The sequence below is a fragment of the Thioclava nitratireducens genome, from assembly GCF_001940525.2.
Lineage (GTDB): Bacteria > Pseudomonadota > Alphaproteobacteria > Rhodobacterales > Rhodobacteraceae > Thioclava > Thioclava nitratireducens.
Genome location: NZ_CP019437.1, coordinates 1,961,057 through 2,070,863, shown reverse-complemented (window position 1 = coordinate 2,070,863; position 109,807 = coordinate 1,961,057). Strand labels below are relative to the sequence as shown.

Here is a 109,807-nt window from a genome sequence, read left to right as displayed (position 1 = left end):
GGCAGCCCTCGCAGAGCGCCTGCCAGTTCGACCTATCCCAGAATAGCCGCTCGTCGCCCCGGTGCGGCTTGATGTGATCGACCACAGTCGCAGGCGCGCCGCACATGGCGCAGCAAGGGAACAGTCGCAGAAACTCGATACGCGCCTTGCGCCATTCCTGATTGTATCCACGCTGAGCCGCAGTCGGGCGCTTTGCGTCATAGCGACGGCCACGGGCACGCTTGCTCGCGATTTGGCACACGCAGAGCTGCCCATGCGGCACAATGCGACCACAGGCGCAGGCACGGGGCGGGCGGCTCATCGCTTTTCGCTCCGCAGCTTCGCTTTCAGGCGATTCAGCCCTTCCCGGTCAAATTCTGGATCGAGATTGGCAGCGATATTCGCTTCGCGCTGCCTCTTATTGTCCTCAGTGGTGCGCGTCTCTTCCCTTGCCCCACCGGCGAGCGCGACCAGCTTCTCGGAATGCGCCTCAACAGCGGCGATGATCTCGCTCGGGCTGGCATTCCACGTTTCCGAGGGTGTCCATTCGAGCCAGCCAGTGCCTAGCCGGTAGAGGTCTTGGAACAGTTCTGCCCACGGCTTGCTCGCGCCGCTCTCAGGCTCTTGCCGCTCACCCTCTGGCGCTTGCGGCAGCAGAGCTGCACAGAAGCCCATCAGGCGTGCTTGCTCGCCCTCCACGAAGCCACGCAAGGGAACGCGCGACAAGGATCGCAGAAGCGCGTCAGCTTCGCGCCTATCGGTCGCGGCGGCTTCGATCACGGCCCGATAAGCCGTGAAATTCTGATCGTGGATTCTTCGGAAGAGCGGCGCGAAGCCGAATGCTTGCTCAAGGGTAATTGCAGCCCGCAAAGAGGCCCGAAGCGTCACGGCAAGGTCGCCGTGACGGATCGTGCATTCATATGCGGGCTGCACTGGTAGCACCGTATTACGCGGCGGCGAGCTTCAGCTTCGCGAAGGCTTCGCCCAGCGTCACGCGACCGCCCACGCGACGGCGCGCGTGCAGCTTCACGATACCATTGGCCGCGCCGGTGTAGTCGTCGCGCAGGATCTCGAAGCCGGTGCGGTCTGCGATGGTGTAGCCTTCCGCGAAATCGCCGAAGATGATCGGCGCATTGCCTGCAACCGGGTCCGGCATATCAGGCGCTTCGACCACGGGACGGCCCAGAAGCGAAGCCGGTTGACCAGCCGCGAGACCGGGCTGCCAGATCGCTTCGCCCATCGTGTTCGAGATTTTGCGGATCGCGGCCATCGTCTTGCGGTTCATCAGCCAGACGCCCCGCGAGGCATAGGCCGTTTTTATCCCATAGTAGAGATCGGTGAGCGTGTCTTGAGTCAGCGAGGCTACTTCATCCTCTGCGACCTCGGTCGAGGTCATCACACCCTCGGCAGCCGAAGTGCCGTTGCCGTTGACGAACCACTGCGCTTCGATCTGGCCGAAGCGGCGAGCGATGTGATTGCTGAGATAGCCGTTCAGATCGACCTGCGCATCTTCCAGCAGAACGCGCGTCACCGGCACGATAACGGCCATCTCGAACGCCTTGAGGTCGATCTGTTCGAAGCTCGGCTCACTCTCGGGACGCGGATCGGTTTCGCCGACTTGCGCCGGGTTCACCTCGTCCACCAGCCCCGGGGGAGCTGGACGAGCGGCCCGCCCATCGAGAGGACCGAGGCGAGACCACGAACCGGGGATTGCTCGGCCACTTTCTCGATGATCGTTGCCGAGACGGTCTCGGGCGCGAGGATCGGCCCGTTGGTCGAGCCATAGGCCATGGCCTTCGTGTCGAGGTTCGAGCGGTCGCCCGAGCGAAGAAAGCTCGAAAACGCCTTCACTTCGTCTTGCGCCATGACCGAGCTTTGAATGCCGGTGACGGCTACGCCAGGGCGGTTCGCCTTGGCTTCGATCTTGTCGAGACGCGCCTTGATCTCGTCAAAGGCCTTCGTGTCGATTTGCGGCGCTTGCGCCGGGGTTTCTTCCTGTTCCATCTGAATGTTTTCCTTGTGCAAATGGGTCGATTTGAAAGAGGTGATCTGCGCGCCCGGATGGGCCGGAACGGCAACAATGCTGATTTCGTGAAGCTCAAGGGCGGTAATGCGTCGGCCCTTGCCTTGGCGCTTCGCGTCTTTGGTCACGAAGCCAATCGAGAGGCCCGAGACTGCCCCGGCCCTCACCATCGCGCGCACTTCACGGGCGCGCTCAACGTCTTCGATCAAGAGACGTCCTTTCACGGATAGACCGGCGTCGGTCTCCGCGATCTCATCCCAGACACCGACGACTTGCCCCTGATCATGGGCGAAGAGCATCGGCAGCGATCCGGGGCCGATGAAAGCGCCCTTCTCGATTACGTCGCCCACGCGATCCGCAGAACCGAAGGGCCATGCGAGGCCGGTGATCTCGCCCTCATCCGAGACGCTGAGCGAGGCTTTGACTTCGAGGCGGTCGGTCATGCCGCAGCTCCGACGAAGCGCTCAAAATCGGCCTCGGCATTGCGTGCCACGTCCTCAAGCGTCTCGCTCTCGTCCACGCCATTCCAGCGCGCTTCGAGAATGTCGAAGGCCAACGGAAAGACTTCGGCGAGGGGGCGGTTCTCCGCGTATGCTGCGCAGAGCTGCGCGGCTTCCTCGGGTGCGGTCCCTGCCCCGATCAGACCGAGCCGGATGATATCTTTCAGAAGCTTCGCCGGGTGAGCGTGATTGACTAGCTTGAGATAGATCGCACCGACGCCGAGGTCGGTCAGGCGCTCAAGCTCGGCGATCATGGGATCGGTCAGGGTGAAGGCGCGCTCTGCGTCGCCGAAGAACGCATAAAGCGTAATGCTATCAGTCATTGGAAATTGCCTTTTCGGGGGAAGATGCGGGGGCTGCGCTTGTCGTCGTGTAGGGATTTTCGAGGGCGTTGCCGTCCGCGTGGGGCGGCAGGTTCAGACCGGCGCGCACCTCGTTGGCCGTCATCGCGCCCATGCTGCGATACTGCCCGTAGGCGGTCGCACGGGCTGCCGTGTCGGTCGTTGTCAGATCATCGGTGATGAACTCAGCATAAAGCTCGCGACGTTCCTCGGGCGTCAGAAGGCACCGGGCATAGGCCCAAGCCCACGACGCCAGCCACGGCTTCAGCGTGACTTGCAGAAACTGGCGGCTCATTTCCTCAGTGTTGCTCCACGTCCCGCGCGTCAGCTCGAAGAGCATCGTCGGCGGCACCCTGAAGGCACGCGCGATTTCGCGGATTTGCTCAAGGCGGTTCTCGGCGAATTGGCTATCGGCGAGCGTCATGGTGACGCTCTCGTAATTCATGCCCTCGTCAAGAATGGCCGTGCCGCCGGTGCTGCCCGAGCCATGCGCAGCGGTCCAACTCTGGGCAAGCTTGCCTTTGGCCTCATCGCCGAGCGTCTTTTCGGTCTTGAGAATGCCACCGGGCTTGCCGCCGTTCGCGAATAGCCGTGCGATATGGCTCTCGAAGGCCAGCGCGAGACCAATAGCTTCGCGCCCGAGCGTGATCGGGGAAGCGCCACCGAAGGCGCTGACATGCAGAATATCGGAAAAGGCGTAGCGGTGACGCCCGTCTGCGAGCTGCACCAGATAGGACGGCTCGCCAAGCTCATCAGTCTCAAGCTGCACTTGATGCGGTTCAAGGCGGTGCAGCTCGCCCGGATCGCCAGAGCCGTTGCGCACCACCAGAGCGAAGCCGTGACCGCGCGGTAAGGCGTCAGTCGTAAGCTGCAACCGAAGTGCCTCGGCGGAGGTCCACGGGTTCGCCTCGTCGTGCATCAGACGGTAAGCGGGGTGATCGGTAACGCTTGCTCTGCCCTCGCGCTCGAAGAGCTTGACCGGCAAACTCCCGACCGTCTCGGCGATCAGGGCAACGGCGCAGGAAACAGCGGGAACACGAAGCGCGCTCTCAGCGGTGACGGTCTGGCCGGTGAGGGTTGGGACAACTCCGAAAATCGGAAGAGCGGTGGGGTCTGAGACCGCCACCGCCTTCCTTTGGAAGACCGAAAGGACTTTCTGAAACATTGCAACTCGAAAACATGGTTACTCGTAATGTTGCATTTTTAACACACCCAGCTCGCGGTGTGAATCCCATTTTTGCTATACTTTTTGCTATACATTTCGCAATACAGAGACTTGCTGTTATTGTTTATTTTCAATATGTTGGACTGATTTGTCGCGAAAAATGGCGCACTGTCTCTCCGCCACTTCCCCCGGCGAATGAATGTGGGGAAAATATCCAAGAAAATCAGCGCTTAGATAGCGTAGCTCGGCGCGTGGCCCGCCTTTTTCGGTGAATTTGCCATGCGAGTCGAGCGCTTGCCCCTTTCCCGGCTTCCGAATTTTGGCAAACAGCAGCCCCTGCGGAAAGTCAAAGACTCCCGGACCGAAGCCAGTCGCCGCGCCGGGAGCATTGTTCCCGGCGGCAGACGCGGCGCGTCGTCCTCGGACGAACGAAACCGATCCCTCCAAAACCGATTCTCACCGGCGTGTGACAAAACATTGCTCTCAGATGACGGTTTTGTGCACAAATTTTGTGCAGCCACCCCAAAAAATCCACCTCTGAGCTGTGAACCCGCAGGGTTTTCGCAATTTGCGCTTGCCGCCTGAGTCTCACGCTGCAAATTTGGTTCCACATCGGAACAACCCGAACGGCAATTGCGCCTCGCTTTGACACCGCTTTCCTGCGGCAAGTCAGCGGGGCGTTTTGCGTTTTGGATCAGGGGTGCTGCGGGAGCGGATATGAAGAAACGGATCGAACTTGGCCTGCTATATTCCCGCTCGGGGAGCTATTCTCTGATTTCAGAGGCTTGCCGGACCGGGGCGCTGAGCGCGATTGCAGAGATCAACGCGATGCCCGATTTCCCGCTCACCTTTGCTCCGGTCGAGCGCGACCCAGCGGGCAACATCGACGCCTACGGTCCGCTCTGCGAGGAAATTCTGCGAGACAGCGATGCCCGCCACGTGATCGGCTGCGTCACGTCGTGGAGCCGCAAGGAAGTGATCCCGACGCTGGAGAAAGCGGGCGGTACGCTCTGGTACGCGGTGCCCTACGAAGGGTTCGAAGCCTCGGATCATGTCGTCTACACCCATGCCTGCCCGAACCAGCACCTGCTGCCAATGCTCGGCTGGGCCTTCGCCCGGCTGGGACGGCGGGGCTTTCTGACCGGCTCGAATTACATCTGGGGCTGGGAGATGAACCGGCTCGCCCGAGACGTGATCTCGACCGCTAGCGGCGAGGTTCTGGGCGAACGTTACCTGCCGCTCGGCTCGCTTGATGTCGACCGGATGATTGCTGAAATTCGCGCGACCCGGCCCGATTTCATTCTCAACAACCTGATCGGCCCGTCGCAATACGCCTTCCTCGAAGCCTATCACAGGCTCGGTCAGGAGGACGCCCATTTCCGGCCCGAGACCTGCCCGATCCTCTCATGCAATCTGACCGAATGCGAATTGCCCGCGATCCATCCGGGCGCGGCCGAGGGGCTCGTGGCCGCCGGGCCGTATTTCCGCGGCGCGACCGGCTGGCCGCAGGCGCAGCGCAATTTCGGCTCCTCGCATGAAGCGGCCGCGTGGTCCTCGGTCTATCGTCTCGCGCTTCTGCTCTCGGGGCACGAAGACGCCCCGGACCAGAGCCTCGCACAACTCTTGCACGATGCGCCGCAGGGTACCGAGGGGATCGACGCCTCGACCCACCATACCGCCCTGCCCGTCCTGATCGCGCAGGTCGAGAACGGCGCTTTCACCGTTCGCGAGCGGTTCGAAGCCGTCGCGGGCGACCCCTATCTCGCACGGGGTCGCAACGCGGTCTCGCCCGGCGCGCCCCGACTGAAGGTGGTGTCATGAAACGCAAGATCCGCATCCCCGATCTCGGTGGCGCCCGCGCCTATATCCTGCATCGCCCGCACGCGACCGTGCAGGCGCTCGAGCGGCAGTTGCGCGCGATCGGACTGACGGTCGTGCATTGCTGGCCCGAACTTCCGGCGGAAGCGCTGTCGGGCGATTTCGTCTTCTTCGACGCGGATCAGGGCTATGACGAGCAATTCCCGTGGAAGCCGGGGCAAAGCCCGATGCCGATGATCGCGCTGATCGGGACCGAAGCGCCGGGCCGGATCGAATGGTCGCTGGAAGCCGGTGCCCATGCGCAGCTCCTCAAACCGGTGGGCGATGGCGGGGTCTATTCAGCGCTGCTGATCGCGCGGCTCGGTTTCGAGGCGCGGGCGCAGCTTTCGGCGGAGATCGCGGATTTGCGTCGCCGCCTCGACGAGCGCCAGACGGTGGTGCGGGCGGTCACTCTGCTGGCCGCGCGGGGAAAGAGTGAGGCGGAGGCCTATGACCAGCTCCGCCAGATGGCGATGGCCTGGCGCGTGAGTTTTGAGGATGCCGCGCGCCGCATCGTCGCCAACCATGACGAACAAAGGAAGACCGATGACCGACGCGACCTTGGCTGAGGGACCGGCCCGACCGCAAAGCGCCTTGCGCCGCCTGATGCGCCGCAAGCTCGCCCTTCTGGGCTTTGCGATCATCGCGATCGTAACGCTTGGCGCGATTTTCGCGCCGTGGATCGCGCCATTCGAGCCGCAGGACCAGATGTTCGACGGGCTGACGCTGGAAGGCGCCCCCATGCCGCCGGGCGAAAAGTTCTGGCTCGGCACCGACCTTCTCGGCCGCGACCTGTTCTCCCGCATCCTTTATGGCGCGCGGACCTCGCTGATCATCGGCGTCGTCGCGAACGGCCTGGCGCTGATTATCGGCACGCTGATCGGCGTGACGGCAGGCTATTTCCGCGGCTGGATCGGTGCGGTGCTGATGCGCTTCACCGACCTGATGATGGCCTTCCCGGCGCTGCTGCTGGCGATCTGCCTCGCCGCTATCTTCACGCCGTCGCTGTGGATCGTCGCGATGGTGATCGCGCTGGTGAACTGGGTGCAGACGGCGCGCGTGGTCTTCACCGAGACCTCGGCATTGGCCGAGCGCGAATTCGTCGCCGCCGAGCGGACCCTCGGCGCGGGCACGGTGCGCATCCTGTTCCGTCACATCCTGCCGCATCTGGTGCCGATGATCATCGTCTGGGGCACGCTGGGGATTTCGACCACGGTGCTGCTGGAGGCGACGCTGAGCTATCTCGGCGTGGGGGTTCAGCCGCCGACGCCGAGCTGGGGCAACATCATCTTCGAGAACCAGACCTATTTCCAGGCGGCCCCTTGGCTCGTCTTCATCCCGGGCGCCGCGATCCTGCTGCTGGCGCTGTCCTTCAACCTCGTGGGCGACGCATTGCGCGACGTGCTCGACCCGACGCAGAGAGGGCGTGACTGATGCTGGCCTATCTGATCCGACGCCTGATCCAGGCTGCCCTGATCCTCCTCGGCGTCTCCTTCATCACATTCTTCCTGCTCTTCGTGCTGCCGGCCGACCCGGTGCGTCAGATCGCGGGCCGCTCGGCCACGCCCGAGACGGTTGCCAATATCCGCCACCAGCTGGGCCTCGATCAGCCCTTCATCGTGCAATACTGGCGCTACCTGACCGGGTTGTTCCAGGGCGATATGGGCCGCAGCTACCTGCAGAAGACCGAGGTCGCGACGCTGGTCGCCGCGCGCCTGCCCGCGACGCTCCTGCTGATGCTGGGCGCGATCGTCGCCGAACTGATCATGGGGCTCACGCTGGGCATCGTCGCTGCGATCCGCCGCGGCGGCGCGCTCGACCAGTCGCTGATGATCACTTCGTTCGTCGCGGTCTCGGCGCCGCAATTCGTGGTCGGCCTGCTTCTGCTCTATGTATTCGCGGTCAAGCTGAGCTGGTTCCCGATCGGCGGCTACGGCAGCTTCTCGAACCTCGTGCTGCCGGCGCTGACCCTCGGGATCATGGGCTCGGGCTGGTACAGCCGGATGATGCGCTCCTCGATGATCGACGTGCTGCGCTCGGACTATATCCGTACCGCGCGCGCCAAGGGTCTGCGGCGCTTCCGGGTGCTGGCGCTGCACGCGATGCCGAACGCCATCCTGCCGATCATCGCGATGATCGGGATCGATATCGGCATCTTCATGTCCGGCATCGTCGTCGTGGAAAGCGTCTTTGGCTGGCCCGGCATCGGGCAGCTCGCCTGGCAGGCGATCCAGCGCGTCGACATCCCGATCATCATGGGCGTCACGCTCGTATCCGCCTGCGCGATCGTGCTGGGCAACCTGCTGGCCGACCTGATCACACCTTTCATCGATCCGCGCATCAAGCTGCGCTGATCGCAACCAGAGCCCCGGAGGAACCGGGCCCCTCGACCAACGTCCAACGGAGAAAGAGAGACAAAATGAGCTTGATGAGAAAGATGCTCGTGACGAGCACCCTCGCGGTGTCGCTGGGCTTCGGCAGCTTTGCCGCGGCGGCGGACTACACCCCCGACCCGAACGCCAAGGAAGGCGGCGATATCGTCATCACCTACAAGGATGACGTGGCCACGCTGGACCCGGCGATCGGCTATGACTGGCAGAACTGGTCGATGATCAAATCGATCTTCGACGGGCTGATGGATTACGTTCCCGGCACCACCGAGCTGCGCCCCGGCCTCGCCGAGAGCTACGAGATCTCGGATGACGGCACGGTCTTCACCTTCCACCTGCGCAAGGGCGTAAAGTTCCACAACGGTCGCGAAATGACCGCCGAAGACGTGAAATACTCGCTCGACCGCGTGACCACGCCCGCGACCCAGTCGCCCGGCGCAGGCTTCTTCGGCTCGATCAAGGGCTATGACGCGATGGCGGACGGCTCGGCCACGAGCCTCGAAGGCGTGACCGTCGTCGATCCCTACACCGTCAAGATCGAGCTGTCGCGCGCCGACGCGACCTTCCTGCACGTGATGGCGCTGAACTTCGCCTCGGTCGTGCCGAAGGAAGCGGTCGACGAATACGGCACCGATTTCGGCAAGCATCCCGTCGGCACCGGCGCGTTCAAGCTCGCCGACTGGACGATCGGCCAGCAGCTCGTGTTCCAGAAGAACGCCGATTACTGGCGCGAGGGCATCCCCTATCTCGACACCATCACCTTCGAGGTCGGCCAGGAGCCGATCGTGGCCCTGCTGCGCCTGCAGAAGGGTGAGGTGGACGTGCCCGGCGATGGCATCCCGCCGGCGAAGTTCAACGAGGTGATGAACAATCCCGACGAGGCCAAGCGCGTCGTCATGGGCGGCCAGCTGCATACCGGCTACATCACGCTGAACACCCAGATGGCGCCCTTCGACAAGGTCGAGGTGCGTCGGGCGATGAACATGGCGATCAACAAGGATCGCATCGTGCAGATGATCAACGGTCGCGCCACGCCCGCGAACCAGCCGCTGCCGCCGTCGATGCCGGGCTACACCAAGGATTACGAAGGCTACCCCTTCGATCAGGAAAAGGCCAAGCAGATGCTCGCGGATGCGGGCTATCCCGATGGGTTCGAGACCGAGCTCTACGTGATGAACACCGATCCGAACCCGCGCATCGCCCAGGCGATCCAGCAGGACCTGTCGCAGATCGGCGTGAAGGTCGACATCAAGGCGCTGGCGCAGGCCAACGTGATCGAAGCGGGCGGCACGCCGAAAACCGCGCCGATGATCTGGTCGGGCGGCATGGCGTGGATCGCCGACTTCCCCGATCCGTCCAACTTCTACGGGCCGATCCTGGGCTGCGCGGGTGCGGTCGAGGGCGGCTGGAACTGGTCGTGGTACTGCAACAAGGAACTCGACGCGATGGCGACCGAGGCGGACTCGATCACCGACCCGGCCAAGCAGGACGAACGCCTGCAGAAATGGTCCGACGTTTACATGAAGGTCATGGAAGACGCGCCGTGGGTGCCGGTGTTCAACGAGAACCGCTACACCATGAAGTCGAGCCGTATGGGCGGCGAAGATGCGCTCTATGTCGACCCGGTCTCGATCCCCGTGAACTACGACTACGTGTACGTGACGGAGTAAGCGCGCATGTGCAAAGCCTGTGACTATACGATCCACGGCGCACAGCACCATTTCGGCTGGGACAACTCGCTTGTCCCGGCCGAGACGGTGGCCCCGGGATCGACCATCGAATTCCATTGCCACGACAGCTCGGCCGGACAGCTCGGACCGTCCTCGACCGTGGAAGACGTCAAGACGCTCGATTTCGGCAAGATCAACCCGGTCTCCGGCCCGATCTATGTCGAAGGCGCGAAACCCGGTGACGTGCTAAAGGTCACCATCGACAGCTTCACCCCGCGCGAGCAGGAAGGCTCCGCCTGGGGTTGGACCGCCAACATTCCGGGCTTCGGCCTGCTGGCGGATCAGTTCGAGGATCCGGCGCTGACGATCTGGAAATACGACGCTGCCTCGCCCGACAAGGCGCTTTGGGGCAGCGAAGGCAAGGTGGGTCTCAAACCGTTTTGCGGCACGATCGGCGTCGCCCCGGCAGAAGCCGGCCCGCATTCCATCGTCCCGCCGCGCCGCGTGGGCGGGAATCTCGACATTCGCGATCTGGCGGCGGGCACCACGCTCTACCTGCCGGTCGAGGTCGAGGGCGCGCTGTTCTCCGTGGGCGACACCCATGCCGCCCAAGGCGATGGCGAGGTCTGCGGCACCGCGATCGAAAGCCCGATGAACTGCGTGCTCAGCTTCGACCTGATCAAGAACGAGACGCTGAAATTCCCGCGATTCACCACGCCGGGGCCGGTCACGCGCCACCTCGACACGGCGGGCTACGAGGTCACGACGGGCATCGGCCCGGACCTGATGTCGGGCGCGCGCGATGCGGTCTCGGGCATGATCGACCTTCTGTGCGCACAGCGCGGCATGTCGGCGGTCGACGCCTATATGCTGGTTTCGACCTGTGGCGATCTGCGCATCTCCGAGATCGTCGATATGCCCAACTGGGTCGTCAGCTTCTACTTCCCGAGAAACGTGTTCGAATGATCGAAATGCAACAAACGAAAGCCGGGGCCGTCATGGCCCCGGAGCCCGCCCAGCCGGTGCTCGCCGTCGAAGGTCTCACGATCTCGGTGCGCTCGGAGGGGCGCGAGCGGGCGCTGGTCAGCGATCTGAGCTTCACGCTCGCACGCGGCGAGACCATCGCTATCGCGGGCGAGAGCGGGTCGGGCAAGTCGCTGACCTCTCTGGCCATCATGGGTCTGTTGCCGCCCCCTGCCCTTCGGGTCAGTTCCGGCGCCATCCGCTTCCATGACGAAGACCTGACGCGCCTGCCCGAGGGCCGGATGCGCGCCATTCGCGGCAACCGCATCGCGATGATCTTCCAGGAGCCGATGACCTCGCTCAACCCGGTGCTGACGATCGGCTTGCAACTCTCCGAAGCGATCCGCGCGCATGAGCCGGTCTCGAAGCCAGAGGCTCGGACCCGTGCGCTTGAGGCGCTGCGGCGTGTGCGCATCTCCGAACCCGAGCGTCGCATGACGCAATATCCGCACGAGCTGTCCGGCGGCATGCGGCAGCGCGTGATGATCGCGATGGCGCTGGCGCTGCGCCCCGACGTGTTGATCGCCGATGAGCCCACGACCGCGCTCGACGTGACAGTGCAGCGCGAGGTGCTCGATCTGCTGCGCGATCTGCAGGACGAGATGGGAACGGCGATCATCCTGATCACCCACGACATGGGCGTCGTCGCCGAGATGGCCGAGCGGGTCATCGTCATGAAGCAGGGTCAGGCGGTCGAGACCGGCCCTGTCTCGCAGATTTTCACCGCCCCGCGCGAGGCCTATACGCAGGACCTGCTGGCCGCGGTACCGCGCATGGGCGATGGCAGCGGCGCTGCGGGCGCGTCCCCGGATGCCAAACCCGTGGCGCGGCTGCGCGACGTGAAGGTGCATTTCGACATCCGCGGCGGTATCCTGTCGCAGGTCACGCACCGGGTGCACGCGGTCGAGGGTGTCAGCTTCGACATCATGGAGGGCGAGACCTTCTCGCTCGTGGGTGAAAGCGGCTGCGGCAAATCCACCATCGCGAAGGCGCTGACCGGCCTCGTGCCGCATCAGGGCCGCATCGAGGTCGCAGGCCACACGATGGGCAGTTTGAGCGGCGCGAAGATGAAGGAGATGCGCCGCGACGTGCAGATCGTTTTTCAGGACCCGATGGCCGCGCTAGATCCGCGGATGCGGGTGGGCGATCTGGTGGCCGAGCCGCTGGTGATCCATGGCATCGGTACGCCCGAGGAGCAACGCGAGAAGGTCGCGGCGCTGTTCGAACGCGTCGGCCTCACCCGCGATCAGCTCGACCGCTATCCGCACGAGTTCTCGGGCGGCCAGCGCCAGCGAATCTGCATCGCCCGCGCACTGGCGCTGCAGCCCAAGCTGATCGTCGCGGATGAAAGCGTCTCGGCGCTGGATGTGTCGGTGCAGGCACGGGTGCTGGACCTGCTCGAGGCGCTGAAGCGCGAGTTCGGCATCGCGTACCTGTTCATCAGCCATGACATGGCCGTGGTCGAGAACATCTCGGACCGGATCGCGGTGATGTATATGGGGCAAATCGTGGAGATGGGCACGCGGGCGCAGATCTTCGGCGCACCGCAGCACCCCTACACGAAGCGCCTGATGGCCGCCGTGCCGATCCCCGACCCCGACAAGGTGCGCGAACCCATTCCGCGCCTCTCCGGCGAGGTTCCCAGCCCGGTCTACAAGCTGGGCACCGGCCCGCAGCGGCTCACGCTGCGCGACGTTGGCGACGGACACCTGGTGGCGGATGGTGATCTCCCCGCGATGCCCTCCGATACCGCGGCCGAATAAGCGCGAACAGCCAACAGATAAACGAAAACACCGCGGCGCTGTTCGGCGCCGCGGTGTTCTATTTGGCAGATCGGTGGCCTTCGTTCCCGAAGCGGCTTTACGTCTCGACGCCGATCCGTTCGTGGCGAAGCGTCGCCTCCGTAGCTTTCGCATGGCTGGCGATCTCTTCCATCGGTGCGAACCAGACGTCGCCCGTCGCCACGGCGCGTTCCAGCAGCCGTTCCATCTCGCGCCAGCGCGCCAACCGGCCCGTCAGGAACGGGTGGAGCACCGGCATCCAGAACCCGCCCGCCTCGTGCATCGCGTCGAACTCCTCGGCGAAGGCGCGGATGCCATCGGAGGGCGCACGGATCGGCATCAGGTAGTCGATCTCGCCGAAATGCGCGAAGGGCGGCCAGTCATCGGTGCCCCAATGCGGCGGCATCTCGATCAGGCTGCCTTTCGGGGTTTCGACGCGGTAGGGCAACTCGTCGGCCATCATCGAGCTGTCATAGAGAAACCCGTGCTCGATCAACCGGTTCAGCATCGCGGGCGTGAAGGAATAGACCGGCGCGCGATAGCCGCGCGGCTTGCGGCCCGTCATCGAGACATGAACCTCCAGCGCGCGCTCGAACAGCTCCGCCTCGCGTTCGTCGGAATGTTCCATGGGGTCTTCGTGCATCCACGAATGGTGCCCGATTTCGTGCCCTGCCTTCAGGATCGCCTCGACCGTCGCGGGATAATTCTGCATCACCCAGGCGGGCATGAAGAAGGTCTGCGTGAGGCCCAGACGGCGATAGGTCTCGAGGATGCGCGGCACCGCGACCGTCGGCCCGTAGCGACCCATCGAAATCGGCTGCAGGCGCAGCTCGGCATCGTCAGGACGGGCGGTGCGGATCAACGAATCCGCGTCGATATCGAAGGTCACGCAGGCGGCGCAGCGCTTGCCCTCGGGCCAGGTGATCGGGTTGAGAAACATGTCACTCTCCGCTCAGGAAGGATCGGCGGACACCGGGAGCGTCACCGAGAACAGCGCCACGATATCGTTGCGCAGCCAGGTCTCGATATCGTCCCGGCGCGCGGCGTCGGTGGAAATGAACTGGATGAAACGGGCGTTCTGCAGCTGGAACAGCGCGCGGCCCAAGTGGAGCGGGTTGAGATCGGCACTGAGCCGGCCGTCCCGCTGCATCGCCTCGATCCGGCGCACCAGCACCGAGGCAAGCTGTTCGTCGAGCTTGAAATAGGCCTTGGACAGCTGCGTGCCCGCCTCGATCGTGACCGCAGCGATGACCTGACGCCAGATTTCCTTCTCCAGCGTCTGCATCGCGTGTTCCATGATCTCATGCGCGAAGGCGAGCGTCAGCTCGACGAGATCGGCCTCTTTCCCGGGCAACCTGGCGTCGAGCCGTTCCAAGAGCTGCTTGTCGCTCTCGATGACCAGCGCGAGCAGCACCCCCGCCTTGGTTCCGTAGTAGTTGTGGACAGTCACCCCCGAGACGCCCGCGGCGACCGCGATCGCCTCGATCGTCGTCTTGTCATAGCCCTTTTCGCGAAAAAGCTCTTTGGCCGATGTCACGATGCGGTTGCGACGGTCTTGTTTTTGTTGGGCGCGCAGGTTGCTCACAAGGTCCTCCTAGGGTTGCGAACAGTTGTCTGCGATGGCTCGTTTTTGGTCAAGACAAAATTTTTATTGCATAAAAGTTTTTATCTCATAAAGTTTTCTTCACAAGATCAAGAATCCATACCAACAGCGAGGTCCGCTTATGCGCTCCGTTCTCAAAATCGCCGCCGCCTCCGCGGTCGCCCTCTCCGCGGGCAGCCTCTCCGCTGCCGCCGCTGAAACCGTCAATGTCGGGGTCTGCGTCTCTTGGCCGGGCTATGCCATGCTCGAAGTCGCCAAGGAGCAGAACCTGATCCCCGATTACGATCTCAACATCACGATCTTCGAAGATCCGCTGGGCGGGCATGCCGCCCTCGCCGCGGGTCAGATCGACGTCTATGGTTGCACCGCCGATTACACGCCGCTGGTCGTGGATCGCGGCACCGACGTGGTGAACGTGGCTCAGCTCAACCCCTCCTACGGGGTCGATCACGTCATCCTCGCACCGGACACCGAGCCCGCCGACCTGCCGGGCAAGAAGGTCGCGGCCCCGCAGGCCTATATCGGCCAGCTGCTGATGGGGATCTGGCTCGATTCCGAGGGCATCACTCCCGATCAGGTGGAATGGGTGAACCTCAACGCCGATGAAGCCGTCGGTCCGATGATGTCGGGCGACCTGTCCGCCGCCTACATGTACGAGCCGTGGATTTCCAAGGTGCTCGAGGCGAAACCGGGCGCGCGCTCCATCGTCGACACCTCCGATCCGGAAATGCTCAAGACCGGGATCTTCATGGACGCGCTCTACATGAACAAGAAGTTCATCGCCGATAACCGCGAGGCGGCGCTGGCGGTACTGAAGGCGCGCTGGGATGGTCTGGCCTACTGGAACCAGCATACCGAAGAGGCCAACAAGATGATCGCCTCCTTCCTGCAATGGCCCGCCGAGGATGTCGGCTACGTTATCGGCACCAACGGCAAGTCCTTCGAGGGCGGCATCTACATGATGGATTTCGACGAGTCTGCCCGGCTCTGCGGCGTGCTCGACGGCGAAGGCCCGCTTGGCATGGCCAACGGCTCGATGGTCGACTCGATCGCGATGACCAATGACTGGTGGATCAAACTCGGCCTGATGGAAAACAAGGTCGATGCGTCGAAGGGCGTCGACTGCTCGCTGATGGGCGATCTGGTCAAGTCCGGCTACCGCCAGAGCCTGACCGCACACTAAGACACGCGGGAAGCGCCACGTCCCGGCGCTTCCCTTCCCCCAAGCCGGAGCATCTGCCTTGAGCGCCCGACCCACTCCCTTTCTCCAGCTGCGCAAGCCCGTGAACCGCCGTCAGAAGCTGCTTTCCGCGCTCGCCGTCTGGGTGCTGTTCTTCGGCATCTGGATCGTCGCCTCGGCCAGCGGTCTGGTGAACCCGCTTCTCGTCCCAGCCCCGCATCAGGTCTTCGCGACAACCTTCGATCTGTTCTTCAGTCGCGGCTTCAGCAGCGATGTCCTGATCTCCATCAGCCGCGTGCTGATCGCCTTCGCGCTGGCCAGCGCCGTGGCGGTGCCGCTGGGCGTGATGATGGGCTCCTTCCCCGCGATCGAGGCGTTCTTCGCCCCCTTCGTCTCCGCCTGGCGCTATCTGCCCGCGCCGTCCTTCATCCCGATCCTGCTAATGTGGTTCGGCACCGGCGAGGCCCCTAAACTGGCGCTGCTGTTCCTCGGGGTGATCTTCTTCCTGATCACGCTGATCATGGATCACACCAAGAACGTCCGCGAGGAACTCGTCGAGACTGCCCTCACGCTAGGCGCACCGCGCCGCAAGGTCGTGGCTCGCGTGATCTTCCCCGCCGTTCTGCCCGATATCGTGACCGCGATGCGCCAGATGCTGGCGATGACCTGGACCTATCTGGTGATCGCCGAGATCGTCGCCTCCACCACCGGCATCGGCGCGATGATGATGCGCGCGCGACGTTTCCTGAAGACCGATGAAATCCTGTCGGGGATCATCGTGATCGGGGTGCTGGGCCTGCTGTTCGACCTCGCCTTCTCCGCCCTGCATCGCTGGGCCTTCCCTTATCTGAGAAAGAGCTGAGCATGGCTGCCGAAACCGCATTGGAAATCCGCGAAATCACGAAGGAATTCGAGCTGTCGGGCGGGCGCAAGCTGGTCGCCGTCGAGGGCGCGGGCTTCACCGTCGAACGCAACTCCATCTGCGTCCTTCTCGGCCCGTCGGGCTGCGGGAAATCGACGATCCTGCGCATGATCGCGGGGCTCGAGACCCCGAGCGGCGGCGAGATCGTCATCGGCGGCCGTCGCGTAGAGGGACCGGGCCGCGACCGGGGCATGGTCTTTCAGGCCTATACCTCCTTCGACTGGCTGACGGTGCGCAAGAATGTCGAGTTCGGGATGCAGATCAACGGCGTCCCGGCCGCCGAGCGCCGCGAACGCGCGGAGCGCTTCATCAATCTCGTAGGCCTCGGGAAATTCGCCGAAGCCTACCCGTCGCAACTCTCGGGCGGGATGCGTCAGCGCGTCGCCATCGCGCGCACGCTCGCCAATGACCCCGAGGTCTTGCTGATGGACGAGCCGTTCGGCGCACTCGATGCCGAGACCCGTTGGCTGATGCAGGAACTGATGATCGACGTCGCCGAGAAGACCAACACGACGATGGTGATCGTCACCCACGATCTGGAGGAGGCGATTTTCCTCGCCGACAAGATCGTCTTTCTCTCGAGCCATCCGGGCCGGGTGAAAGAGGTGATCGTGCCCGAATTCAAGCAGGGCGCGCGGATCGCCGACAAGGAAAAGGCCGTGAAACTGGAAGGCTACTCCGACCTGGAGGGGCATCTGATGCGGCTGATGAGAGAGGAAGGACGCGGCAAGGAATGAGTGTGACATTCGACTTCACCGGAAAGACCGTTCTGGTCACAGGCGCATCGAGCGGGATCGGCTATGGCATCGCCGAAGGGTTTGCCCGCGCAGGCGCCGACCTGATCATTCTGTCAGAGACCGACGCGATCTATGAGGCCGCCGAGAGCCTGCCCGGCAAGGTCCGCGCGATCCGCTGCGACATCGCCGAGGCGGAGATGGTGACCGAGGCGCTGGCCGATATCGAACGCGTCGATGTGCTGGTGAACAATGCAGGGCTCGAGCGCCCCACGCCGCTCACCGGCGACAATCCCACGGGCAACGCGATGTTCGAGCGGATCGTGGCGATCAACGTGACCGGCACGCAGAACGTGACCGACGCGCTGATCTCGCGCATTCCCGAGGGCGGGCGCATCGTGATCACCGCCTCGATCTGGGCGCGCACCGCCGTACCGGGCTTCTCGGCCTACGTCGCCAGCAAACACGCCCTTCTGGGGCTGACCCGGACATGGGCGCAGGAGCTGGGCCCTCGCGGCATCCGCGTCAACGCGATCTGCCCCGGCTGGGTGAAAACCGGGCCGGCGGCCAATTCGCTGCGGGAGCTGGCGGAGTCCAGCGGGCGCAGCGAGGCCGAGGTCGAGGCCGAGATCATGGCCGCGCAAGCCATCGACGGGCTGATGGTGCCCGCCGACATGGCCGATCCGTATATGTTCCTCGCGTCCGAGGCTGGCGCGAATATCACCGGTCAGGCGCTCAACGTCGACCGCGGCGAGGTCATGTCATGAGCCTCGACGGTAAAGTTGCACTGGTCACCGGCGGCTCGCGCGGGATCGGGCGCGCCATCTCGCTGGCGCTGGCGGCACAAGGCGCGAAAGTCGCGTTCTGCCATCCCGACGATGCGCAGGCGCGCGAAACGCTCGCCGAACTTCAAAAGCTGACCGAGGCGGAATCCCTGCCCGCCGACGTCTCCGACGAGGCGCAGGTCGAGGGGATGTTCGACGCCGTCAAGTCGCGGTTCGGGCGGATCGACATCCTCGTGAACAACGCGGGGATCCTGCGCGAAAGCCCGATTGCCGAGACGAAGATAGACGAGTTCGACCGCGTGATCGCGGTGAACCTGCGCGGCACATTCCTCGCCGCCCGTGCCTTCGTGCGCAGGGCCGAGGAAGGCCGGATCATCAATATCGCGAGCGATCTGGGTTTTCTCGGGCGCGAGGAAATGTCCGCCTATACCGCCTCTAAGGGCGGGATCATCGCGCTCACCCGGACACTCGCGCGCGAACTGGCACCGAAAATCCTTGTCAACGCCATCGCGCCGGGCTCGATCGAGACCGACATGACGAGCCCCGCCTCGATGAGCCCCGAACAGCTGGCAATCGACATGGCGACGCCCCTCGCCCGGTTCGGCCAGCCCGAGGATATCGCCGCGATGGCCTGCTATCTCGCGGGCCCGCAGAGCAATTTCATCACCGGTCAATGCTTCGGCGTGAACGGTGGCAGTGTCATGACCTGACAGGAGCGACCCCATGTCCAGCGATCCCTTTTTCCACCCCGTTTCCGGCTTCGATCTACCCCGCTTCGCGGGCGTGCCGACCTTCATGCGCCTGCCGCATGTGCCGCTCGACGATCCGCGCCTGAGCGACGTGCAGATCGGTCTGATCGGCAGCCCGTGGGACTCCGGCACCACCAACCGTCCCGGCCCGCGCCACGGCCCGCGCCAGTTGCGCGATCTCTCGACGATGATCCGGGCGCAGAACGGCGCGACCGGCGTGCGCCCCTTCGAGATGGTCAACTGCGCCGATCTCGGCGATGTCTCCCCGAACCCCGCCGACATTCAGGACGCGATGGACCGGATCACCCGGTTTTTCGAGACGGTCCGCGAGCATGGAATCCGCCCGCTCACCGCAGGCGGCGACCACCTCAATTCGCTGCCGATCCTGCGCGCGTTGGGCACGCCCGAGCCGCTCGGCATGGTACATTTCGACAGCCATACCGACCTCTTCCACAGCTATTTCGGCGGCACCATGTACACGCATGGCACGCCCTTCCGCCGTGCCATCGAAGAAGAGCTGCTCGACCCGAAACGCGTGGTGCAGATCGGTATTCGCGGCTCCACCTATGATAGCGAAGATCGCGATTTTGCCGACAGCGTAGGCGTGCGCGTGATCCCGATCGAGGAGTTCCACGCCCGCGGCGTCGAGGATGTGATGACCGAGGCGCGCGAGATAGTGGGCTCCAAGCCCACCTATCTCTCCTACGATATCGACTTCATCGACCCGGCTTTCGCGCCCGGAACGGGCACGCCGGAAGTGGGCGGCCCGAATTCCTATCAGGCATTGCAGGTGATCCGTCTGCTCGACGGGGTGGATATCGTAGGCGCCGATCTCGTCGAGGTCTCCCCGCCCTTCGACCCTTCCGGCGCAACCGCCTTCCTCGGCGTCTCGGTGATGTTCGAGATCCTGTGCCAGATGGCCGTGACCATGACGCGCGGGTAACCGCGACCGCCCCATCCTGCCCTGTCCTGTCCCGGCATTTCGCAGGCCGCCCTTCACATTCCGGAGGACGGTCTGCGATGATCGCGGGACCGGCTCACCCCACCCAGCGCATCGCGTTCGCGCGGGTGCGATAAACCGGGGTCATATTGTTGGCGAGGCTCGCAGCGAGGTCGAGATCGGCGCTCAGCAAACTGGCGACCTCCTGCAGCGCGAGGCCGAGATAGCGCGCGATCTCCTGTGGAGAGAGGCCGAGATCGCGCAACGCCGAGACCTCCAATGTGCGGTCCGGTCCCGTTTTCCGAAGCCGCACTCCGGTCGGGCCGGCCGTGTCGTCCGGTCTGGCGCGCGTGCCCGGCAGCGGCCACGGAACGGTCTCCGGCGCGAGGCCATCGTCCCGCGACCTTCGCGGCTGCGGCAGAAGGTCAGAACTGTTCTCGGGGGTGATCCAACGAAACATCCGCACACTCCTTCGAGCTTGGCTATGACGCCTTCCAGCTAAAACCAATTGGGCCAGCCGCGCCATTGACCGCCGTCAATGCGAAACCCGCAAACCCTCTCGGACGGTCTGTCTGGGCGGGGTTTCGCCCATTTCTCGCAGAGGTTTGCGACAGGCGCGAGACAGGGTCACAGTTGCGCGAAAAAAATTTGGTCAAAGCGCCGGAGAGTTTGGCCGGCCCTGCCTCTGGGCGCGTCAAACGTGACGAAAGGCCATCGTCCGACGCGCGATGTCGATGTTTTCACATCGGAAATCACACGACAACGATGACCCTTCGATCGATGGAGCTCTCCGTGTCGGGGCGGACCGGCCACCGGGCCGCAGCGCGCAGCGTATCCGTATGGCGATCTCCGTATCGACTCCTCGCATCGATTTCGGAAGTCTGCGCGCGATCCGCGCGACCTGCATTGACCAGCGACAATCGCGCGGCAGGTGCCTTCATTCCTGCAAGGTGGCGACATGCTCCGCGATCGCCAGCACCCGGCCCCGGATCACCGCCTCGGTTCCGAAACGCCCGACCAACGGCTCCAGCTCGTTGCGGAACAGCGCGCCGAAGACCGGCATCGGCCCGCCATGCCCGCGCACTTCCGTCCGCCCGTCGAGGATCTGGATAACCTTGAGCAGCGGGAACGTCCCGTCGTTGGCCGCAGACAACCCGGTCAGCGCGGGAATGTCCTGAATGAAGGCCTCTGCGAGCGGGCCGTCACCCTGCCCCTTCATGCCGTGACAGGCGGCACAATTGTCCGCATAAAGCTGCGCGCCCATCTCGTCGGACGTCATGGCGTCCTGAGCCGCGAGCGGTCCTGCCGCGCCGATCAAGACGAGAGCGAGCAGGAAAGGTCGAACCTGAGTCATTTGATATCCTCCCATATCGGTGGCCCAGCTTTCCCGCGGCGCGGTGCCGCGGCATTGTCCGCCGTCAATTCGGAGGCGTTGGCGGGGCGCGCCTGGTCCTACGCGCAGATAGCCGAGCCCCGCACCGGCGCCTTCGCTACGCCGCGATTGACGCCCGATAATGGCGCCTGCTCCGCGCTGGGGCATCATTTGGCATTCGCGGAAGGCTCGGGGTGACCTCGCTCGGTCGCCCCGGTCGAAGAGCATTTCGCGAATCCCGTCGGCCACCATGCGCCCCTCCCCGAGGCGTGGCCGGCGGGACCGAATTCATCGGCGTGGCGGTCTCTCTCCGCCGCCTTCTATCCCCTATGCTACGCGCAACAATATTGCGCACAACGCCACTCAAATTGCACAAATTAACATTTCTCTACAATTCACCGCCTGACAGATGCCCTCCGACACGGCAAGATTCCTCTCGTCACGCAGGTGACCGTTGCCCACGAACTGCCACCGACCGGGCGACCCTAGGGGGAGGGAAACATGTCAAGTATTCAGCCGATACGGCCGCAATTCGACGCGAAATGCGACGACTGCACGGCGCGCCAGACAGGGCTCTGCAGCGCTTTCGATCGTGACGCGCTACTCGATTTCGCCCGGCGCAGCTACCGTGAAACCTATCGCCAAGGGGCCGAGATCGCGGCACAGGGCGAAGCGGCGGACCGGATCGGGATCGTCGCATCCGGGCTCGTGAAACTCGTCGTTCTGACCGAAGGCGGCGACGAACACGTTCTGCAGATTCTGCGCACGGGCCACCTGATCGGCGACCCCGAACGCGAGGTGAACGGGTTCTCGAGCGAGGCCGCCACCGAGACCACCATCTGCTGGATGCCGCGCCAGACCTGGCACGGTTTTCTGCAGTCACATCCGCAAATCTTCCGGGGCTTCCTGTCGGCGCTGAACCGCCAATTCGAAGAATTGCAGATGAGCGTGGTGAAGATGCGCGGGCGCAGTACGGTGCAGCGGCTCGCGCTCTGGCTCGTGGAGCAGTTGCCCGGCGCGACCGAGGGCAGCACGCCGCAAATCCGCATCGTGCTGACCCGGCGCGATCTGGCCTCGCTGTTGGACATGACAGTGGAGACCCTGTGCCGCGCGCTGCACCAGATCGAGGAGCGCGGCGCAATCCGCCTGCTTGCGCCCGATCACCTCGCCGTCACCGATCTCGGGCGGTTGCGGCGACTTGCCAAGTTCCAGAACGAGCGGATCGGCGCGGCCCTTGCAGAACCCGCTCCCGCGCCGCGCCTGTCGGACTTCGACCGAGGGGCGATGGGCGGGAAAGCCACGGCCATGCGTAGCGGCGCGGGACAAGCGCCCAAAGGCTCGCTGGCTGCCGCGTTTCCCGGGACGCGGCGCTAGGCAACCGCCCCGGGCCAAGGCAGGTTTCGCCACGCGCGCATTGATCTCCATCAATGCACGCGCCTGCCCCTGCGGCAAAGCTCGGGGAGCCGACATCAACTCCGGAGGAGGCTCCGATGCCCAGCTCGACCGACGCGACCGCGTACACCAATGCGGGCTACGCCGAACTGCTGAAACGCCTGCTTCCACCCGACGGACCGGACCCTGCGCTGCTTGGCCCCTTCGTCGCGATGCAGATGCAGGCGGCGGATCGGACATTGCAGTTCAACCAGGAATGGCTGCGCTTCACCACCGATCGGATCACCTGTGACCGCGCCCTGCTCGCCAATCTCGCCAATCCCGGCGATCCGGCGGCCATCGCCGCCGCGTGGTCGGAATTCGTCTCGGGCGCGATCGACGACTATTCCGCGCTCTATCGCCGCCTCTGGGGACAGGTCGCCGAGGAAATGACGGCGGCTGTGTTCGACACGCAAAAACAGGCGCAGGAACTTTTCGTGACCTCACTGCGGGTCGCGGGCTCCGGAGAGAAGCGTCACGCGACGCCCGTATGAGAGCCCGCGGCAGCGGTTGGCGCGGCACGGGACGCGTGGTGCCAAGCGCGCAAGGAGTGGCGTCGATGGCAAATTCCGAAGAGTGCAGGCGCGACCCGAGACCGGGCCACGGCGTAGCGGCGCTCGCCGAGGATCTGGAGGGCGTGATCGATCTGATACCGGTTCCGGTCGCGGTGTTCGACACCGAGATGCGGTTCGTCGCGGCTTCGGCGGCGTTTCTGGCGGCCTACGGGGGCGATATCGCACATGCCGTCGGGTCGGACCATGACGCGTTGCTGCCGTGGCTGCCCACAGCCTGCCGCGACGCGCGCGGCAAAGCGCTGGCGGGCGAAACCGTGCAGTGCGACGAGAGCCGCACGATGCGTCCCGATGGCCGCGAGGCGTGGACCCGCTGGACCGTCGCACCGCTGCGCCGCGCAGGACAAGTCGCGGGGATCATACTGATCATCGAGGACATCAGCGCCGAAAAGGAATTTCAACAGCTGACGGACCTGCGCGCGGAAGAGATCATCGAGGCGATGAAAGCCGCGGGAATTGCGTTCTTCGAGATGGATTTCGACCGCGACACGCTCGTCGCGACGGAGCCCGCCCGGCAACTCCTCGAGACGCAGGAGGTGCCCGACAGCTTCGACACGTGGATCGCCCTCGCCGCGCCCGAGGATCGTGTGCGCCTGAAAGAGGCGCATCGCGCGGCGATCGACCCCACGGGCAGCCGGAAATTCTCCATCGAGTTCAAGCTCGCCCGCAGCGCCGAGCCCAAGGTGATCGAATTGCGCGGGAACATCCGCTTCGACGAGAGCGCCGACCCGCCCCGCCCGGTCGGCGCTATCGGCGCAATCCTCGACCGGACCGAACGCGCACGGATCGCGGCGGCGATGGTGCGCGGGCAGCGGATGGAAACCGTAGGCCGGATGGCCGGGCTGATCGCGCATGATTTCAACAATCTTCTGACCGTCATCCTGTCCAATCTGGAGCTGGCGGCGCGCACCGAGATGGCCGATCTCGCGCGCGGGCATCTCGAACGCGCCATCGACGCGACGCGGATCGGCGCGGGGTTCAACCAGCGGCTGCTGGCGCTCGCGGGGGCGCGGACGCCCAAACCGGTGCGCTTCGGCCTCGATGCGCAACTCGCAGAGACATGGACGCTTCTCGAGCGGGTGCTCGGAGAACAGGTGCATCTGCGTCTCTTGCCGGGCGCGGATCGAGGCCAGATCTACATGGATCGCGGGGAACTGGACGGAGCGCTGCTCAATCTCGTCATCAATGCCCGCGATGCGATTTCGGCGGCTGGCACCATCACGATCCGGACCGGCAGCGCGCAGCTCGACGTGCAGCAGGCAGGCGAAATCGAAGGCGCGCGCCCGGGCAGGTTCCTGACGGTTAGCGTGAGCGATACCGGCCACGGCATGACGCCGGATGTGCGGCGGCAGGCGCTCGATCCGTTCTTCACCACCAAGGATGCGCGGGTCGGGAACGGGCTCGGGCTGACGAGCGTCGCGAGTTCGGTGGCGCGGGCGGGCGGTTTTCTCGACATCGACAGCGCCCCCGGCGAGGGCACGACGATCACGCTCTATCTTCCCGAGGTCGACGGGGATCCCATGCTTGCCGCAGCCGAAGATCGCGACGCGCTGCGGATGGGTGACGGTCAGCTCGTGCTCGTGGTCGAGGACGATCCGCTGGTGCGCGAGACGGTTCTCGACCGGCTGGAAGCCTTGGGATACGCGGTGATCGAAGCCGGGAATGCGCATCAGGCGCTGGAGCAGATCGAGGCGGGCGAGCCGGTGGAGCTGCTGTTTTCCGACATCGTCCTGCCCGGCAGTTGCTCGGGCTTCGACCTGGTCGATCGGGTGCGCGCCCGAGACCCCCGATTGCCGGTGCTTCTGACTTCGGGGCACGCATCGGAGAAATTCGCCGGGCGTCCGAAGGTCGAGCAAGAGATCGAATTGCTCACGAAACCCTATTCGCTCTCGACGTTGAGCGCAGCCGTCGCGCGCGCGCTCAACCCCGACGCGCCTCCCGGTTGATCTGCCCGGTGAAGACATAGCCCACACCGCGCACCGAGCGGATCATCCGGGGCGACGCGTCTCCCGGTTCGATCTTGCGCCGCAGCCGGGCGATATGGGTGTCGATGGTGCGGTCGTAGGGCGACCAGTCGCGCCCGTGAAGAGCCCGATTGATATCGTCGCGCGAGAGCACCTGCGCCGGGCGGCTGAGAAACAGCTCGAGCAGTTTCGTCTCGGTTCCGGTCAGGGCCTCGCGGCGCCCGTCGCGATGCTCGATCACACCCCGACGCAGGTCGATGCTGCTGTGATCGATATGGAGCCGGTCGACCGGCACGGCCCGCGTCCGATATCCCTCGAGCACGCGGCGGATGCGGATCACCACTTCGCGCGCGGCAAAGGGTTTGACGATATAGTCGTCCGCCCCCGCCTCCAGCCCGCGTACCCGGTCTAGCGGCTGACCATATCCCGTGATGAAGACGACCGGAATGTTTCTGCGTCCGCGCAGAACCCGGGCCAAGGCAAACCCGTCATCGGCGCCGAGCCCCAGATCGAGCGTCACGAGGTCGATGCCGCCCGTTTCGATCTCGCGCAACATGCCGGCCGCGTCTTGCGCCTCGCGCACCGCCCAGCCTTCCGCCTCGAGACACTCCCGCAGCGCCGCACGCACGGCGGCATCATCTTCGACGATAAGAATTGTCTGCCGTTCCACAGGCGCCTCCTCCGAAGGTACGCCATGATCCCTTCGCCCTGCCGGTTCTGTCTTTGACCGTGATCAAGCAACGAAACGGGGCGCGGGCAATTAACGTTGAGCGCCGCGTGATCATCGGCCCCTCGCCAAAGCCGTTGAGCCGGTCGGAGCCCTGGCGCGAGACATGTCGGAAAATCACCGGTTGGACGGGACGCGAGTATACGGACGTTGTGCGCGGTGGAACTCGACCCCAGAATGCGCAGCGCGCGCTTCCGATGTGGAAACGCGCGCTACTCCCCCCAACAGACCTGCAAGCAGTGTCGTTTTATCGACCCCAACCGCCCGCGCGGCCTGCACCCGTTCCCATGCCGCCAACTCTCAATTGCGTCGCTCCATCAGCAGGGCGACCAGCAGCCCGGTCCCCACCATCCCCAGCAGCACCCCGGCCCACGGCACGGGATGGCTGCGCACGCTGCGGCGCAGGTCGTGCTGCGCCTCGGTGAGCGCCTCGCGCATTTCGAAGACCGCGTCGCGGGCATCTTCCACGAACTCGTGGCCGCGCCGCGTCGCTTCGGCGCCAAGATCGCTGGCCCGCAACCGGCCATGACGACGCAGCGCCTGCGCCAGTTCCGTCACATCCTCGCGCAGATCTTCGAGATCGGAGCGGATCGCCTCGACTGCCAGACGCTCGTGTTCCTCGATATCGGCGCGGTCGGGCGTGTCTTCGCTGGAGGACTTGGCCATGACACTTCTCCTCTGATCGGGTTCGACTCCGTGCGGCAGGGTCAGGATGCGAAGCCGCGAGGCGGCGCGCATTGATCGCTGTCACTGCAAAATGCAAATGCGCGGGTCACGTCACCTTCAGCGCCTCCTGCAGTTTTTCGCGGAACTGGTTCGGCGAAAGGCTCGCAAGGTTAGAGCGGATTTCGCGGCTCACGCGCGCCGCGAGGGAATCGGGCATCGCCTCGCGCATCGCGCCGAGCATGCGTGGCGGCGCGACGAGGACGAGCGTGTCGAACTCTCCCTCCCCGAGGCTGCGTTCGAGGCGGTCGCTCAGATCGCGGGCGAAGGCGAGTTCCTGAACATGGCTCGGATCACCATGCGGCGCCATCGCGGCCCGCCGCCCGGGCGATCCGATCGCGAAACTGCGCCCGGCCCGGTCGCGGTCTCGGTCGCGCGGGCGTGCATGTGGCGATTCAAGCTCGAAGACCAGCGCATGGCCCTCGGCATCGGCTAGCACATGCGCGCTGGCAGAGTTCATCACCACGATCCATTCGATTTTCTTCGGCTGGGGCATCGGCTCACCTATTTCGAAAACAGCACCGGCAGATGGGAAGTCTCCAACAGGCGCGTCGTCACCGCGCCGATCACGAAATCATAGAGCCGCGAATGACCGAACGCGCCGACGGCGATCAGCTCGGCGCCGCGTTCGCGCGCGGTATGCAGCAACTCGTCGCCCGCCTCCGACGTCGTTTTCATCCGGTCGAGAAGCGTCACGTCATATCCGCGCCGGTCGAGCGCCGTCGCCAGATCGTCGCGAAGATCGTCGACCGCCTGCCGCTCTCCCCCGGAGGGCGACACCGAGAGCAGATCGATCCGCGCACCGCTGGCCGCAAGATAGAGCATGTCATGCGCCGCACGCATCGCCTCGCGGCTGCAGGAAACACCGAGAAGAACGTGCCGCGCGGGCCGCTCCAGCTTCGCGGTCTCGCTCACCACCAGCACCGGACGTCCGGTCTGACGGATCAGTTGCTCCTGCAGACGGATGTCGCTCGCGCGGCCGGCATGGGGCGGCACCCGCGCCGAGACGACCAGATCGGCGGCGCGGCAGCTATCGACGAGAAAGTCGACCAGCGCGTCGCGCGTGTCGACCGGGCTGCGGAACTCTCCCTGCACATCCTCCGCCGTCAGCGCGTGCTCGAAGGTCTCGCGGATCGCGGCGGCCTCCTTGCGCTGCCAGTCGAGGAATTCGGGGTAGATAATCGGATCGCTCGCCAGATCGCCCCCCAACAGCGGCAGCGGCTCGACGCCATGCACCCCGATCAGATGGGCGTTGAAACCGCGACACAACCCGGCCGTCATCGGGGCGAGCCATCGGGCGTCGTCGGTCTCGAGAAAGGCGGCGGCAACGGTGCGCGGAATCATCTTCGGGCTCCTGAGTGGCTGGCATCGCGCCGAGACTGCGCCGCTGCGGGCGATGCGGCATTGATCGCGCGCAACGTCGGAGCGGTTCGGAACCATCGGTCCGCCGCGCCCCCTATGCGCGCCGTCAATGCGCAAGCCGCACCGGTCGTGACAACTTCGATGGCGTTCTACCAAGACACTTCGCATGGGAGATCCAGCATGACACCACAAGCCACCGAGATCGGCGTCAAGCACGAGAGCGCCCCGCCGACCAGCAAGCCCCCGAGCGCCGAAACACCGGCGAAATCTCCAGCCTCCAGCGCCGCCCCGCCCGCGCGGGGGCGCGATGTCTTCGCGATGCTGCGTTCCGAGATCGACCGCCTGTTCGACGACTTTGCGCGTCCCGGAGCCGGATGGCCGCGCGCCCTGACCCTGCCGTCGGGCTTCGGCGACCTTTCGCTCTCCGCGCCCGCGATGGATTTCGTCGCGAATGACGGAAGCTATGAGCTGCGCGTCGACATGCCCGGGCTCAAGCCCGAGGAGATCGAGCTCAAGCTCGACGACGGACGCCTGAAGATCCGCGGAGAAAGCTCCAGCAAGCGCGAGACGCATGAGGGCGATTACGTCGTGCAGGAGCGGAGCTCCGGCAGGCTCGAACGCACGATCACCTTGCCGCGCGGGGTCGATCCAGACCGCATCGACGCGGTTCTGAGCGACGGGGTTCTGACCGTGACCCTGCCCAAAACCACCGAAGCGCGCGAGAAAGACCGCCGCATCGCGGTCAAGGCGCAATAATTGCGCATGACCGGAGGCTTGCCCCGTGCGCCGCAACCGTTCGGCGCGCGGGGCCGCCCCAAATCTGGAAGGACAATCCTGCTGATCGCGGAATATCTCGCGAGTATCCAAAGCTGAGGCGGTGTCTTCAGTACTTCGACCGGGAGGTTCGACCGATAAAAGTGACCGGCCTGAGCGCCATCGACCACGCCCCGCAAATCGTGGCGGAATGGCTCAACGATCTGGAATATCGTCTGGACAACAAGGATCGCAGCCACGCCTATCTGCTGCTGCGTACCACCTTGCATGCGATCCGCGATTTCCTGACCACCGCGGAAGCGGCCGATCTCGGGGCGCAGCTTCCAGTGTTGCTGCGCGGCATCTACTATGACGGTTTCGTGCCCTCCCGCCAGCCCGCGCATCCGCGCAATCGCGATGCCTTCGTGGCGAGGGTCACGGAGGCGTTCGCAGACCGCCCGCTCGACGATCCCGAAGCGGAGGTGGCGGCGGTGTTCGATCTGTTGCACGAGCGGATTTCCGAGGGCGAATACCGGCAGGTGACGCAGGCGATGCGTCATTCGTTGCGCAGCCTCCTGGCCTGATCGCGCCGCTGGGCCGCTATGCCGGATCCTTGCCCAAGGGGCGCGCCCGCGCCTTCGCGAGAATTTGCGTGACCTCGGCGTCCGGCACCTGATCGAAATAGGTGTAATAGGCCCCGACCGCTCCGAAGAATTCCACCTCGAGCGGGCAGACCACGCGGTCGGCCTCGGTGCGGATCGCCTCCAACGCGTCGGTGGCGCCGACCGGGGTCGCACAGACCAGCTCGGCTGGACCGGCGGCGCGCACTGCCCGCAAGGCCGCGCGCATCGTGGCCCCCGTGGCCACCCCATCATCCACGAGGATCGCGACCCGCCCGGCCAGCGGCAGCCCCGGGGCCCCGTAAAGCTTGATCCGGTCCGCGATCACCTCGCGTTCGCGGGCTGCGAGACGCTCCAGCGTCGCCGCGTCGCAGCCGGTGGCGCGGATCACGTCCGCGTTGCGCACGATCACCTCGCCGCGAAGACCCGCGATCGCTGCAAGCGCCACTTCGCGATTGCTGGGCGCGCCGAGCTTGCGCACGAAGACGAGGTCCAGCGGCAGATCGAGACGCTCCGCGATCTCCCACGCGATCGGCACCCCACCGCGCGGCAGGGCAAGCACCACCGCGTCGCGCCCGCGATAGGCGTCGAGCTTTCGGGCGAGGATGATCCCCGCCTCCCTCCGGTCGGTGTAACCTTCGAAATCGGACATCCGGATGAGCCTCTGCAGGGGCGTATTCGACCGTAAGCCTGCCGTGCCCTCCGGCCCGTGGCATTGATTTCGAACAACGAGGGCGGATTTGTTTTCGCTCTGCTGGGTCTTGCGCAGCCCGCGCCCGGCGCAAAGAATTTCGGGACGATCTCGCGCGGGGCCCTAAGTCGATTTGAAGCGCAGACCGCCCCGCCCTCACCGCGGGCCCGACAGGAGGAGACCATCGTCATGAGTTTGAAAGACAACCGCATTCTCGTCGTCGGCGGTTCGTCCGGCATCGGCTTCGGCGTGGCGCAGGCGGCGCTCGCGCGCGGCGCGCAGGTGACCATCGCCTCACGCTCGGCTCAGAAGATCGAGGATGCCTGCAAACGGCTGGGCGGCAACGTCTCGGGCGTCACGCTCGATACCGGCGACGCCGCCGCGCTGGAGGCGTTTTTCGCGGAGCGCGAAGCGTGGGAACATGTCTACTGCTCGGCAGCCAGCACCAAGGTCGCGGCGGTGAAGGAGTTGCCGCTGGAGGACGCGCAGGCCTCGTTCGAGTCGAAGTTCTGGGGCGCTTATCGGCTCGCTCGTGCGGCGAAGATCGGCCACGGCGGCTCGCTCACCTTCACCTCGGGCTTTCTGTCGCAGCGGCCTAAGGCGGGCGCGGCGATCCAGGGCGCGATCAATGCCGGCCTCGAGGGGCTGACCCGTGGCCTCGCGCTGGAATTCGCGCCGGTGCGGGTTAACTGCATCTCTCCCGGGCTGGTGAAAACCGAGATGTACGAGACCCTTGAAGGCGACAGCCGCCGCGCGATGTTCGACAATGCCGCGGACCACCTTCCTGCGGGTCGCGTGGGCCTGCCCGAACATATCGCGATTCAGGCGCTCGCCCTGATGGACAACCCTTACATGACCGGCACCACCGTCTTCGTCGAAGGTGGTGGGCTGCTGGTCTGAGCAAGCGAAAGGACCTCCCATGAAACGCACAGCTCTCGGAACGACCGGCTTCGAGATCGCCCCCATCGTCTTCGGCGGCAATGTCTTCGGCTGGACGCTCGACGAGGTCGCAAGCTTCCGCATTCTCGACGCTTTCATCGACCACGGCTTCGACGCGATCGACACCGCCGATGTCTATTCGAAATGGGCCGAGGGCAATGCGGGCGGCGAGTCCGAGACGGTTCTTGGCCGCTGGTTCGACGCACGCCCCGGAATGCGCGACAAGGTGAAGCTGTTCACCAAGGTCGGCTCGGATATGGGCGGCCCGGGCGAGAAAGGCCTCGGCGCGGAGTGGATATCCAAGGCCATCGACCGGTCGCTGGCGCGGCTGCGCACCGATCACGTCGATCTCTATTTCTCGCATTGGCCCGATGACAGCGTGAGCCATGCCGAGACGCTGGGCGCCTATGACAAGCTTCTCAAAGCGGGCAAGATCGGCGCGATCGGAGCGTCGAATTACGATGCCGCCATGCTGAAAGCGGCGCTGGAGACTGCCGATAGCGAGGGGCTGCCGCGCTATCAGGTGATCCAGCCGGAATATAACCTTTATGACCGCGAGGCTTTCGACGGGCCGTTGCGCGATCTCTGTGTGAGCGAGACTATCGGGGTGGTCACCTATTTCTCGCTCGCCGCCGGGTTCCTGTCGGGCAAGTATCGCTCGAAAGCCGATCTGGAAGGCCGCAAGCGCGGCGGGATGGTCGAGAAATACCTCACCGATCGTGGCATGGCGCTTCTCGACGTGCTCGAAGACGTGGCGAGCCAGAAAGGCGCGAAACCCGCCGAGGTGGCCATCGCCTGGCTGATCAACCGGGAGGGCGTCAGCGCCCCGATCGCCAGCGCTACCAGCATCGAGCAGGTGGAAAGCTTCGCGAAGGCCGCGGAGATGACGCTCAGCGACGAAGAGATGCGCCGCCTCACAGACGCGGGCGCCTGATCGCCTTCTTTCGGGTGGCCCGCCGGGCCGCCCGCTTCTCCCCTCCTGCCCGGACGCCGTTCACATGTATGAAACCGTTTTGCTGATCGTCGCGGCGCTGGTCGTCGGCATGTCGAAGGGAGGGCTGTCGTCCGCTGCGGCCATCGCGGTGCCAATGCTCGCGCTGTTCATGAACCCGGTGAAGGCGGCGGCCACGCTACTGCCGGTCTATATCGTGACCGACTGGGTGGGCGTCTGGCTCTACCGTCACCATTTTTCCAGGCGGAACCTGTTCATTCTCGTGCCCGCGATGCTTGCCGGCGTCGCCATCGCGACCGTGATCACGCCCTACACGCCGGAATGGGCGTTGCTCATCTTCACCGGGCTGATCGGGATATGGCATGTCGGACGCGCCTGGCTGAAACGGCATGACGACAGCCAGGCCGAGGCCAAGGTGATCCCGGGGCTGTTCTGGGGGACGCTGACCGGGATCGCGAGCTTCATCACCCATTCCGGCTCGCCGCCTGCGCAGGCCTACCTGCTGCCGCAGAAGCTGCCCAAGCTGGAATTCGCGGGCACAATCGCCATCGCCTTCGCCATCGGAAATATCGTGAAACTGCCCGCCTATTGGGTGATCGGTCAGCTCGACGGGCTGAACTGGCCCCTTGTCGCGGGGCTGGCCGTGGCGGGGATCGCAGGAACCGTTGCGGGGCGTTGGCTGACCGCTCGGCTGTCGCAGCAACTCTACATGCGGGTTATCCAGATCATGCTGGCGGTGCTGTCGGTCCTGCTACTGATCCGCGGCGCGACGCAGGTGATGTGATCAGCGCGGCGGGTAATGGCTGCGCAGCGCCATCGCGTCCTGCCCGATCAGCCGCGTGACCGAATTCCCGTCCTCCGAGAAAATCGAGCTTTGGGTGTAATACGGATCTTCCAGATCGGTCGAGAAACCGAGCGATTGCACGATCTCTTCCAGCACGACCGAGCGGATATCGCGCATCTGGATGTCCCGGCTGAAGGCGATATCGGCATCCATGATCCGGCCCGTGTTGGTCTGCCAGTAGAAGGTCACCTTCGCGACCGTGCCCGGTCCCAGTCGCCGGCCATTGAGCCGCATCGATGGTGTGCCGCGCACCGTGCCGCCCACGGGCGTGTCGGTCAGGTAGAGCTTGATATCGGCGGGACGCGCCCCGGCATAGCTAAGGTGCAACGCAGCGCCGGTCTTGTTGATCTGCGCGATCGCGGCACGGGCGGCCTGTTCGATGGCATGGGCGCGCTTGGCTGGAAAATGCTGTGAGCGGAAGGCGAGGCCGACCGTCAGATCGCGGCATTTGCTGGCCGCCCAGCGTCGGTAGGGCAAGGTGCAGGCGCCCCCAGGCCGCGCGGCGCAGGCCATCGCGCGATAGAAGTCGCGGTCGCTCATCTTGCCGGAATTGGCGATGTTCCGGTCGGCGCCGGTGTCGCTCGCCCAGGCGGGGGCCGCAAGGTTGAGTGCAAGTGCGAGGCAGGTCGCGCCCAGGATCAGCCCGAACGCAATTCTAAGTCTTTTCTCAAACGCTTGCAGACCGATCTTAAAGTCCCCTCTTAACTCAGAACCGAACAGGCGCGGCGGGTTGCGAGCGCGTAACCCTCGATCCCGAAGCCTGCCAGAACCCCCTCCGCCCGTTGCGAGATGTAGGAATGATGGCGGAAGCTTTCCCGCTTGTGAACATTGGAAATATGCACTTCGAAGACCGGGCCTTCGAAAGTGTTTAGCGCGTCGAGGATCGCGACGGAAGTGTGGGTGTAGGCCCCCGCATTGATCACGATGGCGCAGGCCTCGTCGCGCGCATGGTGAATCTGCTCGACGATTTCGCCCTCGAAATTCGACTGGAACAGCGCGACATCGAAGCCGCGGGGCTGCGCCTCCTCGCGGCAAATCCGCTCCACGTCCCCGAGCGTGTCCGAGCCGTAGATCTCGGGCTGGCGCTTGCCCAGAAGGTTCAGGTTCGGGCCGTTGAGGATATGGATTGTCTTCGACATTCTGCGCTCCGAGTGGCGCGTGAGGCAGGCGCGCCCTGCCCCTCGCGCGGATCAATTTCCCCAAGCTATAGTGCCTTGCGCGGCCCTCCGTCCAGCAAAAGGGCGTGATCGGTTGCGGCGGCGAGCGGTCGCTGACACCACGACATCCGCAAGCGCATCCTAGATCCCCGCCTCGGCCTCGCTGAACAGTTGCAGCGGCGGATGCCGCGCGACCAATGCGATGGCCTCTCCGCCCCCGGCCAGTGTGCGAAAACAAATCGCACGTAGCGGCCGCCAAGGACTTGGCAGCGGGGCCGTTTTCGCCCACTCTGTCGGCGACGGCTGAAGGCGATGGCGTCGCCAGCGCGTTGCGCGCCCGCCCGATCACCCGTCCTGTACGCCGGGATCTTGCTTTGTCGCAGCGCGCGACGGGGGAAGATCGTCCCTCGGCGCGTTGCGGCCTCTGATAAGGAAGAGTGCCGATGGACCGTCCTGCTTTTTACCGATTTCACCAAGGCGAGCGCATCCTGCCCTTCGCTGCCAGCGAATACGAGGCGCGGCTCGCGGGTCTCCGCGCGGCGATGAGCCAAGCGGGCATTGATGCCTGCCTGTTCACTTCGATGCATAACATCGCCTATTACTCGGGCTTTCTATACTGCGCCTTTGGGCGGCCCTACGCGCTGGTCGTGACGCCAAGCGACAGCGTGACGATCTCGGCGGGGATCGATGCCGCGCAACCGTGGCGGCGCGGCCATGGCGACAATATCACCTATACCGACTGGGCGCGGAACAATTACTGGCGCGCGATCGCCTCCGTCACCGGCAAACGCCGCGTGCTGGGCATCGATTCCGATCACCTGACGCTGGCGCAGGCGGCGCTTCTGCAGGATTTCCTCGAGCCGACCGAGACCCGCGACATCGCCCCCGCCACGATGCGGCAACGGATGCACAAATCGCCCGCCGAGATCGCCCTGATCCGGCAAGGGGCCGCGGTCGCGGACGTGGGTGGCTATGCTATCCGCGAGACGATCCGCGAAGGCGTGCGCGAGATCGACGTGGCGATGGCGGGCCGCGACGCGATGGAGTTGGAAATCGCCAGGCGATTTCCCGACGCCGAGTATCGCGACACCTGGGTCTGGTTCCAGTCGGGCATCAACACCGACGGCGCGCATAACCCGGTGACGGGGCGCATTTTGCAGCGCGGCGACATCCTGTCGCTCAACACCTTCCCCATGATTTCAGGCTATTACACGGCGCTAGAGCTCACGCTGTTCGTGGGCGAAGTTGACGACGCCTCGCGCGCGATCTGGGAGGCGAATGTCGCCGCCCATGAATACGGGATGAGCCTTCTGAAACCCGGGGCGAGTTGCGCCGAGGTGACCGAGAATATCAATGCCTTCTTCGCCGAGCGCGACCTGCTGCAATACCGCACCTTCGGCTATGGCCATAGCTTCGGGGTGCTGTCGCATTACTACGGGCGCGAAGCGGGGCTGGAGTTGCGCGAGGATATCGCCACGGTGCTGGAGCCTGGAATGGTGATCTCGATGGAGCCGATGCTGACGATCCCCGAGGGCCAGCCGGGCGCGGGCGGCTATCGTGAGCACGACATCCTCGTGATCACCGAGAACGGCAACGAGGACATCACAGGCTACCCCTACGGGCCGGAGTTCAACGTGGTGGGATGATGTGACCGGCACGTGGGCGGCCCGGCTGCCCGCGCGCTACAAAAGCCCGAAGCGCAATGCGATCGCCACGGCTTCGGCGATCGTCCGGGCGCCGAGTTTGCGGCGCAGGTTGGCGCTGTGCATATCGATTGTCGGCATGGCCAGATCGAGGTCATGGGCCAGCTGATCGCGCCTGCGGCCGCGGATCATCCCGTGCAGGACATCGCGCTCGCGCGGGGTAAGGTGAATCCTGTCGCGCGGTGCATCCACCAGATCGCGAAGGGCTGTCTCTTCCTCGCTCGTGACGATGACGAGGACCCGGCGCCCGCCATCTGTGCGCGGCAGAAGGTTCAGTCGCAGCCTCGGAATGATCCGCCCGTCCGCCCCACGCATCTGCGGCAGATCGAGCGAGCCCGCCGCGCTTTTGCCAGCATCGGTCGCCCGTCCGATCGCGCGGCGCAAGGCAGGTTGCGCCGCCCCGCGCGCCCGCAGCACACGCTGGAAATTCAGCACGAGAAGCGGGTGGATTTCTATCAGCGTCTCCGCCATCCCGTTCATCCGCACAAGGCGGCCCTCGTGGTCGAGCTCTAAAATCGGCGCGTCGTCGAGCAGGCTGTTATCAGACGCGGTGACCTGCTGGATACTGGCGCGATGAAGCTCCCGACGGATCTTGTGCAGCCGCCCCAGATCCTGGACATGCGCGCCGAGAGTCTTCATCTCGGGGTCGGTGAAATCCCCCCCGCGCTTGCCCTTGTGGAACGCCGTGGCGACCAAACCGTCGCGGGTGCTCTGCATCATCGCGAGACACCAGTAGCGATCGACACCGTTCTTCACGATGAAATCGTTATACATTTCGCTGTGTTCGAACTCCTGCGCGCTCACGTGGTCCGACAAACGAAACAGCCCTGTTCCACACTTCTCCGGCGTGCCATGGGCCAACCATGGGTCGTGCCCCTCGAAGGAATTGTAGTCGAGATTGGCCTCCGCCTGGGTTCCGGCGGTAATTTCGCGATAGTCGCCGGGATGGAGCCAGATGAAGACCGCGGAGGGAATGTCGATCTCCCGCGCCATCATGCTGGGCAGCAACGTGAACAACTCGTCGTCAAGCGCGGCGTCGTAGATCTCGTGATGCGATATGAGATGTGACATCGGATCAGGTCAGTCGTCGCGGGCGGACCATTGGTGACATGATGTGCGTTTCTTGAAAAACGACGCGCAGAAACGAACCCGGCATTGGCCCCCCAAACTTTTCAAACAACCGCCAATCGGACCGTCGAGCCTGCACCCGACTGCGACGAAGCTGAAATGCTCACCGATTATGTTTTTTGACATAAAGCACCGACTCTTCCTCAAAAATCAAGCTTGAGGGAAAAAGCGCAATCGACCGAGTTCGTCGTGTAGAGCGCGACATTCGACCGGGTGCGCCGCGCCGTGCAAGAAATTCTGGGTGTTTGACCGAGGATTTTCACCCGCTTCAACTCCAGGCTCAGACCGAGGCTTGCCGCCCGGTCGCGGCGATGCACGCCAACGATCGGAAAGGCGGCATCATAGCGGCGCTCACCATAGCTGAGCGACAGCCCGCCCCGTACGCCCGCGATCAAGGGGCGCTCGAAACCCACGCGCAATTCGGCGCCGGAATAGCGGTGATAGTCCGTCCGGGGCACGGCGCGCTCCAGCCTCAGGCCATAGCTCAGGGCACCGCGCCGCCCCACCCGCGTCCGGCGTGCGAGATCGACGTAATATCTCGGCCCGCTCAGGTAGGACTTCTCGCCATAGCTGGCATATTCGCCGCCCAGCCGGAAAACCGTGCGCCCGTCCGCCACGGACCGCCACGCCTTCGCGAACCGGACTCCGCGCGTGAGATTGTCCGACGTGATGTCTTGCGACCCGCCGCCATAGCGCCTGTCGCGGACGAACGCCTCGACCGACCAGGGCCCGCGACGGCCGAGATGCTCATATTGCACCGCAAGGCCGGGCTCGGAATAACGCAATGTCGCAGTGTGGTACCACGCCCCCGCATAAGAGGCGCGAAACCGGATGCGATGACCCGGGCGCGGCTGAAGGAACCAGTCGAGATTGGCGCCATAGCCGAGCCCCACGCCGGAGGTCTCGTTGCCGCCATCTTTGATCAGGAAGGTCCCGAAATCTGTCACGAGGTAACGCTCCGAGGCGACATGATCGACATTGCTGCTCGGCAGGATCGAGGCGGTGGCGGAGAAGCGCAGCGGATGCGCGCGATCGAGCGCCTGCCACGCCGCGAGAAGCGCGTCTTCGTGCTTTGGATCCTTGGCGAGCGCGTAACGCAGGAACGCCTCGTTGCGGCGCACGGAGCCAAGTTTCCTGAAGCTTTGCTCCAACCCGGCCTGCGCCGGAGAAAATTCCGGATGGCGCGACGCGATTTCGCCGAAAATCAGCAGCGCCCGCCCCGGTTTGCCCTGCGCGAGCTGCGCATTCGCCACGCCGAACCAATCCGAAACCGTCTGTTCGGCGAAGCTACGCGTCGGCAAGAGCGTGGAGGTGACAAGCGCGAAGGCGAGCCAGATCAGGAGGAAGGAAGAACGGTATCGCATCGCGCTTGTCGTTTGCCTCTCGGCGAGACGGAAAGAGACCGGGCGCAGAACGCCCGGCCTGTGCAGGAAAAGCCCCGCCTCAATTCTCGGTGGCGTAATAATTGCCGTCGACGTTGCGGACATCAGTGCCGTCGGTCAACGTGCCGGAGACGTCACCCACGGCGGTGAGCGTCCCCCCGTCGTCATAGAAGCTGCCGTTCATATCCAGAGCGAAATCTGCGCCCGGAGAGCTGCCATCCGACATCGTGCCCGTCGCGGTCGCGACCATGGTCGAGCCGGAAACCGTGCCCGCAACGTCGAGCGAGCCCGTCACATTGGCTTCTTTCGTCAGGACGTCGCCGCTGTAGATGCCGAAGTTCGTTCCCTTGCCGGTCAGCGTTCCCGCGCCAAAATCGACATCCATCGCCAGTTCCCCCATCACGGTCGTGGTCGGGTCGTCGGGATTGACGTTGCTGACGCCCATAAAGCCCGACATCGACGCCTGCCCCGTCGGCGCGGTCGTCTTCAGGTCGCCCGTACCGATCCTGTCCGCGTAGTCGGAATAGGTTGCATCGACGTTTTGGGCCTCTGCCGAGGTCAAGGCCCCGGAAGACCCGTTGCTGCTGTTGCAGGCAGCCAGCGCAAGACAGGCGGCTGACGCCGCGAGCGCGAGTTTGAATGTCATGAGAATACCCCGATTTTTTGGTGTTTTGTCACGGCCCAAGCACACGAACCGATCACGCGCATTTCATGTCACGGCACCGAAAGCTCGCAACCTATGAGAACTTATAGGGTTCTGCGAAATTGGCGCCCGAGCGCCCTCCGCAGTCCCGAAATCACGAAAACGTGCAAACCTGCGTAAACCTTGGTTTCTCGGAGATGAAGGAACGGGACGGCGCGGCGTTTCGAGACATTCGACCATGTCCGGCATCGCCCGGAACAAACTGCGCACAGCGCACGGGACGGATCGGAGCGCATTGCAAAGAACGCAACGGGCCATCGGCGAAAGGCGCGCTTCGAATGCACCGACAATGGCTGGCCAGGAAAAACGTCATCGGCTCCGTCCCGACCGCTGAATCAAGTCCCGCCAACTGGATCAGCAGAACTGCAGCGCCTTCTGCAGCGAAGCGTTCACCACAAACATCGTCCCGCCCGTCCATGACGCGCGAGTCGACGCTGGCCCCCGCGAAGCGAGGGATCGGGCTCGCGCGGCGCAGCGTAAACTGCGGCGCAAAGCCTCGCTAGGCGCTTGAAAACAGGGGCTTGAAAGGGGGTAATGGCGGAGCGGAAGGGATTCGAACCCTCGAGACGGTTTCCCGCCTACACACTTTCCAGGCGTGCGCCTTCGACCACTCGGCCACCGCTCCGCCGGCGGGTTTATCCGCAAATCCGGGAGGGATGCAAGAGCCGATCCGGAATAATGCGAAGGACATTAAAAAGCCCTGAAAACACGCGGGTTCGGCGCTTGCGCGCCTGCCCGGTGGCTCCTAGCATAAGAAAATCAGGTTACGCCCCCGTCAGGGGCAGGCACAGGAAGATGATGAAGATGAAGGACACTCCCGATGAGGGCCGCCCCGCCCTGATCGATGGGCGCGCATTCGAGCCGCGCGCGCTCACCAACGTGCTTCTCGGCATCATCGCCTTCGCGCTGGCGCTGTTCCTGATGGTGCAGGCGAAATTCATCCTGATCTCTCTGGCCATCGCGATCATCCTGTTCTCGCTGACCTCCGAGGCGATCAATGCGGTCGGGCGGCTCCGGATCGGGCCGGTCTCGATCCCGCCGCGTCTGGCGTCGCTGGTGGCACTGGCGCTGATCGCGGGCGGGCTGCTCACGCTGAGCGCGGTGCTGATCTCGCAGGTGAACACCGTCGTGACGATGGTGCTGAACTATGCGGGCCCCGCGCAGCAGGCGATCGCGCAACTCTTCGGCTGGATGGGCCCCGAGGTTGAGCAATCGGTGCTGGAATCGATGCAGAGCATTCAGGTCGCAGGGTATCTGACCACCCTGGCGGGTCAGGCCTCGAACCTGCTTTCGGCCACGATCCTGATCATTCTGTTCGTGGGCTTCCTGTTCGCCGAGCGTATCTGGTTCGACGCGAAGCTGAACTCGCTGATGGGGGATCGCGCCAGCGCAGAGCGGATCGCGCGAATGGTCGGCACGATCATGCGCCGGGTGAACCACTATCTGCTGGTCAAAGCCATCGTCAGCGCCGTCACGGCCATCGCGGTCTACGGCGTCTTCACCGTGGGCGGCTTCGACTTGGCGCTCCCGGTCGCGATCATCACCTTCGCACTGAACTTCATCCCCTCGATCGGCTCGATCATCGCGACGGTTATCGCGACGCTCGCGGTCTATGTGCTGACCCAGAACCCCTACACGGCGGGCACGGTGCTCGTCGCGGTCGGCATCCTGCAATTCGTGATCGGCAACGTGATCGACCCGATGCTGATGGGCCATGCGCTGCGGCTGTCGAGCTTCGGGATCATCATCTCGCTCGCCTTCTGGGGCGCGGTCTGGGGGCTTCCGGGGATGTTCCTCGCCGTGCCGATCATGGTGGCGCTGATGATCATCTGTTCGCAAAGCCCGCGTCTGCGTCCGCTCGCGGTGCTGCTGTCGCGCGAAGGTCTGCCGGACATGGAACATTGAAGGCCGCTGACAGCCAACGGGGATTGGATTGAAGGGCGCAAGGCTTAGATAGGGAGGTAAGGAGACGCCATGACCATTCCCTTCGACAACAGCTATGCCCGCCTGCCCGACACGTTCTTCGAGCGTCAGCCGCCCCAACCGGTGAAAGCGCCGGAACTGGTGCTGCTGAACCGCGACCTTGCCGACCGTCTCGGCCTGGATGCCGATTGGCTGGAGGGCCCCCAAGGGCTCGAGATGCTGGCCGGCAACACGATGCCCGAGGGCGCGGAGCCGATCGCGCAGGCCTATGCGGGTCACCAGTTCGGTGGCTTCGTGCCGCGTCTGGGCGATGGGCGTGCTGTGCTGCTGGGTGAAGTGGTCGCGCCCGATGGCCTGCGCTTCGATCTGCAACTGAAAGGCGCCGGGCGCACCGCGTTTTCGCGTGGCCGCTCTGACGGGCGGGCGTGGCTCGGTCCGGTGTTGCGCGAATATGTCCTGAGCGAAGCGATGGCGAAGCTTGGCGTGCCGACGACGCGCGCGCTCGCCGCCGTGCGGACGGGCGAAACCGTTGTGCGCGATGCCTCGGGGCGTCCCGGGGCGATCCTGACCCGCGTCGCGCGCAGCCATATCCGCGTCGGCACCTTCCAGTATTTCGCGGCGCGCAATGATCGCGATGGATTAAGAACTCTCCTCACCACGTTGATAGATAGACATTATCCGGAATGTGAGACTCCGCTCGAAGTCCTGCGTGCGGTAGCGGCGAAGCAGGGCGAGCTCGTCGCGAAATGGATGGCGCTCGGCTTCATTCATGGCGTGATGAACACCGACAACATGGCGCTGTCGGGCGAGACGATCGACTATGGCCCCTGCGCCTTCATGGACCATTACCATCCGGGGCGGGTCTTCTCCTCCATCGACCAACAGGGCCGCTACGCCTATGCGCGCCAGCCGCAAGTGGCGGTCTGGAACCTTGCGCAATTCGCGACCTGCCTGATGCCGCTGATCGGCGACGACGATGCGGCGATCGAACGGGCGAGTGCCGCCGTCGACAGCTTCATCGGCGTCTATCAGGGCGAATGGCTGCGGCTGATGGGCCGCAAGATCGGCCTCGCTGAGGCGACCGAGGAAGACCTGCCGCTCATCGAGGACCTGTTGAACCGCATGGCGACCGAAAAAGCCGATTTCACGCGTGTCTTCAGCGCGTTGCGGCGCGATCCTAAGACGGCGGGTCAAGAGTTCACAGAGCCGATGGCATTCGATCTCTGGCGCGAGGGATGGGAGAAGCGGATCGCGAGCGAAGACGATCCGCGCGCCGTCATGGAGATGGCGAACCCGCTGCGCATTCCGCGCAACCACCGGGTCGAGGAGATGATCGCGGCCGCGGTCGATGGTGATGACGGTCCGCTCCACAGGCTTATGGAGGCGCTGGCGGACCCCTATGCGGAAGATCCGCGTTACGCCTCGTATGAAGACGCCCCGAAGCCCGACGAACGGGTCTTCCGGACCTTCTGCGGGACATGAAGATCACCCTGTAAGGCACTCAGAAAAATGACACTTCGGATCGCTTCCTACAATCTGCACAAATGCGTGGGGACCGATCGCAAGCATGACCCGGCGCGGATAGTGAACGTCATCAATGCGCTGCACGCCGATGTGATCGCCTTGCAGGAAGTCGACAAGCGCATGGGCGAGCGGCCGGCGGCACTGCCGCAGACGCTGATCGAGGAAGAGACCGATTTCATCCGCCACGACATGCCCCGCACCACAGCCGCCTCGCTGGGCTGGCATGGGCAGGTCGTGCTGGTCCGGCGTGGCTCCCGGGTGCTGGGGATCGAGCCGGTTACCCTGCCCGGTCTCGAGCCGCGCGGCGCCATCGCGGTGAACATCGCCCCCGACAGCGGCGCGCCCTTCCTGCTCATTGCGGCGCATCTTGGGCTGCGGCGGAGCGACCGGCGCGCACAATGGACCCGGATCGCCGAGATCATGGCCGGGGTGAAGCCGCATCCGGCGCTCGCAATCGGCGATTTCAACGAATGGCGCGAACGCCACGGCTTCGAAGCGCTGACCGGCTTTCACATCCATGCGCCGGGCGCGACCTACCCCTCGCGCGCCCCGATCGGCCGGCTCGACCGGATCGTGACATCACCGGGAATCCGCGTGGTGCGCAAGGGTGTGCTGGATACGCCACTGGCGCGCGTGGCCTCGGATCACCTGCCGATCTGGGCCGATATCGGCGGTATCGTCACCCGGGCGCATCCCCGCGCCTGACACCCTGCTTGAAGGCCGATCACAGGCGCGCTAGGTGGGCCTTGACCATCCGGTCAGGAGCGCCCCATGACACCCGAACCCACCGAGAACGACAATCTGCGCGGCTCGATGCTGATGATCCTCGCGATGGCGGGGTTCGCGCTCGAGGATATGTTCATCAAGATGCTCGCGGGCGACTGGCCGGTGGGGCAAATTCTCGCCGCCGTGGGGCTTGGCGGCGCGACGATCTTCGCGGTGCTCGCCAAGCTGAAAGGCGAGCGCATCTTCACCCGCTCGCTGCTTTCCTCTGCGCTCTGGCTGCGCAACGCCGGCGAGATCGTCGGCACCGGGTTCTTCGTCTCCGCCGTGGCTTTCACGCCGCTCGCCCAAGCCACCGCGATCCATCAGGCGACGCCGCTTGCGACCACGCTCGGCGCCGCGATCTTCCTGAAGGAACGGGTCGGCTGGCGCAGGCTTTCGGCGATCCTGATCGGGTTTCTCGGCGTGATGATCGTGATCCGGCCCGGCACGGACGAATTCTCGATGCTCTCACTTCTCGCGGTCGGCGCGGTCATCGGCCTGTCGATGCGCGATGTCACCACGCGGCGCGTGCCGCGCGACGTGACCTCGCTGCAGGTGGCGACACTCGGCTTCTTCTGCGTGTTGCCGCTGGGGCTCCTGCTGCTGGCCGTGCTGCCAGAGCCGGTCGTCACACCCGCACCGATGGATTGGCTTTACCTGCTCGGCGCGCTCGCGATCGGGCCGGTGGGCTATTACGCCCTGATCGCCTCGGTGCGGCTGGGCGAAATCGCGGTGATCATGCCGTTTCGCTATTCGCGTCTCGCCTTCGCCGTCGTGATTTCGACCGTCGTCTTCGCCGAGCCCCCGGATCGCTGGACGCTGATCGGCGGGGCGGTGATTGTGGGCTCGGGCCTCTATGCGCTGTGGCGGCAGGCGAAACTGCGCAGGGAAGGTCGCCGTTAGCGGTAACATTTCCTCCAGAAATTGCCCTTACGGCCTTTTCGCAGGCGCAGCACGGGTGTATGCACCTAGCCAAGCATCAACCGGAGCCCGAGGAGAGCGCCCCCATGAGCACCATCATCGACATCCACGCCCGCGAGATTCTCGACAGCCGTGGCAACCCCACCGTCGAAGTCGACGTCATCCTCGAAGACGGAACGATGGGCCGTGCGGCCGTGCCGTCGGGCGCCTCCACCGGCGCGCATGAGGCGGTCGAGCGCCGCGACGGCGACAAGGCCCGCTACATGGGCAAAGGCGTTCTGGAAGCGGTAATGGCCGTGAACGGCGAGATCGCGGAGAACCTCGTCGGCGAGGACGTCACCGAGCAGGTCGAGATCGACCGCGCGATGATCGAACTCGACGGCACCGAGAACAAGGGCCGCCTCGGCGCCAACGCGATCCTCGGCGTCTCGCTCGCCTGCGCGAAAGCGGCCGCGGATTTCTCGACCCTGCCGCTTTACCGTTATGTCGGCGGCACCTCGGCCCGCGTCCTGCCGGTGCCGATGATGAACATCATCAATGGCGGCGAGCATGCCGACAACCCGATCGACATCCAGGAATTCATGATCATGCCGGTCTCGGCGGGCAATATCCGCGACGCGGTGCGCATGGGCTCGGAAGTATTCCACACGCTGAAGAAAGAGCTCTCGGCCAGCGGCATGTCCACGGGTCTGGGCGATGAGGGCGGTTTTGCCCCGGAACTCAGCTCGACCACGGCCGCGCTCGACATCATTCTCAAGTCGATCGAGAAAGCGGGCTACAAGCCGGGCGAGGACATCTACCTGGCGATGGATTGCGCCTCGACCGAATATTACAAGAACGGCAAATACGAGATGAAGGGCGAAGGCCTGTCGCTGACCTCGGAAGAGAATGTCGACTATCTCGAGAAGCTGCTGGGGGCCTATCCGATCATCTCGATCGAAGACGGCATGGCCGAGGACGATTGGGAAGGCTGGAAGCTCCTGACCGAGCGTCTGGGCGACAAGGTGCAGCTGGTGGGCGACGATCTCTTCGTGACCAATCCGACGCGTCTGGCCGATGGCATCAAGCAGGGCGTCGCGAATTCGATGCTGGTGAAGGTCAACCAGATCGGCACCCTTACCGAGACCCTGCAGGCCGTCGATATGGCGCACCGCGCAGGCTACACCAACGTGATGAGCCACCGTTCGGGCGAGACCGAGGACGCGACCATCGCCGATCTCGCGGTCGCCACCAACTGCGGTCAGATCAAGACCGGCTCGCTGGCGCGTTCGGACCGGCTCGCGAAATACAACCAGCTGATCCGCATCGAGGAATCGCTGGGCGAGACCGCGGAATATGCGGGTCGTTCGATCCTGCGCTAAGCGCGTCTTGACGTGAGACACCCAGGCCCCCGGCGGAGCACGCGCTTCGCCGGGGGTTTTCGTTTCGCCTTCGGCGAGGATATTTGGGCCAAGCCGAAGGGGCGATTGCGTTGCGCCCTGATCCGCGTCACTGTCGGGCCATGATCAAGGCTCTGATTTTCGATGTGTTCGGCACCTGTGTCGATTGGAGGAACTCCGTCGCGCGTGAGGTGGAAACTGCCTTTCCCGGGATCGATTCCCTTGCTTTCGCCGATGCGTGGCGTGGCGAATACGATCCTGCGATGCGGCGCATTCGCGACGGCGGGCGCGGCTATGTGGCGCTCGACGATCTGCATCGCGAGAACCTGCACCGGGTAGCCAAGCGCTTCGCGGTCTCGGCACCCGATAGCCTGTCGCATGTCTGGGAGCGGCTGAACCCGTGGCCCGACGTGGTCAGCGGCCTTCACGCGCTGAGGCGCCATGCGATCATCGCGCCATGTTCCAACGGGTCCATCGCGCTGATGACACGGCTTGCGCGCCACGCGGGGCTGCCGTGGGATTGCATCCTCGGCGCGGATATCGCCCGCGACTACAAGCCGAAGCCGGAGGTCTATCTGGCCTCCTGCGCCGCGCTGCGTCTGCCGCCCGAAGAGGTGATGATGGTGGCCGCGCATAATGATGATCTCTCGGCAGCCCGGGCGCTGGGGCTAAAGACCGCTTTCGTACCGCGCCCGACCGAATACGGGCCTGCTCAGGACAAGGACCTTGTGCCGAGCGAGGAATGGGACGCGATCGCGCCCGATTTCGAGACGCTCGCCAAGGAGCTCTTCGCATGAGCGAGGCCGACGCGATCATTGAGGCCCTAGGCCTCGTGCCGCATCCCGAAGGCGGGCATTACCGCCAAACCTGGGAGGCCGAAGCCGCAGACGGCGCGCGTCCTTCGGGCACCTGCATCTATTTCCTGCTCAAGGCGGGCGAGCGCAGCCACTGGCACCGGGTGGACGCGACCGAAATCTGGCATTTCCACGCAGGCGCGCCGGTGCAGCTCGATATCGCGCCGCAGGAGGCGGGACCGGTGCTGGAATTGCTGTTGGGCCCCGACGTGATCGGCGGCGATCAACCGCAGGGGATCGTGCCCGCGGGCCAGTGGCAATCCGCGCGCTCGACCGGGGCGTGGAGCCTTGTCAGCTGCACAGTCTCGCCGGGCTTTCGCTTCGAGGGGTTCGAACTGGCCCCGCCCGGTTTCGACATCCCCCGTTGATCACCAGAGACCGATGCTCGCCCAACGCGAGAGTTGATCGAGCCAGCTGACAGGCGGCCACCAGAGCAGCGTCAGCACGATCACCGCGGCCACGAGCCCCACCGCCAGCGCCAATTCGCGCCTGTGACACAGCGTTTGCGCCGCCGCGGACCACAGCAGGTTGCGGATCACCGGCCAGTGTAGCTTGATGTGCCAGACCCCGGCGAAGACGAAGAGCACCCCCATCGCGAGGTGCAAAAGCTCCCAGTCGGCGCGGTCGAGCGCGAGGAGCGACCAGTCGATATCCCGCGCAACCCGGCCCGAGGGCGCAATGCTGACGACGAGGCCGGAGATGACCATGACGACGAAGCTGAGCCCCGCAAGGAAGACCGCGGCGGCCCGGTTCGAGAACGGGGCCTGCTTGCGCGCCTGCGGCGTCGGACAGGGATCGGTTGGAGTTTCAGACATCGGACTACCCTCTTCAATGAGGCCGATCCTAGCGCCGTCCGCCGCGGCGCGGCATGATCAGCGTCAAGTGATGCGAATTTAGCCGGGGCGCGAGACCTTGCCGCCGCCGATCAGCGCCGACACCCCGGTCGTCGAGGGCCCAGAGGTTGCCATGCCACGCGCCACCCGCACCGCGAGATAGGCGAAGGCCTGCGCCTCCAGCATGTCGCCATCGAGCCCGATATCCTCGATCGGCTGCACTGGCACGTTCATGCGCCGCTGCAAAGCCACCATCAGCGCGGTGTTGAGCCGCCCGCCGCCGCATACATAGATCGCCGAGGGCGCGGTCGGGTAATGCTCCCCCGCCCGCGCGACCGAGGCTGCCGCACAGGCGGTAAGCGTGGCTGCCGCATCCGCGTCTTCCAGCGCGGCCACACGGGACAGGACGTCATGGAAATCGTTCCGGTCGAGCGACTTCGGCGGCATCTTCAGGAAATAGGGATGCGTCAAGAAGGCCTCGACCGCTGCCTCGTCAACGCGGCCCGTCAGCGCCAGCTCTCCGCCCGCATCGAACTCCGCCTCGCGCCTGAGCCGCATCAGATCGTTGATCGGTGCGTTGGCGGGGCCGGTGTCAAAGGCCAGAACCGCGCCCGGCACCTCTGCCGAGGGTTGGCGCGGATCGACCCAGGTCACATTGCCGACGCCGCCGAGGTTCAGAAACACCGCCGGCGCATCGAGCTTGGCGTATTTCGCGCAGGCAAAGTGGAAGAAGGGCGCGAGCGGCGCGCCCTGCCCGCCCATCTCGACATCGGTGGAGCGGAAATCCCAGACCACCGGGCGCGACAGCACCTCGGCCAGGACCGAGCCGTCGCCGGCCTGATGGGTGCGGCGCGGGCCCTGCATCCCATAGGGATCGTGGGCGAGCGTCTGGCCGTGAAACCCCACGAGCTGCGCCTCTCCGAAGCCGCTGAGCAGTTCGGCATGGGCGGTTTCGACCACCTCGCAGGCCTCCTCCACCCCGGCCTCGCCGGGCCAGCGCCCGAGGGCTGCATGGAGCGTCGCGCGCTCGGCCTCGGTATAGGGGCGGTAGTCGCTGCGGCCGAAATCGAGAATGCGGGTTCCGTCGGTCAACACGAGCGCCGCGTCCACCCCGTCCAAGGACGTGCCCGACATGGCGCCAACCGCCCAGACCGGCCCGGATTTCAACATGGCTTCCCTCTCGTCGCCTGCCCCGATATACGCACGCTCAGACGAAAGGAACAAGCACGATGACCTACCATCCGAAATCAGACTTCATGCGCGTGATGATCGAGCGGGGCTTTCTGGCCGACTGCACGGATTATCAGGGGCTGGACGAGGCTTTGGCGAAAGGCACCGTGCCGGGTTATATCGGCTTCGACGCGACGGCGAAGTCGCTGCATGTCGGCTCGCTGATCCAGATCATGATGCTGCGCTGGCTGCAAAAGACCGGCCACCAGCCGATCACCCTGATGGGCGGCGGCACGACGAAGGTGGGCGACCCCTCCTTCCGCGCCGATGAGCGCCCGCTGCTGACGCCCGACCAGATCGACGACAATATCGCGGGCATCAAGCAGGTGTTTGCGAAATACCTCGATTACGAGGCCGAGACGCCGGCGCTGATGCTCAACAACGCGGAATGGCTCGACGGGCTGAACTACCTCGATTTCCTGCGCGATATCGGGCGGCATTTCTCGGTCAACCGGATGCTGTCGTTCGAGAGCGTGAAATCGCGGCTGGATCGCGAGCAGAGCCTCAGCTTCCTCGAATTCAACTACATGATCCTGCAGGCCTATGACTTCCTCGAGCTGAACCGCCGCTACGGTTGCCTGCTGCAGATGGGCGGCTCGGATCAATGGGGGAATATCGTCAACGGGATCGACCTGACGCGCCGCGTGCTCGATCAGGAGATCTTCGGACTGACCTCGCCGCTTCTGACAACCTCGGACGGCAAGAAGATGGGCAAATCGGCCTCGGGCGCAATCTGGCTGAACTCGGACATGCTGAGCCCTTACGAGTTCTGGCAGTTCTGGCGCAACACAACCGACGCCGATGTTGGCCGCTTCCTTAAGCTTTATACCGAGCTTCCGGTCGAGGAATGCGAGCGTCTGGGCGCGTTGGAAGGCTCCGAGATCAACGCGGCGAAGGTGCGGCTGGCCAACGAGGTCACCGCGCTCTGCCACGGCTGGGAGGCCGCGCATGCTGCCGAGGCAACCGCGCGCGAAGTCTTCGAGAAGGGCGGCGTGGGTGACGACCTGCCTACCCTCACGCTGACGCTCGAGGAACTGGGCGACGGGATCAGCCTCGCGCAGCTCGTCGTGCGTTCGGGCCTCGCGAAATCGGGTAAGGACGGCAAGCGGCTGATCGCGGAAGGCGCGCTCAAGGTCGATGACGAGCCCTGCGCCGATCCGGGCCGCATGTTCACCGCCGCCGATCTGGAGACCCCGGTGAAGCTGAGCGCGGGCAAGAAGCGTCACGCGCTGGTCGAAGTCGAGTAACTGTATCGGGCGCGCCTCATGCGGGCGCGCCCAAGCCCCTTTTCCGATACGATCGGCTGTGGCACTCTTTGCTCATGAGCAAGGTCACCAATCTCAACCAGTTCCGCAAACAGCAGGCGCGCGTGAAGAAGCGCGAGCAAGGCTCTGTGAATGCTGAGAAATTCGGTCGCAGCAAGGCCGAGAAAGCGCTACAGGAAAGCCGCGCCACGAAAGAGCGGCGCGATCTCGACGGCCATCAGCGCGAGCACGACGAATGAGCCGACCGAAGAAACGCTCCCTGACGCTGGGCGGGCACCGCACCTCGGTCACGCTGGAGGATGAATTCTGGCGTGCCTTCCGCGATATCGCCCATGAGAAATCATTAGGCCTCAACGAGTTGGCAGCCGAAATTGATGTGGATCGCGGCACCGAGACGGGCCTTGCCACGGCAATCCGCCTCTACGTGCTGGCCTATTACCGGGCGCGTGCGATCTCGTAAGGCAAGCCGCGACGCACGGCGCTTTCCGCAGCCCATGCAAGCTCCTTGCGCGAGCGATAGTCGGAGACCGAGAGCGGCGCGTGGAACACCACTTCGACCGCGCCCTGCCGCGCCTGTGCCAGCACCTTGATCAGATGCGGCCCGAACTCCATATCGCCCCACCAGCCATAGAACCGCACGTCCTCGCCCGCGGGGGGCGTGTAGACCACGGTGACCGGCTGGATCTGCATCACGCGCTCCAGCCCATGGCTGTAGAAGGCCTGAAACAGCGTCGGCTTGAAGGGCAGCACCCGGCGCGCATCGGTCGAGGTGCCCTCGGGGAAGAACAGCAGGTGATGGCCCGCCCGGATGCGATCCTCGAACAGCCCCTGCTGCGTCTTTGCCTCACGCGGATCGCGCTTGATGAAAACCGTGCCCGTGGCCCGCGCGAGCCAGCCGACGAAAGGCCATTTGGCGACCTCGGCCTTGGAGACGAAATAGACCCGCTGGCAGGCGTTGAGCGCAAAGATATCGAGCCACGATCCGTGATTTGCGACCACCGCCCCGATCTTGGTCATCGGACGCCCCGTGACGCGATAGGAGATCCCGAGGATCGGGAAGCTCATCCGGCAGACCGCTTGCGTGATCCACGGTGTCCAGGGCCGCGCCAGCCCGTGAACCGGGCGCTCCACCAGACGCACCAGCAGCAGCACTACAAGCCCGATCAGCAGCATCAGCCCCCAGATCAGACCGCGCAGCCCCGCCCGCATCCAATCGAGCGCGCCGAACTGCTTTGGATCGGGCTCGTCCTCGATCCAGCTCACGCGCGGCCCTCGAAACGACGGGTGTAGAAGCTGCGATGCTTGTCGCTCATCGCCTTGGTATCCATGAGCAGGAGAACGTCGGTCGTGTTGAACGGATAGTCGATGAAAGCCCCCTCGCCCACGAATCCGCCAAGCCGCAGATAGGCCTTTATCAGATTGGGCATTTCGGCCAGCGCCGCACGCCGATCCAGCGCCGCCTCAGGCACGAGGTCCATTGGCTGGAACGCCTCTGGCCGCGCGCGCGGACGCATGTGCGCGGGCGCTAGGTGATGGTGATGCAACCACGACAGCGGCGCTTTCAGCTTCTCGGCATCGGTGCCGTGGAAGGACGCAACGCCGAAGAGAATCTCGATGTCATGGGCAAGGACGTAATCGGCCAGCGCGTTCCACAAAAGCAGCATTGCCGCCCCGCCCCGATAGTCCGGATCGACGCAGGAGCGCCCAAGCTCCAGCAACTTGCGCCCGGTGCCGACAAGCGGCGAGAGGTCGTATTCGCTATCGCAATAGAATTGCCCTGCCCGCTCCAGCCGATCCGAAGGTAGCAGCCGGTAGGCGCCCACCACATGCTCGCCTTCAGCGCGTGCGGGATCGACCAGCAGAAGATGATCGTAGATCGAGTCGAGCCGATCGCTTTCCAGACGATTTTGGTGATCGACCGTCTCGCCGCCGCCGCCGAGTTCTTCGACGAAAACGCGGTAGCGAAGCCGCTGCGACGCCACGAGATCGGCGGCATCGCGGGCCAGCCTGATTTCGAATGCGGCGCTGTCGATCACGGGCGTCCTCCTGCCGATATTCGCTGGCCCGGTTTAGAAAGCCGCGCCCGGATTGGCAATATCGCGCAGCGCGGAGCGTGTCATGGACGCATCACGACGGGGGGCGATGCGCCACATCCTCCGGTTGACGGAATTTCTCGCGTGACCTCACGCGCCTGTTAACGTTTCATCAACTTTGTTCAGAGAAAACCAATTCCAACGCGACCCGCCGACCGTCCAGGACAAGCTTGCCTTCATGTTCAAAATTGACCGTCACCTTTTCGCCGATACGCGATTGCACCTGGCCAGTGCCCCAGTCGGGCTGGGCGGGATTCCTGACCAGCATGCCGGGTTCTAGGATTTCATAGATCACATTTCACCTTCTGGAGAGTTTGATGCCATTCGAGACCGCGAATGCGGGTGCGGAGGACGCTGATTTGATCGAACTTGTCGCGTCGCGCCTGTGCCATGACCTTATCAGCCCGATCGGGGCCATCGGCAATGGGGTAGAATTGCTCACCATGACAAGCGAAGCGCCCGGCCCGGAGGTGGAGCTTATTTCGCAAAGCGTGGCGGCGGCGAATGCGCGCGTCAAGTTCTTCCGGCTGGCCTTTGGACGCGCCGGACCCGATCAGCAGTTGAGCGAAGCGGAAATCACCGGGTTGCTGGGCGAAGTCTCCGCTCAGAGCCGCGTGGACTACGATTGGCGGGCGCCGGGAGAGACGCCGCGCGCCGAGGTGAAACTGGCGCTTCTCGCGATGCTTTGCCTCGAAACCGCGCTGCCCTTCGGCGGCGATATCCGCGCGATGCCCTGCGGCGACGGCTGGATGATCACGGCGCGCGCCGAGAAAGCGCGACCCGATCGTGCGGCCTTCGCGGCGCTCGATGGGGAGCGGCTGGACCTGACACCCGCGCGGGTGCAATTCGCGCTCCTGCCGCGCGAGGCGGCGCGGCAGGGCCGCAGACTCGATTGGTCGGTCGATTCCGAAGGCGGCACGATCGCCTTCTGATAGCGACCGCGTCAGGCGGAAATCGGAGGGTACGGTGCGCTCAGGGACGCACCGTGCCGCGCCCGGTCACCAGGTACTTGAACGAGGTGAGCTGCTCGGCGCCTACCGGCCCGCGCGCATGCATCTTGCCGGTCGCGATACCGATCTCTGCGCCCATGCCGAACTCGCCGCCATCGGCGAATTGGGTGGAGGCGTTGCGCATCAGGATCGCGCTGTCGAGCCGCTCGAAGAAGCGGTCGGCGGCGGCGTCATTCTCGGTCAGGATCGATTCCGTGTGCTGGCTGCCATAGCGGCGGATATGTTCGATCGCGCCATCCACGCCATCGACGATCTTCGCCGCGCAGATCATATCGAGGAATTCGCGCCCGAAATCTTCCGCACTTGCCTCGGTGACGCCCTCGATTTGCAGCAAATCGCCCGTGCCGCGCACCTCGACGCCTGCTTTGAGCAGGTCTTCGATCAGCACGCCGCCATGTTTCTTCCAGAAGGCGCGGTCGATCAGAAGGCACTCCATCGCGCCGCAAATCCCGGTGCGCCGGGTCTTGGCGTTCACCACGACGGCCCGCGCCTGTTCCAGATCGGCTGCCCCGTCGGCATAGATATGGCAGATGCCCTCGAGATGGGCGAAGACCGGAACACGCGCCTCGGCCTGCACCAGACCGACGAGCCCCTTGCCCCCGCGCGGCACGATCACGTCGATGAATTCGGTCGCGCGCAGCATCTCGGCCACGGCGGCGCGGTCGCGGGTCGGCACGAGCTGGACCGCCGCCTCGGGCAGCCCCACCGCACGCAGCCCCTCGAGCAGGCAGGCATGGATCGCACGGCTGGAATGGAAGCTCTCCGAGCCGCCGCGCAGGATCACCGCATTGCCCGATTTCAGGCATAGCGCTCCGGCGTCCGCCGTCACGTTGGGCCGCGATTCATAAATCACGCCGATCACGCCAAGCGGCGTGCGCACGCGCTTGATATGCAGCCCCGAGGGCATGTCCCATTCCGCGATCGTGTCGCCCACCGGATCGCGTTGCGCTGCCACCGCCCGCAATCCCTTGGCGATCGCCTCGATCCGCGCATCGTCCAGCATCAGCCGGTCCATCATCGCGGGGCTCAGCCCCTTTTCGGCCCCGTAGGCCATGTCCTCGCCATTTGCGGTGACGATGTCATCTTTACGCGCGAGCACCGCATCGGCCGCCACTTCCAGCGCCTTCTGCTTTACCTCGGCGCTGGCGAAGGCCAGTTCCGCCGCGGCCGCCCGCGCGGCAGCGCCCATCGTCTCGATCAGCCCTTTGGCGTCCATGTCGTCTTTCATTACGCACCCCTACCGGATTTCCCGGTCTGTCCGGTTTTCACCCATTGCGCCAGCTTCACCGCCAGCACGAACCACGGGAGCCCGTGCATCACCAGATCGAACCAATCGACCGTACGCACCAGCGTGCCCGCCGCCAACATCTTCAGCTTTTCCCAAATATGTGGCTCTGGGGTGAATGGCGCGAGACCCAGCAGACCCGCGAACAGGACTGCTTGCAGCAGGGTGATGTGGTCGAAAAACTGCTTGATCCAGCGCATGCGCTCCTCCCGAAACTTCGCCCGGATATAAGCGACAGATGCGCGTTTCACAAACGCAACTTTACCGTAGAAGGGGGGAAAGTGGCGCGGTTGACGGGGCTCGAACCCGCGACCCCCGGCGTGACAGGCCGGTACTCTAACCAACTGAGCTACAACCGCGCATCTGCGCTCGGGGCGATCCGGATGATGGCGCGGTTGACGGGGCTCGAACCCGCGACCCCCGGCGTGACAGGCCGGTACTCTAACCAACTGAGCTACAACCGCTCGCATCATCTGCCCGGATCGCCGTCCGAGCGTGGGGAGGGTATTACGCGGGCGACCTGCCCCCGTCAAGCGGCCTGAGAGCAAAAATCCGACGAATTTTCACCTGCCGTTCGGGCAAGCAAATTGCGGCTCCTCAGTGCGCGTCCGCGGCCCTTATTTATCGCGCCCGCACGCGCCCCGATGAGATGCGCTTTCTGCTTCCCCTTGGCAGAAATATCCCGGGGGAGACCGAAGGTCGGGGGCGGAGCCCCCTCTTCTTTTAGTTTTGTCGCCGTCCGGCGACGGGGGCAGCGCCCCCTTTCTCGGCGGATGCAATCAACGTTCCGGCGCGGGAATGAACTCCGCATCATCCGCGGGCGGCAGTTGGAATCGGCCATGCGCCCAGTCGCCCGCGCGCCATGCCTCTTTGGCCGCGTCGATCTTGTCGCGCGAGGAGGCCACGAAATTCCACCAGATATAGCGCGGACCGCCCATGGTCGCGCCGCCCAGAACGATCAGCCGGGCGCCCTGCCCGCCCGCCTTGAGCGACACCCGGTCGCCGGGGCGGAAAACGAGCATCCGACCTTCCTCGTAGGTTTCGCCCGCGACGGTGACGGAGCCTTGCAGCACATAAACCCCGCGATCCTCGTGATTGTCAGGGAGCGGGATCTGCGCGCCCGGATCGAGCTTCGCATCGGCGTAGAACATCTCGGAGGGCAGATCGATCAGGGCATGCGCGCCCCAGGCATCGCCCAGCACCAGCCGCACGGTCTTGCCCTCGGCCTGCAATTCGGGAAGCGCTTCGGCACCCACATGTTTGAACGCCGCCTGCCCCTCTTCCTGATCCTCCGGCAGCGCAACCCATGTCTGGATACCCGCGAGATGCTGGCCGGTGTCGCGGACCTTGCCGTCAGTGCGCTCGGAATGGGTGATGCCGTAGCCCGCACTCATCCAGTTCACCGCGCCCGGCGTGATCCATTGATCGGTGCCCAGCGAATCGCGGTGATGCAGGCGGCCTTGCAGCAGGTAGGTCACAGTCGCGAGCCCGATATGCGGGTGCGGGCGAATGTCGATGCCCCGCTGGCCGGAGAGGAACTCCACCGGGCCGATCTGGTCGAAGAAGATGAACGGGCCGATCATCTGGCGTGCAGCCGAGGGCAAGGCGCGGCGCACCTCGAATCCACCAAGGTCGCGCGCTCGGGGCGCGATAACGGTTTCAATGGCGTCCACGGCATCGCCGATCGGAATTTCGGGGTCGAGGGCGGGGTTCCAACTCATCGTGCGCTCCTTTCCTGTGATTGAAGAAAAGGTAGCATCGCGGCGCGCATATCATAGAGCCATGCGCGAACAGAGTCTGAGCGCGGTCGCGCAACGCCACGCAAGCAGTTGATATCAATATTATTCATGGGGAATGGTGGGCGGTGAGGGACTCGAACCCCCGACATTCTCGGTGTAAACGAGACGCTCTACCAACTGAGCTAACCGCCCCCGACCCCTCCTCTAGCTCCGCCTTGCGCGGGGATCAAGGGCTCAGATGCCTTCGCGCATCCGCGCCTTGCGGGTCGAGGAGAGTTTCATCCCCGGCGCGGACAGCCGCGCTTCCGGCCCGACCCAGGCATAGGCGAGCAGGCAGGGATCGAGATCGGCCGTGGTGATGCGGTGTTCGTGATCGGGTCGGTTCAGGATCAGCGACCCCGGCGCATGCACCGCAGTGTCATTTTCCGACCACGGGCCCGCGACCGAGATATAGCTTTCCTCGATCTCCTTATGGCTGTGCTGCGGATAGGTCGTGCGCGGCGCGAACAGGACGAATCCCAGCACCAGCCGATCCGAAGCCACCGGACCGCGCGGGCCCAGCACCTCGCAATAGGCATATTTGCGTGCCAGCGCCTTCGGCACTTTCTCGTAGCCATATTCCCATGTCAGCTGGCTCGCGACACGCGACAGCGCCCGCGCCATGCCCGCCACCGCACCGCGCTCGCCCAGATCGAGGGCCCGCGACAGATGCGCGGTCACCGGTTTCGGCTGCGGCTGGCGCGGCGTCACCGGGGGATTGGTGTCGATGATCTGCGAGAGCGTGTCGCGCACCCGTTTGCGGTGGCTGCGGATGAGGCGACTGCCGCCCGCCGAGCCATGACGGTAGAGCGTGTCGAATTCCCGCAGCAGATAGAGCCAGTCCGGACAATCGGAGACGCGCAGCCCCTCGTCGGGGGGCGTTTCGTTCATCGGCATCGTGTCGGTCATCGCATCCTCCGCGTCTCGCGCCTCGGGCGCTTCTCTGGCGTGCTGTCTGGCCCATAATCTGACGCCGCGGGGCGCAGAAAACTAACCGGAAAACGACGAAGGCGCGTCTGTTCAAGACGCGCCTTCGTAGGAAAATGGTGGGCGATGAGGGATTTGAACCCCCGACATCATCGATGTGAACGATGCGCTCTACCGCTGAGCTAATCGCCCTCCGTGGCGGGCTTTTAGCGCCCCGCTTCTGGCTCCGCAAGAGGGTTTTCGACGAAATCTCAGCCCCGGTTTTCGACCTCGCTTTCCAAGGCGTCGTCCTCGGCCTGCGCGGCGCCATCCGCCTCTGCCGCGACGGCCTCGAGCATGCCCGAAGGGCGGCGCAGCTTGACCACGAGGATCTCGTCGCCGTTCTTCTCGAACTGGCGGTTGATCTTCAGCTTGCCGAGCGGCGGGATGCTGAGTTCCTCGCCTTCCGAGAGCGCCTCGCCCAGAACTTTCAGCACGGCCTCCGACATCGCTTTCGCCTCGCCGCGCTTCACGCCGGCCTCGACCATCACCCGATCCACGAAGCTTCTCTTGCGCACGAGCGCCTTCGCCTCGCTCGGCTCAGGCGCCGGATGAGGCGCGGAGGGCGTAAGCGTCGCGGCGGAGGCCGGCGGCGCTTCGGGCGTGGTGACGGGCGGTTTGCGGGTCGATTTCGGTTTCTGGCTCTTGGCCATGGCGGCTCCTTTTTTGACCGTAATACGAAGAGGTTAAGGGCAAACCTGTTCAAATGCAAAAACGCCCGCCGCGACATGCGACGGGCGTTCTCGATTTCAATTCGAAGGCGATCAGTGCGCGGTTGCGCCCTGTGCGTCCGATTTGGCCGCGGCTGCGGCGGCGGCTGCCGCCTCTTCGGCCTCTTCGTCCCAATCGACCGGCTCGGGCTGACGCACCAGCGCGCGGGCGAGGACTTCGCGAACGTGAGTGACCGGCACGATCTCCAGCCCCTCCTTCACGTTGTCGGGGATATCCGCGAGGTCTTTTTCATTCTCCTCGGGGATGAACACCGTCTTGATCCCACCACGCAGTGCCGCGAGCAGTTTCTCTTTCAAGCCACCGATCGGCATCGCGTTGCCACGCAAGCTGACCTCGCCAGTCATGGCGATATCCTTGCGCACCGGGATTCCGGTCAACACCGAGACGATGGAGGTCACCATCGCCAGACCCGCAGAGGGCCCGTCTTTCGGCGTCGCGCCATCCGGCACGTGGACGTGGATGTCCCACTTCTCGAAGCGCGGCGGCTTGATGCCGAATTGCGGCGCGACCGAGCGGACGTAGCTGGATGCCGCGTCGATCGATTCCTTCATCACGTCGCCCAGCTTACCGGTGGTCTTCATCCGACCTTTACCCGGCAGGCGCAGAGCTTCGATCTGCAGCAGGTCGCCGCCCACGGAGGTCCAGGCGAGGCCAGTCACGACGCCCACCTGATCTTCCTTCTCGGCCAGACCGTAGCGGTGCTTCTTGACGCCCAGATATTCGCCCACCTTCGCCTCATCGACGGTGATGTGCTTGATCTGACCCTTCGACTTGATGATCTCGGTCACCGCTTTCCGGGCGAGCTTCGCGATATCGCGCTCAAGGTTCCGCACGCCCGCCTCGCGGGTGTAGTAGCGGATCACGTCGGTCAGCGCGCCATCGGTCAGTTCGAACTCGTTCTTCTTGAGCCCGTGACCCTTGATCTGCTTCGGGATCAGGTGCTGCTTGGCGATCTCGGCCTTCTCGTCCTCGGTGTAGCCCGCGAGCGGAATGATCTCCATCCGGTCCAGAAGCGGGCCCGGCATGTTGTAGGAGTTCGCCGTCGTCAGGAACATCACGTTCGAGAGGTCGTATTCCACTTCGAGATAGTGGTCCACGAAGGTCGCGTTCTGCTCGGGGTCGAGCACTTCAAGCATGGCCGAAGCCGGATCGCCACGGAAGTCCTGACCCATCTTGTCGATCTCGTCGAGCAGGATCAGCGGGTTCGTGGTTTTCGCCTTCTTCAGCGCCTGAATGATCTTACCGGGCATCGAGCCGATATAGGTCCGACGGTGTCCGCGGATCTCGGATTCGTCGCGCACGCCGCCGAGCGAGATGCGGATGAATTCGCGCCCCGTTGCCTTGGCGACAGACCGGCCGAGCGAGGTCTTACCCACGCCGGGGGGACCCACGAGGCACATGATCGGGCCTTTCAACTTGGCCGAGCGCGCCTGCACCGCGAGATACTCAACGATGCGTTCCTTGACCTTCTCGAGCCCGTAGTGATCGGCATCAAGCACGGCCTCCGCCTTGCTGAGGTCTTTCTTGACGCGGGATTTGGTGCCCCACGGGATCGACAGCATCCAGTCGAGATAGTTGCGCACGACGGTGGCTTCCGCCGACATCGGCGACATCGACTTGAGCTTCTTGAGCTCGGCCTCGGCCTTTTCCTTGGCCTCTTTGGAAAGCTTCGTGTTCTCGATGCGCTCTTCCAGCTCGAGGATCTCGTTCTGGCCGTCTTCGCCATCGCCGAGTTCCTTCTGAATGGCCTTCATCTGCTCATTCAGGTAGTACTCGCGCTGGGTCTTCTCCATCTGCGTTTTCACACGGGACTTGATCTTTTTCTCCACCTGGAGAACCGAGACCTCACCCTGCATGAGCCCGTAGACCCGCTCCAGCCGCTCGGAGACGTCGAGCGTTTCCAGAAGCTCCTGCTTCTGGGCCACTTCCAGCCCCAGATGGCCCGAGACGAGATCGGCCAGCTTGTCCGCTTCGGTCGCGTCGGCCACGGCCGAGAGCGCCTCTTCGGGGATGTTCTTCTTGATCTTCGCGTAGCGCTCGAATTCCTCGGCGACCGAACGCAGCAGCGCGCGGATCGTCTCCACGTCGCCCTCGGTTTCGATCAGCGGCTCGGCATTCGCTTCAAAGTAGTCGTCATTCTCGACAAACTCGCTGATGCGCACGCGGCTCTTGCCCTCGACCAGAACCTTCACGGTGCCATCGGGCAGTTTCAGCAGTTGCAGCACGTTGGCGAGCACGCCAACGCGGAAAATCCCGTCTGTGTCGGGGTCGTCTTGCGACGGGTCGATCTGGCTCGCGAGCAAGATCTGACGGTCATCCGCCATCACCTCTTCGAGTGCGCGCACGGATTTCTCGCGCCCGACGAAGAGCGGCACGATCATGTGGGGGAAAACCACGATATCGCGCAACGGCAGGACCGGATGGGTGACAGAGCTAAATTCGGTCATCGGCGTTCCTCTCTTGGCAGGAGGGTCCGGCCCCGTTTTCGGCGACCACGTCCCTCCCCTGTTCGACCCAATATCTAGGAGCCGCGAAGCGTCCATTCAACTAGGCCATGTCACTCATCCGTCACAATGCGTGGCCCCGGGACAGGCCGCAAGAGGCGATCTCGCTGCCGTGAGCGGTTCGTGCGCGCGCGTGATGGAACGTGTAGCCGCTCACCGCGGCAGGATCATCTCGGCCATCAAGCCGCCAAGCCGTTCGGATCGCCCGAGTTTCAGCGATCCGCCATGGCGCCGCAGGATGTCAGCGGTGATCGAGAGGCCGAGGCCCACCCCCTGCCCGCGATCCTGATTGCGCGCCGGATCGAGCCGCGTGAAGGGCAGGATCGCCTCTTCGCGGCGTTCGGGCGGGATGCCAGGGCCGTCGTCATGCACCGCGATTCGCCATCCCGTGCGCGCGATCGAGACGGTAATCTCGGCGCGGGTGCCGTAGCGGACCGCATTGCCGATCAGGTTTGCCAGCGCGCGTTTGAGCGCATCGGGACGGAAAGTCGCCTCCTCCTCCGTGTCGCAATCGACGAGCGTCACGTCGCGGCCCATCCGCCGCATGTCTTCCACCACGCCTTCGACGAAGCCGCAGATCGGCAGCGTCTCCGGCTCGCCATGCGAGGCGCCGTCGCGCGAAAAATCGAGGAAGGCATCGACAAGGCGACCCATCTCGTCGACGTCGCGCTCCATTGCGCGGACCTCGTCCGTCTCCTCCATCATCGACAGCCCGAGCCGCAGACGCGTGAGCGGTGTGCGCAGATCGTGGCTGACACCCGAGAGCATCAGCGTGCGCTGCTCGATCTGCCGCTCGATCCGGTTGCGCATGTCGAGGAAGGCGCGGCCCGCGGCGCGCACCTCCGTCGCCCCCGAGACGCGGTAATTCAGGTTGCGCCCCTTGCCGAATTCCTCCGCCGCATGGCTCAGTCTGCGGATCGGGCGCAGCTGATTGCGCAGGAAGATATAGGCGATCAGCGTCATCAGAATGGAAACAAAGACCATCAGAACGAGCAATTGGTGGGGATTCGACGCCGACACCCGACTGCGCGCGAAGGTCACCGCTAACGGCCCGTTCGGCGTCTCCTGCACCACCCGCACGGAGTTGGTGGTGTTGTCGAGAACGATCGAGCGAATCTGCGACAGATTGGTGCGCAGGGTCGAGATCACCACGATCCCGGTGAGATCGAAGAAGTTGCGCGTATCGCCCCGCTGCGACGCAATATCCGTCGGCGCCGGGAATTGCGAGGTGAAGTTCAGTGTCTTGTCGAGCACGTCGAGCCGCTCGCGCGCAACCTCGGCCGTCGGCGCATTGGTCGCGACCTGATCGAGCAGCGCGATCTCGCGCACCATCCCTTCGGTCATCTGCTGCGTGACACGTTCGAAATGGCGCTGGATGAAGACGACGGATACCACCAGCTGGATCGTCACCACCGGCAGAATCAGGATCAACGCGGCCCGCCCATAAAGCCCGCGCGGCATCATCTGTTTCAGCCAGCGAAAATTCATGCCAGAACCCTAGCGATGGCCGCGACGGAGGGAAAGATGGAAGAATTGCAGCCCGGCTTGCGTCGGATCCTGGCTCCGAACCCGTCCCCCATGACTTATACCGGCACCTGCACCTATGTCATTGGCACAGGCGAGGTCGCGGTGGTCGATCCCGGCCCCGCCGATCCTGCCCATCTTCAGGCGCTGCTCGACGCGCTCGCCTCCGGAGAGCGCGTCAGCCATATCCTCGTCACCCATGCCCATCTCGACCATTCCCCCGGCGCGCGGCTCTTGGCCGAGGCCACGGGCGCGCCCATCCTCGCCTTCGGCCCGCCCGAGGCCGGGCGCGCGCCTGTGATGGCGGAACTTGCTGCGCGTGGACATGCCGGCGGCGGCGAAGGGGTCGATCACGCGTTCGACCCCGACATCCTTATCGAGGATGGCGAGACGCTGAGCCATGGCGACTGGTCGCTCACGGCGCTGCATACGCCCGGCCATTTCTGCAACCATCTGAGCTTCGCGATGGGCGATGCGCTTCTGACCGGCGATGTGGTTATGGGCTGGTCCTCGACGCTGATCTCACCGCCCGACGGCGATCTGGGCGACTATTATCGCTCCCTCGCGCGCATCGAGGCACTCCGCCCGCGCATTCTCTATCCCGGCCATGGCGAGCCGGTGACCGATCCGCAAACGCTGATCGCGAGTCAGCGCGCACATCGCGACGCCCGCACCGCGCAGATCCGAAGCGCCTTGGCAGAGCGCCCCGCCACCCCGCAGACGCTCACCCGCGCGATATACACTGACGTGCCCGCAGCCCTCCTGCCAGCCGCCGAACGGAATGTCTTCGCCCATCTCGTTGAAATGTCTGTACAAAACGAAGTCATCGCCGCGCCCGACCTGCGTCCGGAGGCGCTATTTTCGCTGACGTGACGAAAGCCTGAATTTTTTCGCCAGAACCCTCTGGACATCCCAATTCGAGATTCATATACACCCTCACATGTTCCGGCGTAGCTCAGCGGTAGAGCAGTTGACTGTTAATCAATTGGTCGTAGGTTCGATCCCTACCGCCGGAGCCAAATCTCTCGCAAGAGACTGATTTCAAAGAGAAAAGCCCAGAGTTCGCTCTGGGCTTTCTTTTTTCCGGCGTCCCAAACGCACAAACGCGGCACGGACCGACGAAGGCCGCGGCACATGGCTCTGACGACGAACTGCCCGCGATGCTCGGCCGCGAACGCGTATCTCACTTTGCATTCCAGGCGAAATAAGCGGGGACCATTTTTAAGATGTCGCGCTCCTCCGAGACCCGTGCCAGTTCCTTCTTCAGCCGACAGATCTCGGCATCCGTCTCCGCGTCGCTAGCCGACGCTTTCGAGAACTTCTTCCTCCAGAAGCAGAGGGAGCATTGGCTCACGCCCAAGCGCTCGGCCACCTCTCTGACCGGGTAGACCCTCTCCGTGATCTGCGCGACGGCATCTCGCTTGAAATCGTCGCACGATCCTGATCATCGGGAAGCAGGCGTATTCCTGAAGACGATCAGAGCCGAAATTTAGCTTTGTGCCGGAAACTTGATACAGACGCGCAGCCCGTCGGAGCCGTCCACGGTCAGCGTCGCATCATGCTGGAACGTCAGGGTCCGGATCAGGCGCCAGCCGAGTGAATTCGACCGTTCCGGACGCTCGGCATCCGACGGCAAGCCGATGCCGTTGTCAGAGACGACCAGGGCGATCCCGCTTTGCAGGTCGCCGGAGACGTCGACGCGAATGGTTCCGCTCTCCCTGCCGGTAAAGGCATATTTGAACGCATTGGTGATGAGCTCTCCGATGATGAGCCCAATGTCGATGGCGAGCTTGCTGTCGAGCATCAGCTCTGCGCAGGTCACCTCGATATTGGCGTCGAGGCTTTCGCCGCTGAACGCACGCTCCGAAGTTCTCGCGACTTCGGCAGCCATCTGCGCGAGATCCACCTTTCCGGTCTCCTTCCCGCGCTGCATCAATTCGTGGGCCTTGGAGAGCGCCCCGACACGGACTTCGAGTTCGGTCAGAACCTGCTGGGTCTCCGGTTGTTGGGCCCGCGACTTGCTCATACGAATGAGCGCGGCGATGAGCGCGAGGTTATTGCCGGTCCGGTGGTGTAGCTCCTGCATCAGCAGGTCGCGTTCGGTGATCCCCTCCGAGAGTTCGCGGTTCTGTTCGCTGAGGGCCGCTGTCGGGTCCTTCATGCTGAGATCGTTTAGCGCTTCTGTCGCCTGATCGATGAGCCGGGCATCCGCCGGCAGATTTGCCGACGAGCGGAAAACCGCCTCGATCCGAGTTCCTTCGTGACCGGTCTCGACATCGAAACGCGTTGCGATGCGCTGCACACCGCGAAGCCCCAGCCCCATCCCCGTCGAGGAGGAAGGCGCCCCATCCGGCTGAAGTTTCTCCTTCGGGATGCCGCGCCCCTGGTCGGTCACGAGAAGCCCGAGTGCCGGTTTGCCTTCCACCTCGGTGAGCGAGAAGGTCGCGCGTCCCTTCTGCCCATGTTCGATTGCATTGCGACCGAGTTCGACGACGGCGGTGACGGCCCGTGTGCGCTCGAACGCGCCGAATTGCAGGACGTTGGTGAGCGTCATGGCGACATCGCGCAGCCGGGCCACGTCGGCGCTCTTCTCAAGGGTCACGGTGGTGAGTTTTGCCATGGTAACTGGTCGCCTCCCCGGTTTATGCGCATGACGACGATGCTCGCATCATCGCGCCCGCGGAACGCGCGATCCAGAAGAAATCCGGCGATCAACAGCGGGCTTTTCTTCAGCAATCCGGGCGGAAAATGCGCCTCCCGCAAGGTTTTCAAACCGTCGCTATGCAGGATCACCATGTCCCCCGCCTCCAGTTGCACGGCTTCCTCGTAGCCATGAGTCGCCGCGCCACCGATGCGACCGTCGCGCACCGCCAGCCGCCTGATACCCTTCGCGCCGATCAGCAAGGTCGAGATATTGCCAAGCGCCGCGTAACGTAGCTCCATCTGCGGCTGTGCGACATGCATCAGAGCTACCACCGCCCCGCGTCGACCGACCAGCCGCTCGGTAATCTGGCGCATCAGCTTACCTGGCTCCGACGAAAGCCCGCCCGCGGCGCCTGCAGCTGCGATCACCTCGCCGGCGGCTTCGGCGGCGGCGGGGCCATGCCCAAGGCCGTCGCAGAGCAACACATCGGTCGCCCGCGGGGTCTGCCGGATCTGAAAGTCGTCGCCGCAGGTGTCTTCGTTCGGGTGGCAAACACGCAGCCCCACCGCTTCGACGCCGCAATCAGCACCGCTGCTTTTCCCGCCGAAGGTGCATACGATCGTCGTTCCGGTGTCCGGCGAACTGAAAATGTCGAACGTATCCGAGAGGCGCACGATCGCCCCGAGCCCGAGACCGGCGGAGTCAGTCGAGCTTTCGCCATCTTGGAACATCCGGTCGATATCCGAGATCCCCGGCCCTCGATCCGTGAAGATCATGTTGATGACGTCGGCACCGGGCTGGCGCACAAGTTCGATCAGGGCTCGCCCGCGCTCTGCGTAGCGCAGCATGTTGGTCGCGGCCTCCGTAGCCACGATCGCGAGTTCGCCGACGCGTGTCTCGGGAAGACCGATCGCGACCCCATGGCGCCGCGCGAGCCGCCGAACGACTGCCACGGCACTGCGATCATCAATTTCCACCCACTGGTTCATAGCTTCACGCTCATGGAAACGGTTGTGCCCTTGCCGGGGGCAGAGCGGACCTCGAACCCGTGTGAAAGGCGCTTGGCGCCGCCGAGCCCTCTGCCGAGGCCTCCCGCGGTCGTGTAACCGTCGGACATGGCCAGCGTTACGTTTTCGATTCCCGGCCCCTCGTCGCGGCATTCGACGCGCAGATACTCGGAACGGTCGTCGAGATAAATTGAAATCTTGCCGCCGCCTCCGTGCACGATTGCGTTGCGAGTGATTTCGCTCACAGCCGTCGCAAAACGGGTGATCCGCACCGCCGACAGCCCGCGCTCCTTGAGAATTCGAGCGACGGCCTGACGCGCAGCGACCACATCGCGGCTGGTCGCAAGCGTTATCTCCGCGACGGCTGGTCTGCTGGATGTTTCGTTTGGATCAGGCACGCCGCAACTGAGTGAGTGCATGGGTCAGGCTGAGCGCCGTGCGGGTCTCGGGCAGATACATCCCCAGTTCGACCAAGGTCACCGCAACCGCTGGACGCATCCCGACAACGTAGGTTTCCGCGGCCAGCAGCTTGGAAATGCCAGCGAGCTGGGCAATGACGCGCCCGACGAAGGTATCGACGATCTCCAGCGAACTGATGTCGAGGATCACGCCCTTGACGTTCTCCTTGGCGATCCGGTTGGAGAGCGTGTCCTGCAGTTCCACGATTTCCGTATCGGTGACGTCGTCCTGAATGGAGACCAGAAGCGCGTTCTCGACCAGGTTTATGGACGTCACACCCGACACGTCAGGAGACCTCGCTGGTTTTGATGACGTAGCCGACCTTCTGCAATGCATCGGCCAGGGCCGTGCGGATGCTGGACCGGGTGGACACGGTGCCCACGTCGATGCCGAGCTGCACCATGGTCTGCGCGATCATCGGGCTGATGCCGCTGATGATGCATTCCGCGCCCATCAGGCGCACGGCGGCCGCGGCCCGCAAAAGGTGCTGCGCCACCTGCGTGTCGACCGTGCCGACACCGGTAATGTCCATGATCACCACCTCGGCCTGCCGCTCGAGAATGGTCTGCAACAGGTTCTCCATGACCTCCTGCGCCCGGGCGGAATCCAGAGTGCCGATCAGCGGCAGCGTGAGAACGCGATCCCAGAGTTCGACCACCGGGGTCGACAGCTCGAGCATTTCCTGACGTTGGCGCTCTATGATCTGGTCGCGCTCGCCGATGAAGATCTCGTTGGTGTAAATCGCGAAAGCATCGACGAGACGGGTCACCATCAGCACGTCGCTGATAAGCTTCCCGCTTTCGACATCCGTCATCGCCTCGAGCCGCTTGAACAGCGGAGCTTTGAGGGCGAGCACGAATGTCGCCATCTCGGTCGGCGTGACGCCACGGCCGACGCGCTCCTTGCTGACGTCTGCGAGGACGGCACGCAGGTCTTCCCATTCGTCGTCGTCCAGGCTGAACTCTTCGTTTACGACGCCGGCACGGATACCCTTGGTGAAGGCTTTCAGAAGTTCCTGGTTCTGCGCACGACTCTCGGAGTCGGAGAACAGGTCAGAGCGTTTCACGCCCTCTTTCACCTGAGTGCCTAGCCACTCCTCGACGACACCTGAGAAATCAGTTTCGAGTATGGTCAGGATATTTGCCGTCGCTGTCTGCGGCATGTGCAGGAACTCCCGTTCTTATGAATAAAACAGGTAAGCCAATTAGCTGCGGCAAAGTCAACGCATGGTCTTCAATCTTGCCCCGAGGACAAGCCCCTGATCGTCGACGTCCACGGGCACTGCGATCTTGCAAACCGGTCAATGGAACCGACGTCCCTGTCACTCGAAATCGCAAAAGCGAATGCGCCGAACACCGTTCGTGACGAACCGCATCACTCAGCTGAGCCCTGAGAGCCTCTTCACGCGATGCACCATCTCGTCGAAATCAAACGGTTTCAAAAGGACTTCGGCGTCGACCTGAGCCGGCCCTGTCGCGGCCTCTTCGTCATATCCGGTCATGAATATGATTTTCAGGTCTTCGCGGGACTCTTTCGCCCGGGATGCGAGTTCACGACCCGTCATCCCGCCGGGCAAGCCGATATCCGTCAGCAGAACCGACACCCCCGGCTGTTCGTGCAGCAACGCGAGGCCGTCAGCCGCGTTCCCGGCTTCGTAGACAGTGAACCCTGCCTCTTCCAAGGCCTCCACCACGACGAAGCGCACGATGACTTCGTCATCGACCACGAGGATCGAGTGATCGGCGCTCGCGGCCGGAGCTTCAGCCACCGGACGCTGCGCAGTGGGGAACTCGATCGCCGCCGTAGAGCGCGGCAGAAAAATGTTCACTGTCGTCCCCACACCGCAATCGGCTTCGATCGTAGCGCATCCGCCGCTTTGCCGCGCAAACCCATAGACCATCGAGAGGCCCAAGCCGGTGCCTTTACCGCTGGGCTTGGTGGTAAAATAAGGATCGAACGCTTTCGATATCTCTTCTGCGGACATCCCCGTTCCGGTGTCACGCACGGAAAGGCGCAGGTAGTTACCGGGCTGAAGTTCCGAATGTCCATCTTGTATGACTTCGTTGGCCGTGCTGATCGTGATCGTGCCACCGTCGGGCATGGCATCGCGCGAATTGATGCAAAGATTTAGCAGCGCACTCTCGAGCTGGTTCGGATCGACCATCGCGGGCCAAGGCGCTGCGCTGTGCTCCGTTCTGATCAAGATGTGCGGCCCGATCGTGTGCCGCAACAGGTCCTCCATCCCGTGCACCAGCTGGGGAACGTCGGTGGGCTTGGGCATGAGCGACTGCTGACGCGAGAAGGAAAGCAAGCGCTGGGTGACGCCTGCGGCACGTTCGGTCGACGATCGCGCGGCTTCCAGATACCGCAGGATTTCCTCGGGACGCCCGTCTTCAAGGCGCTTCGCGACGAATTCGAGGGATCCCGAAATCGCGGTGAGGAGATTGTTGAAGTCGTGAGCGAGACCGCCGGTCAATTGCCCCACGGCCTCCATTTTCTGGGCCTGCCGGAGTTTCTCCTCCTGCTGCATCAGTTTCGCGGTCTGCTCTTCGACGCGCTGCTCCAGAGTCTCATTCAGCTGAGACAGCGCCGCGGCCGCCTTGTCGCGCTCCTCGAGAATGGCGCGCCGATCATCGAGATCCATGAGAACGCCTGCGAAAATGCGCGGTGTTTGCGATTCCATCCGGCCGTTGGCTTCGACCCAGTGATAGCGCCCGTCGGCCCGCCGAACACGGAACTGATGCGCGTAAGGCGACGTCTGCTGCGTCGCGCGGTCGATCGCCGCCATCAGACCCGGCTTGTCGTCCTCGTGCACGTTTACGACAATCTGCTCGATGGTCAGGCCTTCGACAGCCCGCGCGGGGTCGAGCCCCATGCTGCGGGAAAAGTCGTCATCGAGGTCGAAGGTTTCGCTGTCGAGATACCAGACCCAAGTGCCCAGGATCGCCCCGGCCGAGAGCGCTCGCGCGACGTGACGCGCGTTCTTTTCCGCGCGCCGCTGGCTTTCGCGTAGCTCGCGCTCCTTCTGTTTGCGATCGGTGATATCGCGAAAGAGAACCGCGACCTGAGCTTTGCTTGCGGGCTCCACCCGCCTCGCAGAGACCTCGATGTGCCGCCCGACCTCAACGAATTCGCGCTCGAACCTCAGAGGCTCCCCGGTTCTGAGCACTTCGCCGTAGATTTTCACCCACTCGTCCCCATCTTGCGGAGCGACATCGAAAACGGTCTTGCCGACAATGCCGTCAATCCCGGTATGCCTCTCGTAACCGGAATTGGCTTCGATATGGACGTAGTCGCTGAGTGGGCCTCTGGGACCGTCGATGAACTGGATGACGCAGAACCCGTCATCGATCAACTCCATCAAGGCCTTGTAGCCAGCGTCAGGAGCAGTTTGGTCCTCGGCGCCGCGTGCTCCCGGCATCAAAGCGTCTTGCGAATTCACTTAATCGGTCCAATGCAGATTGGGTTTTCTGAACGAGCGCAATAGTTAGAGCTTTTTGTGAATCTTACAAACAGCATTTGACCCAAATGGGCCAGAAACAAAAGCACGCAAAGACGCCCCGCCAACACTCATCCAGCAGCTAATCTCGCGTGACAAATGTGGGAAGGGCCATTTGGCACGCGCTGACCGACAACGCCCATGATCCCGAGAAGGTGCGGCGCATCAACGCAAATGACAGGTTGCACCGTGCTGGCCGAGGCTAGGGCAATCATCCCCAAGTCAGGCCGGTTGCCCGGTGTCGACGGCAAGGCCAAAATGTCGAAACCCGGTGATAATGCCATTGCGCTGTCCGCATCGCCGGAGAAGATCCGAAGCGCGGTTCGGGCAATGTTCACCGATCCGAGCGACCTGCGTGTCGAAGATGCGCCCCGCTGCCTCGCGCTCAAGCTCTTGCAAGGCGTTGCCCCCGTGATCACCGCAGCTTCGTGGCAATCTCTTCCGGCTTGTGTCGCTTCGTAGCCATTCTGATCCTCCGTTTTTCTAAACAAAACGGCGGACCACTTCATTGGGGGAGGATCAACGGACGCATTCGCGCTGTTCCAAACCGCCCCGCCCATGCGATGCTGACGCCAAGATGCGGATCGCGAGCCTCAACACCCAAAACATGCGCCTGCTACCGAACCGGGAGCTGGGGCGGCTGCATGGGGCTTGGGACAGCGACGACCCCGAGGACCCGCGCCTCGATCCGATCGACCGGCGGTTGACGGCCGATCTGCTCGCCGGGATCGACGCCGATCTGGTCGCGCTGCAAGAGGTGTTCGACATCGCGACCCTGGAGCACTTCCACGCGCGCTACCTGCTGCCCACCGGCACGCGGCCTTACCCCGAGCGGGTCTGCCTGCCGGGCAATGACGGGCGCGGGCTCGATTTGGCGGTGCTGTCGCGCCGCGCGCTGGGAGCGGTGCGCAGTCACGCAGCGCTGACGCCGGGCGATCTGGGGCTGGAGCTGCCCGAGGGCGTCGATCCCGAGATGCCGATCTTCCGGCGCGATTGCCTGATGGTCGAAGTGGGCGCGCTGACGCTGTTCATCACGCATTTCAAATCGCCCTACCCCGACGAGGCCGCCGCCTGGCGCACCCGGCACCTCGAGGCGCTGGCGACGCGGGCGCTGATCGAGCAGCACTTCGACAATCCGGCCGAAGCGCTCTGGCTGATCCTTGGCGATCTCAACGAACCCGACGCCTCCGAGCTACCTCTGCCCCGCGCGACGGCGCCGCTTGAACACGGGTTCAGCGTGGATCTGATGGCGCGGATGCCCCGGCCCGAACGCTGGACCTATTACGACCCCCATTCGGCGCGCTACCATTGCCCCGATGTGCTGTTCGCCTCGCCCGCGCTCGCCGCGCGCTACCCCGATGCGGTGCCGCGTATCTTGCGCAAGGGCTTGGGCACCGAGGCCGCCCGCTATCAGGGCGAGCGCCTGCCCGGCATCGGCCGCCACCGCCCCCATGCAAGCGATCACGCGGCCGTCGCGATCGACCTGCCGGGGCTGTGAGCGCGGCTAGAGCTCGAAGCTGTGATGCAGCTCGGGCATAACGACCTTCGCCGGGTCGAGCCCTTTCGCGAAGACCTCCATCGACTTTTTCTCGCCATGCACGAGGAAGATCTTTTCCGGGTGGCGGGTGCGGGCCAGCCAGCGTTTCAGATCGGTCTGGTCGGCATGGGCGGAAAAGCCGTTGATCGTGTGGATCTGCGCACGCACCGGGATCTCCTCGCCGAAAAGCTTCACATGTTTCGCCCCGTCCACGATGATCCGCGCGAGCGTCCCTTCGGCGGCGTAACCCACGAAGATCACAGCACTTTCTTGCCGCGCGAGATTGTGGCGCAGGTGGTGGCGCACGCGCCCGCCCGTGCACATCCCCGAACCCGCCATGATCACCGCGCCCGAGCGGATCTCGTTGAGTGCGATCGAATCCTGCGTCTCGCGGGTGAAATGCAGCTCGGGCAGCTGGAACGGGTCGCGCCCCTTGTGGATGATATTGGCCAGTTCCGGGCGCAGCGCCTCGTCATGGCGCGCGAAGATCCGGGTCGCGGAGATCGCCATCGGAGAGTCGAGGAACACCCGCAGCGATTTCTCGATCTCGCCCGAGGCCATCCCCTCGCGCAGGAACCACAGCAACTCCTGCGCACGCTCCAGCGCGAAGGTCGGGATGATGACATTGCCGCCCCGCCCCGTGGTCGCGCGGATCGCGGCGAGGAATTCCGCGATCGAGGCCTCGAGCCCGCGATGGTCGCGCTCGCCATAGGTGGTTTCCATCACCACGATATCTGCATCCTCCGGCGGGTCGGCATCGTTGAGAAGCGGGCGATTGTCGGGGCCCAGATCGCCCGAGAACAGGATCTTGCGGGTGCGGCCATGCTCGGTCAGGTCAAGCCGGATCGAGGCCGAGCCGAGGATATGGCCCGCGTCGAAAAAGGTCGCCTCGATCCCGTCGAACAGCGAGAGCGTCTTGCGATAAGTCGCGTTGCGCCCGAACCGATCGACCGCGTCGAGCGCGTCCATCGTGTCGTAAAGCGCCTCACGCGACCCGCCGCGCCGCCCATGGCGGTGATGACGGCGCGCCTCTTCCTCTTGCAGATGCGCCGCGTCGAGCATCACCAGTCGCGCCAGATCGCGCGTGGCCGAGGTCGCGATGATCTCGCCCTTGAAGCCGCGCTTGACCAGAAGCGGGAGCCGCCCGCAGTGATCGAGATGGGCATGGGTCAGCAATACCATGTCGATCTCTGAGGGCTCGAAGCCGAATTTCGCGGCGTTGTCTTCGACCAGTTCCGAGCGGCCCTGGAACATGCCGCAATCGATCAGGATCTTGCGCCCCGCGCATTCGACGAGATGGCAGGAGCCCGTCACCTCATGCGCGGCACCGTGAAATGAAATCTTCATCCTCTCCTCCCATTGGTTCGTCGATATTGCGACCGAACTGCGCATACCAACGCCCGATATCCTCCCAGATCTCCTCGGCGCTTTCGGCATACCAGAACAGGTCGCGGTCCTCGGGGTCGATCACCCCCTCCTCCACAAGGAAATCCGGATCGAAGACCCGGCTCCAATACTCGCGCCCGACAAGGATCACCGGCAGCGGGCGGATCTTGCGGGTCTGGATCAGCGTGAGCGTCTCGAACAGTTCGTCGAGCGTGCCATAGCCGCCCGGAAACACCACGAGCGCCCGCGCGCGCATCAGGAAATGAAGCTTGCGCAGGGCGAAATAGCGGAAGCGGAAGCACAGGCCGGGCGTGATGTAGGGGTTGGGGAATTGCTCGTGCGGGAGCGTAATATTGAGCCCCACCGTACGCGCGCCCGCATCATAGGCGCCGCGATTGGCGGCCTCCATCATCCCCGGCCCGCCGCCGGTGACGATCACCAGCCGGTTGCCATGCGGGCCCTCGCGCGCGCCGACGATCCGGCCGAAGGCGCGGGCGACGTCGTAATAGCGACTTTTCGCGGCGACGCGTCTGGCAATCTCGACGCGTCGCGTCAGATCGTCATTGCCCGGATCGGCCGCGCTGCGGGCCTCCATCTCGGCCAGCTTCTCATGCGCGGCTTGCGGTTCGGGGATCCGGGTGCCGCCGAAAACCACGATCGAATGGGCGATGCCCTGTTCGCGCAGCAGCGTCTCGGCCTTCTGGTAATCGAGCTGCAGGCGCGCGCCGCGCATGTCGTCGCGGTTGAGGAAATCGACATCCTCATCGGCCTGCAAGTAATTCGGATGCGCCATGATCTCGCGGGTCAGATCGGGGGCGCGGACATCCTCGTGGCTGGGCTTGGGCTCGCACCACGGCAGATCGACCTCGCGCGCCACGTCATCGGCGGGCTGGGGCTTGGCGCGTTCCCCTTCGATTGTCTCCGACATCGGCTCCTCCTCGATTACCGAACCGGCAGGCTTGCGGTGGCAAGCTCCACGATCTCCTCGGTGATTTCGTCCTGCCGCAGGCTGCGCGAGGTTTGGATCAGCTCGGTCAGCGTGTCGGAGGTATTGTCCTGAGCGGCGATCATTGCGCGCATCCGGGCCTTGTCAACGGCGGAGTAAAATCCGGCCACGGTAGCGGCGGGGTGCTCCTGCTGCGGGCGACGGTGAAATCGCTAGGCTGACCCTTCTATCAACCCGGGAGATTTATTGGCTTAATCACCTGTGCGGACTACCGAAAAATTCCCTGCCGCGCCGAATTCGAATATCTAGCCCTGGAACACCCAGATGTAGCAAAAACCAAGAGGCCACGCAGAAAAACAATAACGCATGCAATGCCTTAAGCATGAAGGCAAGACCGATCAACTCCTTACCGCCGGCAGCCAAAGTTCTCGCAAGAGATTGATTTCAAAGATCAAAGCCCAGAGTTCGCTCTGGGCTTTCTGTTTTCCGGCTTCCCGTCGCGGCGCGGCGATTTCAGCGTCCTGCTAAAAGTCTGCCGCATCGAGGAAATCGCCGACCAGCCTGTTGAACCGGTCCGGTTTCTCCATGTGAACGTTATGCGCGCAGCCGGGCATCACGGCGAGATCCGCCCCCGGGATGCCGCGCCAGAGCGCTTCGGGCTGCGTCCAGTCATAGGAGCGGTCGCGGCTGCCCCAAAGGACGAGGGTCGGGCTTGCGATCGCGCCAAGAGCGGGCGTGCCATCCCAAGCTTCCCAGGCCGTGAGGCTTGCGAGTGCGGCCTGCTGGCGCGCCTTCTGCCCGAGCGACAGGCAGAGCGGAAATCCCTCCGCCGCCTCTCCCTGCCGGAACCATGTCGCCGCGATCCGCCGCGCGGTCGCGGGCACCCCGTCGCGCAGAAGCCGTTCACGGGATTGCGCGATCGTCTCGAACCGACCCGGCATCACGCCGCGCGGCCCGGTGCCGTAGAGTATCAGCTTGCGGATGCGCGTGGGGGCCAGCCGGATCATCTCCTGCACGACCATGCCGCCCATCGAATGGCCGAGAAGATCGAAGCGCTCGACCTCGAGCCGGTCGAGAAGTCCGAGCACCATGCGCGCGTGACCTTCGATGCTCTCGGGCGCCTCCAGCGCTGCGCTTGCCCCGAACCCCGCGAGATCGGGACATATGACATCGCGGAACGGGCTGAAATGCGCAAGCTGCGCGTCCCACATTGCGCTGCCGCCGAGATAGCCGTGCACGAGGACGAGGGGCGGCCCGTTGCCTGCCCGGGTGAAGGACAATTCCGGCATCCCTGCCTCCCTTCTCCGTCCGCGCTCCGCGTCAGCCCTGGACCTGCGCCGGACGCAGGTCGAAATGTTCCTCGGGGAAGAACTTGGAAAGCCGGATATCGGCGGACCGCGCATGCCCCTCCATCCCCTCGAGCCGCGAGATTCGTGCCGTCGCCTCCGCGAGCGGTCGGGCCGCCTCGCGGGTGGCGCGCTGCCAGGTGATCGTCTTCATGAACTTGTGCACCGAGAGCCCGCCAGTGTAGCGCGCGGCCCCAGAGGTCGGCAGCACATGATTGGGGCCCGATGTCTTGTCACCGAAGGCTACGGTCGTCTCTTCGCCGAGAAACAGCGAGCCGTAGGATTTCAGCCGGGCCAGCCACCAGTCGAGATCCCGACACTGCACGTGCAGATGCTCGGGCGCGAGTTGATCGGCGAACCGCGCCATCTCCTCGGCGCCGTCGCACAGGATGACTTCCGCGAAATCCGCCCAGGACGCTTTCGCGCTGTGGCGATTGAGTTCCGGCAGGGTCTCTATCAGCTCCGGCACGAGGCGCATGACCTGATCGGCCAGAGCGCGATCGGAGGTGACGAGCCAGACGGGCGAGTTGTAGCCATGCTCCGCCTGCCCCACCAGATCATAGGCGACCATCTCGGGATCCGCCGTGGCATCGGCGATCACCATGCTGTCGGTCGGGCCAGCGAACATGTCGATGCCGATCTGGCCGAAGAGGATCCGCTTGGCCTCAGCGACATATTGGTTGCCGGGTCCGACGAGGATATCCGCCTTTGGCAGGCCGAACAGACCATTGGCCATCGCGGCCACCCCCTGCACGCCGCCCATCGAAAGGATCACGTCGGCGCCGCACAGGTCCATCGCGTAGAGGATCGCGGGCGGGATGCCGAGACCGGGCCGCGGCGGCGAACAGGCGGTGATGTGGGGCACGCCCGCGACCTTGGCAGTGGTGATCGTCATGATCGCGCTGGCAACGTGGCTGTAGCGCCCGCCGGGCACGTAGCAACCGGTGGCCGAGACCGGGATCTGCTTCTGCCCGGCGGTCAGGCCCGGAAGTATCTCGATCGTGCAATCGGTGACCGTCGCGCGCTGCGCCTCGGCGAAGCGGCGCACGTTGTTATGGGCAAACTGGATATCGGCCTTGAGCGGCTCGGGCACGGCGGCGCTGGCGGCGGCGCGCTGCTCCGGGGTGACGACGATCTCGCCGGTCCATTTGTCGAGTTCTCTTGCATAGTGACGCGCCGCGTCCTCGCCGCCGGCCGCGATCTTCGCCAGCATCTTCGAGACGATGTCATGCACGCCTTCCTGATCCGCCTCGGCTGTCCGGACGGCTTTCTTCAAGTAGATCATGGTGGTTCTTCCCGTTACATTCTGCCCTTCCAGGGCACGAGGCGACGCTCGACGAAGCGCATCAAGAGATCGAAAGCGAAGGCGATCGCGGCGATCACGAAGATCCCCATGATCACGACCGGTGTCTGCAGGAACTGGCTGGCGGAGAGCACCATGTAGCCAAGCCCCTTGGTCGAGGCGACCATCTCCGCGGCGACCAGCGTGGTCCAGCCGAAGCCGACCCCGATCCGCATCGCCGTCAGGATCTCCGGCATCGCGGAGGGCATGATGACATAGCGCATCACCTGCCAGCGTGTCGCACCGAAGGAATAGGCGGCGTGGATCTGCTCGATCGCGGCGGATTTGACGCCAGAGCGCGCCCCCAGCACGACCGGCGCGAAGACCGACAGGAAGATCAGCAGGACCTTGGAGGTCTCGCCGATGCCGAACCAGATGATCATCAGCGGCAGGTAGGCGAGCGGCGGAATCGGCCGGTAGAACTCGATCGGCGGGTCGAATATGCCGCGCATGATCGGGCTCATCCCCATCGCGAGCCCCAACGGAATCCCGATCACGCAAGCCAGCAGGAAGGCGCCGAAGACTCGCACGGTCGAAATCACTACGTGATCGAGAAACGAGGTGCCAGTATAGCCGTCGCTCCAGACCGAGAGAAACTTCGACACGATCGCCATCGGCGAGGGCACGAAGAGCGGCTTCACCCAGCCCATGAAGGTCACGAGCCACCAGACGAAGAAGAAAAACAGGATCGAGCCAATCGAGAGCCACAGCGTATTGCCCTGCCCCGGGACGCCGTAGGTCTGACCGGGCTTGGTCGCGCGCGAGCGGGAAATCCGCGCCCACAGTCCGGGCGGTTTCGTCGGGGTTTGAGTTGTTTGCTCCGTCATGCCGCGGCCTCTTCGTCGGCGAAGATGATCTTCAGGACTTCTTCGCGAAGTTCGATGAATTTCGGGGAGGCCTTCACCTGTCGGGCGGGCATCCCATCGAGAAACTGCCGCGAGAACGGCAGGTCGAATACGTGGGTGATCCGCCCCGGGCGCGGCGACATGACCACCAGCTTGGTGCCCATGAACAGTGCTTCCTCCACGCTATGCGTGATGAAGAAGACCGATTTATGGGTGTCGTTCCAGATGTTCAGGATCAGTTCCTGCGCCTTTTCGCGGGTCAGCGCGTCGAGCGCGCCCAGCGGCTCGTCCATCAGCAGAACGCGCGGATCGCAGGTAAGCGCGCGGGCGATGCCGACGCGCTGCTGCATCCCGCCGGAAAGCGAGTACACCGGCGCGCCCTGAAACCCGTCGAGCCCGAGCATGCTCAGGAACCTGTTGGCGACCTTCTTGCGCTCGGCCTCGGCGACGCCCTGAATCTGCAGGCCGAAAGCCACGTTGTCCAAAACGTTCAGCCACGGCAGGAGCGCGTGTTTCTGAAACACCACCGCGCGGTCCGCGCCCGGGCCGGAGACCTGCTCGCCATCGAGCATCAGCGCCCCCGAGGACGGCGACAGAAACCCCGCGATCAGGTTGAGAAGCGTGGATTTCCCACACCCCGATGCGCCGAGCGCCACGACGAATTCATCGTCCTCGATTGTCAGGTTGATCCGGCTCAAGGCCTCGACGGGCGGGCGACCATCCGCCGCTGGATAGACGACCGATACGTCCTCGACATTTAATCCCACGTCGCTGCTCCCTCTCGGTTTCTTGGTCCTGCCCGGATCGTATACCCGGGCAGGAAAGACTGTTTCACTTCAGGGCGTCTTCGGCGATCTTCGTATTCACGAAGGCCGAGTAATCGTCGGCGACACTGTCGATGCGGCCCGCGGATTTCAGGAATTCCGCGGTCGATTTCATGATGTTCGCGGCATTGCCAAGCCAGGTGTCGCTGACTTGTTCGGACAGCGGCACGAAGGTGTAGCCCTTGAGAATGCCGGGGATCTGGTCGGCGCCCGCGCCGGTCACGCTGGCGATCTCCTTGACCTTCTCGTTATCGGGCGTCCAGGCCGAGGGATCGTCCAGATAGGCCTTGTTCGCCGCGTTCATCGCCTTGGCGAAGGCCACCATTTCCTTCTCGTGGGACTCGGCGAACTTGGTGTTCACGGTCCATGCGTTGAAGGTCGGATAGCCCCATTTCGCGGTTTGGGCGGCGCTCACGATACGGCTGCCGGTCTCGAGGATATTTGTCTGCACCGGCGGCCAGATGAAAGCGGCGTCGATCGTGCCCTGATCCCATGCGGCGGCGATCTGGTCCGGCGGCATAGAGATGATGGTCAGATCGGATTCCTTCATCCCGGCATGGGAAATCGCGCCCATCAGCGAGTAATGCGCGGTGGAGCCCACCGGCACCGCGACGCGCTTGCCCTTCAGATCTTCCAGCGATTTGATGCCCGAGCCGTTATGCGCGATCAGGCTCTCGGAATCGCCGATCGCGTAGGACACCATGAACATTTGCAGGTCGACGCCCTGGCTCGCGGCGATCGCCAGCGGCGAGGAGCCAAGTTCCGCGACCTCGACATCACCCGAGGCCATGGCTGCGATCACGTCGGTGCCCGAGTTGAACACCCGCCATTCGATCGTCCAGCCGGTGGCCTTCTCGAAAGCCTTTTCGGCGCGCGCGGCGTTCATCGGGGTCGGATCGCTGAACGTCCCGATCGTCATCGTCTCGGCCCAGAGCGCGGACGTCGAGAGCGTCAGCGCGGCCGCCGCCGTCATCATGATCTTGTTGAATTTGTTCATGTCAGAACCTCCGTTGGTAACATTGCGAGATGTATCTCTCGCTTTGATGGTTATCGCGTTCCACTATCGCTGTGCCCCTCCGCCGGTGCGGTCGCAAAGGCGACGATAGCACTGACCAGCTCGTCGAGCGTGTCAAATACGTCCGTCCGGGGACAGACTGCCTCCGGAATAAGCGAAAATTCGGTGCAGGCGATCATCTGCACAGTTGCGCCGCGCTCGAACAACGCGCTCGAGGCGGCCGCCAGTTTTTCGCGCGCGCCCGGTTGCGGGCCGTCCGCCTTGATCTGGCGGATCGCAGCCAGAAGATCGTCTTCCGCCTCGCTGTAGCGCAGGTCCAGCCCGTGTCGCGCTGCGGCTGAATCGAAGAGTTTCACCTTGCGCAGCGCGGGTGAGCCAAGAACGCCGACCCTACCACCCTGCCCGGCCAAGCGTGCGGCCCGGGCAACCGACAGCTCCACCATGTCGAGCACCGGCACGTCGACCGCCGCGCGGATCGCGGGCAGGTAGTGATGCGCGGTGTTGCAGGGGATCGCGAGAGCCTGCGCCCCGCCTGCCACCAGCCGGCGCGCCATGTCGGCGAGAACCGGGCCCGGATCTTCGCCCGTACCTTCAATCAGGTGGCGGATACGCGAGGGGACCTGCGGGTTCTGATCCACGATCAGCGGCACATGATCGGCATCGTCGCGCGCCGTCACGCTGGCCAGAACCTTCTGCATAACCAGGATCGTCGCCTCCGGTCCCATACCGCCCAGAATGCCGACCCGCCGCATCATGCGCTCACCCTAGCGCGGACGCTCTCGACTGCATCGACGATGTGACCTGCAAGATGCGCGCAATCCTCGATACTGAACGTCAGCGGCAGGCGCATATCGAAGAGGCTGGCGAGAACCGCATCGGTCTGGGGCAGCTCCTGCGCAGCGACGTAGCGCCAGCTGCGATGATCGGAGGTGAAGCCCCGGGGCTGATCGGCCCCGAACCATTTCACCTCGACCCCCGCCTCCGCAAGCCGCGCGATCAGGACCTCCGCCTCGGCAGGCGCAAGGCCGGGCACCCGAAACTGGATCGAGGAGCCGACATAGAATTCCGCCTTCGGCCGACGCGGTAGGCAGATCGCGGGCGAGCGCGTCAGCCCATCGGCCACCAGATCGTAGCGCGCGTTCCACGCGGCAACACTCTGTTCCAGCTGGCGAAGCTGCGGGCGCAGGATCGCCGCGCGCAGATTGTCCATCCGGGCGGACATGTTGGGCGTCTCCAGCCGGATCTTGTCGTAGATCTCGGGCGCGGGCCCTGCCCCATGGCTCTCGTAGTTCATGTAGGAGCCCGACAGGACCGTCGCGCGCGCCATGAATTCGGCGTCATCCGAGGTCAGCAAGCCTCCCTCGCCGGAATTCATGTGCTTGTAGGTCTGGGTGCTGAAACACCCCGCCAGCCCGAAAGAGCCGGACAACCGATCGTTCCACCGCGCCCCCATCGTGTGGGCGCAATCCTCGATCACGGTCAGCCCATGCGCCGTCGCGATCTCCATCAGACGGTCCATGTCGCACAGGTGACCGCGCATATGCGACAGCAGAAGGTGCCGCGCGCCGCTTTGCGCAGCCTTCGTCGCCAGCGCTTCGAGGTCGAGCACCAGATCCTCGGTGATCTCGACCAGAACCGGGACGCCCCCCACCGCCGCGATCGCGCCCGGCACCGGGGCGAGCGTGAAGGCGTTGGTCAGCACGCGATCGCCCGGCATCACCCCCGCGGCGCGCAGGGCGATCTGCATCGCCTGTCCGCCCGAAGCCACCGCGAGGCAATAGCGCGCGCCCTGCCATTGCGCGTATTCGCGCTCCAGCTCCACCACCTCGCTCGCCTCGCCGGGTGCATGGTTGTAGCGATGCAGCCGCCCCGAGCGCATCACCGCCACGGCCGCCTCGATCCCCTCCTCTGGGATCGGGGGCTGCTGGGTGAAGCTCTTGGAGAAGCGCGGCCGGATCATGATCTCAGGCCACCACGAGGGCTTTGTTGGCCTCGGCAAAGACGGTCTCGTAGCCGAACAGCGCCGCGGCGCCGCCGGTATGTAGGAAGACCACGCGCTCGCCTTTCTTGAAATGCCCCTTGCGGCAATAGTCGATCAGCCCGGCCGCGCCCTTGCCGGAATAGACCGGATCGAGAAGGATCCCTTCGAGCTGCGCGAACATGCGGATCGCCTCCAGCGTATCCTCTCGCGGGATGCCGTAACCCTCGCCGACATAGCTGCAATCGGCCACCACGTCCTCGCGGGCCACCACACCGGGGCAGCCCAGCTTCTCGGCGGTCTTCTGCGCCAACGCGAAGACATTGGCCTCCTGCTTGTCCTTCGGCGCGCGCACCCCGAACCCCGTCAGCGGGATCCCGGCATTGATCGCCTTGAGTCCGGTGATCAGCCCGGCCTGCGTGCCCGCCGAGCCGGTCGCCGTCGCGATATGGTCGATCACCAGCCCGCGGTCATTCGCCTGCCCGACCAGTTCGAAGGCGCAGTTCACATAGCCGAGCGCGCCGGTCGCGTTGGAGCCACCGCCGGGAATGACGTAGACCGTCCGGCCCTCGCCGCGCAGCTTCTCGGCGACCGCCTCCATCTCGGCCTGCATGTCCTTGCCGCCCGCCCGTTTCGACGTCGTCGCCCCATGCAGATGGTCGAGAAGCACGTTGCCGTTCTCGTTGTAATTGGCGTCGTTCGAGCCGGTGCGATCCTCAAGCAGGATATGGCAGGCCATCCCGAGCTTCGCCGCAGCCGCCGCCGTCTGGCGTGCGTGGTTCGACTGGGTCGCGCCCTGGGTCATCACGGTATCGGCGCCCATCGCCTGCGCCTCGGCCATCAGAAATTCCAGCTTGCGCGTCTTGTTGCCACCGGTCGACAGGCCCGTGCAGTCGTCGCGCTTGATCCAGATTTCCGGCCCGCCCAGCTCTTTCGAGAGGCGATCAAGCTTTTCGAGAGGGGTCGGCAGATGCGCCAGATGAACGCGGGGAAAGCGAGCGAGATGCATATGGAGTTCCTTGGGTAACTTGTCTGTATCGAGCGTTGCGCAGATCAACCCCCTATGCAAATTCGAAATTCTTGATATGTTTTGCACTTCTTGCAAGTTAGGGGCGATATGCGACTGGAATGGCTCGAAGACATCCTCGCGATCGAGGATACGGGATCTTTCAGCGGCGCAGCCGAGCGCAGGATGCTCACGCAATCCGCATTCTCGCGCCGAATTAAGCAGATCGAGGATTTCGTCGGCGTCGAATTGTTCGACCGCTCGCACAAGCCGATCCGTCTCAAGCCGACGACGCGGGCGCAGCGAGAACAAATCATGCAGCTGTCGAACGGGCTGCGTCAGCTCGTCGCCGATCTGCGGCGCGGCGACAGCGTGGCAAGCAACCGCGTGGTGATCGCCTGCCAGCACTCGCTGACCACCGGGCATATACCATCGATCCTGCGCAAGATGCCGACAGAGCGCGAGGGGATATATGTCCGCCTGCGCTCGGCCAATCTCGACGCCTGCACGGGGCTACTGCTCTCGCGGCAGGCCAATGTCGCGATCGTCTACCGCACGCCGGACGAAAGAGACGACGCCCGTGCCGATTTTCTCGAGGAGATCACGATCGGCACCGACCGGCTGATCCCGGTCTTCAACTCCAGCCTGCCGAGAGCCGCGCCCGAGGGCGCCGGTCCCGTCGAGACGCCTTACATCGCCTACCCCTCGGACGTTTTCTTCGGCCAAGTGATGGAGCGCAGCATCCTGCCCTATCTCAGCCCGGCGATCCGCTATGCGCCCAAGGTCGAGACGGCACTGACGCTGGCGGCGGTCGAGATGGCGGTGATCGGCATGGGGGTCGCGTGGGTCCCGGAATCGCTCGCACTGGAGCCGATCACGGCGGGACATCTGGTCGATCTCTCCACGGAACTTCCGGTCTGCGAATTGCAAATCAAGGCGATGCGCCTGCAAGGCAATTACAACCTCGCGGAAGAGACTTTCTGGTCGTCGCTCAGGTCTTGAAAGCCGGTCGTCGCTCAGGCGCCAAATTGCCCGGAACTTGCCGCCGAGATCCATGAAGTGCGGTCGCAACCTCGATCGTGGCAGACGAGGATCGAGAAGCACGGAGTCGGTCTGTGACGCGGTTAGATAGAAATATTCATCATATTGATAGGAATCAAAGTTCGCTCTCTTCTCCTGTGATTTTCTCTGATCGACGCGGGTTCCATGCGTCATCAAAGTGGAGGAAGATGAAATGCGTAATCCATTGTTCACGGGCAAATCTCGCGTCTCGCTCGTCGCTCTTGCAGCGGCGCTGGGAGTCGCGATCGCATGGCAGGCACCGGTCACCGGTCCGCTAAGCTTCGCGGCCAATGCACAGGAGTCCGGCGACCAAGGGACCGGCAAGGGAAATCAAGGCGGTCAGGGTCAGGGCAGCAAAGGCGCTCAGACCGGGCAATCGCAAGGTCAGGGACAAGGCGGCCCGGGAGAAGATTCCGACGGCAAGGGGCCGCAGGCAGGCGCCCCCTCCTCTTCTGGCGGCGGCAAGCCGACCTGGTCGCAGGAAGGAATTCCTGAGGTCGAACTCGGTCGTCTGAACGTCGCGCGCTCGCCCGAGCACGTGATTGATCAGGCCTATGAAGAAGCACTCGCGTCGATCTCGCCCGAGATGGTCTCCTTCTACAACCTGTCGCTGGACAAGGCGATCGAGGAGCTTTCGCTGAACTGGGACAACGTGAGCTTCATCGACTCGCCGTTGCAGAACCTCGGCCTTCTGCAGGCGACGCTCGACGGCTCGACGCCGCTCGCGAGTTCCGGCGTCTCGAATGATGCCGACACGCTCGCGGCGATCTTCCTCGGCGCGGCGTCGGACAAGACTGTCCCGATCTCGACCGATACGGTGATTGCGGTGACGCAGATCCTCGGGGTTCCGGTGACGGGTACCGCGGCGGCATCCCTCGCTGCAGATGCCGAGGCCGTTCGCATCGCGATCCTCGCCGGGCACGGCTGATCGCATCCGAAACGCAATAGCCCGGACCCGCCCGTCGGCGCGGGGTCCGGGTCGACAGACCCATTTCCAACATAACAAGGAGGCAGTCATGACACGCAAGACTGCAAAACGCGCAACGACCGTAGCCGGCATCGCGCTCATCGCGGGGCTGGGCCTTACCGTGCAGCCCGGCCCGACCTTCGGAACATTCCATCTGTCCGTGCCGAGCGCTTTTGCGCAGGACAGCGGCTCGCATACCGATGGCGATCACACGGATGGCGGCCAGCAGAAGGGCAAGACCGGCGAGGCTGGCCATGGCTCGAGCAGCGGCGGCCACGAGGACGACGGCACGCATGAGGAGAGCGGCGGCCATGGCGGCGCCAGCGGCTCTTCCGGGCAGGGTCAGGGCGGCCCCGGCCCCGATTCCGAGGGCAAGGGTCCGCAAGCCGGCACCCCGTCGGGCACGCGCGGCACCAAGCCCGTCTGGTCCAGCGAAGGCATTCCGGAGGTCGAGCTCGGGCGGCTGAACGTGGCGCGTTCACCCGATCACGTGCTTCAGCGCGCCTATGAGGAAGCCCTGGCGACGATTTCGCCGACCATGGTTTCGTTCTACAACCTGCCGCTCAATCAGGCGATCGACCAGCTTTCGCTGAACTGGGACAACGTCTCTTTCATCGACTCGCCACTGCAAAACCTCGCCCTTCTCAAGGACACGCTGGATGGCAGCTCGGCGCTCTCGAGTCTCGGGGTGACGAACAACACCGCGACGCTGGAGGCGATTTTCCTGGGCACGGCCTCGGACAAGACCGTGCCGATCACGGCCGCCACGGTGACGGCGGTGACGACCATTCTCGGCCAGCCGGTGACGGGCGCGGCAGCCACCAGTCTCGCCGCGCAAGCCGAAGCGGTGCGGATCGCGGTTCTCGCCGGGCATGACGGCTGAGACTCTATGGAACCTAGGCAACACTCTGCCCTCGCGTAAAGCGTGGGCAGAGAATTTCACTTCTGCTTGCACGGTTCGGAGATCATTATCCCGCGACATGGGGATATCCGACCCGGCGAATGACTAAAGACGGACAGAGAGGCATCGAGATGGAATTTTCAACGAAGCTGGCTGCGGCCTGCGCCCTTGTCTTCAGCCTTGCGGCCCCGGCGGCTGCTACGGCACAAGACTCGGCCAACTTCTTCAAGGTGGGCACGGCAAGCGTCACTTACGGACCTTACGTGCGCTTCGGGCTCGGGGTCGCGAACACCCGACCCTCCGACGAGCACTGGCTCCCGCCCGGATATCCGGACGATCCGCGGATCGATTTCAACCTGAGCAACGATACGAGTGGCTTCGGAGAGATCGCCTTCGGCTATGACTGGATGAACGGCTTCCGCGGTGATGTCAGCGTCCTCACGACTGGCTCGGCCACGACGACCGGTCCGCACACGACCAGCGGCAACCATGCCGATATCACCTCGGCTTCGGTTTCGACCAGCGCGGTGATGGGTAATCTCTACTATTCCCCGTTCGAGCAGATGGGCGTCAATTCCCGCCTGCATCCCTTCGTCGTGGCGGGGCTTGGTTACGCCAACAACAAGGTCAGCGACTGGACGCGGACGAATACCGCGAAGGATTCCGTAGACCGGAGCTTCTCGGGCGACACCCACGGCGATTTCGCCTATTCGCTCGGCATCGGCATGGCCTACCAACTGACGGCTCCCGGCAAGCATCCGGCGATCCTCGAGATGTCCTATCGCTATTACAGCTTCGGGACCGCGAAGGGCGGCAGCACGCCGCTGACCAGTGGTGAATCGCCGGTCGCTCCATTGACCTTCGAGAACGACGCGCATGTGCTCTCGATCAGCCTGCGCATCCCGCTGCAGCGACTCTGAGGCTTCTTGCGGGGGGTGCCGGACTGCTTGCTGCCCTATCCAGCCCCCCGCAGGACTTCCGATAAAGCAGCTCCGCCAGATACGGCTGCGCCCCTCCCTCTCACATCCGCGACGCGAGAAACCCCGCAGCAAGATCCGGGGTGGCGATCTGGGGATACTCGGCTTCGGCAATCTCGACGCCGAAGCGTTTATCGAGCGCAATCACCAAATTCAGAATATCCATCGAGTCGAGTTCAAGATCGTCCTGAAGATGATCGGACCCCGCGATTTCGGCGGGATCGAGATCGGGAGCGACGCGCACGAGCTCCTCGATATAGGCTCTGCGGATTTCATCTTCGGTCATAGCTCCTCCGGCGTTTGCAGCTTCGCGTCGATCGCGGTCAGGAATTTCGAGCCCAGCCGCCCGTCGCTCACGCGGTGATCCGCGGCGAGGGTCAGCGTCACGGCCTGCGCGGCAACCACCTTGCCGTCTCGCACCAATGCTTGCGGGCCGGGCGCGCCGGCAGTGACGATGGCGACCTGCGGCGGCACGATGATTCCGGCCATCGCCTCGACCCCGCTCTCGCCAAGCGCCGAGAAGGTCAGCGTCGCCATGCTCATCTCCGAGCTTTTGAGCCGCCCGGCGCGAGCGCGCATCGTGAGGTCGCGCATCGCCTCCATCAAATCCTGCAGGCTTTTCTTGTCGGCATCGAGGATTGCTGGGGCCACGAGCCCGCCGCCCCGAAGCGCGATTGCGAGGCCGAGATGAACCGCCGGGGATGGCGTGAACCCGTCCTCCCCGAAATGCCCGTTCACCGCCTTTTCCTCGCGAGCCGCCAGTGCCATCGCCTTCATCAGAAGCGCGCCCATCAGGATGCGTTCTTCGGGCGGGCGGTTCGCATTGGCGGCGCTCAGCCAATCGCTCGCAGCGCTGAGATCGACCGTGTGGGTGACGTAGTAATGCGGGATCTCGCGTTTGGACCGGGCCATCGCAGCGGCGATCGCCTTGCGCATCTCTGCGATATATGCGCCGCGATCTTCTGCCGGGCTCGGCGTCGCGGCGGGTCTCGTCGTCTCGACATCGGCGAGCACGATCGCGCCCCCCGGCCCGCTGCCGGTCAGGCTCTCCAGCGCGACCCCCAATTCTGCGGCGCGTGCCTTCGCGGCAGGAGAGGCGGCGATCCCTGATGGGGTGGCGGGAGGCGGCGCACTTGGCGGCTCCATCCATACCTCCGGTTCGACCGGTTCGGTAGGCGACTGCGGCGCAACTGGCGGCGCGGCCTCAGAGGTCTCCGCCGACGCCTCCCCGGGCGCTTTGATAACGGCAAGCGGCGCGCCAACCGGCAGGTCTTGCCCAAGCTCTGCCACCAGCTTTTCGACCACACCGTCCTCGAAGACCTCGATCTCGATCGCTCCCTTCTGGGTCTCGACCACCGCGACGATATCGCCGTGCTTGACCGTATCGCCGGGCTTCACCAGCCATTCGACCAGCTTGCCCGCCTCCATATCCGCGCCGAGCGAAGGCATCTTGAAAACGGCCATCGCGTCACCCTTTCCCGAGCGTCGTCTTCACGGCGGCGACGATAGCGGGCACCTGCGGAATGGCGGCGTCCTCGAGATGTTTGGGATAGGGGATCGGCACCTCGGCCGAGCACACCCGCCCCACCGGCGCATCGAGATGCCAGAAGGCCTGCTCCCCGATCCGGGCCGCGATCTCGGCGGAGAGCGAACCGGACCGCCAGCCCTCGTCCACGATCACCGCGCGGCGCGTGCACGCGAGCGAGGCCATGATCGTCTCATCATCGAGCGGGCGCAGGCAGCGCAGGTCGATCACCTCCGCCTCGATCCCCTCGCCCGCCAGCGCCTCGGCGGCCTCGAGCGTCTTCCACAGCGATCCGCCATATGTGATCAGGCTGATATCCTTGCCCTCGCGCCGGATCGCGGCCTTGTCGATGTCGACCGGCCCCGCATTCGCGGCGATCTGCCCGGTCATGTTGTAGAGCATGACATTCTCGAAGATCAGCACCGGATCGGGATCCTCAATCGCAGTCCAGAGCATCCCGCGCGCGTCCTCCAGCGTGGCGGGCGCGAGAACCCGCAGCCCCGGAATATGCGCGTACCACCCTTCGAGCGAATGGGAATGTTGCGCCGCGAGTTGCTTGCCCGCGCCGGTCGCAAGACGGATCACCACGGGTGCGCCGAACTGTCCGCCCGACATATGCCGGATCGTGGCGGCGGTGTTCATGATCTGGTCGAGCGCGAGCAACGAGAAATTCACCGTCATCACCTCGACGATGGGCCGCATCCCTGCCGCCGCCGCACCGATCCCGGCCCCGGTGAAGCCGGACTCCGACAGCGGCGTGTCGCGGATGCGGTCCTCGCCGAATTCGTCCATCAACCCTTTCGAGACCGCATAGCAACCGCCGTAAGCGCCCACATCCTCGCCCATCAGAAAGACCCGCTCGTCGCGGATCATCGCGTCGCGGATGGCCTGCTTGACCGCCTCGCGATAGGTCATCTCGACGGTCTCGGCGCTGGGTTCGGGCGGCGCGGGCGGCGCGGGGCGTTCCTCGGCCATGACATGGCGGGTGAGCGTCTCGAGCGGCTCCCACTCGCTCCCCTCGGCATAGGCGACGGCGGCGGCGATCTCGTCCTCCACCCCCGCCTCGATCTGCGCGACCTCTTCGGGATGCATCAACCCGCTCTCGTAGAGCCAGGACTGGAACCGCACGATCGGTCCCTTCTCGCGCCACGCGGCCACCTCGTCCTTGTCGCGATAGAGCTGGGCGTCGAACATCGAATGCGCGCGGAACCGATAGGTCAGACATTCGAGGAAATAGGGTTTGCCAGTCTCGCGGATCGCGGCGAGCGCGCGGCGGGTGGCGGCCTCGACCGCGACCACATCCATCCCGTCCACCTGCTCGGTCGCGAACCCATAAGCCGCCGCCTTGCGCCGGATGTCGGTCACGGCCTCGGTCCGCGCCAAAGCCGAACCCATCGCGTAGCCGTTATTCTCGCACACGAACAGCACCGGCAGCGACCAGAGCTGCGCAAGGTTCATCGACTCGTGGAACTCGCCCTCGGCCACAGCCCCTTCGCCGAAGAAGCAGGCGGTGACATTGGGCGCACCCATCATCCGGTCGCGCAGCGCAAGCCCCACGGCCAGCGGCAGCCCGCCCCCCACGATCGCGTTGCCTCCGTAGAAATTCCGTTCGGCGTCGAAGATATGCATCGAGCCGCCCCGCCCGCCCGAGGCACCGGTGGCCTTGCCATACATCTCTGCCATCACGCGCTCCATCGGCACGCCGCGCACCAGCGCATGACCGTGCTCGCGATAGGTCGCCACCACGCGATCATCGGGGCCAAGCCGCGGGATCACGCCCGAGGCCACCGCCTCCTCGCCATCGTAGAGGTGCAGGAAGCCGCGGATCTTTTCCTGCGTGTAGAGCTCGGCGCATTTATCCTCGAAATGGCGCACACGGATCATCGCCGTGAGCAATTCGCGGATGTGGTCATGGGTCAGGTGCGGTTTGTCGGCAGTCATCTCTCGTCACTCTCCAGCGTCGAAATATCGCCTTCCGGCAGGCCCAGCTCGCGCGCTTTCAACAGACGGCGCATGATCTTGCCCGAACGGGTCTTCGGCAGGGTCTTGCGGAACACCACCTCGCGCGGGGCGACCGCCGCGCCGAGCTTCTTGCGCGCGAGACCACGGATGTCGCGTTCGAGATCTTCGGACGGCTCGAACCCCGGATTGAGCGCGACATAGGCCTTCACGACCTCGCCTGCGGTCTCGTCGGGCAGGCCGATCACGGCAGCCTCGGCTACTGCCGGATGCTCGATCAACGCGCTTTCGACCTCGAAGGGGCCGATCAGGTGACCGGAGGATTTGATGAGATCGTCGGCGCGACCGACGAACCAGAAATAGCCCTCGCTATCGCGCATCGCGAGATCGCCAGAGAGATACCAGCCACCCACGAAACACTTCTCGTAGCGCGCCTCTTCGTGCAGATAGGCGCGCATCATCGAGGGCCAGCCGGGGCGCAACGCCAGTTCGCCGATCTCGCCGGGTTTGCACTCGCGCAGGCCGTCGTCGACACGCTCCACGATCCCCGCCGCGATCCCCGGCAGCGGCTTGCCCATCGAGCCGGGATGCACATCCATCGCGCGGGTATTGGCGATCATGATGCCGCCGGTCTCGGTCTGCCACCAGTTGTCGTGGAAGGGCTTGCCGAAGACCTCGTTGCCCCAGACCACGGCTTCGGGATTGAGCGGCTCGCCCACCGAGGCCATGAACCGCAGCGTCGAGAAATCGTAAGGCTCGGCCGCCTCTTTCCCTGCGCGCATCATCATGCGGATCGCGGTGGGCGCGGTGTACCAGACCTCGATCTGCTCGCGCTCGAGGATGCCGTACCAGCGGTCGAGATCGAAATCGGCCTCATCAACGATCATCCGCACCCGGTTCACCAGCGGCGAGATGATCCCGAAGGATGTCCCCGTCACCCAGCCCGGATCGGCGGTACACCAGTAGCGTGTGCCCGGCGTCAGTTCGAGCGCGTAGCGGCCCGCCGCCGCATGCATTACCACCGCATTATGCACATGCACCGCGCCTTTCGGGCGGCCCGTGGTGCCGGAGGTGAAATGGATCAACGCGGGATCTTCGGGTGCCGTATGAACCGTCTCGAACGCCTCCGAGGCCGCCGCCATCGCAGGGCCGAGCGCCACGCAACCCTCCGGCGCTTCGTCGCCGATGATCAGCACCAGTTTGAGCGAGGGAATTTCGTCCCGCCACGCGGCGATCTTGCGGCGATAGATCGAGGCGGTGGTGATCAGCGCATTGGCCTCGCCGATCTCGAGCCGGGTGCGCAGGGGCTCGGGTCCGAAGGCGGAAAAGAGCGGCGAGAAGATCATCCCTGCCTTCAGCGTGCCCAGCGCCGCGACGTAGAGATCGGGCACCCGGCCGGCGAGACCGAAGAGCCGGTCGCCCGGTTCCAGCCCGTGCGCAGTCAAAACATTGGCGAAGCGCGCGGTCCGGGCAGCAAGATCACGATAGCTCAGGCTTTGCCGCTCGCCGTCCTTGCCGAGCCAGAGGATCGCCTCGTCATCCCCATGACCCGCAGCGACATGCCGATCCACCGCCTCATGCGCGATGTTTAATCCGCCATCGGGAAACCCGTCGAGCATCGCCCGCGCGGTGTCCCATGTGAACGCCTTGCGGTCCTCCTCGGAGAGCGTGGCGGCGGCGCGTTCGGCGGCCGACTTCTGGATGATCGCCCAAGTCATCACGCCTCCTCCCAAGGTGATGCCAGTCGACAGACCGCTCCCTGTCACGAACGGCCATGATCTTCCCTAGGCGAAGACAGGAGGCAGTTTCATTGATGTGGCTCAACGCGTGAGCGGAAATTATCTGCGGGTTGCGCGCGATACGACCAGATGCCCCAGCAGCGGCGGAAGCAGGCTCATCGCCCCGGCGAGCGTCAGCCCCGCGATTCCGGGCGACGGAAGCTGCAGCACATCGGAGAGCCCGGGTAGCCACAGCGCCCCCGCGATCAGCACGAGACACAGCACGAGCGCGCCCCAGACATAAGGGTTGCGCGTCACATCATTGCGCAGGGCGTGAGTGTCCCCCTCCCGCATGTTGAACACGTTCCAAAGCTGGCCCAGCGCGAGGGTGACGAAGGCCACCGTGACGGCGGCCCCGGGGGCAAGCTGTAAACCGTAGAGCGCCCCTCCGAAGGCCAGCATCGTCGCGAGGGTTACAATGACCCCAAGAATGACGATGCGTTCCCATTCACGCCTCGCGAGGATCGGCTCCGCACGGTCGCGGGGCGGACGGCTCATTTCGTGTCCGTCGCCATGCCCCATCCCAAGCGCAAGCGCCGGGAAGACATCGGTGACGAGATTGAGAAACAGGATCTGCAGGGGCAGGAGCGGCGCGGGGAGCCCCACCCCCACGGCGATCCCCACCACGAGGATCTCCGAGAGATTGCACGACATCAGGTAGACGATGAACTTGCGGAGATTGCCGAATATCACCCTGCCCTGTCGCACCGCCTCGACGATGGTCGCGAAATCATCGTCCTTGAGCACCATATGCGCCGCCTCGCGGGCGACTTGGGTGCCGCGTTGCCCCATCGCAATGCCGATATCGGCCTTCTTCAGCGCCGGTGCGTCATTCACCCCGTCGCCCGTCATCGCGACGGTCTCCCCCTCGCGCTGGTAGAAACTGACAAGCTCCAGTTTCGTCGCCGGGGCCACGCGGGCGAAGACGCTGGCCTTGCGCAGGCGGTCGAGCGTGTCATCGCTGGCGCTCTCAAGATCGAGACCTGTCAGCTCTCTCCCCTCGATCGCCATTACACCGTCCTCACTGATCCCGGCATCTCTGGCGATGCGTGCGGCGGTCTCGGCGTGATCCCCTGTCAGCATGATCACCCGTATCCCTGCGCTCTGGCAGGCCGCGATCGCGGGCGGGACATCCTTGCGCAGGGGATCGGCGAGACAGGCGATACCGACCAGCGTCAGCCCTTCATAGGGGGCCTCCTCCGTCCCCCCCGCCTGCTTCATAGCGAGTCCGATCCCGCGCAACCCCTCGCCCGCCGCTTCAGCGTTGCGGGCGATCCAGCTTGCCTTGTCCTCATCGCTCAGCGGACGCGCACCCTCCGGCCCCAGAACCTCGGAGCACGCAGCGATCACCGCTTCGGGCGCGCCCTTTGTCGCGTAGAGCATACCCCCCTGCGGAAGTTCATGGACCGTCGCCATCATCAGGCTGTCGGTCTCGAACGCATGCTGGAGCAGGCGTGAATCTGCTCCGTCTTCGGACACCCCTAGCTTTCGCGCTGCACTCAGTAGCGCCAGCTCGGTCGGATCCCCGATCCGGCCATCCTCGCCGTCCCCCAGCTCGGCATTGTTGCACAGCATGCCGATCTGCAGCGCCGCGCGCAGACGGTCGTCCGCGATTCCGCTATCCGGGCCGTCCAGATTCACGCTCCCCCCGTCGAGCAAGACCTGAACCACGCTCATCCGGTTCTCGGTCAGCGTCCCCGTCTTGTCCGTCAGGATCAGCGTGGTCGCCCCGAGCGTCTCGACCGAGGACAACCGGCTGATCAGGGCGTTGCGCTGCACCATCCGCCACATCCCACGCGCGAGCGACAGCGTGGCAACGACGGGAATACCTTCGGGGATCGCGGCCACGGCAAGCGCGACCCCGGTCTGAATCATACCGGTGAGCGGGTGGCCCTGCGCCAGTCCCGTGACGATGATCGCGACGGCGAGGACGATCGTCAGCCAGACAAGTCGCTGCCCGAGCCGCGTCAGTTGGTGTTCGAGCGGTGTGGGCTCCGTGCTGGCCTCCATCGCGAGCTGGCTGATCTTGCCGATCTCGGTCTCCATGCCGGTGCGCACCACTACGCCGATCGCCGCACCCCGCGTCACGGCCGCGCCCTTGAACGCCATATTGGAACGATCCCCCAACACGACGTCGGAGGGCAACGCTTCGGTGATCTTGCGCACCGGAAGAGACTCGCCCGTCAGCACGGATTCATCGCAATAAAGCCCCGACGCTTCGACCAGCCGCAGATCGGCGGTCACAACGTCGCCCGCCTCGAGCATCACGAGATCGCCCGGCACCAGATCGTGGGCGTCGACTTCGCGCAGCATCCCGTCCCGGCGCACCCGGGTACGGACCTCGGCGACGCTGAACAGCGCCTCCATGGAACGGGTCGCGCGCAGCTCGGTGAAGAACCCGATCGCGCCGTTCAGGAGCAGCACGACGAGTATCGCCAACGCCTCGACGATATCGTTGATGACCAGCGAGAACACCGTCGCCAGAACGAGAAGCGCGACGATCACCCCCTGGAACTGATGCAGCAAGATGCTGAGCGCACTGCGCGGTTTCTGACGGCGCAGGGCGTTCGGGCCGTGGCGCGCGAGGCGCGCGGCGGCCTCCTCGGCGGACAGCCCGTCCGGAAACGGCACGGACAGACGCGCCAGCACCGCCTCGGCGGTTTCGACAAATGCTGGTGCGGCGTCGGTATCCTGCATTCCCGGGGGCCTTCGGTGATCCCACGTCGATGGTAAGCCTTTCCGCGGCCTACGCAATCGTCTCGCCTTGCGTAGGAATGCCGCAGAACGCTCCCCCGGCCGCACCCAGATCACGGATCGTTGATCCCGGTCAATGACGGTTCACCGATGTCGCCCCAGCCTAGATCGCAGGTCTGGCTGCGAAATTTCACCGCAAGCGCGACCGGGAGGAGGAGGAAAACATGCATATTTGTAAAGCCATGATGGCGGCGGTGAGTGTCGCTGGCGCGCTCTCGGCCAGCGCCGCGCGGGCGGATGGCACGGTCGAGGTTCTGCACTGGTGGACCTCCGGGGGCGAGGCCAAGGCCGTCGGAGAACTGAAGAAAGCCTTCGAGGCCGAGGGCGGGGAATGGATCGACTCGCCGATCGCGGGCGGTGGCGGCGATGCCGCGATGACCGCGCTGAGGGCGCGCGTCGTGGCCGGAAACCCGCCGACCGCCGTGCAGCTCAAAGGGCCCGGCATTCAGGAATGGGCCCAGCAAGGCGCGCTCAACGACGTCCAGTCCGTGGCGGATGAGGGCAATTGGGACGATGTGTTGCCGCCGGCGCTGGCCGAAATCATGAAATACGAAGGCAAATACGTCGCAGCGCCGGTCAACATCCACCGCGTCGACTGGATCTGGGCCAACCCCGAGGTGCTGAAGAAAGCGGGCGTCGAAGGCATGCCCACGACATGGGACGAGTTCAACGCAGCCGCCGACAAGCTGCAGGCGGCGGGTATCGTGCCGCTCGCCCATGGCGGTCAGCCTTGGCAGGACGCGACGCTGTTCGAAGACGTGGTGTTGGGAATCGGTGGGGCCGATTTCTACCGCAAGGCGCTGGTGGAGCTCGATCCGGAGGCCCTGACCTCGGACATGATGGTCAAATCCTTCGATCAGCTGCGCAAGCTGCGTGGCTATGTCGATCCGAACTTCTCGGGCCGCGACTGGAACCTCGCGACCGCGATGGTGATGCGCGGCGAGGCCGGTTTCCAGATCATGGGCGACTGGGCCAAGGGCGAATTCCTCGCGGCGGGCAAGGTTCCGGAAAAGGATTTCCTGTGCTGGCCCACGCCGGGCAAGGGCTTCGTGCTGAATTCGGACAGTTTCACCTTCTTCAAGGTGGAGGGAGAAGACCGCATCGAGGGCCAGAAAGTGCTGGCGCGGTTGATCATGTCGCCCGAGTTCCAGAAGGTCTTCAACCTCGCGAAAGGGTCGATCCCGGCGCGCACGGATGTGCCGCTCGATGATTTCGACGCCTGTGCCAAACGCTCGCACGAAGACCTGCTGGCCGCGATCGAGAACGACACGCTGGTGCCGTCGATGACGCATGAGATGGCGGTGCCCCGCTCGGTGCGCGGCGAGTTCCTCGATCTTGTGACGGCGTTCTTCAACTCCGACATGAGTTCCGAGGACGCGGTCAAGCAACTCGCTGCCGCGGTCAAGCGCGCGCAGGAAAACTAGGGCCTGCAATGTCCGGGAGGACGGGCCCCATGGCAAGGTTCGGGCGGGCGCTGGAAAGGCGCCTGCCCGCGATTGTCGTCTCTCCGCTTTTCGCGGCGAGCCTGTTCTTCGTCTACGGCTTCATCGGCTGGACGGCCTATATCTCGCTGACCCGCTCGGGGGTGATGCCCGACTACCAATTCGACGGGGTGAGCCAATATGTCCGTCTCTGGCAGACGCCGCGCTGGTACGTGGCGATCCGCAACCTGTTTATCTTTTCGGGCCTGTTCATCTCGATCTCGATGGCGATCGGCATCCTTCTGGCGATCCTGCTCGACCAGAAGGTGCGCATCGAGGGGGTGATCCGCACGATCTACCTATACCCGATGGCGCTGAGTTTCATCGTCACCGGAACGGTCTGGAAATGGATGCTGAACCCCGGCCTCGGCCTGGAGCGGTTGATGCATCAGGCCGGGTTCGAGAGCTTCAGATTCGACTGGCTGGTGAACTCGCATTACGCGATCTACACGGTGGTGATCGCGGCCGTCTGGCAAAGCTCGGGCTATGCGATGGCGCTGTTTCTGGCCGGGCTCCGCTCGGTCGATGACGAGGTGCTGAAAGCGGCGGCGATCGACGGCGCGGGCCCGTGGCGCACTTATACCGGGATCGTGCTGCCGATGCTGCGACCGGTGTTCCTCTCCACCGTCATCATCCTCGCCCATCTCGCGATCAAGAGCTTCGATCTGGTGATCGCGCTGACTGGCGGGGGGCCGGGCTATGCCACCGACATGCCCGCCACCTTCATGTATTCCTTCGCCTTTCAGCGCAGCGAGCTGGGCGTAGCGGCGGCGAGTGCCACGATGATGCTTATGACGGTCATCGCGATCATCGTGCCCTATCTCTACTCGGAACTGAGGAAGACAGCCGGATGAGCGCACGCAGCACAGGCGGGATCGTCCGGCGCAAGGGGCTGCATCACGGCCTGATGCGCGCGCTGCTCTTCGTGGTGCTCGGGCTGTTCTGCATCTACTACCTGATCCCGCTTCTGGTGATGATATCGACCTCGCTGAAATCGCTGGCCGAGATCAGGGAGGGCTCACTCATCAGCCCGCCGCAGGCGCTCGACTTCAGCGCCTGGGAGAAGGCGTGGAACAGCGCCTGCGTGGGCGTGCGTTGCAACGGGCTTGCGCCCTATGTCTGGAACTCGGTGATGATGACCGTCCCGGCGGTGGCGATCTCGACGATACTGGGCGCGCTCAACGGCTATGCGCTGACCAAGTGGCGCTTTCGCGGCGCCGATACGATCTTCGCGCTGATGCTGTTCGGCGCCTTCATTCCGTTTCAGGTGATCCTTCTGCCGATGGCGCGGGTGCTGGGCCAACTCGGGCTTGCGGGCACGGTCCCGGGGCTGATCCTCGTGCACACGGTCTATGGCCTCGCCTTCACGACCCTGTTCTTCCGCAACTTCTTCATCGGGGTTTCGGACGGCATCATTCAGGCGGCGAAGGTCGACGGGGCGGGTTTCTTCGGAATTTTCTTCCGGCTCGTGCTGCCGATGTCGCTGCCCGCGATCGTGGTCACCGTGATCTGGCAGTTCACCCAGATCTGGAACGACTTCCTGTTCGGCGTCGCATTCACGATCGGCGACAGCAACCCGGTGACGGTGGCGCTCAACAACGTGGTGAACACCTCGACCGGGGTGAAGGAATACAACGTCGACATGGCCGCGGCGATTATCGCGGCCCTGCCGACGCTGGCGGTCTATGTCTTGGCCGGGGCGTGGTTCGTGCGCGGTCTCTCGGCCGGAGCGGTGAAAGGGTAGCGATGGCAGCGGGAATTTCCCTTCAGGGCGTGCGCAAACGCTTCGGGACCAACGAGGTGATCAAGGGCATCGACCTCGAGATCGAGGCGGGCGAGTTCATTGTCCTCGTCGGGCCCTCGGGCTGCGGCAAGTCGACCCTGCTCAACCTGATCGCCGGGCTCGAGACGCTGAGCGACGGCCATATCGACATCGCGGGGCGACGGGTCGACGACACCCCGCCGCGCGACCGCGACATCGCGATGGTGTTCCAGTCCTATGCGCTCTACCCGACCAAGACGGTGCGTGAGAACATCACCTTCGGGATGCAGACCCGCCACGTCCCGCGCGCCGATCAGACCAAAGCCGTCGAGGAGTTCAGCACGCTTCTGCAGATCCATCCCTATCTCGACCGCAAGCCCGGCCAGCTTTCGGGCGGCCAGCGCCAGCGCGTCGCAATGGGCCGCGCGCTCGTGCGCAAGCCCGAAGTGTTTCTGTTCGACGAGCCCCTGTCGAACCTCGACGCCAAACTGCGGATCGAGATGCGCACCGAGATCAAGAAGCTGCACCAGCGGCTCGGCAAGACCGTCGTCTATGTCACCCACGACCAGATCGAGGCGATGACGCTGGCGACACGGATCGCGGTGATGGATAACGGCCATATCCGTCAGGTGGCCGAGCCCGGCGCGATCTACGACGATCCGGTGGACCTGTTCGTCGCGGGCTTCATGGGCTCGCCGCCGATGAACATGCTGCCCGGTGTCCTGCGCCGCGGGGGGCCGGAAGGCGTATCTGTCGAAGTGGCGGAGGGCGCGGCAGAAGCGCTTCGGTTCCCCTTGTCCCAAAATCTCGCGGAGCGGATCACCGCCCCCGACGGGCAAAAGGTCGTCCTCGGGCTTCGGCCGGAGGTGATCTTCATGGCTGGGACCGAACTGCCCGGCCCCGACCGTTTCGTCTTCGAACGTCCGGTGGATCTGGTCGAGCCGACCGGACCGGACACGATGATCGTCTTCGCCCTGGGCGAGACCGAGGTGATCGCCCGGGTCCGGCCCGAGGACGCCCTGCCCCCGGGCGCGCCCTTCAGCTTTGAGGTCGATATGGGCAAGGCCAAGGTCTTCGACGCCGAGACCGGGCTGCGCCTCTAACGCGTGCAGCCCGCGGGCGTCCGGTCACCCTTTGCCTTCGGCCTCCGCGACATGGCCTTTCACCTTCAGGAAGCTGTCCGGTGTCACCGAGATCGAGTCGATCCCGAACTCCACCAGTGTGCGGGCGAATTCAGGGTAGTTCGAGGGCGCCTGACCGCAGAGACCGACCTTCGCGCCCACGCCATGCGCTTTCTCTATGACCGTCCGGATCATCCACTGAACCGCGGCATGGCGTTCGTCGAAGAGCGTCGCGAGCCTGTCGCTGTCGCGATCGATGCCGAGGGTCAGCTGCGTCAGATCGTTGGACCCGATGGAGAACCCGTCAAACCGCTCGGCGAAGGCTTCGGCGAGGATGACGTTCGAGGGCACTTCGCACATCACGTAGATCTGCAGCCCGTTCGATCCGCGCACCAGCCCTTCCTCGGCCATCACCGCCAGCACGCGGTCGGCTTCCTCGGGCGTCCGGCAGAACGGAACCATCACCAGCACATTGTCGAACCCGGCCTCTTCGCGCAGCCGACGGATCGCCCGACATTCCAGCCGGAACCCGTCGACATAGGCCGGATCGTAATAGCGCGAGGCCCCGCGCCAGCCGATCATCGGGTTGGATTCCACTGGCTCGAACTGCCGCCCGCCAAGCAGGTCGGCATATTCGTTCGTCTTGAAATCGCTCAGCCGCAGGATCATCGGGTTCGGATAGGCTACGGCGGCGATCCGAGACAGGCCGAGCGCCAGTTGATCGACGAAATATTCGGACTTGTCCTCGTATCCCCTTGTGAGGGTTTCGATTTCCTCCCGCACTTCCGCCTCCTGAATGTCGGAGAAATGCAGCAGCGCCATCGGGTGGACCCGGATCGTGTTCGAGATCACGAATTCCATCCGCGCCAGACCGACACCATCGATCGGCAGCCGCCACCAGCGCGCGGCAATGGCCGGATTGGCGAGGTTTAGCATGACCTTGGTCTTGGTTTCCGGCACCGCGTCGAGGTTCAGATCTTCGACCGTGAACTCGGCAAAGCCGTCATAGACCAGACCCTCGTCCCCTTCGGCGCAGCAGACGGTCACCTCCTGCTCGTCATGCAGCACATGGGTCGCATCTCCACACCCGACGACGGCGGGAACACCCAACTCGCGGCTGACGATGGCGGCATGGCTGGTTCTGCCGCCGTGATCGGTGATGATCGCCGAGGCCCGTTTCATCACCGGCACCCAGTCGGGGTCCGTCGTCGAGGTGACAAGGATCGAGCCGTCCACGAAATCGTCGATATCCTTGACGTCTTCGATCAGGCAGACCCGCCCGGTCGCGATCTGCTCGCCCACCGACAGACCGTTGACGACGACCGGACCGTGCGCGCCGATCGTGTAACGCCGCAAAGACCCGGCGGAGACTCGCGACTGAACCGTCTCGGGGCGCGCCTGCACGATGTAAAGCTTGCCCGTGACGCCGTCCTTGGCCCATTCCATGTCCATCGGCTGCCCGTAATGCGCTTCGATGGTCGCCGCTTGCTGCGCGAGGTCGAGCACTTCGTCATCCGACAGGACGAACCGACCGCGTTCGGCTTTCGAGGTGGGCACGTTGCGCACCGGGTTCGGAGCGTCCGGCCCGGCATAGATCATCTTGATCTCTTTCGCGCCGAGCTTCCTCTCGATGATCGGTTTGATCCCCGTCTTACCGAGGAACGGCTTGTAGACCTGAAACTCGTCCGGCGTGACCGCGCCTTGCACGACGTTTTCGCCCAAGCCCCAGGCCGCGCTGATCAGCACGACCTTGTCGAAGCCGGTTTCGGTGTCGATCGAGAACATCACCCCCGACCCGCCGATATCGGAGCGTACCATCTGCTGGACGCCCACGGAGAGCGCGACATCGAGGTGATTGAACCCTCTGAGCTTGCGATAGGTGATCGCGCGGTCGGTGAAGAGCGAGGCATAGCACTTGCGGCAGGCGGTCAGAAGCTCCTCCTCGCCCGAGACGTTGAGATAGGTCTCCTGCTGACCGGCGAAGCTGGCATCGGGAAGGTCTTCGGCCGTCGCGCTCGAGCGCACGGCGACGGAGACCTCGGGCACCCCTGCCCGCTTGGACAGATCGCGATACGCCTCCCGGATCGCGGCTACGGTCGAGGCAGGCCAGTCCCCGGCCACGATGGTGTCGCGAATGCTTTGCCCCGCGACATGCAGGCTGATCTTGTCGGCATCGTAATCCGCAAGATAGCCCGCGATGGCCTCGGTCAGTTTGTTCTCTTCAAGAAACATCCGATAGGCGTCGGCGGTGGTGGCGAAGCCCGGCGGGACCTGAATACCCTTGGCGCCCAACTCCTGCACCATCTCGCCGAGCGAAGAGTTCTTGCCGCCCACAAGCGCGACATCTTCGCGGCGTAAGCTATCGAAAGGAATGACTTCTTTCTTCGTCGTCATGGGCTCGCCTCTCCTGTTTGCACTTGCGGGCACTCTATCCGAGGCGCGCATCGGGGCCTTGATCTCTGTCAACGCGGAGCCTTTCGGACGGGGCTCTGCCTGCGCACCCTCCAGCCGCCCAATCCGTTCTGGACAGCGCCGGATTTTCCTGCGATCAAATCCGGGATGGTGTCCGGCCCCAAAGGGTCGGCTGAAAAGGGAACACGGTGCGGGCGAGGCCCAACTCCGTGACTGCCCCCGCAACTGTAAGCGGCGAGCGCCACCGAAAACGCCACTGACCTGCAAAGGTTGGGAAGGTCCGGTGAAGCCACGACCCGCGAGTCAGGAGACCTGCCATCTCGGATGCGCCGCCGCGCATCTCGGTCACCTTAAACCCGGGCGGGGTGCCCTGGGACGGAGAGTCGAGAGATGGACCAGATCGGACCTCGCATATCGCCGTGCCGCGACCAATCCCGCCCTTTTGCGCGGAGGGCGCGATGCTTTTGGAACGAACGCTTTCACTCTTACAACTCGATATAGGGCCGATCTCGCCGCTGCGGGCGCGTGAGCTGGGCACGCTGGGCTACATGGAATGGCTTGGCACGCTGCCGGGCGACATGCCCTATGCGAAGGCGGCGATCGTCGCCCATATGCAGGCCTATCCGCACTCCCTGATCTCACCAGCGGTGGAGGTGTTCTGCGAGCTGTTGCTGGAGTCGCTGACCCCGCAGCCTTTCGCCTTGCCGATCGAGATGCCCCCGCCGGTGCGGCGCGGCGGGGCACGCGCCCGGCGCGGCCTCTGACCCGCTTTTCGTCTTGCGGTCGCTCTCTGCGGCCCGACCGAGGACCATTGCAGTAGGGAGCGTCATTCGTTCCCTGCGAGGCTCGGCTCTGTCCAACGATGGTCATGGATGAACTGAGAGGATCTCTCCATGAATGACAACAAACTGACCCGCCTGCTCGACGCGCGCCCGGTAATCTGCGCCGAGGGCTTTCTGTTCGAACTGGAACGGCGCGGCTATCTGACCGCCGGGGAATTCGTGCCCGAGGTGGCGCTCGAATACCCGCAGGCGCTGCGCAATCTGCATGTCGATTTCCAGCGCGCCGGCAGCGATATCGTCGAGGCCTTCACCTATAACGGCCACCGCGAGAAGATGCGCGTGATCGGCAAGGAAGACCTGCTGGAGCCGCTCAACCGCGCGGCGCTGAAGATCGCCCGCGAGGTCGCCGATGCCAAGACCGGAAATCTGATGGCGGGCAATATCTCGAACACGAATATCTGGGACCCGGCAGATCCGGCGCGGCAGGCCGAGGTGCGCGCGATGTTCGACGAGATGGTCGGCTGGGCGGTCGAGGAAGGCGCGGATATCCTCATCGGCGAGACCTTCTACTACGCGGGCGAGGCGCTATGCGCGCTCGAGGCCGCGAAGGCGTCGGGGCTGCCGGTGGTGCTGACGCTGGCGCCGATGGCGGCCAACGAGATGATGGACGGGGTCGGCATCGTCGAGACCTGCCAGAAACTCGAACAGGCGGGCGCCGATGTCGTCGGGCTGAACTGCTTCCGCGGGCCGCAGACGATGATGCCGTGGCTGCGCAAGGTGCGCGCGGCGGTGAGCTGCCATGTCGGCGCCCTGCCCGTGCCCTACCGGACCACGAAGGAGGAGCCCACCTTCTTCAACCTCTCCGATCACAACGGCTGCACCTGCCCCTCGCCGCATGGCCGGACCTTTCCAACCGCGCTCGATCCGCTGGCCTGCAACCGCTACGAGATCGGCGCCTTTGCGCGTGAGGCGCAGGCGATCGGGGTGAATTACCTCGGCGTGTGCTGCGGGGCGAGCCCGATGCATATCCGCGAAATGGCCGAGGCCGTGGGTCGCGAGACCGAGGCCAGCCGCTTCTCGGAGCGCATGGAGAACCACTTCATGTATGGCCAGAACGACCGCCTCCCGGCGCATATCCGGGCGCTCGGCGACGGGGCCTGAGGCAAGACACGCTCCTGTCGCGCGAGAGTTTCGCGCGGCAGGGCAATCTATATATTGACACCGATACACCATGCATCCCAATATGATGTTGCTTTGGTTCCTGCGAGTCACTCCGCAGGCGAAGAGGGAAGCCGGTGGAATTCCGGCGCTGCCCCCGCAACTGTAAGCGGCGAGCCTGATGTCCGAATGTCACTGGTGCAATGCGCCGGGAAGACGGACCGAGAGGCGCTCGAGCCGCGAGCCAGGAGACCTGCCAGAGCAGATAGACGACGACCGCGGCGGAGGGCCCGGGCGCGTGGCTATGTGCTGCGGCACCCTGCCCACGAGCCTTGTCCCGCGCTGCCGACAGCCAACAAAGGGACAGGACACATGACCATCACCGTCTATTCGAAACCGGCCTGCGTGCAATGCACCGCCACGACCCGTGCGCTGGATGCCAAGGGGATCGACTACAACGTGATCGACCTCACCGAGGATGCCGCCGCGATGGAGATGGTGCAGGACCTCGGCTACCGTCAGGCGCCCGTGGTGATCGCGGGCGAGGATCACTGGGCGGGCTTCCGGCCCGACATGATCGGACAGCTCAGCTGAGCGCGGGCCCGGATCATGGGACAGGCAAGGCTGATCTATTACTCCTCGGCCTCGGGGAACACGCAGCGCTTCGTGGAGCGGCTGGGTCTGCCCGCGCTGCGTCTGCCCCTCTCGGCGGAGGCGGCGATGCCGTACCCGCCCTGCCCCTACGTCCTGATCTGCCCGAGCTACGCCGACGGCAAGGGGCGCGGCGCGGTCGCGAAACCGGTCATCGCCTTTCTCAACGATCCCGCCCGCCGCGCGGGTCTGCGCGGCGTGATCGCCAGCGGCAATCGCAATTTCGGCGCGCTCTTCGCCTGCGCGGGCGATCTGCTGGCGCGCAAATGCAACATCCCCGTGCTCTACCGGTTCGAACTGGCGGGGACCGACACTGACATCGACCGCGTGCGCGCGGGTCTCGACAATTTCTGGAGGCTGGAATGCTCGACAGCGAAGTAAAACCGAGCGGGGCCACGGCCTCGGAATTCGCGGGGCTTGATCACCACGCGCTCAACGCAATGCTCAACCTCTATGACGCGGAGGGCAATATCCGCTTCGAGGCCGACCGGATGGCGGCGCGGCAATATTTCCTGCGCCATGTGAACCAGAACACGGTGTTCTTCCATTCGCTGGACGAGAAGCTCGGCTATCTGGTGGAGGAAGGCTATTACGACGCCGCCGTGCTCGATCAGTATTCGCGCAACTTTCAGCGCGCGATCTGGGAGGCGGCTTTCGCGGCAAAGTTTCGTTTTCCGACCTTCCTCGGCGCGTTCAAATATTACACCTCCTACACGTTGAAGACCCGTGACGGGCAGCGCTATCTCGAACGCTACGAGGACCGGGTGGTGATGGTGGCGCTGACGCTCGCGCGCGGCGACGAAGCGCTGGCGATGCGGCTGATGGATGAGATGCTGGCGGGTCGCTTCCAGCCCGCGACGCCGACCTTCCTCAACGCGGGCAAGAAGGCGCGGGGCGAGTTCGTCTCCTGCTTCCTGCTGCGACTGGAAGACAACATGGAAAGCATCGGGCGCGGCATCAACTCGGCGCTGCAACTGTCGAAACGCGGCGGCGGCGTGGCCCTGATGCTGACCAATATCCGCGAATATGGCGCGCCGATCAAAGGGATCGAGAACCAGTCCTCGGGCGTGATCCCGGTGATGAAGCTGCTCGAAGACAGCTTCAGCTATGCCAACCAGCTGGGCGCGCGTCAGGGTGCGGGCGCGGTTTATCTGCACGCCCATCACCCCGACATCCTGCGCTTCCTCGACACCAAGCGCGAGAATGCGGACGAGAAAATCCGGATCAAGACGCTGAGCCTCGGCGTGGTGATCCCCGACATCACCTTCGAGCTCGCGAAGAAGAACGAGGAGATGTATCTCTTCTCGCCGCATGACGTGGAGCGGGTCTATGGCTGCGCCTTCTCGGAGATTTCCGTGACCGAGAAATACCACGAAATGGTCGACGACGCGCGGATTCGCAAACGCAAGATCAACGCCCGCGCCTTCTTCCAGACGCTGGCCGAGATCCAGTTCGAAAGCGGCTATCCCTACATCATGTTCGAAGACACGGTGAACCGCGCCAACCCGATCGCGGGACGGATCACCATGTCGAACCTGTGTTCGGAGATTCTGCAGGTGGCCGAGCCTTCCGAGTTCGACGAGGATCTGGGCTACGCGCAGATGGGCACGGATATCTCGTGCAATCTGGGTTCGCTCAACATCGCCAAGGTGATGGATGGCGGCGATCTGGGCGCGAGCGTCGGGGCCGCGATCCGGGCGCTCTCGGCGGTGTCGGAGATGAGCGCGATCAACGCCGTCCCCTCGATCCGCAAGGGCAACGAGGAAAGCCACGCGATCGGTCTGGGTCAGATGAACCTGCACGGTTTCCTCGCCCGCGAGCGCGTCCATTATGGCAGCCCCGAGGGGATCGAATTCACCTCCGTTTATTTCGCCGCCGTAGCCTATCACGCGTTGGCGGAGTCGAACCGGCTGGCCGCCGAGCATGGCCGGAGTTTCAAGGGGTTCGAGGCCTCTGCCTATGCCGATGGCAGCTTCTTCGAGAAATACGTCACCCGCGACTTTCTGCCTGAGAGCGACACCGTCACGGCCCTGTTCGACCGCTTCGGGATCACCCTGCCCACCCGCGCCGACTGGGCCGAGCTGCGCGACCGGGTCATGGAGACCGGCCTGTGGAATCGCAACCTGCAAGCCGTGCCGCCCACCGGCTCGATCAGCTATATCAACAACGCGACAGCCTCGATCCACCCGATCACCGCGAAGATCGAGATCCGTAAGGAAGGCAAGATCGGCCGGGTCTATTACCCCGCGCCCTACATGACGAACGACAATCTCGAGTTCTACCGCGACGCCTATCAGATCGGCCCCGAGGCGATCATCGACACCTATGCGGCAGCGACCGAGCATGTCGATCAAGGTCTCTCGCTGACGCTGTTCTTCCCGGCCGAGGCCACGACCCGCGACATCAACCGCGCCCAGATCTATGCATGGCGGCGCGGCATCAAGACCATCTATTACATCCGCCTGCGCCAAGCGGCCCTCGAGGGGACCGAGGTGCAGGGCTGCGTATCCTGTTCCCTGTGAGGCCCGCCATGAAAGATCTGCACACATCCCGCCCCGTTCCGCGTGCCGTCAACTGGAACCGCCTTCAGGACGACAAGGATCTCGAAGTCTGGAACCGGCTCACGTCGAATTTCTGGCTGCCCGAGAAGGTGCCGCTGTCGAACGACATTCAAAGCTGGTCGCAACTGACCGAGGATGAGCAGACGCTCACGATCCGGGTCTTCACCGGGCTGACGCTGCTGGACACGATCCAGAACACCGTGGGCGCGCCTGCGCTGATGGCGGATGCGGCGACGCCCCATGAGGAAGCGGTGCTGTCCAACATCGCCTTCATGGAGGCCGTGCATGCGCGCAGCTATTCCTCGGTCTTCTCGACACTGTGCAACACCGCCGAGGTCGACGAGGCGTTCCGCTGGTCGCAGGAAAACCCGCATCTGCAGGCCAAGTCGCGGCTGATCCTCGACGAATACGACGCGACGGCGAGCCCGTTGAAGCGCAAGGTGGCGAGCGTCTTTCTGGAAAGCTTCCTGTTCTATTCGGGCTTCTACCTGCCGATGCACTGGTCGAGCCGCGCGCGCCTGACCAACACGGCCGACCTGATCCGCCTGATCATCCGTGACGAGGCGATCCACGGCTATTACATCGGCTACAAGTTCCAGCGCGCGTTGGAGCGGGCGACCGAGACCGAGCGCACCGAGATCAAGGATTTTGCCTTCTCGCTGATGTTCGACCTCTATGACATCGAGGGCCGCTATACCGAGCAGCTCTATGACGGTCTGGGCCTGACGGAGGATGTGAAGCACTTCCTGCATTACAACGCCAACAAGGCGCTGCAGAACCTCGGCTATGAGGCGCTCTTCCCCGAAGAGGCGACGCGCGTGAACCCCGCGATCCTCGCCGCGCTCTCGCCCGGATCGGACGAAAACCACGACTTCTTCTCGGGCTCGGGATCGAGCTACGTGATCGGCAAGGCAGTCGCGACCGAGGACGAGGACTGGGCGTTCTGAACCCGCCGCCGCCCGCGCCTCAGACGGGGCGCGGGGCAGTATCCGGGGCTGCGGTCTCGCCGGTCGATTTCAGCGTGGCGATGAACCGCTTGGTGCGCTCGCGCTCGGGCGCATCGAAGACCTGCCGCGCCGGGCCGGTCTCGACCACCCCGCCGCTTTCCAGCACGACCACCCGCTCGGCGATCTGCGAGGCCAGCCGCAAATCGTGGGTGGCCATCACCATCGTCGTGCCCTCGCGGGCCAGCTGTGCCAGAACGTCGACGACTTCCGCCGCCAGTTCCGGATCGAGCGCCGAGGTCGGCTCGTCGCAGAGCAGAACTTTCGGCGACGGGGCGAGCGCGCGGGCAATCGCGATGCGCTGCTGCTGCCCGCCCGAAAGCGTCGCGGGCCAGGCATCGGCCTTATGCGCCATTCCGACCTTCTCCAAGAGCGACATCGCGCGCTCGCGGGCTTTCGCGGCAGGCCAGTTCTGCACGGTCACGAGGCTCTCCATCACGTTCTCGATCGCAGTGCGATGCGGGAAGAGCTGGAAGTTCTGGAACACCATCCCGGTCTGTTGCCGAATGCTCTGGATCTGGCCGCGCGAGAGCCGCCCGCCCTCGGTCAGCGTCACCGTGGCGTCGCCGATGGCGAGCGTGCCGCTCGTCGGCACCTCCAGCAGGTTGATGGTACGCAAAAGCGTGCTCTTGCCGCCACCGGAGGGGCCGATCAACGCGGTCACGGAGCCCTCAGGCAAAGACAGCGAGATCCCCGACAGAACCTCGTTCTCGCCGAACCGCTTGGTGATATTCGACAGCTCGATCATGTGCGTTCCTCCAGAAAGCCGCCATATTGGCCAAGGCGCCGTTCGAGCCGCCCCTGCAGCGCCGACAGGACCGAGCAGAGCGCGAGATAGATCAGCGCCGCCTCGACATAGAGGACGAGCGGTTCATAGGTGGTCGCGACGATCCGCTGCGCCGCCTGAAACAGTTCCGGCACGGTGATCGCTGCGGCGAGCGACGTATCCTTCACCAGCGAGATGAAGCTGTTCGACAAGGGCGGCACCGCGACGCGCGAGGCCTGCGGCACGATGGTGCGGGTCATCGTCTGCCGCCAGTTCATGCCGATGGAATAGGACGCTTCCCACTGCCCCTTGGACACCGAGGACAGCGCCGCGCGCAGGATTTCCGACGTGTAGGCGCCGACATTCAGCGTGAAGCCGATCAGCCCCGCCACGAAGGCGTCGAGCGTGATCCCGAGGCTCGGCAGCCCGTAGAAGATCAGGAAAAGCTGCACCAGAAGCGGCGTGCCCCGGATCACCCAGACATAGAACCGCACGATCCACACCAGCGGACGCGGCCCGAACAGCCGGATCACCGCGCAGAGCAGCCCGAGCGCAAGGCCCAGCGTGAAGGTGATGAGCGTCAGCGGGATCGTGAAGGTCACCGTCGCCTGCAAAAGCGGCACGAGCGATGACCACATCAGGGGCAACCAGTCAGCCATAGCGGATCCTTTCTGCAAGCCTGACGCGCCTCCGGGCTGAATCCCGAAGGCGCGCGCGGCTCGACATTCGGCTTACTTCGAGACGTCTTCCCCGAAATACTCTTCGGAGATCTTCTGGTAGGTCCCGTCGGCCTTCATCTCGTCGAGCGCCTTGTTGATCGCAGCCAGCAGGTCGGGCTGGTCCTTCGCGATGATCACGCCGGAATAGTTCGCATCGGGCATGGTCGCGGCCAGCTTCACGGGGGCGTCCGGCTTGTTCTTCTTGAAGTCGAGGAAGGACAGGCTGTCATTCACCGTCGCATCGGCGCGGTTCTGGATGACAAGCGCGATCGACTGATCGAACCCGTTCGTGCCGATCAGTTCGGCACCGTGATCCGAGGCGATCTTGCCGAAATTGCTCGAGAGCGTCTGGGCGGCGGTCTTGCCTTTCAGATCGTCGAAGCCGGTGATGTCGGTCTCGTCCTTGCGCACGATCAGCGCCGCTTTCGACGCGATATAGGGCTGCGAGAAATCGTATTTCTTCTTGCGCGCATCGGTGATGCCCACCTCGTTGATCACCGCGTCGTAGCGGTCGGCATCGAGCCCAGCGATCAGGCCGTCCCAGCGGCCTTCGAGGAACTTCACCTTCACGCCCAGCTTTTCGCCGATGGCGCGCGCGATGGCGACGTCGAAGCCGGTCAGCTTTCCGGATTCGTCATGGTAGGTGAAGGGCGGATAGGTGCCTTCGGTGCCGACGCGGAAGACGCCGTCTTTCTGGATATCAGCGAGGCTCGCGGCCTGGGCCGCGGGCGCCACGATCCCGGCGAGGGCTGCGATGGCGATGAGGGTGCGAACGGGTTTCATGCGAGATACCTCCGATAGGTCGAAGACGCCGCCGTAGGGCGCGTCGGAATGACAGGCGCCTTACCTAGTAACGCCGCATACCGGAGTCGATGCGCCAGACAAGCATCTGATAAAATTAGTCTTTTATCCCATCTCGCCGAGCGGAAGCGGAACGAATTCCATCAATGTCCTACGCGAAAGAAAGCCTGTTCCACGGCGCGCGGTCTCGGCGAAACGCTATCGTCCTTCACCGGGCCGTGCGCTACGCTTCCGCCCCGGCGGAGGGACGCCCCAGACGGCGTGTGAGGGCGGTCTCCAGCAGGCTCAGGGCGTCATAGACGAGCACCGCGAACAACCCCACGATCACGCCGCCCTGAAGGACGAAGGCCGTGTTGCTGGTCAAAAGCCCGGCGATGATCACCTCGCCCAAAGTCCGCGCGGCCACGGTGGAGCCGACCGTCGCCGTGCCGATGGCGATCACCACCGACAGCCGAATGCCCGTCAGGATCACCGGCAGGGCCAGCGGCAATTCCACCCGGATCAGGCGCTGCCAGCGGGTCAGGCCGATGCCGCGGGCGGCCTCCATCGTCGCGGGCGGCAGAGTCGAGAGCCCGGCAATGGCCGTCTCGAAGATCGGCAGCAAGCCGTAGAGGAACAGCGCCACCAGCGTCGGCCCGGCCCCGAAGCCGAGCGCGGGCACCGCCAGCGCCAGCACCGCAACCGGCGGGAAGGTCTGGCCGATATTGGTGATCGTGCGCGACAGCGGCAGGAAAGCCGCGCCCGCAGGTCGCGTCACGAGGATGGCAAGGCCCACCGCGACCAGCGTCGCCAACCCGGAGGCCAGCGCCACCAGCCCCAGATGGCTGAGCGAGAGCGACAGGATCGAGGCGCGCTCGTAGATCACCGGCCCGCCCGCCGGGGCGAAGGGCGCAAAGACCGGGGCGAACCAATGCGGGCGCAGCACCAGCGCCAGCAGCAGCGCCACGCAGGCGGCCCGGATCGCGCCGCTGCGGCTCATGCCAGCTCCGTCGCGCGGGCGCGGATCGTCGCCAGAGTGACCCGGCCAAGCGGACGCTCGCCATCCGCCACCGGCAGCGCCTCGCAGCCGCGCCAAAGACACAGCGACAGCGCATCGCGCAGGCTGGTGTCGGGCGCGATCGGCGCGCCCTCGGCCGTGCCCTCTTCCATCACGTCCGAGACCGGGATCAACGACAAAAGCCGGAGCGGACGATCGACCCCGCCCACCATCTGCGCGACGAAATCGGTGGCGGGCTCGGCGATGATCTCGGCGGGCGTGCCATGTTGCAGAAGCTTTCCGCCATCCATGACAGCCACCCGGTCGCCCAGATGGATCGCCTCTTCCATGTCATGCGTCACCAGCACGATGGTCGACCCCAGCTGCCGCTGGATGCGCCGCAGATCGGCTTGCGCGCGGGCGCGAATGATCGGGTCGAGCGCGCCGAAAGGCTCGTCCATCAGCAGCAGATCGGGCCGTGAGGCCAAGGCGCGGGCGACGCCCACACGTTGCTGCTGACCGCCCGACAGCTCCGCCGGATAACGGTCGCGAAACTGCGCGGGCTCCATCGAGAACAGGTCCAGCAACTCGTCGACCCGGGCGCT

Annotated in this window: 111 protein-coding genes, 6 tRNA genes, 1 pseudogene and 2 riboswitches (2 of these 120 cut by a window edge); of the genes and pseudogenes, 51 read left to right on the top strand and 67 right to left on the bottom strand. The window is 64.5% G+C overall.

Annotated features, from left to right (window positions below):
• From BMG03_RS09960 to BMG03_RS20720, 7 genes are all read right to left on the bottom strand, one after another.
• Positions 1-301, bottom strand: partial view of an HNH endonuclease gene (locus tag BMG03_RS09960; RefSeq protein WP_075776561.1) — the 5' portion only. The gene continues 38 nt to the left of window position 1, outside the view; the window shows 301 of its 339 coding nt (coding positions 1-301); it begins with the start codon at positions 299-301; the stop codon falls past the left edge of the window.
• Positions 298-912, bottom strand: coding sequence for an alpha/beta fold hydrolase (locus tag BMG03_RS09955; RefSeq protein WP_077701208.1), 615 nt, complete (start codon positions 910-912; stop codon positions 298-300). Before BMG03_RS09955 ends, BMG03_RS09960 begins: the two co-directional genes overlap by 4 nt.
• 13 nt (positions 913-925) lie before the next feature.
• Positions 926-1,612: a phage major capsid protein gene (locus tag BMG03_RS21205; RefSeq protein WP_279627809.1), complete on the bottom strand. Its 687-nt coding sequence runs from the start codon at positions 1,610-1,612 to the stop codon at positions 926-928.
• Positions 1,609-2,445: an HK97 family phage prohead protease gene (locus BMG03_RS21200; protein WP_279627808.1), complete on the bottom strand. Its 837-nt coding sequence runs from the start codon at positions 2,443-2,445 to the stop codon at positions 1,609-1,611. Before BMG03_RS21200 ends, BMG03_RS21205 begins: the two co-directional genes overlap by 4 nt.
• Positions 2,442-2,825, bottom strand: a complete 384-nt coding sequence (locus tag BMG03_RS09945; protein WP_075776563.1) for a gene transfer agent family protein — start codon at positions 2,823-2,825, stop codon at positions 2,442-2,444. Before BMG03_RS09945 ends, BMG03_RS21200 begins: the two co-directional genes overlap by 4 nt.
• Positions 2,818-4,008 carry a phage portal protein gene (locus tag BMG03_RS09940; RefSeq protein WP_075776564.1) on the bottom strand — a complete coding sequence of 397 codons (1,191 nt, stop codon included), beginning with the start codon at positions 4,006-4,008 and terminating at the stop codon, positions 2,818-2,820. The genes BMG03_RS09945 and BMG03_RS09940 overlap by 8 nt, the downstream gene beginning before the upstream one ends.
• A gap of 117 nt (positions 4,009-4,125) precedes the next feature.
• Positions 4,126-4,455 carry a hypothetical protein gene (locus BMG03_RS20720; protein ID WP_157771576.1) on the bottom strand — a complete coding sequence of 110 codons (330 nt, stop codon included), beginning with the start codon at positions 4,453-4,455 and terminating at the stop codon, positions 4,126-4,128.
• 270 nt (positions 4,456-4,725) lie between these two features.
• On the opposite strand from BMG03_RS20720, the gene BMG03_RS09935 reads away from it, so the two are divergent.
• From BMG03_RS09935 to BMG03_RS09905, 7 genes are all read left to right on the top strand, one after another.
• Positions 4,726-5,829 carry a transporter substrate-binding protein gene (locus BMG03_RS09935; protein ID WP_075776565.1) on the top strand — a complete coding sequence of 368 codons (1,104 nt, stop codon included), beginning with the start codon at positions 4,726-4,728 and terminating at the stop codon, positions 5,827-5,829.
• Positions 5,826-6,434, top strand: coding sequence for an ANTAR domain-containing response regulator (locus BMG03_RS09930; RefSeq protein WP_075776566.1), 609 nt, complete (start codon positions 5,826-5,828; stop codon positions 6,432-6,434). The genes BMG03_RS09935 and BMG03_RS09930 overlap by 4 nt, the downstream gene beginning before the upstream one ends.
• Positions 6,412-7,299, top strand: a complete 888-nt coding sequence (locus tag BMG03_RS09925; protein WP_075776567.1) for an ABC transporter permease — start codon at positions 6,412-6,414, stop codon at positions 7,297-7,299. Before BMG03_RS09930 ends, BMG03_RS09925 begins: the two co-directional genes overlap by 23 nt.
• Positions 7,299-8,219 carry an ABC transporter permease gene (locus BMG03_RS09920; protein WP_075776568.1) on the top strand — a complete coding sequence of 307 codons (921 nt, stop codon included), beginning with the start codon at positions 7,299-7,301 and terminating at the stop codon, positions 8,217-8,219. Before BMG03_RS09925 ends, BMG03_RS09920 begins: the two co-directional genes overlap by 1 nt.
• 74 nt (positions 8,220-8,293) lie before the next feature.
• On the top strand, positions 8,294-9,925 hold the full coding sequence (locus BMG03_RS09915; RefSeq protein WP_075776625.1) for an ABC transporter substrate-binding protein: 1,632 nt from the start codon (positions 8,294-8,296) through the stop codon (positions 9,923-9,925).
• 6 nt (positions 9,926-9,931) lie between these two features.
• The gene (locus BMG03_RS09910) at positions 9,932-10,891 is read left to right on the top strand and encodes an acetamidase/formamidase family protein (RefSeq protein WP_075776569.1); all 960 of its coding nucleotides are present in this window, start codon (positions 9,932-9,934) and stop codon (positions 10,889-10,891) included.
• Positions 10,892-10,896: 5 nt separating this feature from the next.
• Positions 10,897-12,711 (top strand): ABC transporter ATP-binding protein, encoded by a 1,815-nt coding sequence (locus BMG03_RS09905; RefSeq protein WP_075776626.1) that lies wholly within the window; start codon positions 10,897-10,899, stop codon positions 12,709-12,711.
• A gap of 97 nt (positions 12,712-12,808) precedes the next feature.
• Here the strand turns inward: BMG03_RS09905 and BMG03_RS09900 are convergent, their stop codons facing one another.
• Together BMG03_RS09900 and BMG03_RS09895 are read right to left on the bottom strand one after the other, a co-directional pair.
• Positions 12,809-13,669 carry a polysaccharide deacetylase family protein gene (locus BMG03_RS09900; protein WP_075776570.1) on the bottom strand — a complete coding sequence of 287 codons (861 nt, stop codon included), beginning with the start codon at positions 13,667-13,669 and terminating at the stop codon, positions 12,809-12,811.
• 12 nt (positions 13,670-13,681) lie between these two features.
• Positions 13,682-14,314 carry a TetR/AcrR family transcriptional regulator gene (locus BMG03_RS09895; RefSeq protein WP_075776571.1) on the bottom strand — a complete coding sequence of 211 codons (633 nt, stop codon included), beginning with the start codon at positions 14,312-14,314 and terminating at the stop codon, positions 13,682-13,684.
• 139 nt (positions 14,315-14,453) lie between these two features.
• Between BMG03_RS09895 and BMG03_RS09890 the strand changes: the two genes are divergently transcribed.
• From BMG03_RS09890 to BMG03_RS09865, 6 genes are read left to right on the top strand one after another with little or no spacing between them, the layout of a single operon-like run.
• Positions 14,454-15,515, top strand: coding sequence for an ABC transporter substrate-binding protein (locus tag BMG03_RS09890; protein WP_077701207.1), 1,062 nt, complete (start codon positions 14,454-14,456; stop codon positions 15,513-15,515).
• 58 nt (positions 15,516-15,573) lie between these two features.
• Positions 15,574-16,374: an ABC transporter permease gene (locus tag BMG03_RS09885; RefSeq protein WP_077701206.1), complete on the top strand. Its 801-nt coding sequence runs from the start codon at positions 15,574-15,576 to the stop codon at positions 16,372-16,374.
• A 2-nt stretch (positions 16,375-16,376) separates the two neighbouring features.
• On the top strand, positions 16,377-17,171 hold the full coding sequence (locus tag BMG03_RS09880) for an ABC transporter ATP-binding protein (RefSeq protein ID WP_075776572.1): 795 nt from the start codon (positions 16,377-16,379) through the stop codon (positions 17,169-17,171).
• Entirely contained in the window at positions 17,168-17,935 is a 768-nt protein-coding gene (locus BMG03_RS09875; RefSeq protein WP_199224695.1) for an SDR family NAD(P)-dependent oxidoreductase, read from the top strand. Before BMG03_RS09880 ends, BMG03_RS09875 begins: the two co-directional genes overlap by 4 nt.
• Positions 17,932-18,663 (top strand): SDR family NAD(P)-dependent oxidoreductase, encoded by a 732-nt coding sequence (locus BMG03_RS09870; protein WP_075776574.1) that lies wholly within the window; start codon positions 17,932-17,934, stop codon positions 18,661-18,663. The genes BMG03_RS09875 and BMG03_RS09870 overlap by 4 nt, the downstream gene beginning before the upstream one ends.
• 13 nt (positions 18,664-18,676) lie before the next feature.
• The gene (locus BMG03_RS09865) at positions 18,677-19,645 is read left to right on the top strand and encodes an agmatinase (RefSeq protein WP_075776575.1); all 969 of its coding nucleotides are present in this window, start codon (positions 18,677-18,679) and stop codon (positions 19,643-19,645) included.
• A gap of 94 nt (positions 19,646-19,739) precedes the next feature.
• Here the strand turns inward: BMG03_RS09865 and BMG03_RS09860 are convergent, their stop codons facing one another.
• Complete coding sequence (locus tag BMG03_RS09860; RefSeq protein ID WP_075776576.1) at positions 19,740-20,102, bottom strand: hypothetical protein; 363 nt, start codon at positions 20,100-20,102, stop codon at positions 19,740-19,742.
• Positions 20,103-20,579: 477 nt separating this feature from the next.
• Positions 20,580-20,996, bottom strand: coding sequence for a c-type cytochrome (locus BMG03_RS09855; protein WP_075776577.1), 417 nt, complete (start codon positions 20,994-20,996; stop codon positions 20,580-20,582).
• A 519-nt stretch (positions 20,997-21,515) separates the two neighbouring features.
• Here BMG03_RS09855 and BMG03_RS09850 point away from each other — a divergent pair.
• The 3 genes from BMG03_RS09850 (at position 21,516) to BMG03_RS09840 (ending at position 24,963) form a co-directional block, all read left to right on the top strand.
• Positions 21,516-22,388 (top strand): Crp/Fnr family transcriptional regulator, encoded by an 873-nt coding sequence (locus tag BMG03_RS09850; protein WP_075776578.1) that lies wholly within the window; start codon positions 21,516-21,518, stop codon positions 22,386-22,388.
• Between the two features lie 116 nt (positions 22,389-22,504).
• Entirely contained in the window at positions 22,505-22,939 is a 435-nt protein-coding gene (locus tag BMG03_RS09845) for a hypothetical protein (RefSeq protein WP_075776579.1), read from the top strand.
• 65 nt (positions 22,940-23,004) lie between these two features.
• On the top strand, positions 23,005-24,963 hold the full coding sequence (locus BMG03_RS09840; RefSeq protein ID WP_075776580.1) for a hybrid sensor histidine kinase/response regulator: 1,959 nt from the start codon (positions 23,005-23,007) through the stop codon (positions 24,961-24,963).
• On the opposite strand, the gene BMG03_RS09835 is transcribed toward BMG03_RS09840, so the two are convergent.
• The 4 genes from BMG03_RS09835 to BMG03_RS20715 all read right to left on the bottom strand — a co-directional run bounded on the left by BMG03_RS09835 (position 24,938) and on the right by BMG03_RS20715 (position 27,775).
• A complete protein-coding gene (locus tag BMG03_RS09835) occupies positions 24,938-25,651 on the bottom strand; it encodes a response regulator transcription factor (RefSeq protein WP_075776581.1) in 714 nt (237 codons plus the stop codon). The genes BMG03_RS09840 and BMG03_RS09835 overlap by 26 nt on opposite strands.
• 357 nt (positions 25,652-26,008) lie before the next feature.
• The gene (locus tag BMG03_RS09830) at positions 26,009-26,374 is read right to left on the bottom strand and encodes a hypothetical protein (RefSeq protein ID WP_075776582.1); all 366 of its coding nucleotides are present in this window, start codon (positions 26,372-26,374) and stop codon (positions 26,009-26,011) included.
• A 106-nt stretch (positions 26,375-26,480) separates the two neighbouring features.
• Complete coding sequence (locus tag BMG03_RS09825; RefSeq protein ID WP_075776583.1) at positions 26,481-26,927, bottom strand: host attachment protein; 447 nt, start codon at positions 26,925-26,927, stop codon at positions 26,481-26,483.
• An 8-nt stretch (positions 26,928-26,935) separates the two neighbouring features.
• Positions 26,936-27,775, bottom strand: coding sequence for a universal stress protein (locus BMG03_RS20715; RefSeq protein ID WP_075776584.1), 840 nt, complete (start codon positions 27,773-27,775; stop codon positions 26,936-26,938).
• A gap of 198 nt (positions 27,776-27,973) precedes the next feature.
• On the opposite strand from BMG03_RS20715, the gene BMG03_RS20710 reads away from it, so the two are divergent.
• Both BMG03_RS20710 and BMG03_RS09815 read left to right on the top strand, forming a co-directional pair.
• Positions 27,974-28,549, top strand: a complete 576-nt coding sequence (locus BMG03_RS20710; RefSeq protein ID WP_157771575.1) for an Hsp20/alpha crystallin family protein — start codon at positions 27,974-27,976, stop codon at positions 28,547-28,549.
• Positions 28,550-28,710: 161 nt separating this feature from the next.
• Positions 28,711-29,130 (top strand): DUF2267 domain-containing protein, encoded by a 420-nt coding sequence (locus BMG03_RS09815; protein ID WP_244270935.1) that lies wholly within the window; start codon positions 28,711-28,713, stop codon positions 29,128-29,130.
• Between the two features lie 16 nt (positions 29,131-29,146).
• On the opposite strand, the gene BMG03_RS09810 is transcribed toward BMG03_RS09815, so the two are convergent.
• On the bottom strand, positions 29,147-29,818 hold the full coding sequence (locus BMG03_RS09810; RefSeq protein WP_075776586.1) for a phosphoribosyltransferase: 672 nt from the start codon (positions 29,816-29,818) through the stop codon (positions 29,147-29,149).
• Positions 29,819-30,046: 228 nt separating this feature from the next.
• Here BMG03_RS09810 and BMG03_RS09805 point away from each other — a divergent pair, with 228 nt between their 5' ends.
• From BMG03_RS09805 to BMG03_RS09795, 3 genes are all read left to right on the top strand, one after another.
• Positions 30,047-30,757, top strand: a complete 711-nt coding sequence (locus BMG03_RS09805) for an SDR family oxidoreductase (protein ID WP_075776587.1) — start codon at positions 30,047-30,049, stop codon at positions 30,755-30,757.
• Positions 30,758-30,776: 19 nt separating this feature from the next.
• A complete protein-coding gene (locus BMG03_RS09800) occupies positions 30,777-31,730 on the top strand; it encodes an aldo/keto reductase (RefSeq protein WP_075776588.1) in 954 nt (317 codons plus the stop codon).
• Between the two features lie 64 nt (positions 31,731-31,794).
• Positions 31,795-32,532, top strand: a complete 738-nt coding sequence (locus tag BMG03_RS09795) for a sulfite exporter TauE/SafE family protein (protein ID WP_075776589.1) — start codon at positions 31,795-31,797, stop codon at positions 32,530-32,532.
• Here BMG03_RS09795 and BMG03_RS09790 read toward each other — a convergent pair whose 3' ends face one another.
• Together BMG03_RS09790 and aroQ are read right to left on the bottom strand one after the other, a co-directional pair.
• Entirely contained in the window at positions 32,533-33,132 is a 600-nt protein-coding gene (locus tag BMG03_RS09790) for a DUF2927 domain-containing protein (RefSeq protein WP_075776590.1), read from the bottom strand.
• Between the two features lie 161 nt (positions 33,133-33,293).
• Complete coding sequence (gene aroQ / locus BMG03_RS09785; RefSeq protein WP_075776591.1) at positions 33,294-33,731, bottom strand: type II 3-dehydroquinate dehydratase; 438 nt, start codon at positions 33,729-33,731, stop codon at positions 33,294-33,296.
• Positions 33,732-34,192: 461 nt separating this feature from the next.
• Between aroQ and BMG03_RS09780 the strand changes: the two genes are divergently transcribed.
• Complete coding sequence (locus tag BMG03_RS09780) at positions 34,193-35,395, top strand: aminopeptidase P family protein (protein ID WP_075776592.1); 1,203 nt, start codon at positions 34,193-34,195, stop codon at positions 35,393-35,395.
• A gap of 36 nt (positions 35,396-35,431) precedes the next feature.
• Here the strand turns inward: BMG03_RS09780 and BMG03_RS09775 are convergent, their stop codons facing one another.
• The 4 genes from BMG03_RS09775 to BMG03_RS09760 form a co-directional block, all read right to left on the bottom strand.
• Complete coding sequence (locus BMG03_RS09775; protein ID WP_075776593.1) at positions 35,432-36,523, bottom strand: LuxR C-terminal-related transcriptional regulator; 1,092 nt, start codon at positions 36,521-36,523, stop codon at positions 35,432-35,434.
• A 200-nt stretch (positions 36,524-36,723) separates the two neighbouring features.
• Positions 36,724-37,944, bottom strand: coding sequence for a surface lipoprotein assembly modifier (locus tag BMG03_RS09770; RefSeq protein WP_075776594.1), 1,221 nt, complete (start codon positions 37,942-37,944; stop codon positions 36,724-36,726).
• Between the two features lie 79 nt (positions 37,945-38,023).
• Positions 38,024-38,608: a hypothetical protein gene (locus BMG03_RS09765; protein ID WP_075776595.1), complete on the bottom strand. Its 585-nt coding sequence runs from the start codon at positions 38,606-38,608 to the stop codon at positions 38,024-38,026.
• Positions 38,609-39,200: 592 nt separating this feature from the next.
• A tRNA-Ser gene (locus BMG03_RS09760) sits at positions 39,201-39,290 on the bottom strand.
• A gap of 179 nt (positions 39,291-39,469) precedes the next feature.
• Between BMG03_RS09760 and BMG03_RS09755 the strand changes: the two genes are divergently transcribed.
• From BMG03_RS09755 to BMG03_RS09725, 7 genes are all read left to right on the top strand, one after another.
• Positions 39,470-40,570, top strand: a complete 1,101-nt coding sequence (locus BMG03_RS09755; protein WP_077701375.1) for an AI-2E family transporter — start codon at positions 39,470-39,472, stop codon at positions 40,568-40,570.
• Positions 40,571-40,639: 69 nt separating this feature from the next.
• The gene (locus BMG03_RS09750) at positions 40,640-42,070 is read left to right on the top strand and encodes a protein adenylyltransferase SelO (protein ID WP_075776596.1); all 1,431 of its coding nucleotides are present in this window, start codon (positions 40,640-40,642) and stop codon (positions 42,068-42,070) included.
• 27 nt (positions 42,071-42,097) lie between these two features.
• Positions 42,098-42,817, top strand: a complete 720-nt coding sequence (locus tag BMG03_RS09745; protein WP_075776597.1) for an endonuclease/exonuclease/phosphatase family protein — start codon at positions 42,098-42,100, stop codon at positions 42,815-42,817.
• A 66-nt stretch (positions 42,818-42,883) separates the two neighbouring features.
• Positions 42,884-43,780 carry a DMT family transporter gene (locus BMG03_RS09740; protein ID WP_075776598.1) on the top strand — a complete coding sequence of 299 codons (897 nt, stop codon included), beginning with the start codon at positions 42,884-42,886 and terminating at the stop codon, positions 43,778-43,780.
• A 104-nt stretch (positions 43,781-43,884) separates the two neighbouring features.
• Positions 43,885-45,159 carry a phosphopyruvate hydratase gene (gene eno / locus BMG03_RS09735; protein ID WP_075776599.1) on the top strand — a complete coding sequence of 425 codons (1,275 nt, stop codon included), beginning with the start codon at positions 43,885-43,887 and terminating at the stop codon, positions 45,157-45,159.
• A gap of 140 nt (positions 45,160-45,299) precedes the next feature.
• Positions 45,300-45,974: a haloacid dehalogenase type II gene (locus tag BMG03_RS09730; protein WP_075776600.1), complete on the top strand. Its 675-nt coding sequence runs from the start codon at positions 45,300-45,302 to the stop codon at positions 45,972-45,974.
• The gene (locus BMG03_RS09725) at positions 45,971-46,399 is read left to right on the top strand and encodes a cupin domain-containing protein (protein WP_075776601.1); all 429 of its coding nucleotides are present in this window, start codon (positions 45,971-45,973) and stop codon (positions 46,397-46,399) included. The genes BMG03_RS09730 and BMG03_RS09725 overlap by 4 nt, the downstream gene beginning before the upstream one ends.
• Here the strand turns inward: BMG03_RS09725 and BMG03_RS09720 are convergent, their stop codons facing one another.
• Complete coding sequence (locus tag BMG03_RS09720; RefSeq protein WP_075776602.1) at positions 46,400-46,846, bottom strand: DUF4405 domain-containing protein; 447 nt, start codon at positions 46,844-46,846, stop codon at positions 46,400-46,402.
• Positions 46,847-46,924: 78 nt separating this feature from the next.
• Positions 46,925-48,034, bottom strand: a complete 1,110-nt coding sequence (locus BMG03_RS09715; RefSeq protein ID WP_075776603.1) for an anhydro-N-acetylmuramic acid kinase — start codon at positions 48,032-48,034, stop codon at positions 46,925-46,927.
• Between the two features lie 59 nt (positions 48,035-48,093).
• Between BMG03_RS09715 and tyrS the strand changes: the two genes are divergently transcribed.
• The 3 genes from tyrS to BMG03_RS09700 all read left to right on the top strand — a co-directional run bounded on the left by tyrS (position 48,094) and on the right by BMG03_RS09700 (position 49,819).
• Positions 48,094-49,341, top strand: coding sequence for a tyrosine--tRNA ligase (gene tyrS, locus BMG03_RS09710; protein ID WP_075776604.1), 1,248 nt, complete (start codon positions 48,094-48,096; stop codon positions 49,339-49,341).
• 74 nt (positions 49,342-49,415) lie between these two features.
• On the top strand, positions 49,416-49,598 hold the full coding sequence (locus tag BMG03_RS09705) for a DUF4169 family protein (RefSeq protein WP_075776605.1): 183 nt from the start codon (positions 49,416-49,418) through the stop codon (positions 49,596-49,598).
• Positions 49,595-49,819 carry a ribbon-helix-helix domain-containing protein gene (locus BMG03_RS09700; RefSeq protein ID WP_075776606.1) on the top strand — a complete coding sequence of 75 codons (225 nt, stop codon included), beginning with the start codon at positions 49,595-49,597 and terminating at the stop codon, positions 49,817-49,819. The genes BMG03_RS09705 and BMG03_RS09700 overlap by 4 nt, the downstream gene beginning before the upstream one ends.
• Here BMG03_RS09700 and olsA read toward each other — a convergent pair.
• From olsA to BMG03_RS09685, 3 genes are all read right to left on the bottom strand, one after another.
• A complete protein-coding gene (gene olsA / locus BMG03_RS09695) occupies positions 49,795-50,622 on the bottom strand; it encodes a lyso-ornithine lipid O-acyltransferase (RefSeq protein WP_483028323.1) in 828 nt (275 codons plus the stop codon). The genes BMG03_RS09700 and olsA overlap by 25 nt on opposite strands.
• Positions 50,619-51,395 carry an L-ornithine N(alpha)-acyltransferase gene (gene olsB / locus BMG03_RS09690; protein ID WP_244270934.1) on the bottom strand — a complete coding sequence of 259 codons (777 nt, stop codon included), beginning with the start codon at positions 51,393-51,395 and terminating at the stop codon, positions 50,619-50,621. The genes olsA and olsB overlap by 4 nt, the downstream gene beginning before the upstream one ends.
• Positions 51,396-51,564: 169 nt before the next feature.
• On the bottom strand, positions 51,565-51,720 hold the full coding sequence (locus BMG03_RS09685; protein WP_075776608.1) for a DUF3553 domain-containing protein: 156 nt from the start codon (positions 51,718-51,720) through the stop codon (positions 51,565-51,567).
• A gap of 49 nt (positions 51,721-51,769) precedes the next feature.
• Here BMG03_RS09685 and BMG03_RS09680 point away from each other — a divergent pair, with 49 nt between their 5' ends.
• Positions 51,770-52,384: a histidine phosphotransferase family protein gene (locus BMG03_RS09680; RefSeq protein WP_075776609.1), complete on the top strand. Its 615-nt coding sequence runs from the start codon at positions 51,770-51,772 to the stop codon at positions 52,382-52,384.
• Positions 52,385-52,424: 40 nt separating this feature from the next.
• Here BMG03_RS09680 and BMG03_RS09675 read toward each other — a convergent pair whose 3' ends face one another.
• From BMG03_RS09675 to BMG03_RS09625, 11 genes are all read right to left on the bottom strand, one after another.
• Positions 52,425-53,690 (bottom strand): glutamate-5-semialdehyde dehydrogenase, encoded by a 1,266-nt coding sequence (locus BMG03_RS09675; RefSeq protein ID WP_075776610.1) that lies wholly within the window; start codon positions 53,688-53,690, stop codon positions 52,425-52,427.
• Positions 53,690-53,947: a hypothetical protein gene (locus BMG03_RS09670; RefSeq protein ID WP_075776611.1), complete on the bottom strand. Its 258-nt coding sequence runs from the start codon at positions 53,945-53,947 to the stop codon at positions 53,690-53,692. Before BMG03_RS09670 ends, BMG03_RS09675 begins: the two co-directional genes overlap by 1 nt.
• Before the next feature lie 82 nt (positions 53,948-54,029).
• Positions 54,030-54,106 (bottom strand) — tRNA-Asp (locus tag BMG03_RS09665).
• A gap of 28 nt (positions 54,107-54,134) precedes the next feature.
• Positions 54,135-54,211 (bottom strand) — tRNA-Asp (locus BMG03_RS09660).
• 315 nt (positions 54,212-54,526) lie between these two features.
• Positions 54,527-55,468: a pirin family protein gene (locus tag BMG03_RS09655; RefSeq protein WP_075774720.1), complete on the bottom strand. Its 942-nt coding sequence runs from the start codon at positions 55,466-55,468 to the stop codon at positions 54,527-54,529.
• A gap of 134 nt (positions 55,469-55,602) precedes the next feature.
• Positions 55,603-55,678: transfer RNA gene (locus tag BMG03_RS09650), tRNA-Val, on the bottom strand.
• A gap of 42 nt (positions 55,679-55,720) precedes the next feature.
• A complete protein-coding gene (locus BMG03_RS09645; RefSeq protein ID WP_167733393.1) occupies positions 55,721-56,434 on the bottom strand; it encodes a dimethylsulfonioproprionate lyase family protein in 714 nt (237 codons plus the stop codon).
• Between the two features lie 135 nt (positions 56,435-56,569).
• Positions 56,570-56,644 (bottom strand) — tRNA-Val (locus BMG03_RS09640).
• A gap of 59 nt (positions 56,645-56,703) precedes the next feature.
• A complete protein-coding gene (locus BMG03_RS09635) occupies positions 56,704-57,144 on the bottom strand; it encodes an HU family DNA-binding protein (protein WP_077701202.1) in 441 nt (146 codons plus the stop codon).
• A 111-nt stretch (positions 57,145-57,255) separates the two neighbouring features.
• Complete coding sequence (lon, locus tag BMG03_RS09630) at positions 57,256-59,670, bottom strand: endopeptidase La (RefSeq protein WP_075774719.1); 2,415 nt, start codon at positions 59,668-59,670, stop codon at positions 57,256-57,258.
• A 210-nt stretch (positions 59,671-59,880) separates the two neighbouring features.
• A complete protein-coding gene (locus BMG03_RS09625) occupies positions 59,881-61,215 on the bottom strand; it encodes an ATP-binding protein (protein ID WP_075774718.1) in 1,335 nt (444 codons plus the stop codon).
• Positions 61,216-61,251: 36 nt separating this feature from the next.
• Here BMG03_RS09625 and BMG03_RS09620 point away from each other — a divergent pair, with 36 nt between their 5' ends.
• Positions 61,252-62,124, top strand: a complete 873-nt coding sequence (locus BMG03_RS09620) for an MBL fold metallo-hydrolase (RefSeq protein ID WP_244270933.1) — start codon at positions 61,252-61,254, stop codon at positions 62,122-62,124.
• A 71-nt stretch (positions 62,125-62,195) separates the two neighbouring features.
• Positions 62,196-62,270, top strand: a tRNA-Asn gene (locus BMG03_RS09615).
• Here the strand turns inward: BMG03_RS09615 and BMG03_RS09610 are convergent.
• The 7 genes and pseudogenes from BMG03_RS09610 to BMG03_RS09580 all read right to left on the bottom strand — a co-directional run.
• A pseudogene (locus BMG03_RS09610) lies at positions 62,265-62,653 on the bottom strand (transposase); the annotation flags it as partial. The gene BMG03_RS09615 and the pseudogene BMG03_RS09610 sit on opposite strands and share 6 nt — an antisense overlap.
• Before the next feature lie 87 nt (positions 62,654-62,740).
• Positions 62,741-63,829 (bottom strand): ATP-binding protein, encoded by a 1,089-nt coding sequence (locus BMG03_RS09605; protein ID WP_167733392.1) that lies wholly within the window; start codon positions 63,827-63,829, stop codon positions 62,741-62,743.
• Positions 63,830-63,849: 20 nt separating this feature from the next.
• Positions 63,850-64,884, bottom strand: coding sequence for an anti-sigma regulatory factor (locus tag BMG03_RS09600; protein ID WP_075774714.1), 1,035 nt, complete (start codon positions 64,882-64,884; stop codon positions 63,850-63,852).
• On the bottom strand, positions 64,881-65,300 hold the full coding sequence (locus BMG03_RS09595) for an ATP-binding protein (protein WP_240497022.1): 420 nt from the start codon (positions 65,298-65,300) through the stop codon (positions 64,881-64,883). The genes BMG03_RS09600 and BMG03_RS09595 overlap by 4 nt, the downstream gene beginning before the upstream one ends.
• Positions 65,293-65,637 carry an STAS domain-containing protein gene (locus BMG03_RS09590; RefSeq protein ID WP_232621759.1) on the bottom strand — a complete coding sequence of 115 codons (345 nt, stop codon included), beginning with the start codon at positions 65,635-65,637 and terminating at the stop codon, positions 65,293-65,295. Before BMG03_RS09590 ends, BMG03_RS09595 begins: the two co-directional genes overlap by 8 nt.
• 10 nt (positions 65,638-65,647) lie before the next feature.
• Positions 65,648-66,523: an STAS domain-containing protein gene (locus BMG03_RS09585; RefSeq protein WP_075774712.1), complete on the bottom strand. Its 876-nt coding sequence runs from the start codon at positions 66,521-66,523 to the stop codon at positions 65,648-65,650.
• Positions 66,524-66,739: 216 nt separating this feature from the next.
• Positions 66,740-68,782: an ATP-binding protein gene (locus BMG03_RS09580; protein WP_075774711.1), complete on the bottom strand. Its 2,043-nt coding sequence runs from the start codon at positions 68,780-68,782 to the stop codon at positions 66,740-66,742.
• A 267-nt stretch (positions 68,783-69,049) separates the two neighbouring features.
• Here BMG03_RS09580 and BMG03_RS21015 point away from each other — a divergent pair, with 267 nt between their 5' ends.
• Both BMG03_RS21015 and BMG03_RS09570 read left to right on the top strand, forming a co-directional pair.
• Positions 69,050-69,322, top strand: coding sequence for a hypothetical protein (locus BMG03_RS21015; protein ID WP_233243227.1), 273 nt, complete (start codon positions 69,050-69,052; stop codon positions 69,320-69,322).
• 115 nt (positions 69,323-69,437) lie between these two features.
• Positions 69,438-70,358 carry an endonuclease/exonuclease/phosphatase family protein gene (locus tag BMG03_RS09570; RefSeq protein WP_075774710.1) on the top strand — a complete coding sequence of 307 codons (921 nt, stop codon included), beginning with the start codon at positions 69,438-69,440 and terminating at the stop codon, positions 70,356-70,358.
• 6 nt (positions 70,359-70,364) lie between these two features.
• Here BMG03_RS09570 and BMG03_RS09565 read toward each other — a convergent pair whose 3' ends face one another.
• The 11 genes from BMG03_RS09565 to cuyA form a co-directional block, all read right to left on the bottom strand.
• Positions 70,365-71,744: an MBL fold metallo-hydrolase RNA specificity domain-containing protein gene (locus tag BMG03_RS09565; RefSeq protein WP_075774709.1), complete on the bottom strand. Its 1,380-nt coding sequence runs from the start codon at positions 71,742-71,744 to the stop codon at positions 70,365-70,367.
• Positions 71,713-72,711, bottom strand: a complete 999-nt coding sequence (locus BMG03_RS09560; RefSeq protein ID WP_075774708.1) for an LOG family protein — start codon at positions 72,709-72,711, stop codon at positions 71,713-71,715. The genes BMG03_RS09565 and BMG03_RS09560 overlap by 32 nt, the downstream gene beginning before the upstream one ends.
• A gap of 14 nt (positions 72,712-72,725) precedes the next feature.
• Complete coding sequence (locus BMG03_RS09555; RefSeq protein WP_206185792.1) at positions 72,726-72,899, bottom strand: F0F1 ATP synthase subunit gamma; 174 nt, start codon at positions 72,897-72,899, stop codon at positions 72,726-72,728.
• 354 nt (positions 72,900-73,253) lie between these two features.
• Complete coding sequence (locus BMG03_RS09550) at positions 73,254-74,018, bottom strand: alpha/beta fold hydrolase (RefSeq protein ID WP_075774707.1); 765 nt, start codon at positions 74,016-74,018, stop codon at positions 73,254-73,256.
• Between the two features lie 31 nt (positions 74,019-74,049).
• Positions 74,050-75,360 carry a histidinol dehydrogenase gene (gene hisD / locus BMG03_RS09545; protein WP_075774706.1) on the bottom strand — a complete coding sequence of 437 codons (1,311 nt, stop codon included), beginning with the start codon at positions 75,358-75,360 and terminating at the stop codon, positions 74,050-74,052.
• 14 nt (positions 75,361-75,374) lie between these two features.
• The gene (locus BMG03_RS09540) at positions 75,375-76,244 is read right to left on the bottom strand and encodes an ABC transporter permease subunit (RefSeq protein ID WP_075774705.1); all 870 of its coding nucleotides are present in this window, start codon (positions 76,242-76,244) and stop codon (positions 75,375-75,377) included.
• On the bottom strand, positions 76,241-77,029 hold the full coding sequence (locus tag BMG03_RS09535; RefSeq protein WP_075774704.1) for a taurine ABC transporter ATP-binding protein: 789 nt from the start codon (positions 77,027-77,029) through the stop codon (positions 76,241-76,243). The genes BMG03_RS09540 and BMG03_RS09535 overlap by 4 nt, the downstream gene beginning before the upstream one ends.
• 64 nt (positions 77,030-77,093) lie before the next feature.
• Entirely contained in the window at positions 77,094-78,083 is a 990-nt protein-coding gene (gene tauA, locus BMG03_RS09530) for a taurine ABC transporter substrate-binding protein (protein ID WP_075774703.1), read from the bottom strand.
• A 50-nt stretch (positions 78,084-78,133) separates the two neighbouring features.
• Entirely contained in the window at positions 78,134-78,856 is a 723-nt protein-coding gene (cuyB, locus tag BMG03_RS09525; protein ID WP_075774702.1) for a cysteate racemase, read from the bottom strand.
• On the bottom strand, positions 78,853-80,061 hold the full coding sequence (locus tag BMG03_RS09520; RefSeq protein ID WP_075774701.1) for a DegT/DnrJ/EryC1/StrS family aminotransferase: 1,209 nt from the start codon (positions 80,059-80,061) through the stop codon (positions 78,853-78,855). The genes cuyB and BMG03_RS09520 overlap by 4 nt, the downstream gene beginning before the upstream one ends.
• A 4-nt stretch (positions 80,062-80,065) precedes the next feature.
• Entirely contained in the window at positions 80,066-81,088 is a 1,023-nt protein-coding gene (gene cuyA / locus BMG03_RS09515; RefSeq protein WP_075774700.1) for a D-cysteate sulfo-lyase, read from the bottom strand.
• A gap of 108 nt (positions 81,089-81,196) precedes the next feature.
• On the opposite strand from cuyA, the gene BMG03_RS09510 reads away from it, so the two are divergent.
• From BMG03_RS09510 to BMG03_RS09495, 4 genes are all read left to right on the top strand, one after another.
• Entirely contained in the window at positions 81,197-82,087 is an 891-nt protein-coding gene (locus tag BMG03_RS09510; RefSeq protein WP_075774699.1) for a LysR family transcriptional regulator, read from the top strand.
• Positions 82,088-82,319: 232 nt separating this feature from the next.
• Positions 82,320-83,075, top strand: a complete 756-nt coding sequence (locus BMG03_RS09505; RefSeq protein WP_075774698.1) for a hypothetical protein — start codon at positions 82,320-82,322, stop codon at positions 83,073-83,075.
• A gap of 88 nt (positions 83,076-83,163) precedes the next feature.
• On the top strand, positions 83,164-83,997 hold the full coding sequence (locus tag BMG03_RS09500; protein WP_075774697.1) for a hypothetical protein: 834 nt from the start codon (positions 83,164-83,166) through the stop codon (positions 83,995-83,997).
• Between the two features lie 149 nt (positions 83,998-84,146).
• On the top strand, positions 84,147-84,935 hold the full coding sequence (locus BMG03_RS09495) for an outer membrane protein (protein WP_075774696.1): 789 nt from the start codon (positions 84,147-84,149) through the stop codon (positions 84,933-84,935).
• Between the two features lie 100 nt (positions 84,936-85,035).
• On the opposite strand, the gene BMG03_RS09490 is transcribed toward BMG03_RS09495, so the two are convergent.
• The 5 genes from BMG03_RS09490 to BMG03_RS09470 all read right to left on the bottom strand — a co-directional run bounded on the left by BMG03_RS09490 (position 85,036) and on the right by BMG03_RS09470 (position 92,951).
• The gene (locus BMG03_RS09490) at positions 85,036-85,278 is read right to left on the bottom strand and encodes an acyl carrier protein (protein WP_075774695.1); all 243 of its coding nucleotides are present in this window, start codon (positions 85,276-85,278) and stop codon (positions 85,036-85,038) included.
• The gene (locus tag BMG03_RS09485) at positions 85,275-86,456 is read right to left on the bottom strand and encodes a dihydrolipoamide acetyltransferase family protein (RefSeq protein WP_075774694.1); all 1,182 of its coding nucleotides are present in this window, start codon (positions 86,454-86,456) and stop codon (positions 85,275-85,277) included. The genes BMG03_RS09490 and BMG03_RS09485 overlap by 4 nt, the downstream gene beginning before the upstream one ends.
• 4 nt (positions 86,457-86,460) lie before the next feature.
• Positions 86,461-88,458 (bottom strand): pyruvate dehydrogenase (acetyl-transferring) E1 component subunit alpha, encoded by a 1,998-nt coding sequence (gene pdhA / locus BMG03_RS09480; protein ID WP_075774693.1) that lies wholly within the window; start codon positions 88,456-88,458, stop codon positions 86,461-86,463.
• Complete coding sequence (gene acsA, locus BMG03_RS09475) at positions 88,455-90,194, bottom strand: acetate--CoA ligase (RefSeq protein WP_075774692.1); 1,740 nt, start codon at positions 90,192-90,194, stop codon at positions 88,455-88,457. Before acsA ends, pdhA begins: the two co-directional genes overlap by 4 nt.
• A 120-nt stretch (positions 90,195-90,314) precedes the next feature.
• Complete coding sequence (locus BMG03_RS09470) at positions 90,315-92,951, bottom strand: cation-translocating P-type ATPase (RefSeq protein ID WP_075774691.1); 2,637 nt, start codon at positions 92,949-92,951, stop codon at positions 90,315-90,317.
• 221 nt (positions 92,952-93,172) lie between these two features.
• Between BMG03_RS09470 and BMG03_RS09465 the strand changes: the two genes are divergently transcribed.
• Genes BMG03_RS09465 through BMG03_RS09450 form a run of 4 tightly spaced genes read left to right on the top strand, consistent with a single transcriptional unit; the run spans position 93,173 to position 97,354 of the window.
• Positions 93,173-94,432 carry an ABC transporter substrate-binding protein gene (locus tag BMG03_RS09465; RefSeq protein ID WP_077701197.1) on the top strand — a complete coding sequence of 420 codons (1,260 nt, stop codon included), beginning with the start codon at positions 93,173-93,175 and terminating at the stop codon, positions 94,430-94,432.
• Between the two features lie 29 nt (positions 94,433-94,461).
• Positions 94,462-95,343 carry a carbohydrate ABC transporter permease gene (locus tag BMG03_RS09460; protein WP_075774690.1) on the top strand — a complete coding sequence of 294 codons (882 nt, stop codon included), beginning with the start codon at positions 94,462-94,464 and terminating at the stop codon, positions 95,341-95,343.
• Positions 95,340-96,233: a carbohydrate ABC transporter permease gene (locus BMG03_RS09455; protein WP_075774689.1), complete on the top strand. Its 894-nt coding sequence runs from the start codon at positions 95,340-95,342 to the stop codon at positions 96,231-96,233. Before BMG03_RS09460 ends, BMG03_RS09455 begins: the two co-directional genes overlap by 4 nt.
• Before the next feature lie 2 nt (positions 96,234-96,235).
• A complete protein-coding gene (locus tag BMG03_RS09450; RefSeq protein WP_075774688.1) occupies positions 96,236-97,354 on the top strand; it encodes an ABC transporter ATP-binding protein in 1,119 nt (372 codons plus the stop codon).
• 24 nt (positions 97,355-97,378) lie between these two features.
• On the opposite strand, the gene ppsA is transcribed toward BMG03_RS09450, so the two are convergent.
• A complete protein-coding gene (gene ppsA, locus BMG03_RS09445) occupies positions 97,379-99,766 on the bottom strand; it encodes a phosphoenolpyruvate synthase (RefSeq protein WP_075774687.1) in 2,388 nt (795 codons plus the stop codon).
• 149 nt (positions 99,767-99,915) lie between these two features.
• Positions 99,916-100,118, top strand: a riboswitch (cobalamin riboswitch).
• A gap of 124 nt (positions 100,119-100,242) precedes the next feature.
• Between ppsA and BMG03_RS09440 the strand changes: the two genes are divergently transcribed.
• The 6 genes from BMG03_RS09440 to nrdF all read left to right on the top strand — a co-directional run bounded on the left by BMG03_RS09440 (position 100,243) and on the right by nrdF (position 105,883).
• The gene (locus tag BMG03_RS09440) at positions 100,243-100,548 is read left to right on the top strand and encodes a hypothetical protein (protein WP_075774686.1); all 306 of its coding nucleotides are present in this window, start codon (positions 100,243-100,245) and stop codon (positions 100,546-100,548) included.
• Between the two features lie 129 nt (positions 100,549-100,677).
• Entirely contained in the window at positions 100,678-101,727 is a 1,050-nt protein-coding gene (locus BMG03_RS09435; protein ID WP_075774685.1) for a homocysteine S-methyltransferase family protein, read from the top strand.
• Between the two features lie 77 nt (positions 101,728-101,804).
• A riboswitch (cobalamin riboswitch) is annotated at positions 101,805-101,999 on the top strand.
• Positions 102,000-102,096: 97 nt separating this feature from the next.
• On the top strand, positions 102,097-102,318 hold the full coding sequence (nrdH, locus tag BMG03_RS09430; protein ID WP_075774684.1) for a glutaredoxin-like protein NrdH: 222 nt from the start codon (positions 102,097-102,099) through the stop codon (positions 102,316-102,318).
• Positions 102,319-102,333: 15 nt separating this feature from the next.
• Complete coding sequence (gene nrdI / locus BMG03_RS09425; RefSeq protein WP_075774683.1) at positions 102,334-102,756, top strand: class Ib ribonucleoside-diphosphate reductase assembly flavoprotein NrdI; 423 nt, start codon at positions 102,334-102,336, stop codon at positions 102,754-102,756.
• Positions 102,738-104,897, top strand: coding sequence for a class 1b ribonucleoside-diphosphate reductase subunit alpha (nrdE, locus tag BMG03_RS09420; RefSeq protein ID WP_075774682.1), 2,160 nt, complete (start codon positions 102,738-102,740; stop codon positions 104,895-104,897). Before nrdI ends, nrdE begins: the two co-directional genes overlap by 19 nt.
• Before the next feature lie 8 nt (positions 104,898-104,905).
• The gene (nrdF, locus tag BMG03_RS09415; RefSeq protein WP_075774681.1) at positions 104,906-105,883 is read left to right on the top strand and encodes a class 1b ribonucleoside-diphosphate reductase subunit beta; all 978 of its coding nucleotides are present in this window, start codon (positions 104,906-104,908) and stop codon (positions 105,881-105,883) included.
• 19 nt (positions 105,884-105,902) lie between these two features.
• On the opposite strand, the gene BMG03_RS09410 is transcribed toward nrdF, so the two are convergent.
• The 5 genes from BMG03_RS09410 to BMG03_RS09390 form a co-directional block, all read right to left on the bottom strand.
• The gene (locus BMG03_RS09410; RefSeq protein ID WP_075774680.1) at positions 105,903-106,688 is read right to left on the bottom strand and encodes an amino acid ABC transporter ATP-binding protein; all 786 of its coding nucleotides are present in this window, start codon (positions 106,686-106,688) and stop codon (positions 105,903-105,905) included.
• A complete protein-coding gene (locus BMG03_RS09405) occupies positions 106,685-107,365 on the bottom strand; it encodes an amino acid ABC transporter permease (protein WP_075774679.1) in 681 nt (226 codons plus the stop codon). The genes BMG03_RS09410 and BMG03_RS09405 overlap by 4 nt, the downstream gene beginning before the upstream one ends.
• A gap of 72 nt (positions 107,366-107,437) precedes the next feature.
• Positions 107,438-108,208, bottom strand: a complete 771-nt coding sequence (locus BMG03_RS09400; protein WP_075774678.1) for an amino acid ABC transporter substrate-binding protein — start codon at positions 108,206-108,208, stop codon at positions 107,438-107,440.
• Between the two features lie 241 nt (positions 108,209-108,449).
• Complete coding sequence (locus BMG03_RS09395) at positions 108,450-109,205, bottom strand: ABC transporter permease (RefSeq protein WP_075774677.1); 756 nt, start codon at positions 109,203-109,205, stop codon at positions 108,450-108,452.
• A protein-coding gene (locus tag BMG03_RS09390) for an ABC transporter ATP-binding protein (RefSeq protein WP_075774676.1) crosses the window boundary here: on the bottom strand, positions 109,202-109,807 show its 3' portion. The gene runs 330 nt beyond the window's last position; the window shows 606 of its 936 coding nt (coding positions 331-936); its start codon lies off the right edge, out of view — the gene reads right to left on this strand; it ends in the stop codon at positions 109,202-109,204. The genes BMG03_RS09395 and BMG03_RS09390 overlap by 4 nt, the downstream gene beginning before the upstream one ends.

Excerpts from the sequence above, each read along its gene's own strand:
- BMG03_RS09875 (WP_199224695.1), top strand. The coding sequence starts at position 17,168 with ATGAGTGTGACATTCGACTTCACCGGAAAGACCGTTCTGGTCACAGGC.
- hisD (WP_075774706.1), bottom strand. The coding sequence starts at position 75,360 with ATGATCTACTTGAAGAAAGCCGTCCGGACAGCCGAGGCGGATCAGGAA.
- BMG03_RS09825 (WP_075776583.1), bottom strand. The coding sequence starts at position 26,927 with ATGCCCCAGCCGAAGAAAATCGAATGGATCGTGGTGATGAACTCTGCC.
- BMG03_RS20715 (WP_075776584.1), bottom strand. The coding sequence starts at position 27,775 with ATGATTCCGCGCACCGTTGCCGCCGCCTTTCTCGAGACCGACGACGCC.
- BMG03_RS09790 (WP_075776590.1), bottom strand. The coding sequence starts at position 33,132 with ATGAGCGACCGCGACTTCTATCGCGCGATGGCCTGCGCCGCGCGGCCT.
- BMG03_RS09850 (WP_075776578.1), top strand. The coding sequence starts at position 21,516 with ATGTCAAGTATTCAGCCGATACGGCCGCAATTCGACGCGAAATGCGAC.
- cuyB (WP_075774702.1), bottom strand. The coding sequence starts at position 78,856 with ATGATGCGGCGGGTCGGCATTCTGGGCGGTATGGGACCGGAGGCGACG.
- BMG03_RS09705 (WP_075776605.1), top strand. The coding sequence starts at position 49,416 with ATGAGCAAGGTCACCAATCTCAACCAGTTCCGCAAACAGCAGGCGCGC.
- BMG03_RS09540 (WP_075774705.1), bottom strand. The coding sequence starts at position 76,244 with ATGACGGAGCAAACAACTCAAACCCCGACGAAACCGCCCGGACTGTGG.
- BMG03_RS09840 (WP_075776580.1), top strand. The coding sequence starts at position 23,005 with ATGGCAAATTCCGAAGAGTGCAGGCGCGACCCGAGACCGGGCCACGGC.
- BMG03_RS09935 (WP_075776565.1), top strand. The coding sequence starts at position 4,726 with ATGAAGAAACGGATCGAACTTGGCCTGCTATATTCCCGCTCGGGGAGC.
- BMG03_RS20710 (WP_157771575.1), top strand. The coding sequence starts at position 27,974 with ATGACACCACAAGCCACCGAGATCGGCGTCAAGCACGAGAGCGCCCCG.
- BMG03_RS09550 (WP_075774707.1), bottom strand. The coding sequence starts at position 74,018 with ATGCCGGAATTGTCCTTCACCCGGGCAGGCAACGGGCCGCCCCTCGTC.
- BMG03_RS09810 (WP_075776586.1), bottom strand. The coding sequence starts at position 29,818 with ATGTCCGATTTCGAAGGTTACACCGACCGGAGGGAGGCGGGGATCATC.
- BMG03_RS09520 (WP_075774701.1), bottom strand. The coding sequence starts at position 80,061 with ATGATCCGGCCGCGCTTCTCCAAGAGCTTCACCCAGCAGCCCCCGATC.
- BMG03_RS09490 (WP_075774695.1), bottom strand. The coding sequence starts at position 85,278 with ATGACCGAAGATGAAATCCGCAGAGCCTATATCGAGGAGCTCGTGCGC.
- eno (WP_075776599.1), top strand. The coding sequence starts at position 43,885 with ATGAGCACCATCATCGACATCCACGCCCGCGAGATTCTCGACAGCCGT.
- cuyA (WP_075774700.1), bottom strand. The coding sequence starts at position 81,088 with ATGCATCTCGCTCGCTTTCCCCGCGTTCATCTGGCGCATCTGCCGACC.
- BMG03_RS09435 (WP_075774685.1), top strand. The coding sequence starts at position 100,678 with ATGAATGACAACAAACTGACCCGCCTGCTCGACGCGCGCCCGGTAATC.
- BMG03_RS09845 (WP_075776579.1), top strand. The coding sequence starts at position 22,505 with ATGCCCAGCTCGACCGACGCGACCGCGTACACCAATGCGGGCTACGCC.
- BMG03_RS09860 (WP_075776576.1), bottom strand. The coding sequence starts at position 20,102 with ATGTTTCGTTGGATCACCCCCGAGAACAGTTCTGACCTTCTGCCGCAG.
- pdhA (WP_075774693.1), bottom strand. The coding sequence starts at position 88,458 with ATGACTGCCGACAAACCGCACCTGACCCATGACCACATCCGCGAATTG.
- nrdE (WP_075774682.1), top strand. The coding sequence starts at position 102,738 with ATGCTCGACAGCGAAGTAAAACCGAGCGGGGCCACGGCCTCGGAATTC.
- BMG03_RS09620 (WP_244270933.1), top strand. The coding sequence starts at position 61,252 with ATGGAAGAATTGCAGCCCGGCTTGCGTCGGATCCTGGCTCCGAACCCG.
- BMG03_RS09645 (WP_167733393.1), bottom strand. The coding sequence starts at position 56,434 with ATGACCGACACGATGCCGATGAACGAAACGCCCCCCGACGAGGGGCTG.
- BMG03_RS09700 (WP_075776606.1), top strand. The coding sequence starts at position 49,595 with ATGAGCCGACCGAAGAAACGCTCCCTGACGCTGGGCGGGCACCGCACC.
- BMG03_RS09745 (WP_075776597.1), top strand. The coding sequence starts at position 42,098 with ATGACACTTCGGATCGCTTCCTACAATCTGCACAAATGCGTGGGGACC.
- BMG03_RS09440 (WP_075774686.1), top strand. The coding sequence starts at position 100,243 with ATGCTTTTGGAACGAACGCTTTCACTCTTACAACTCGATATAGGGCCG.
- BMG03_RS09655 (WP_075774720.1), bottom strand. The coding sequence starts at position 55,468 with ATGAGTTGGAACCCCGCCCTCGACCCCGAAATTCCGATCGGCGATGCC.
- BMG03_RS09560 (WP_075774708.1), bottom strand. The coding sequence starts at position 72,711 with ATGTCGGAGACAATCGAAGGGGAACGCGCCAAGCCCCAGCCCGCCGAT.
- BMG03_RS09405 (WP_075774679.1), bottom strand. The coding sequence starts at position 107,365 with ATGGCTGACTGGTTGCCCCTGATGTGGTCATCGCTCGTGCCGCTTTTG.
- BMG03_RS09905 (WP_075776626.1), top strand. The coding sequence starts at position 10,897 with ATGCAACAAACGAAAGCCGGGGCCGTCATGGCCCCGGAGCCCGCCCAG.
- BMG03_RS09920 (WP_075776568.1), top strand. The coding sequence starts at position 7,299 with ATGCTGGCCTATCTGATCCGACGCCTGATCCAGGCTGCCCTGATCCTC.
- nrdF (WP_075774681.1), top strand. The coding sequence starts at position 104,906 with ATGAAAGATCTGCACACATCCCGCCCCGTTCCGCGTGCCGTCAACTGG.
- BMG03_RS09625 (WP_075774718.1), bottom strand. The coding sequence starts at position 61,215 with ATGAATTTTCGCTGGCTGAAACAGATGATGCCGCGCGGGCTTTATGGG.
- BMG03_RS09780 (WP_075776592.1), top strand. The coding sequence starts at position 34,193 with ATGGACCGTCCTGCTTTTTACCGATTTCACCAAGGCGAGCGCATCCTG.
- BMG03_RS09805 (WP_075776587.1), top strand. The coding sequence starts at position 30,047 with ATGAGTTTGAAAGACAACCGCATTCTCGTCGTCGGCGGTTCGTCCGGC.
- BMG03_RS09500 (WP_075774697.1), top strand. The coding sequence starts at position 83,164 with ATGACACGCAAGACTGCAAAACGCGCAACGACCGTAGCCGGCATCGCG.
- BMG03_RS09585 (WP_075774712.1), bottom strand. The coding sequence starts at position 66,523 with ATGCCGCAGACAGCGACGGCAAATATCCTGACCATACTCGAAACTGAT.
- BMG03_RS09925 (WP_075776567.1), top strand. The coding sequence starts at position 6,412 with ATGACCGACGCGACCTTGGCTGAGGGACCGGCCCGACCGCAAAGCGCC.
- BMG03_RS09855 (WP_075776577.1), bottom strand. The coding sequence starts at position 20,996 with ATGACTCAGGTTCGACCTTTCCTGCTCGCTCTCGTCTTGATCGGCGCG.
- BMG03_RS09945 (WP_075776563.1), bottom strand. The coding sequence starts at position 2,825 with ATGACTGATAGCATTACGCTTTATGCGTTCTTCGGCGACGCAGAGCGC.
- BMG03_RS09455 (WP_075774689.1), top strand. The coding sequence starts at position 95,340 with ATGAGCGCACGCAGCACAGGCGGGATCGTCCGGCGCAAGGGGCTGCAT.
- BMG03_RS09775 (WP_075776593.1), bottom strand. The coding sequence starts at position 36,523 with ATGTCACATCTCATATCGCATCACGAGATCTACGACGCCGCGCTTGAC.
- BMG03_RS09580 (WP_075774711.1), bottom strand. The coding sequence starts at position 68,782 with ATGCCGGGAGCACGCGGCGCCGAGGACCAAACTGCTCCTGACGCTGGC.
- tyrS (WP_075776604.1), top strand. The coding sequence starts at position 48,094 with ATGACCTACCATCCGAAATCAGACTTCATGCGCGTGATGATCGAGCGG.
- tauA (WP_075774703.1), bottom strand. The coding sequence starts at position 78,083 with ATGAACAAATTCAACAAGATCATGATGACGGCGGCGGCCGCGCTGACG.
- BMG03_RS09865 (WP_075776575.1), top strand. The coding sequence starts at position 18,677 with ATGTCCAGCGATCCCTTTTTCCACCCCGTTTCCGGCTTCGATCTACCC.
- BMG03_RS09750 (WP_075776596.1), top strand. The coding sequence starts at position 40,640 with ATGACCATTCCCTTCGACAACAGCTATGCCCGCCTGCCCGACACGTTC.
- lon (WP_075774719.1), bottom strand. The coding sequence starts at position 59,670 with ATGACCGAATTTAGCTCTGTCACCCATCCGGTCCTGCCGTTGCGCGAT.
- acsA (WP_075774692.1), bottom strand. The coding sequence starts at position 90,194 with ATGACTTGGGCGATCATCCAGAAGTCGGCCGCCGAACGCGCCGCCGCC.
- BMG03_RS09740 (WP_075776598.1), top strand. The coding sequence starts at position 42,884 with ATGACACCCGAACCCACCGAGAACGACAATCTGCGCGGCTCGATGCTG.
- BMG03_RS09485 (WP_075774694.1), bottom strand. The coding sequence starts at position 86,456 with ATGGCCGTTTTCAAGATGCCTTCGCTCGGCGCGGATATGGAGGCGGGC.
- BMG03_RS09795 (WP_075776589.1), top strand. The coding sequence starts at position 31,795 with ATGTATGAAACCGTTTTGCTGATCGTCGCGGCGCTGGTCGTCGGCATG.
- BMG03_RS09940 (WP_075776564.1), bottom strand. The coding sequence starts at position 4,008 with ATGTTTCAGAAAGTCCTTTCGGTCTTCCAAAGGAAGGCGGTGGCGGTC.
- BMG03_RS09930 (WP_075776566.1), top strand. The coding sequence starts at position 5,826 with ATGAAACGCAAGATCCGCATCCCCGATCTCGGTGGCGCCCGCGCCTAT.
- BMG03_RS09600 (WP_075774714.1), bottom strand. The coding sequence starts at position 64,884 with ATGAACCAGTGGGTGGAAATTGATGATCGCAGTGCCGTGGCAGTCGTT.
- ppsA (WP_075774687.1), bottom strand. The coding sequence starts at position 99,766 with ATGACGACGAAGAAAGAAGTCATTCCTTTCGATAGCTTACGCCGCGAA.
- BMG03_RS09915 (WP_075776625.1), top strand. The coding sequence starts at position 8,294 with ATGAGAAAGATGCTCGTGACGAGCACCCTCGCGGTGTCGCTGGGCTTC.
- BMG03_RS09495 (WP_075774696.1), top strand. The coding sequence starts at position 84,147 with ATGGAATTTTCAACGAAGCTGGCTGCGGCCTGCGCCCTTGTCTTCAGC.
- BMG03_RS09910 (WP_075776569.1), top strand. The coding sequence starts at position 9,932 with ATGTGCAAAGCCTGTGACTATACGATCCACGGCGCACAGCACCATTTC.
- BMG03_RS09510 (WP_075774699.1), top strand. The coding sequence starts at position 81,197 with ATGCGACTGGAATGGCTCGAAGACATCCTCGCGATCGAGGATACGGGA.
- BMG03_RS09570 (WP_075774710.1), top strand. The coding sequence starts at position 69,438 with ATGCGGATCGCGAGCCTCAACACCCAAAACATGCGCCTGCTACCGAAC.
- BMG03_RS09715 (WP_075776603.1), bottom strand. The coding sequence starts at position 48,034 with ATGTTGAAATCCGGGCCGGTCTGGGCGGTTGGCGCCATGTCGGGCACG.
- nrdI (WP_075774683.1), top strand. The coding sequence starts at position 102,334 with ATGGGACAGGCAAGGCTGATCTATTACTCCTCGGCCTCGGGGAACACG.
- BMG03_RS09800 (WP_075776588.1), top strand. The coding sequence starts at position 30,777 with ATGAAACGCACAGCTCTCGGAACGACCGGCTTCGAGATCGCCCCCATC.
- nrdH (WP_075774684.1), top strand. The coding sequence starts at position 102,097 with ATGACCATCACCGTCTATTCGAAACCGGCCTGCGTGCAATGCACCGCC.
- BMG03_RS09725 (WP_075776601.1), top strand. The coding sequence starts at position 45,971 with ATGAGCGAGGCCGACGCGATCATTGAGGCCCTAGGCCTCGTGCCGCAT.
- BMG03_RS09395 (WP_075774677.1), bottom strand. The coding sequence starts at position 109,205 with ATGAGCCGCAGCGGCGCGATCCGGGCCGCCTGCGTGGCGCTGCTGCTG.
- BMG03_RS09765 (WP_075776595.1), bottom strand. The coding sequence starts at position 38,608 with ATGACATTCAAACTCGCGCTCGCGGCGTCAGCCGCCTGTCTTGCGCTG.
- BMG03_RS09505 (WP_075774698.1), top strand. The coding sequence starts at position 82,320 with ATGCGTAATCCATTGTTCACGGGCAAATCTCGCGTCTCGCTCGTCGCT.
- BMG03_RS09720 (WP_075776602.1), bottom strand. The coding sequence starts at position 46,846 with ATGTCTGAAACTCCAACCGATCCCTGTCCGACGCCGCAGGCGCGCAAG.
- aroQ (WP_075776591.1), bottom strand. The coding sequence starts at position 33,731 with ATGTCGAAGACAATCCATATCCTCAACGGCCCGAACCTGAACCTTCTG.
- BMG03_RS09465 (WP_077701197.1), top strand. The coding sequence starts at position 93,173 with ATGCATATTTGTAAAGCCATGATGGCGGCGGTGAGTGTCGCTGGCGCG.
- BMG03_RS09635 (WP_077701202.1), bottom strand. The coding sequence starts at position 57,144 with ATGGCCAAGAGCCAGAAACCGAAATCGACCCGCAAACCGCCCGTCACC.
- BMG03_RS09830 (WP_075776582.1), bottom strand. The coding sequence starts at position 26,374 with ATGGCCAAGTCCTCCAGCGAAGACACGCCCGACCGCGCCGATATCGAG.
- BMG03_RS09470 (WP_075774691.1), bottom strand. The coding sequence starts at position 92,951 with ATGCAGGATACCGACGCCGCACCAGCATTTGTCGAAACCGCCGAGGCG.
- BMG03_RS09450 (WP_075774688.1), top strand. The coding sequence starts at position 96,236 with ATGGCAGCGGGAATTTCCCTTCAGGGCGTGCGCAAACGCTTCGGGACC.
- BMG03_RS09565 (WP_075774709.1), bottom strand. The coding sequence starts at position 71,744 with ATGAAGATTTCATTTCACGGTGCCGCGCATGAGGTGACGGGCTCCTGC.
- BMG03_RS09770 (WP_075776594.1), bottom strand. The coding sequence starts at position 37,944 with ATGCGATACCGTTCTTCCTTCCTCCTGATCTGGCTCGCCTTCGCGCTT.
- BMG03_RS09685 (WP_075776608.1), bottom strand. The coding sequence starts at position 51,720 with ATGCTGGTCAGGAATCCCGCCCAGCCCGACTGGGGCACTGGCCAGGTG.
- BMG03_RS09755 (WP_077701375.1), top strand. The coding sequence starts at position 39,470 with ATGAAGGACACTCCCGATGAGGGCCGCCCCGCCCTGATCGATGGGCGC.
- BMG03_RS21200 (WP_279627808.1), bottom strand. The coding sequence starts at position 2,445 with ATGACCGACCGCCTCGAAGTCAAAGCCTCGCTCAGCGTCTCGGATGAG.
- BMG03_RS09730 (WP_075776600.1), top strand. The coding sequence starts at position 45,300 with ATGATCAAGGCTCTGATTTTCGATGTGTTCGGCACCTGTGTCGATTGG.
- BMG03_RS09890 (WP_077701207.1), top strand. The coding sequence starts at position 14,454 with ATGCGCTCCGTTCTCAAAATCGCCGCCGCCTCCGCGGTCGCCCTCTCC.
- BMG03_RS09880 (WP_075776572.1), top strand. The coding sequence starts at position 16,377 with ATGGCTGCCGAAACCGCATTGGAAATCCGCGAAATCACGAAGGAATTC.
- BMG03_RS09900 (WP_075776570.1), bottom strand. The coding sequence starts at position 13,669 with ATGTTTCTCAACCCGATCACCTGGCCCGAGGGCAAGCGCTGCGCCGCC.
- BMG03_RS09870 (WP_075776574.1), top strand. The coding sequence starts at position 17,932 with ATGAGCCTCGACGGTAAAGTTGCACTGGTCACCGGCGGCTCGCGCGGG.
- BMG03_RS09680 (WP_075776609.1), top strand. The coding sequence starts at position 51,770 with ATGCCATTCGAGACCGCGAATGCGGGTGCGGAGGACGCTGATTTGATC.
- BMG03_RS09670 (WP_075776611.1), bottom strand. The coding sequence starts at position 53,947 with ATGCGCTGGATCAAGCAGTTTTTCGACCACATCACCCTGCTGCAAGCA.
- BMG03_RS09460 (WP_075774690.1), top strand. The coding sequence starts at position 94,462 with ATGGCAAGGTTCGGGCGGGCGCTGGAAAGGCGCCTGCCCGCGATTGTC.
- BMG03_RS09410 (WP_075774680.1), bottom strand. The coding sequence starts at position 106,688 with ATGATCGAGCTGTCGAATATCACCAAGCGGTTCGGCGAGAACGAGGTT.
- BMG03_RS09675 (WP_075776610.1), bottom strand. The coding sequence starts at position 53,690 with ATGAAAGACGACATGGACGCCAAAGGGCTGATCGAGACGATGGGCGCT.
- BMG03_RS09400 (WP_075774678.1), bottom strand. The coding sequence starts at position 108,208 with ATGAAACCCGTTCGCACCCTCATCGCCATCGCAGCCCTCGCCGGGATC.